This window comes from Chryseobacterium tructae, from assembly GCF_030409875.1.
GTDB lineage: Bacteria > Bacteroidota > Bacteroidia > Flavobacteriales > Weeksellaceae > Chryseobacterium > Chryseobacterium tructae.
The window spans coordinates 2,364,531-2,479,873 of sequence record NZ_JAUFQR010000001.1; the positions used below are offsets into that span (position 1 = coordinate 2,364,531).

The following is a 115,343-nucleotide window of genomic DNA, read 5'->3' on the forward strand; positions in this document are numbered from 1 at the left end:
TAATGGCATATCACAGATCCTGAACTCAATGGTAGGGTAGAACGGGTGAACCCTTAAGTCCCACCATATTTTCTTGGCATTGTCAATGGTTCCTGTTTTTACCAGAAGATCAACATAGCTGTCAAATTCAGCTAAAGAGTTGAAGTAACTTGGAATACCGGTTCTCGGAAATTTAACGAAAATTTCCTGTCTGTAGGATTTAAACCCTGTATATCTTCCAATCCAGAATGGAGAATTGGTAGATAAAGCATAAACGTGAGGCAGAAAATAACGCATTACATTCTGAATTCTTACTCCTTCTTCACGATTAGGGATTCCAATATGTACGTGAAGCCCAAAAATCAGATTTTCACGGGCAACATCGCCCATATCATCTACGATTTTGATGTATCTTTCCCCTTGGGTGATACTATTGTCAGACCAATGAGAAAAAGGATGGGTTCCGCCTCCGGAAACACGTAATCCCTGTTCGTGGGCAGTATTGATCAAATGTCTTCTCAAATTCGTTAATTCTGCTCTGGCTTCCTGGATATTTTGACAGATTCCAGTCTCCATCTCAATCATGGATTCGTGCATTTCGTGCTTTAGATTTTCACTTAATACCGCCTTTCCACCTTCGATGATTTTTGATACATGAGAAATCAGATCCCTGCTTTCAACATCAATAATCTGATATTCTTCTTCGATTCCAATAGTAAACTGATGATGCATTGTCTTGTGTTTTTTTATTCTTTTTTTCAAACTTATTTTATGGAATCTTTCACAAAAGTTCCCCAAGTGATATTAGGTTTTCCCGGAACATATTCCTTGGCTTTTTCAATAGCCAGTTTTGCAGCATGTTCTATAATCCATGCAAAATTCTCTTCTCCTACAGAATTTCTGTCTGCATCCGGAGCTGGATTGCAGAAGTCGATCGCATAAGGAATACCATCTCTTACAGCAAATTCTACGGTATTGAAATCATATCCTAAAGCTTCATTCATTTTAATTGTATAATCATGAATGGTTTTCAATAATTTTTCAAGCTCTTTACCTTGTGTCTGGTGGGTTGTGGCATATCTCAGGTGATGCGGATTTCTAGGTTCATAAGGCATAATATGTACATATTTTCTGCCCAGGCAATAAACCCTGTAATAATCATCAAAGACAATTTCCTCCTGAACCATCATGACCAGTTGTTCTGTTTCTCCAAGCTTATTCCAAAGATCATCCGGGTTTTCTACTCTGTAAACGCTTTTCCAGCCACCACCATCGTGAGGTTTCATATAAGCCGGGAATCCTACATAATTGAAAATATATTCCCAGTCGTGAGGAAATTTAAGGTTTCTGAATGAAGTTTCCGAAGTATCGGTTGGTCTCTCATGAGAGGGAAGCAATACAGTTTTCGGTAACGGAATTCCTAATTTGCTCATCAGTGCATTATTAAAAAACTTTTCATCAGCACTCCACCAAAACGGGTTATTGATTACATAAGTGCCATTAAGTGCGGCATTTTTCAGATATGCTCTGTAAAAGGGAACATCCTGCGAAATTCTGTCGATGATGACGGCATAACCATAATCTGCACCTTGTTCAAGTTTATCAATGGTAACAGGCTCGGCCACAATATCTCCGCCACCCAGTTCATTGACTTTGTCTATAAATGCCCAGGGAAATGTGTCCTCCATACCGAATAGAATTCCTACTTTTTTTGTCATAATTTTTGTTTTTAATGGGTGTATATTTTTTCTATTTTATCTTTTTTTTGGATGAAAAAAGGTTTTCAGTCCAGATTTAGCTCGTGTGATTTCTTTGATTACCTCATCAAAGATCCTTTGAATTTTCGACCACTCCGGCTGAGGGAGATATCATGTCCTCAATTGTGATATTGGCAGAAACTGAAAATTTTAAATTTTCAAAAGACTTAATGCACACTCACACACAGGTAGTAGTAGCTTAAAATAACCTAAGTGTTAAAAACTTTAGTGCCTAAAAATAAAGGCTAAGTTTAAAAACTCTAAGAAAAATAAGCTCCAATAAATGTTGGAAAAACAAGTCTCCACAATGGCCAGTCGTGTCCAATCCATTTTCTTTCATCATACCAGAAATCAATGCCTTTTACCCTTAAAATTTCAGCCATTTCAATATTCTTGTCCTTACAGATATCCTGATCGGAAGTACTCAATACAATATGCATGTGTTTGTATTTCCAGGCTTCATCATTTCTTACAAACTCCCTTGGACAGTTGAAATAACCAGGTCATCAGAATAACCATTCATGAAGTTTCTTACACTGAAAGCTCCTGATAGACAAAATAAATGAGAAACCACATCTGGAAATCTGAAAGCGAAATTAGCGGCGTGATAGCCCCCAAAACTGGCTCCTGCCACTGCTACTCGATGAGTTTTATGAAGCTTTTGAATGTAGGGCACAAATTCCAAAATCAAAAACTGGACATAGCGTTCATAGTTTTTTATTCTCTGCTGTGGAGATATTTTTTCATCATAAAAACTCCAACTATCAATGGTCTGAATATTATAAAGCTTTACTTTTCCCTGTTCTACGAACCAATTGATGCTTCCGTTAAGATGAAAATCATGGTTCTGGGTGTATTGTCCTTGAGAAGTCGGGAACATAATGATAGGGTGTCCATAATTTCCGGTTACTTCTACTTTAAGGCTTGTTCCCAGTATATTGGAATAGTAGTCTGTATGTTCTATATGAGGCATTTTTTCTTATTTGGTTTTAATATGGTCATTATAATCTTTTGAGAAATTCAATTCCTCCGAGTTTGTCATGTTCCAGAATATCCAGTACCAAAGTTCCTAACTCAGGATGTTCCAGTATGATATTTTCTTTAAAGATCCATTGGGATCCGCGCTGATTGGCATCGGTAGAGTCAACGAATCTGTAATAGGTTCTGTTTTCCCATTTTCCAGTATTAATCTTGTCTAAATTATGAATTAAAACAGGCCTTTCTGGCAGATTTAATTTTATAAAATCAATACTGCTTTGAATATCAGTTTGCCTATTCATTTTTAAGACATTAATTTACTGCTTTTTGGAGGGAGAATATTGAGCATTTCTGCATTGATTTTTTCTGCAGCACTGTCCAATCTTTCCTCTATCACAGACGCTTCACTGGATTTGTAAACAATCCCAACATGATAGTCTATGGGGAGAAATTTTACAACTTCTTCACATTCAAATTTGCTGTAATCGGGTTCTTTATCTTTAATAAGAGCGACAATAAGTCCGGAGTAATAGCCTGTAGGAGGAGAGACACTATAGTTTTGGTTTCTTAAAAGAGCATCTTCGATTTTAGCCCATTCCCGCCAGATATTGACACCACTTGAAGCCTCTACCAAATCAGGAATATGTGCACCACCTACTCTTGAAGAGGTTTCCAGGAAGTACCATTTTCCATCTTCTTTTCCACGAATAAATTCTGTATGGGTAGCTCCGTTGAGAAGTCCGAAATTGGAAAGTACTCTGGAATTAATTTCTTCCAATGCTTTGAATTCATCAGAGTATCTTCCTAATGTTTTAGATCTGAAAACACCACCCTCATGAGAAACCTGCATAGGAGGAGCAAGATATTTTGATGCAGAAGTAAATACAATTTCTTTATTGAATGTAAGGCTGTCTACATGATATACATCTCCGGGTTTAAAGCTTTCCAGCAAGAAAAGATGGCGCTCTTCTCCAAGGATATCCAACGCTTCGTGAAGCTGTTCTTTAGTCATGATCTTTTTGATTCCTGATGCAGAAGCTTCCGATCGGGGTTTAAGTACCCAAGGTGCAGGAACTTTATCCACAAACTCATTCACCGTATCATCATTGAAAACAGCTGTGAATTCCGGAACATTAATCCCTGAATCTTTTGCTTTTTGACGCATGGCGAGTTTATCTCTGAAATAGCGATGGGTAGTTTGGCCCATTCCCGGAATACGAAAAGTTTCCCGGATCAGGGCAGCTTTTTCCACGTCATAGTCATCAAGAGCTACAACAGCATCCACTTTTCTGGTTTTCATCAGGTGTGAAAATCCCTGAATCAGATGCTCAAGGTTCCAGACAGACGGTTTAATTTCAGGCATATAAAATACCTCATCAATGGCATGCCAGGGCCAGTTTTTTTCTTTAAGATTTTCTGATGTTACTAAGATGATTTTATTACCGAGCTTCTTCATTTCATCCATGAAATCATAGCCCTTGTAATAGCACGAAATACATACTATAATTTTCTCCTCCATATAATGTTTTTTAAGTTTTAGTGAATTATCAAAAATAAAAGCAATTCTTTATTATTTGATTAATATCAAAAATTAAAATATGATATACTTTCCTAAATCACTAATCAAGTATACAGAGAATTTTTGTAATAAACTAATTTTTAGTGATAATTTTCGATTAAATCCGACAATAGTTGAACACCAAAACCAGTAGCTGCTTTTTCCTTAGCATATCCTACATTTCCAAAGGCAACTCCTGCGATGTCTAAATGTGCCCATTTAGGGTGGTTCTCAGTGAATTGCTCTAGAAATTTAGCGGCAATAATACAGTCTCCAACAGGTTTCATAGAGATGTTTTTTAAGTCGGCTACATCAGACTGAATATCGTCTTTCCAAATATCCCATAAAGGAAGATTCCAAAGCCTTTGATTGGTTTGATCTCCGGTTTTTATTAAAAGATTTTTCAATTCTTCATTATTAGAAAACATTGCTCCACAAGTATCGCCAAACATTCTTACTGAACTTCCTGTTAAAGTTGCGAGATCAATAAGGAAATCTGTTTTATAGTTTTTTGCTAAATAAGAAAGTCCGTCTGCAAGAATCAATCGGCCTTCTGCATCAGTATCAATAACTTCAATCGTTTTTCCATTGTAAGCTGTAATAACATCACTTGGGAGTAACGCTTTTTCAGAAACAGCGTTGTCTGTGATAGGAAGGATCGCGGTGATATTAACAGGAAGTTTCATTTCTGCAGCATAGATCAAGGCGCCTAGAACAGCTGTTGCACCACCCATATCAGATTTCATATAGTGCAGATTGGCAGAACCCTTGATGGAAATTCCTCCTGTATCAAAAAGAACACACTTCCCAACAAGTCCAAATGTTTTGGCATTTTTCACCGTGGTTTTATATTCCAAAATAGTAAATGCTGCATCATAGGCACTTCCTTGATTAACGGCAAGATAAGCCCCCAGTCCAAGCTCTTCACATTTCTTTCGATTGAAAACGGTATACTTTAATTCATATTTTTTGGCCATATTTTTAAGATATGAGCTAAAAATATCCGGTTTTTTGAGATTAGCAGGTTTGTTTAGCCAATCCTGACAGGCAATTTGTCCATTGCTTAAGGCTTCAGCTTTTTGGCTAATGTGATCCAGTCTTTTCTGGCTTAAATTCTCAAAATGCAGTTCGAATTTTGCATTCCAGAACGGGTGATTTTTTTCAAAAGGATAATTATAAGTTCCGATGAGGAGTCCCTTTACAAATTCTTCAAACTGTTTTTCACTAAGGAAATCGGCCAATAGTAAAGTTGAAACAGCTTGTAGTTTTTCTTTCTGGGATTGTGAAAATTTTACTCCAATCTGCTGGATTTCGAAGTTTTGAAAAGTAGATTTTCCCAGTCCGATAAAGTAAGTGATTCCTTCCTCATGGGCATTGATGAAAATCTCATACTTTTTTCCCGTGAAGAATGTTGAAATATTTTTATTGAAATTCTTGTTGGTCTTTGCCCATTCTTCCTCTGTGAATAAATGGAAAACCTGAGTGTAATTGTTATTTTTTTTGTTGATTAGTTTCATAAATCTAGTTCTTAATGCTTTGTTGTTGTGGTTTTACTTCGACAGGATTTTCTGTGTTGTCATAGAACAGCCATTCAATAGCTCTTGGGAATTCCTGAGACCAATAAAATTCATTGTGTGTTCCTTCAGGATTAATGTTGGTTCTGAATTCAAAATCGAAAAGGTTCTTTTTCTCCCATCTTTTCAAATATTCCTCGAAAATATGGATTCTTTTTACCATTTTGGAACCTTCCTGGCCACCGCCATATAAATATATTTTTGTTTTAAAAGGGACTCTGAAGTTCATCATTGGGAAGTTATTGTTTGGTTCTACCCAAAGAGAAGGCGAGAAAATCAATAATTTGGAGTAAACTTCAGGATAAAGAAAGCCACTGTAGATACTGATTAATGCTCCTAGTGAACTGCCACCGATTCCGGTGTTATCTCTGTCTTTTTTGGTGCGGTAATTTGCATCTACATAAGGTTTTAAAGTATCAGCAATAAAGCGGATGTATTTTTTTCCTTCAGAACCATTCGCAACATTATCATTATCGAAGATATACTCTTTAATTCTTTCTTCACTTCCATGTTCAATGGCAATCACAATGATGTCTCCACGCCCATATTCTGCAAGGATAGAAAGCTTTTTATCAATTTCCCAATTTCCGAAACCACTGCCTTCATTGAACAGATTTTGAGCATCCTGAAGATATAAAACAGGATAATCTTTATCTGAGGTATGATAGTCATAGGGTAATACAGCCCATATCTTACGATAGCGATCCAGTTGTGGAATATAGAATTTTTCAGAAATCACTTCAGCAATAGGGAAGAACTCTTCTTTGAAAGGCCCCCAGTTTAATCTCCATTTTTCTACTTGATCAGAAATTGCTTGTAGAGACTTTTTAACCTTTCGGTTAGGAGTGATATTTCCGTATCGGTCAAGTTCAACATTTTCCCAACCTCCTTTGGTGAATTTATATTCTATTTCATCCGAAAGCGATTGATTATCAATTTCTATGAAATAATTCCCAGGATTTAATTCCTTAAGTTGATAATTGTAGTCTTTAGGATTCCAATTATTGAAATTTCCGGTGATGAATACCGGTCTGTCGTCTTTTTCATCAGTATAAAGTTCAAACCTCATCATAAGTGTTTAATAAATATTAGCTTGCTAAATTTATAAAAAAGATTGTTTTAGAATCATAAAAAAGTGAATTAAAAAATGATATATTTGATAGGAAACGAAAGAAGAAAGCTAACTTGACAATTATTTGATGAATAATTAATCGCTAATGTCAGTATTTTTCGTAGTTTCAAGCAAAATATAAATACAAACTGATCTTGATGAATTCTGTTAAAACCTATACGCTTTTCACCGATCATGATGTATATCTTTTTAAAGAAGGTAGACATTATAAGCTGTATGGTAAATTTGGAGCGCATTCTGTAAAGAAAGATGATGTGGCGGGAGTTTATTTTTCAGTTTGGGCACCTCATGCAAAAAAAGTATCTGTAATAGGAGATTTTAATAACTGGAATCATAAAGATCATATTCTGTTTCCAAGATGGGACGGTTCCGGGATCTGGGAAGGTTTTATTGAAGAATTGCCCTGGGGTACTTTATATAAATATGCTGTGGAAACAGCAAGAGGAGAGATCTTAGAAAAAAGTGACCCCTTTGCTTTAAGTTGGGAGCAGAATATTCAGGCTGCTTCATTGGTTTCTACAACCTGGTATGAGTGGAATGACAAAGAATGGATGGAAAATCGCCGCGAGAAAAATAATTTGAATGCCCCCATATCTGTGTATGAACTGCATTTAGGTTCATGGGTAAGGGAGAATGATGATCCTGATCGTTTTTTGAATTATCGCGATATCGCCGAAAAACTCGTTCCCTATATAAAAGAAATGGGTTTTACCCACGTAGAGTTTATGCCCGTTATGGAATATCCTTACGATCCTAGCTGGGGATATCAGATCACGGGATTTTATGCCGCTACATCACGCTTTGGTTCTCCTCAGGATCTGATGTTCCTGATCGATGAACTTCATAAAAATGATATAGGTGTTATCCTGGATTGGGTGCCTTCACATTTTCCAGGTGATGCCAATGGACTTCATCGTTTTGACGGTTCTTACCTGTATGAACATGAAGACCCAAGAAAAGGTTTTCACCCCGACTGGAAATCATATATCTTTAATTATGGAAGAAATGAAGTGAAATCTTTCCTCATTTCCAATGCGATGTTTTGGTTGGATCGTTATCATGCAGATGGACTTCGTGTAGATGCAGTTACTTCAATGCTTCATCTGGATTATTCAAGGAATGAAGGCGAATGGGAACCCAATATATATGGTGGAAACGTCAATCTAGAAGCTAAGGCCTTTTTACAGGAATTCAATACGGCTGTTTACAAGGAATTTGGAAATAGTATTATGACAATTGCTGAAGAAAGTTCAGATTTTCCGATGCTGACTAAGCCTGTTCATGAAGGCGGTGTAGGTTTTGGAATGAAATGGATGATGGGCTGGATGCACGATACGTTGGATTATTTTAAGGAAGATTTTGTCAATAGAAGATTCCACCATCATAAACTTACGTTTGCTTCCATGTATATGTATAACGAAAATTATATGATGCCTTTGTCACATGATGAAGTAGTGCATGGGAAAGCAAGTCTTATTTATAAAATGAAGGGTGATGAGTGGCAGAAATTTGCCAATCTTCGTACCTTGTATGTCTATATGTATACCCATCCGGGAGCCAAACTCCTTTTTATGGGGGATGAATTTGGGCAAACCAGTGAATGGAATTTTAAGCAAAGCCTGGATTGGCATCTTTTGAAATATCCTGTGCATAAAGGATTACAGAATGTAGTAAAGGAGCTTAATCATTTATACAGATCTGAATCAGCTTTGTATGAAAATCAGTTTGATAAACATGGTTTTGAATGGATAGAAGCTGACGATCTTGAAAATTCAGTATACGTTTATCTCAGAAAAGGAAAAAGAAAAGATGATGTTTTGATGACGGTATTGAATCTGGCACCAAAAGTTTTGGATTACAAAATAAACATTCCTAGCGGAACCCATTGGGAAGTGATTTTTAATTCCGATGATGAAGAATATAGCGGAAGTGGAGTGATTTCTGAGATTTTGGAAGAGAAATATGAAGATGATGCAGATTATCATAAGTTTATGATCATCAAGTTGCCTCCTCTGGCAGGTGTTGTTTTAAGACAGCAAAAAGATAAAAAGTATAAATTACACAGAATTAAACACAAAAGATAAAAATGGTAATCTATCATTTAAGTACAGAATGTTACCCTGTAGCAAAAGTAGGTGGCTTGGCAGATGTTGTTGGGGCGCTTCCGAAATATCAGAATAAAATAAAAGGAATAGATGCCAAGGTCGTAATGCCATGGTACAACAAACCCTTTTTCTATGAACATGAATTTGAGGTGGTTTTTGATGGGTTTATTCATCAGGGGTCAAACATGCTTCAGGTTCAGGTGATGAAAGAGAAAACAAATGTTCTAGGATTTGAGCTGTACATGGTGAAAATCCCGGGGCTACTGGATAGAGATAATCCTTATGGTTATCAGGATGAAAGTTTTCAGTTTCTGGCTTTTCAGCAAAGTGTTCTGCATTGGATGTGTGCTATGGAAATTAGACCAGATGTGCTTCATTGTCATGATTATCACACCGGATTGATTCCTTTTATGGTAGAACATTGCCCTGAATTTAGCTTTCTGCAAGGTGTAAAAACTATAGGAACCATTCATAATGGGGAGTATCAGGGAATGATGAGTTGGAATATGGCGAATTATATGCCTTCTTTTGATGCCTACAAATGGGGACTAATGGATTGGAACGGTTTTATGAATCCATTGGCAAGTATGCTGAAATGTTCCCATGCTTTTACTACCGTTTCCGAAGGGTATCTGGAAGAACTTTTCATCAGCTTCCGAGGATTAGAAAGTCTCGTTCGTCAGGAATTTGGAAAAGCCTATGGAATTATCAACGGAATTGATACCGAAGTCTGGAACCCTGAGACTGATCCGATGCTGGATTTTAATTTTAATAATAAAAATGCAGTCGCTCAAAAGAAAAAGAATAAAGAGAAACTCTGTAAAGAATATGGTCTAAAGCCGGAATTGCCTTTATTTGCATTCATTGGCAGGTTTGCTACAGAAAAAGGAGCTGATTTGTTACCGGATGTAGTATGGCGAAGTATCAAACAAAGCTACGGAGCTTTAAATATTATGATCTTGGGCTCGGGAAATACCTATATTGAGAATAAACTTAAAGAATACGATTATACCTACACCAATTTTGCTGTGGATCTCGGCTATAAAGAACATCTTTCTCATAAGATCTATGCCTCGGCAGACTTTCTATTGATGCCATCAAGAGTAGAACCATGTGGACTGAATCAAATGTATTCTATGAGATACGGAACAGTTCCTGTAGTAAGATATACAGGCGGATTGAAAGATACAGTAGAAGATATTTCAACAGGCGGAGCAGGGTTGAACTTTACGTATCCCGGTGTAGATGATATTGTACATGCGATGAACAGGGCACTTGGAGTTTACAACCAAAAAGGAATGATGGAGGAGCTTATTCATGCTAATATGAAATTTGATTTTGCATGGGAGAAATCTGCCGAAAAATATATAGCTTTATATAAAAACTGATATGATGAAGAATCTTCTTTTGGGAATATTAGTGATTATAACTGCTTCTTGTGAGAAGGGAAGTCATAATATGCTGGCAAAGGAAGAACAGAATCAGTCTAAAGATGAATACTATACAATACTAGGCTATGGAATGCCTGATATGGAAAGGCAGAGATTGGTAGAAGGAATTTCAGAAAAATGGAAAATAAAAAATATAGATGTTGCAGGTTGTGAAGTAACCCAGGAACTGACAGATAGTGTAGCAGCAGAAAATAAGAAAACATATGCTGCGTTGGAAAAGAGGTATGGGAAAGACTGGAAAGTAAGATATGAAAAGGATATTGAAGCTTTCATAATGAAGCAGGCAGATATCATGGATATTTTGATTGTCAATAAGCCATTTCGCGAAAAGCTTAAAAGTTGTAACATAGAAATTGATGGAGTCATTAAAGAGGTTAAACAACTCACTAATTCTGAAGTATACGACGTGACGGTATACGATTTTGATAAAAATTATAAAAAAATAATCTGCTGTACAGTGCAGGTGAATACCAAAGACAGAACAGTAAACTTAATAAAATAAAAAACGCAATATATTTATGAACCGAAATGTAATCTCTATTGTATTGGGCGGTGGCAGAGGAACAAGATTATTCCCGTTAACGTATTCCAGATCAAAACCGGCAGTCCCTATTGCTGGAAAATACAGGCTGGTGGATATTCCGATCTCAAATTGCCTAAACTCAGGACTGAATAAAATTCTGGTATTGACTCAGTTTAACTCAGCTTCCCTGAACTCACATATCAAAAACTCTTATCACTTCGATATCTTTAGTCAGGGGTTTGTAGATATTCTGGCAGCAGAACAGAACGTAGAAAACGACAGCTGGTATCAGGGAACTGCAGATGCTGTGCGTCAGTCTATGAAACATCTTGAAAAATATGATTACGAATATATCTTAATCCTTTCCGGAGATCAGCTTTATCAAATGGATTTCAGAGAAATGCTGGATTTTCATATCGAAAACGGAGGCGATCTTACCATTGCAACCATTCCCGTAAATGCTAAGGATGCTACAGGTTTTGGGATCTTAAAATCTGATGATGACGGAAATATCACGTCTTTCTATGAAAAGCCGAATTATGATATGTTGGAAGGTCTTACATCTGAAGTTTCAGAAGAAAATAAACACAGAGGTAAGGAATATCTGGCTTCCATGGGAATCTATATATTCACCAAGACCATCCTTAAGAAAATGTTTGATGAAGGAGCGGGTGATGATTTTGGAAAAGATATTATTCCAAATTCTATTGGAAAATATAAGACATTAAGTTATCAATATGAAGGGTATTGGACGGATATTGGAACGATAGAATCATTTTACGAAGCCAATTTGGATCTTTGTCTTGATCTTCCACAATTCAACCTGTTTTCTTCCTCTCCGATCTATACAAGAGCGAGGATGCTTCCACCATCAAAGATCAACGGCTCTTATGTAAGTAAGGCTGTTTTTGGCGATGGATGTATCATCATGGCAGATAAAATTGAAAATTCAGTGATTGGAAACAGAACCAGAATAGATAAAGGAAGTACCATTGTTAATTCTTACGTCATGGGTGCGGATTTCTATCAGAATACCACAGAAATTGTTCTGAACGACAGAGCTGGCCGCCCGAATATGGGAATTGGAAAATACTGCTATATTGAAAAGGCAATTCTTGATAAAAACTGTTATATCGGAGATAATGTGAAAATTATCGGTGGAAAACACCTTCCGGACGGTGACTATGACACTTATTCAGTACAGGATGGTATTGTAGTCGTGAAGAAGGGGGCTGTGCTGGCACCGGGAACGCATATAGGATGAGAAGTAAGGAAGAGGGAAGTTGGAGGCTGGTAGTTATTAAAGTCAGGATAATGAATATACCTTTTCTTTATTGAAAGGGGATAAAAAATAATTCAATCAAAGAATTGTTGCTCATCATTGGACTAACAGTAGCTTCCAGCTTCCTTATTCCTGCTTTAATCAGGTTAATTAAACGCATAATTAGAGTGATCAACATAAGTGAAACCAATAAAATCTATCCTCATAACTGTTGCAATAATATTTTCTTGCATCGTCAATGCACAATTGGATACCTTAAAATATTTAAAGCAATTTGAAGCAAATAAAGCTCAATATATAGGAAAACCTTTTGCGGTGCTGCTTAATGACATGATACAGATACAACCCAAAACAGTCTGGCCAGTTCTTATTACTAATAAGAAAAGTGTCATCAGAGAATCTGAATTCAATTTTTGTGATAAAGAAAAAAGTTTTAATAATGTAATTAAGCTTTATATAACCTGGCAGGAAGAAATTCCAAGAAGTGATATAAAATATTGTGAGCAGAAAAATGGTTTTTATTTCACGGAAGAAGAACGCGTATTGTATGGAAATAAGATAGTGAAGGATATCTTGGTTTATCGTTGAGAATGAAGAGGTATACTATTCAGGATAAGAAATAAAAACTCATGATAGATAGCAACTTGTAGTTTCTTTCATTGACTTCTACTCTTTAATCAGGTTAATTATTGTTAAACATATAATTAGAGTGATCAGCATATTGGTCACTTTTTTTATTTTTAAACAATTAGAAGTATTCTAATGAGGTAAGCGAAGGTGTGCAGCGATATTGCTGAAACACTTTGAGAAAATATAAGATTTAGAAAAAAAAAAAATCTTGGTAGACCATCAGACTAGTTATTTAAATTGAAAATCACTATTCTGTGATATTGTAAATTTTAATATATTAGCAACTCAAAAAAATATTTATGACGAGAAAAAATATTCTTCAGTTAGCGCTGCTTGCATTGCTAACATTTTCCTTGCATTCCTGTAGAACAGAAGATGAAATACTTCCCAAAGAAGAACAAATCCAATTCAGGGTTCCTATTGAAATGTTTTTGAAATTTGAGGAAAAAAATTTGTCTGATCCTGAATTTAGAGCACAGAATAAACAGGAAATGGGTCAGGCTAACCAAAAGAATGCTACTTATAGTACTTCTACTGTAAATATTCCATTGTCTCAAGTAAGTTATAAAATGCCTTTTAGAGAAACTATAGAAGCATTTTTTCGCAATAATACAGATTTGAGAAAAGATTTCTATCAGGATTTTGGTACCCCGTTTTATAATGTATCAACCTATACTTATGGGAATAACTCTAAAGCTATTGCTTTTCCTATCCTTCAAGGAGATCAGGTAACAGCGTTTATACATGGTATCGTTTCACCCAACAGAGACTATGTCCAATTTACCGTAATACAGAATAATGATCCTGTAACTTTGAGAGTGTTAAGTATTCTTCAGGATGCAGTAGATAATCTTTATCCTAAAAATCCTACGCCAATGGGGAAATTTGCGAAGGAGCAATATATCCGAGTTAATGATATAGAGGAAATCACCATTATTAAATTCAATGTTTTCTCTGGCGGTGGCGGCGGTTTTGGTTATTTATTTCCTGGGCGAGACTGGTGGAAAGATGCACAATGGAAAGAACCTGGTAACATGCATTTTGGTGGCGGTGGAAATGCAATGTCTGGAGATGGCTCTAAGCATAAGTTTCCAGATTATTTGGATCCAGGGGATAATCCTTGTGAAAAAATAAAAACAAATAATACAAAGGTTAAGGATTTACTTGATAAAACTGAGATAAAGAATAAAAAAGAACAAATTACATCAAATATTTCCACTGATGCAAATGAAAAGTCTTTCTCTTTTGGAAAAGATACTTATGGTAATTATCAAACCACTACAATAAAAACTGGAATAGACGGGCAATCTGTAGGGGTAATGGCTACTGCTAATGATATGACCATTGAAGGAGGAGCACATACTCATACCACTAGTTTATTTAACTGTTTTTCGCCAGCCGACTTCTATGCTTTGCATGATGCGAATAAGGCTAATTCTGCTTTCCAATATTTTTATGTATTTTCTGAGACTGCAGGGTATGCAATGACTATTACCAATCCCGAAAGATTTAGGACTTTTTTGAGTAATCTACCTGCTGATTCTTATGATACTACTACAGGAGATTGGAAAAAAGGATCATCCATTTATAATGATTTTAATGCAGCATTCCAACAGTTTAAAGATTCTGGCATTGATGAAGATCTAGCTTTTGAATACTCTACAGCAATGGTAATGGGTAAGTATGATATGGGAATCTCCCTAAGCAAGCAAGAGGCTGGAGGTAATTTTAACTCAATATTTGTACAGGAAAATAAAATGAATATACCTGTTGTGTCAGGGGGAACGATCTCTGTAAATATTTATAAAAAAACAGATGATTGTAATCTAAAAAAATAAACAACTTTATAATATTAGTTCTATGAAAAAAATATTTATAATCATAAATTTCTTACTGTTCAATTTTGGATATTCTCAACTAGATACCTTGAGTTATCTCAAACAGTTTGAAGCGAATAAAGCTCAATATATAGGAAAGCCTTTTTCGGTTTTGCTTAATGATATGACGCAGATACAACCTAAAACAGTCTGGCCAGAATTGAATATGAGATTTAAAACCTTTATTATTGGTAATCATTTTAAATTTGCAAATAAAGAATTTAGTTTTCATAATGCCGTAACATTAACTATTACTTGGAAAGATACCATTCCTATGAATCTGTTTAATTATTACGGGGAAAAAAATCATTTTTTTTTCACTCAGGAAGAAAAAGGCTTTTACGGAAGTAAAATCATAAAGGATATTATGGTATATAGATGATGTTTTTTTATTAAACTACTTTAATGGTGTGAGCTATGAAAAAAATATTTTTAATGATAAGTTTCTTATTATTCAGTTTTGGATATTCTCAACAGGACACCTTAAAATACTTAAAGCAGTTTGAAGTCAACAAAGCTCAATATATAGGAAAACCTTTTTCAGGATTACTTAATGATATGACAAAGATTCAGCCCAAAGCGATATGGCATAATGGGCCTTTTAATAATAAAAATATAAGAACCTCTTCTGACTTAGGCTTTTATGATTTGTCAAAAGGCTATGAATTTGGTGCTGTTACTCTTGTTATACATTGGCAAGACCCTATATCAGTAACAGAGGTCAATTATTATAAAAATAAAAACAAAAATAACTTCACATCTGAAGAAAAAAACTTTTTTGGGAAGAGAATAATAAAAGATATCCTGGTTTATCGTTGAGAATGAAGAGGTATACTATTCGGGATAAGAAATAAAAACTTATGGTAGATAGCAACTTGTAACTTCTTTCATTGACTTCTTCTCTTTAATCAGGTTAATTATTGTTAAACATATAATTAGAGTGATCAGCATATTGGTCACTTTTTTTATTTGTATTACTTTTGTGCGATGCGTATTTTTAAATATTTAACGGTAATTATTATTCTTTTGGGAGGGGCATATGCTGCTTCCATGTATTATTTTGTAGATGAAAGTAAGAATTTTACCGTTGAGAAAGAAGTTGATTATCCGGTAGATAAGGTTTTTGCTCAGTTCAATAATCTTCAGAACTTTACAAGGTGGAATAATTTTTTTACCAGTTCACAGGCCATGGATATAGACTATTATACGCCTTATGAAGGACAGGGAAGTGCCATCAGTTATGTAGACAAAAAGAACGATACCGATGGTGAAATGTTCATTCGATATGAAAATACCAATAAGACCTTAAAGTATCAGCTTTTTGAGGATGAAAATGAAAATCCGACATTAGTTGACGTGAAATTCAAGCCAATTTCCGCAGAAAAAACAAAAATTAAATGGTATGTACATACTCCGAAACTTTCTGTCTGGAGAAGGGTAGAAAACTTCTGGACGGAAGACCGTTTTGCTGAAAATATCAACAAAAGTATGGTGAATCTTAAAAATTCTCTTGGAAATAAAGTTGAAAAAGACAATCAGATGGCGGCAATCAAGTATGACAGTCTGATGGTAGAAAATGAAGAGGATAAGCTATTACTAGGAATCAATGTAAGTACAGCCAATAAAAAGGATGCCCTCTATAAGAATATTGTGATGAATTATAACAAGGTGTATAATTTCGTAACGATGGACCTTGGTAAAAGGGATGATGAATTTGGATATCCGGTTTTGATGACTGATGCGGATAACTATAAAGACAAAGAGGTTTCTTACTTCCTGGGAATTCCACTTTCTAAGAAAATCGGAGTCTCTGACAATAACTTTAATTTTAGGACTGTAAACCCATCACAAAACTACGTAATGTACTACAAAGGGAGCTATGAAGGCCGAATTAAGGCGATTCAGCAGCTTATTCTGAAAGCCAAAAAAGATGAGATGCGCTTCGGAGATATCCGCCAGACCTTTATTGAGCGTCCGATGGAAGGTCAAGACGTAAACATTAAGCTCTCATTATCAGTGTATAAGTAATTTTTTTTTAATTATTTTTTTCTTAAGTTTTTTTAACGGTTTCAGACTGTTCTAACTCGGTTTTTTTTATTAAATTTGAAGATTAATTCTACAAATAAATTTTAATAAATAGATAAACTGTAATAATGGACAGATTTTCATTCCTAAACGCAGCTCATTCTCAGTTAATTGAGGATTTATACCAACAGTACTTAAAATTCCCGGACTCTTTAGAACCATCATGGAAAGCTTTCTTTCAAGGCTTCGATTTTGCTTTGGAGAACTACGGAGATGACGATAACATTCAATTTATTCAGGCTCCGGCCAACGCTGCTCCTGCAGTACAACAAATTTCTCAGGCAGTAACAAGCGGAGAAGTTCCTGAACACATCAAGAAAGAATTTAAAGTAGTAAACCTTATTGAGGCTTACAGAACAAGAGGGCACTTGTTTACAAAAACGAACCCAGTTAGAGAAAGAAGACACTATACACCTACTTTAGATATCGAGAACTTCGGTCTATCTACAGCAGATTTAAATACAAAATTCAACTGTGCCGTTGAAACAGGGATGAAAGAGCCTGCTACTTTAGCAGATTTGATCAAGCACCTTGAAAATATCTACTGTGATTCTATCGGAGTAGAATATACATACATCAACAACGTTGAAGAAAAAGATTTCATTAAAAAATGGCTTCAGGTGAATGAAAACCACCCAAGCCTTTCTGCGAATGAAAAAACAGAAATTTTATTAAAATTAAATCAGGCTGTAGCCTTTGAAAATTATCTTCATACAAAATTTGTAGGTCAAAAAAGATTCTCACTGGAAGGTGGCGAGACTTTAATCCCGGCTTTAGATCAATTGATCTCAAGATCTTCTCAATTAGGAGTAGATGAAGTAGTATTGGGTATGGCTCACAGAGGAAGATTAACGTATTATCAAACATCTTCGGAAAATCTTACAAGCAGATCTTCTCTGAATTTGAAGGAAAAGAATTTGAAGAAGATGTATTCTCAGGTGACGTTAAATATCACTTAGGATCATCTAAAAAGATCAAAACTGCTTCAGGAGAAGAAGTGTGTATCAACCTGACTCCGAACCCGTCTCACCTTGAAACCGTAGCAGCTCTAGTAGAAGGAATCTGCCGTGCAAAAGTAGACGATAAGTATAAAGACTATTCTAAAGTATTGCCAATCATCATCCACGGTGATGGTGCTATCGCAGGACAGGGTATTGCTTATGAAGTAGCTCAGATGATGACGCTGGAAGGATACAGAACAGGAGGTACTGTTCATATCGTTGTAAACAACCAGGTATCTTTCACCACAAACTTCCATGATGCAAGATCTTCAACCTATTGTACAGATATCGCAAAAGTTACAGAATCTCCTGTAATGCACGTAAATGCTGATGATGCTGAAGCGGTAGTTCACGCGATCCATTTTGCTGCTGATTTCAGAGCTAAATTCGGAAAAGATGTATACATCGATCTATTAGGATACAGAAAATATGGTCATAACGAAGGGGATGAGCCAAGATTTACTCAGCCTAACCTTTACAAAGCGATCTCTAAGCATCAGAACCCAAGAGAAATCTATAAAGATAAATTAATCAACGACAGCGTTATTTCTAACGATATCATCAAAAAAATGGAAGTTGACTTCAAAGCGCTTCTTGATAAAGATTTTGATGCTTCCAAAGAGATCGAGAAAAACGTAATGGATCTGTTCATGTCTGAAGATTGGGTAGATTATCCAATTGGAAAGAGAGGAGCTGTTCAATTACCGGTTGATACAAAATATGACTTAGTTAAATTGAAAGAGTTGGCGCTTACAATGTCAACACTTCCTGCTGATAAAAAATTCCTTAACAAGATTACAAGACTTTTCGAAAACAGAATCAAGGCTATTGAAGGAAATTCATTAGACTGGGCACTGGGAGAGTGGTTAGCCTATGCAACACTACTTGTAGAAGGTCATAATGTAAGAATCTCTGGGGAAGATGTAGAAAGAGGTACATTCTCTCACAGACATGCTGTTGTGAAAACAGAAGATACAGAAGAAGAATATATCCCATTAAGACAAGTTTCAGAAAGCAGATTTGATGTATTCAACTCTCACCTTTCAGAATACGGTGTTTTAGGTTTCGACTATGGATATGCAATGGCTTCTCCCAATACATTAACGATCTGGGAAGCTCAATTCGGGGACTTCGTGAACGGTGCTCAGATCATCGTTGACCAGTACCTAGCTGCTGCAGAAGAAAAATGGAAAATCCAGGACGGATTGGTAATGTTATTGCCTCACGGTTCAGAAGGTCAGGGTGCAGAACACTCTTCAGCAAGATTGGAGAGATTCTTAACACTTTGTGCTAATGAAAATATGGTAGTGGCTAATATTACTTCACCTGCCAACTACTTCCACTTATTGAGAAGACAGTTGAAATGGGCATTCAGAAAGCCATTAATTGTAATGAGCCCTAAATCTTTATTGAGACACCCTAAAGTAGTTTCTCCGCTTGAAGATTTTGCAACAGGTTCATTCCAGCCGATCTTAGATGATCCAACTGCAGATCCTAAAAAAGTAGAAAAATTAGTTCTTTGTTCAGGTAAACTGTACTTCGAATTATTAGCGAAGAAAGAAGAATTAAACTGTGAAAATATTGCATTGGTAAGATTCGAACAGTTATATCCACTTCAGGCAGATGCTATTGAAGCGATCTTCAACAAATATGAAACAGAAAACAACTAGTGTGGGCTCAGGAAGAACCTGAAAACATGGGAGCTTGGTCTTATATCCTAAGAAACTTCAGAGATACAGGAATCCAGGTAGTGTCTCCGGTACCAAGCGGTGCTCCGGCTCCGGGTAGCCACAAAATGTTTGAGAAAAACCAAAATGCAGTAATCAACAGAGTATTCGATAGAGATGATGCTCCTGCAAAAAGACCCGTTACAGCTTAATTTAAATAATATCCAATTAAAAAATAAAAAATACTCGATATGTCAGTTTTAGAAATGAAAGTTCCTTCACCGGGCGAATCAATCACAGAAGTTGAAATTGCAACTTGGCTTGTAAAAGATGGGGATTATGTAGAAAAAGATCAGCCTATCGCAGAAGTAGACTCAGACAAAGCAACTCTTGAATTGCCAGCAGAACAAAGTGGTATTATCACTTTAAAAGCAGAAGAAGGTGATGTAGTACAAGTAGGTCAGGTAGTTTGTTTAATTGATATGGATGCTGCAAGACCAGAAGGTGCTGCACCTGCTGCTGAAGCTCCAAAACAGGAAGAAGCTCCAAAAGCTGCTGAGCCTGCTAAACAAGAAGCTCCAAAACCAGCGGCTCCGGTTGCTGCTCCACAAACTTATGCTACGGGAGCTCCATCTCCAGCTGCTAAGAAGATCCTTGACGAAAAAGGGATGGAAGCGGGTCAGGTTTCAGGAACAGGAAGAGACGGAAGAATCACTAAGACTGATGCTGAATTAGCAGCAGTTCCTGCACTAGGAGGAAGCCCTCTTACAGCTACAGGTTCTAGATCTACGACTACAACTAAACTTTCAGTTTTAAGAAGAAAAATCGCTCAGAGATTAGTTTCTGTGAAGAATGAAACAGCGATGTTAACAACTTTCAACGAAGTTGACATGTCTGAAATCTTCAGATTAAGAAAACTATATAAAGAAGAATTTGCTCAAAAACACGGAGTTGGACTTGGTTTCATGTCTTTCTTTACAAAAGCGGTTACAAGAGCATTAGAAATGTATCCTGATGTAAATGCATCTATCGACGGAGACTTCAAAATAAACTATGACTTCTGCGATATTTCAATTGCTGTTTCAGGACCTAAAGGATTAATGGTTCCTGTATTGAGAAATGCAGAAAACATGTCTTTCAGTGCTGTTGAAGCAAATATCAAAGATCTTGCTACAAAAGTAAGAGACGGTAAAATTACAGTTGACGAAATGACTGGTGGTACTTTCACCATTACAAACGGTGGTACTTTCGGATCTATGTTATCTACACCAATCATCAACCCACCACAATCTGCTATCTTAGGGATGCACAACATTATCCAAAGACCAGTGGCTGTAGACGGGCAAGTTGTAATCAGACCAATGATGTATGTTGCGATGTCTTATGACCACAGAATTATCGATGGAAAAGAATCTGTAGGATTCCTTGTAGCGGTAAAAGAAGGTATCGACAATCCTGTTCAAGTATTAATGGGAGGTGATGAAAGAAAAGGCCTTGGATTATAGTTTTTAATAAAATTATAACGCAAATATATAATCTCGCCTTAAAAAAGGCGAGATTTTTGTATCTATTAAGAAAATACTACAATGATGTTTTCAAAAATGACTTCCAATATCAAAGTTTCAGTAATACCTGAATATGATAGTAAAAACAGTTATCCTTCCGAAAACCGTTATGTTTTCAAGTACAATATCACCATAGAAAATGACGGAAGCTTTCCTATAAAAGTACTGAAAAGAAAATGGCTCATCTTTGATGTAGGATTCGGATTCACAGAAATTATAGGTGACGGAATTATCGGCCTGACTCCAGAGATAGGAACCGGCGAAAATTTCGCTTATTTCTCCAATGTAATGCTCCGTTCCGGAGTAGGGAATATGAGTGGAAAATACCTGGTTAAAAACCTGGAGACGCAGGAGACTTTTGAGATTGATATCCCAAAATTCAACCTGCTCTCTGAAGTTTTAAGCAATTAAAATTACTCTTTAATGAATTGATGTCTGCTAATACCACTTTGAGATTTTACTTCCATAAAGTAGCCCCCTTTTAGCAGGTTAGAGACATTAATCTTAGCATCGGTAGAATAATCCTGAAGAATTAATTTTCCTTCTGTGTTATAGACTTTTATCCATTCAATTCTTTCTGCATTTTTAAGATGAACAGAACCCTCTTTTACTGGATTAGGGTAAAGTGATATTGCTTTAGAAGATAATTGCGAGTTGATATCTTTTGTTCCCAATGTTCCAAATTGATAAAAAGCTTGATCTCCAGCACTATTGGTTATGATAAGGTTTTTTACCCCATTAGAATTGTTAATTTGATAGTTGAAATTATTAGGTGACATGGTTAAATAATCACGATGTTGATTAAAAAAAGCTATATTTTCAGGAAGTGTACAGGTATGTGCATTGGCAATCCCCATAGCCCACACATTAAAGCTATTGGCTGTCATCTCAGCATTAAATATTGTAGCCCATATATAAGTTCCACAAATATCATTCCTCATATTTGTAGTTTGACCTGGAGGAACAATAGGTGTAAAAGTTAAACTAGGAGATCCTATTTCGCTGTTTGACGGAACATTGTAAGTAATATTATTCTTTACTATTTTCTTCAAAGACCATTCTGTGTTGTAAAGTTCTGTTTGTGCATGTACAAAAGTTCCGACAATTGCGGTAAGAGAAAGTAAAAGTTTTTTCATGGTTTTTAATTTTAAAGTTACAGTTTTTTGATATATTTTTTTAATATTGATTCATTTATTTCCTCATTTCTTGTGATAAATAGCTTCTCAAATGCTAACAAGGATAGTTTTGCACAAACTTCAGCATCTGCGCCGGCTCTGTGGTGATTAAACTGGATCTGATGGTATTCTGCTAAAGGTTTCAGACCATATTTTGGGAGGTAATTCCATGATTTTTTGGCCAGCTGTATGCTGCAGAGGTAATTCAGTTTGGGAGTAAACATTCCATAATGTTCAAAGCAACCTCTTAAAACCGAAGCATCAAAACTGGCGTTGTGAGCAATCATTAAGCTTCCATACATCAATTCTTCAGCTTCATACCAGATCTCATCAAAAGTAGGAGCATCCTGTACATCTTCCGGTTGTATTCCATGCACTGCAATATTGAATTTGTTGAAATAAGGAAAGCTGGGAGGTTTAATCAACCAGGTTTTGGTTTCTACAATTTTGGAGTCTTGTACCACACAGATTCCCATCTCACATGCTGAGTTTTTTTCGTGAGTTGCCGTTTCAAAATCTATTGCACAGAAGTCCATTCAGATAATTTGATATTTAAAATTTAAAGTTTGATATTGGTGAAGCTATACCATTTTCTGTCCTAAAAAAATCTAAAGCTAAGATAATCTACCCTTTATTATTTCTTATTTCCACCCAGAAAATGTTTAAAAATCAACCATTCGGATTGATAGAACTTATCTTTCTGGTATTTCTGACGGAGCTTCCAGGTTCCGGGAAGCTGTGCATAGAAGCCAAAATGAGCCCTTACTACTGCCCAAAGATGAGAAAAGCCATGTTTTAATCCAAAATAGATTCCTGCAACTCCATCCAGACAAAGCCTGAAAAAAATGAGTCCGATTAATTTAGGAAACGGAAGGTTTTTAAGCATCATAGACAGATTGTTTCTGATATTTAAATAGGTTTTTTGAGCACTTTGTTTATTCAATGTTCCACCCCCTACATGATATACTTTGGATTTTCCTGTATAAAAAATATTTTTTCCAGCATTAATAAGTCTCCAGCAAAGATCAATTTCTTCCTGGTGCGCGAAAAATCGCTCATCAAAGCCTTTTTGTTCCCAAAAATCTTTAGAACGAATGAAAAAACAACATCCTGAAGCCCAGAATATTTCTGTTTCATCATCATATTGTCCTTGGTCTTCTTCAAGGTCATCAAAAACCCTTCCTCTGCAATAAGGATAGCCCAGATTATCAATCAAGCCACCTCCGGCTCCGGCAAATTCAAAGAAGTTTTTGTTATCATATGACAAAACCTTAGGTTGAATGGCCGATATTGTAGAATCTTTATCAAATAGATTCAATACAGGCTCAATCCATTTTTCTGTCACTTCTACATCAGAATTAAGAAGACAGTAATATTCATTTGTTATGGTCTTTAATCCTTCATTATAACCCCCTGCAAATCCGTAGTTTTTATCGTTTTTAATAATTTTTACGGTAGGGAAATGAGTATTCAGATATGCTATAGAATCATCTGTAGATAGATTGTCAATAACATAAATATCAGCATTTTGAGAAAATTGAACTACACTCGGAAGAAATTTTTCCAGCCAGTTTTTCCCATTCCAATTTAAGATGGCAATAGCCAATTTGTTTTGCATGTAAAACTAATTTTTTTCAGAATCAAAAAACTTGATAGAATCCTGATACTTCCACTTTCTGTGGGACCAAAGATAATTGTCCGGATGTTTGTGTAACGTATTTTCAAGCATTTTGTGGAATTTTCTTACCACTTCATGTTCAGAGAATTTTTCCTGATCCGGATAGATTCTATAATAATTGACCTGATAATAACCACGCTTTACTTTTTTCATTTCACAATAAATAAAAGCAAGATCCATACGTGTAGCCAGTTTATCGTAGCCTATGAATGCCGGGGTTTTTTGGTTCATAAACTCTAGTCCATAGGTAACATTGGAAAAGTGAGGAGTCTGATCTGCTACAAACATGTAGATAGAGTCTCCATCATTTTTACTTCTGAAGATATTAAGAATGACTTCGTTGGCTTCCAATGCTTCATTTCCGAATTTATTACGGACTTTTTTCATCTGGTTTTCCCAAAAATTACTATTCACCTTTCGATATACAGGGTGACAGTGGGCTTGAGGAACAATTCTTGCCAAAGCATTGATCCATTCCCAGTTAAAAACATGGCCGGCGAGAAGGATGATATTTTTACCTTCCTTTTGCACTTCATGGAACACGTCCTGATTAATATGCTGCATTCTTACTCTCGATTCTGTCTCAGAGATACTGAATGACTTTATAGTTTCTACCAAATAATCGGAGAAATTGCGATAGAATTTTTTTCGGATTTTTCTGATCTCTTCTTCAGATTTATCAGGAAAGGAGTTGATAAGGTTTTGGGTAATTACCTTTTTTCTGTAGCCTACCAGATAATAATTAAGGAAGAACATAACGTCCGAGAAAATATATAATATTCTAAGCGGAAGTTTTGAGATGAAATATAATATTTTAATTAAGAAGCTCATAAAACAGGCAAATTTAGTGATAATAAAATTATGGTTCTATTTTTGTAGGGAGATAAGTATTATTTTTTTACTTTTATGTTATGAAAAAATTAGCAATGATAGCTTTTCTGGGATTAGGCGTATTAGGCTTTTCACAGAATACCAATATACCGAAAGAGGAAAGATTACGAGATAATACACTTTTGGTAAAGACTGATCATACAGAATTGGATGCAAAGAAGAAAGCCGCTGAAGAAAAGGCAAAACTTCCTAAGCCCTATAATCCAAAGGCTGATGCTCAGGCAGATATTAATAAATTAGTCGCTCAGGCTAAAAAAGAAGGAAAAAATATTATGATCCAGGCTGGTGGAAACTGGTGTATCTGGTGTCTTAGATTCAATAATTTTGTACAACAAACACCTGAATTGAAGCAGCTTGTAGATAAAAACTATTTATATTATCACCTGAATTTTTCTCCGGATAATAAAAATGAAAAAGTTTTTGCTCAATACAATAATCCTGGCGAAAAGTTCGGATATCCGGTATTTATTGTTTTAGATAAAAACGGGAAAATGATTAAAGTTCAGCAAAGTGATGTATTCGAAGATGGAAAAGGATACAGTAAGGACAAGGTAAAGGAGTTCTTCAATACCTGGAAGCCTAAGGCATAAAAAATGAAAAGGTTGTTTCTCATAGAAGCAACCTTTTTTATTATAAAAATCTTTTAATCCAGCTTAATTTCTTTTCAGAATAGGGTGGATATTTAATATTCGGTTCACCCCAGGTTGCTTTTTCAAGAATTGCTTTTTGATGAGAGAACGCCTCAAAACCGAATTTACCATGATAATTCCCGATTCCTGAATTTCCAACACCGCCGAACGGAAGGTTGTCATTACTCAAATGCATCACAACATCATTGATACATCCGCCTCCGAAAGATAGCTTTTGGATAAAGCTTTCTTTTTCCTCAGTATTATTGGTAAAAAGATAAGCAGCCAGTGGTTTTTCTAATTCCAATATGGCATTCAGGGCAATATTATAATTTTTAAAGCTGATAACAGGTAGGAGAGGCCCAAATATTTCTTCCTGCATAATCTGAGCATCCCAATCTATATTGTGAAAAATAGTAGGTTCTATATACCGTTTCTCCTCATCAAAAGTCCCTCCGGAATATACTTTATCCTGATCAATAAGTTTAATCAATCGTTGAAAATTTCTTTGATTAATGATCTTGGTATACTGTTCTGAATCTGTTCTGTATTTAATTCTTTACTATATTTTCTTAGCATTTCCAGAAACTGCTCCTGAATAGATTCTTCTACTAATACATAATCAGGAGCTACACAGGTTTGCCCGGAATTCAGGAATTTTCCCCAGACAATTCTTTTCGCTGCCACTTCCAGATTAGCGTTTTTAGTAACGATAGCTGGAGATTTTCCACCCAGTTCAAGCACTACTGGCGTTAAGTGTTCAGCAGCAGCTTTGTATACTATTTTTCCAACGTTAGTGCTTCCTGTAAAGAATATTTTATCAAACTTAAGTTTCAAAAGGATTGTGGTTTCATCAATGCCCCCTTCATATACATACAGATATTCGGCGGGAAAATTTTCATTAATGATTTTAGCCATTGCTTTCATCGTATTTTCGGCAATTTCGCTAGGCTTTAGAATACAGCAGTTCCCTGCCGCAATGGCTGCAATGATAGGTGATAACGACAATTGATAAGGATAGTTCCATGCTCCGATAACAAGAATATTTCCAAGAGGTTCGGAATGGATCCTACTTTTTCCAAGCTGATTTGCCAGATTGGTGCTTACTTTTCTGGGTCGGGTAAGAGATTTTAAACTTTTTTGATAATAGTCGATATCATTTAGGATAAAGGAAATCTCTGTAGTAAACGTGTCGAATTTTGATTTGCCAAAATCCTTGTAAATCGCTTCGTATAACATGTTTTCATTGGAAATGATAAGACTTTTGAGCTTTTCAAGATACATTTTTCTGAAGGCCAGACTTTTGGTTTGCTGTGTTTTGAAAAAGTCTCTCTGACTCTGCAAAATTTTTTCAATTTCCATACGAAGTTTTTTCTGTTAAACGTAAGTAATGATGTGATACTGTAACAGAAAACAAGCAACAATAAACTGGCCAAAGTTGGGGAAGATGGAAGATGGGAGCAGTAAGTGGGAAGTTATTTTTGACGTTTAAGAGCTGTTGTTTAAAGATTTTATTAATCTAAATTATATATTTTAAAACGCTATGATCGCTAAGATGATTTTAATTCTGCTTATTTTCCGTTCGCAAAGGCACTTCGTTCAGCAAGGATTGTAAGCTATAATCCTTGCTAAGTGAAACGCCCTTGCGAACGTTTATAAAGTGTTTTATTGCAAGTCTTTGCGAACATTGCGTTAAGAATAAGGAAATTAATTTCCTAACTAACAGAGGTATTTAAGTCTTCAATAACTTCCATCTTCCAGCCTCCTGCTCCCTTTCTTGATTCATCACATAATATTCCTCACCGCTATTTTCACCGGATGATAGAGAAGTAAGAGAAGGGCAGTAATGAAGGCCAGCCAGAACAAACCTGTAAATATTTCCATATTGGAAAGCAGGACGGATTGAGCGGCTATCTTTGCTTTAAAGCTCCGGCAGTCATGGATAGAGATTCATTAATCGGAAGTTTTGATGCATTGGCTCCGAAAATCTGGTTCCATTGGCTATAGAAAACAGGATTGGTATCTGTAAGATTGAAGCTTAAGGCATCCGAATGTTTTAATGTTAAAAATAACATTACGTTTTGCATTAAAGCATATCCACTGGCTGTAGCCCAAAAGCGGGTAGTAGTTCCCATTGCACTGGCATTGGCCACATATTCTTCCGGCATTCCTGAGATCAGAAAAAATACCAAAGGAGTAAATAATAGACCCTGGGCAATTCCCTGAAGGAAGAGAGGCGGGCAGATGGTCGTAAGGGTAGTATCCGGATAAAAGGTATAGGTAAACCATGCGCAGTCTATTGCCAGTAAGAGAAAGCCTGTAAAAAAGACAATTCTGGAAGAAACGCCACGAACTAAGCAAATTCCTGATAAAAGAACACCGATAAGTGTTCCGGCTACATTCCAATACTGAATGTTGACGATATAATCCCATGGCCACTTCCATACCGTTGCCATAATACTGTATACATTATTTAACCCCGAACGAATGAGGTAAAAGATGAAGAACAGGATCATACCCACAATCACATTTTTCGAACTGAACACTTCAAAATGAAATAAAGGTCGTTTTGAATTCCTTTGTTTCAGCATAAATAAGCCTCCTGAAATTAAAAATATAAATAAGCAAATACTAATAGAATCAGATTCAAACCACATCAGCCTTTTTCCATAGACAATAGCATAAGCTCCGGACTGAAGACAGACCCAAAGCAAAAACCAACTTGGAATATCCATTTGATACAAAGGTTTCTTTGGGAAAAAACGATTTTTATTAAAAATAAGAAAGCCCAGAATCAAAACGAAAAGATGAAAATAGGCCATCATTAAAATCATATGCTGGTAATCATAATCCTGAATGCTTGATTTAAGTAAAGTCGTTGTCACTGTTCCGCCTGTCAGCATTAGGGCATACATAAAAAGATAGGCAATCACTTTAGCATGTCTTGTTTTTAATTCAGCAATAATTAGGGGCAGAAAAATAGCACCTTCCAACAATCCAAAGAATCCTTCTAAAATACGGATCACGAGAATCACATGATAATCATTGGTGACGGATAAGATATAAAGAAGAATTACTGAAACTGAAGACATCAGCAGAACATAATACTTTACACTGAAATAAGACATAAATCGCTGTAAAACAAAAAGTGTGACTACAAACGTTCCATACATCAACATCATCAGATATTGAATGTCATCCGAATCTACGTCCATAAATGAAGAGGTAAAGGCACTATTGGAATGCAGCAAGGACAACAACATAATGTGTGGAAATAATGCCAGAATAAGAAGAGGCAATTTCAGCCATTGTGGTAACCATTTATGATAAACTGTATTGTGTTGCATAGTTGTTTGAAAAAGCTGATAAAGTCTATGAATTCGCTTTTTAGCTATTTGTTATAATAAAAAGCGAAAAGACAAAAGGGCAAAGAGGTGTAAAGGTAAATGACAAATATGCTTAAAGAAAAAATTGAGCAGATCTGTATATTGCGGTCTTGCCTTTTCGCAAAAAAATAATTTTAATTTGAAGATTTGAAAATGGATTAATTTGAAAATACAACTAAAGCCCAATATTTTTGCACTCTAATACTCTAATACTCTAATACTCTCAAACCTAAATCTTCTTCGCACTCACCAGAACATTCATTCCGGAAAGGAGTTTTTCGTTGTCTTTGTTGTGATCAAGGATAATTTTCACAGGAAACCTTTGTTCAATCTTGACAAAGTTTCCTGTTGCGTTATCTGGTTTTACCAGAGAAAACTGAGATCCAGATGCGGGTGAAACAGAAAGGATTTTTCCTTTGAACTCAACGTTAGGATAAGCGTCTGCAGTAATAATGACTTCCTGATTCTGATCAATCTGACCCAGCTGAGTTTCTTTATAATTGGCAATAATCCATTTTTCTTTGCTTACCATCTGTACCAATGCCTGGCCTTCTTTGATCAGTTGGCCTTCCTGAATCGTCTTTTTGCCTACCCATCCGTCATATGGAGCAGTAATGACCGTATACGAAAGGAATAGCTTGGCATTATTCAGACTGGCAGAACTCTGTTGAATCTGACTTTTAGCAGGAGCTACTTTTGTTTGTTGTTCGTTTGCCCCAGCTCTCACCGCATTTTTCTGCTGCTCCAATGCTAAAAGATTCGCTTTCGATTGTTCGTAAGATGCTTTTACATTTTCAAATTCCTGCTCTGTAGCGGCATCTTCAGACAGAAGGTTTTTGTATCTTTTAAAATCCTGTTCCGTTCTCCAGATATCAATTCTGGCGGAAGCAATTTTAGCATCAATGATTTTCGTATCACTTTCCTTTGTATTGACACTACTTTGAATGGTTGTAATATTTTCAGTAGTGGTATTAAGGTTGGCTTCAGCCATATGTACCTGATTGACGAATTCTCTATTGTCAATAACGATAAGAGTATCTCCTTTGTGAACAAACTGATTTTCATTAAACTTTATAGCCTTGATGAATCCCGAAACCTTACTGGAAACCGGAGTGATATATTGTTCGATCTGTGCATCATTGGTGGTAACATTTTTTCGAGAGAAAAGATAGAAACTTACCATTCCCACGACTCCGCTGATAATAAGGATCCAGGCTAGGAATGCAATAGTTTTGTTGATTCTTTTTTCCTTTTGTGTCAGTTGTTTCTGTGCCATAGTTTTTATAAGTTCCCAATCGTATATTGGAGTTGATAATATTTGAGTTGTCTGTTAATTTTTACGGAAATAAGATTGGATTCTGCTTCCAGATAAGTATTGTCAGCATCAATGAGTTCTGTGATAAGACTTAGCTTGTTCGCGTATTTTGTTCTTACAATACGGTAATTTTCTTTCGCTTGGTCAATAGCTTCTTCTGCAATTTTTACTTTCTGATCGGTTTCTTCAAACTTTTTATAAGCCTCATATACATTGTGTCTTACCTTTTCTTCATTTTCTTCAATTTGAAGCTTCGCGAGATCAATATTTTCCCTGGCTTCCTGCATCTTATATTTGTTTTTGTACAGATTTTCGATAGGATAGGTAAGGTTCAGCCCGATCATTCCTAAACGATAAGCATAAGGTTCAGGCGGAAAGAACATCATATTCGGATACTTCAGGAAATATTCCCCACCAGCCGTTACTTTGGGTAAATAATTGGCCTTGGTGAGCTTTTGATCTAATTCCTTTAATGAAAGGTTTTTGTGGGTGATTCCTACAGACTCGTTCTTGTTGAGAGCCGTTTCTGTTAACTCTTCAATATAAGGAATGGCGGCTTTATCAGAGATTAAGTCTTCCGTGTCCACATGCATTTCCTGAGGTTCAGGAAGAGAAAGTATTGTTTTCAGCTTATGTTCGGCAATTTGGATATCATTATCCAGCTCTGTCCAGCTCATCTTGTGGTTAGAAAGCTGTAAAGACGTTCTTAAAACCTCATTTACGGTTACCACTCCATTTGCTTTCAAGGCTTTTACCTGTTTAATATTGACAGAATCTTCTTTCATCTTATCGTTAATCAGGTTTTGTTGTTCCTTTAAATGATGGATTTGTAAAAAAGCGGTGATAATTTCCATGGTAAGCTGTCTTTCATCAAGATGCGTTTTCAAGGCTGAAATTTCAGTATCAATCGCTGCTTTTTTTTCAGTGTTTTTAATTTTTCCGCCCATATAAACGGGAATAGAAGCTGATAAAGTAAAATCATACATTCCATTGATAGCATCATATTTTGTAGGTTTATTAAATACGCCATCCTGATATTGAAAAAGATTGGTCACCTGATTGTAGCTGGTATGAAATTCAATATCCGGAAGCTTTTCCATTTTTAGGTCTTTTTCCTTGGTGACGGACATTTCCTGTTTTAAATGGCTTATCTGGATATTTTTGTTGTTTTTTAAACCAATTTCTATAGCCTGTTGTAAGCCAAGGTGTTGGTAATCTATCATCTGTGCGGGTAAAAAGCTGCTCAATACTAAGCACAACGCGATGCACTGATATCGGCATGCGTTAAATATCATATTCATAAATTAATTAAAGGATTTTTGCTAAAATGATTTTGATATGGCAAAGGTACGGCGACTAGCATCCGACATGATTTGTGAAACAAGAAAAAGATTTGCTCATTTGCGCCATTTTAAAAATTCTTCCTATCTTTATTTCATGAATGACAGTCATTTTAAAGCCGTCGAGGATGAAGATGCAGAATTTTACGTGTATCATGTGCTTACCGGAAACATCACAACAGAGATCCATTATCATAGTTCTGCGCAACTGGTCTATGCAGAGGGTGGTATTGTACATGTTTTTACAGATCTTAAGCACTGGTATCTTCCGGCAAGATATTTTATGTGGATTCCTGCCGGAACGCCTCATTATCTTTTTTCTACCAGTCCAAAAGTGAATTTATATAATTTTTATTTTAAAAAAGAAGAAAATGAAAATGGCTTTTTTGATGAAATTAATATTTATTCAGTCAATGAATTGCTTCGTGAGATGATTTTATATACGAAAGACTGGGATGGGAAAATCACAAAAAATGATGGTTCTAAATATTTTTTTCTTAAAGCTTTAAAAGGCATTTTACCGGAAAAAAGAGATAAGAAACTCCCTTTTCCCGTTCAGCATCCCTTTCCAAAAGATGAAACTTTATTAAAAATAGCCAGATACATCCATGAGAATCTCGATAAACCTCTTACCATTGAGTCTACGGCCAAAGAATTTGGAATGGGTACAAGAACCCTGTCAAGAAAGTTTAAGGAGACTTTAGGGATGAATTACGTCCGTTTTCTGCGCGCTTTAAGGATTACCCGTTCTTTGGAATTAATGCTGGAAGGAAAATACAATATGTACGAAATAGCGATGATGGTAGGCTACAATAGCTTGTCCTCCTTTAGTAATATTTTCAAAAAAGTAATTGGAGTTGCTCCTACGGAATATCAGCAGAAATTGAGGGGAGATAGGTAGTTTGAAGCTGCTTTAAGAGTTTGAGAGTTTTGAGAGTTTTGAGAGTCTTAGAGTGGGAGAGTTGTGGTGTGTGTGGGTGGGTAGAATATGAGGTATGTAGATGATCATTTCTCCATATATAGAAGTGCACAGTCACAGTATCTTATTACTGAAATTCGTTAGATAGTGCTATATTCCCCTTCTCTGAAGGGGGTGGCTTTTTGCAGAGCAAAAAGACGGGGTAGTTCATACGGTTGTAATAACTAGTATAATAATAGAAAAAACCACTTCAAAAAATTGAAGTGGTCTTGTATGGAGAGAAAATCTCAGTTGCTTATTAAGCTTCTTCAGATTTAGCTTCTTCTTTCTTTGCAGCAGGTGCAGCTACAACTGGAGCGTCAGATACGATATCGAATTCGAAATTGTACTCAACGTTTCTGTGTAGTCTGATGTTTGCAGTTACTCTACCAGTTCTCTTAATAGTGTTCCCTGGAATTTTGATGTATTTCTTCTCTACAGAAACTCCAGCTTTAGCAAGAGCAGCAGAAAGATCTGCATTGTTGATAGATCCGAATAATTTATCACCAGAACCTACTTTTGCAGGAATAGTAATAGAAGTTTTCTTCAATTGATCTACTACAGCGTTAGCAGCAGCGATTAATTTAGCTTCTTCTTCTTTTCTAGCTTCCAAAGTTGCTTCAAGAGCTGCTTTGTTTTTAGGAGTTGCTAAAAGTGCAATTCCTTGAGGAAGTAAGAAGTTTCTAGCATAACCTGGCTTTACGCTTACTGTATCAAACTCAAGTCCTAAGTTTTCTACGTCTTGTTTTAGGATGATATCCATTGTTGTTGTCCTTTTTTAAGATTTTAGAATAATCTAAAATCAAGTTAGAATTAATTATTTATTCAGCAACAAAAGAAGAGATTGCTCTCTTCTTTTATTTATTTTTTGTCTTATTTCAATAAGTCAGCTACGTAAGGTAGTAAAGAAAGGTGTCTTGCTCTTTTGATAGCAGCAGAAACTTTTCTTTGGTATTTTAAAGAAGTTCCAGTGTATCTTCTTGGTAAGATTTTACCTTGCTCGTTTACAAACTGTAATAAGAAATCAGCATCTTTGTAATCAACGTGCTTAATTCCGTATTTTTTGAATCTACAATATTTCTTTTCAGATTTTGTATTGATATCAAGCGGAGTAAGGAATTTTACTTCTGATTCTCCTCCAGCTGAGGCTTGTTTAGCCATTTCATCTATTGCCATGTCTTGTCTTTTTTAAAAAATAGGGTTAATTAATTAAGCTTTAGCTGATTTTACTTTAGCTCTTCTTGTTACAGCGTACTCAACAGCGTGTTTGTCAAGTTTTGTAGTAAGGTAACGGATAACTCTCTCGTCACGTTTGAATGCTAATTCTAAGTCAGCTACTACAGAACCTTCTCCTTTAAATTCAATTAAAGTGTAGAATCCGTTCTTTTTCAATTGGATTGGGTAAGCTAATTTTTTTAATCCCCAGTTTTCTTTAGCAACGATTTCGCAGTTCTTTTCTTTGATAAGATCTACATACTTGTTCACTGCTTCCTCTACCTGTGACTCAGATAGAACGGGAGTTAAAATGAAAACAGTTTCGTAATTGTTCATAATGTTAAATGAATTTGTTAATTATTTCGAGGTGCAAAAGTAAAAATTATATTTTTAATATACAAGAGTAGCGATGAAATAGTTGAAAATTGAAGACTAAAGGCTTGAGTGTTGGTCATGTTTTTTGTAGCTTTGTATAAGACAGAATTATTATTTCATGAAAACTAAAATATTTACACTTCCCTTATTATTAATGGGGGTCTTATGCTATTCCCAGGATAAAATCTTAAAGAAAAACGGAAAGTCTTTTGATGCTAAAATTGTTGAAGTTAATGCATCCAATATTACTTACAAAGAATTGGATTATCTTGATGGGCCTATTCATTCTCTGAATAAATTTGAAATATATCAAATTAACTATAGCAACGGTAAAACTGATATTTTAGGGAAATATAAAACAGCTGACGAAGCTAAAAATTTCATTTTATCCAGGATCAATGAATATGGAATTGATCGCGATAGAAATGATCTGTCATTGCATGCTGAATTTGAGGGTGAAAATATTAAAATCAATTCATTAAACGCAAAAGGAAGAATTGTTCACGAAGGTGATTTTTGGGATATAAGCAAAGTAGTGGCTTTTCATGATATTTCAAAAAGAAAAGATAACATTGCTTATTTAAATATTGTTACTTATAAAGTTACAAAATCTAAAAGAGAGCTCAGTAAATTGGTTATTAAATTGACTGACTATGAAGTTGCCGCTAATGTTTTGGAGGCACTGAAAGATTTAAATATAATGCTAAAAAAAGACCTGTAATATTCAGGTCTTTTTTATTATATGTTTATTCTTTTCTTATTTCCGTTAAGAAATTGATCTTCAATACATCGTACAAAGAATGTCTGCTTACTAAGATGGACGCAATAGAAGAAACCATTCCAGCGAGCATAAGGTGAAAAATCAGCGAGTGTCTGTCTGTCATTTCCAGAACAATGATAGCTGATGTAAACGGAGCCCGGGTAATTCCCGTGAGAAAAGCTACCATTCCACCAAGAACTACTACGTTCGTTTCATTAGGTGTTAAATGAATTAGCCCTGAAATAACAGATCCTATACTGGCACCAGCAGACAGGGCAGGGGCGAAAATACCTCCGGCGCCACCAGAAGTGAAGGACAAAGCAGGGCCAAGCATTCTTAAAACAGGAACGTACCAATCCTCATGCTTGTCTTTGGTAAAAAGAACCCGTTCCATAATTTCCTTCCCCGAACCTAAAATTTCACGATTGATAAAGTAGGCAATAGACGCGATGATTAAAGCACATACAATAAGAAATACAACATTTGCTTTATCTGTTTTCAGTGTTTTCTTTTTCCATCCATTGATCTTAAGCATAATCACCGAAAGTTGACTGGCCATAATTCCAGCAGTGGCAGCCACAAGGATGATTGGAAACATCACCATTAAGGAAACATCATTCGTTTTGGGATATCCAAGGTATAGATAAGATCCGGCTAAAGTCTGGGCAGTTAAACCTGCAATAATAACAGCCGTAAATAAAGCGGTTTTAAAGTAATTAATATGGGTTTTTGATAATTCTTCTACGGCAAACACAATTCCGCCAAGAGGAGTATTGAAAGCGGCTGCCAGTCCGGCTGCTGCACCTGTCATGATCATGTTCTTCTTGGAGATCTTAGGCCACCAATCCGGTAGGTATTCATTAACTTTCCTGAAAACAGACCCCGCAATCTGGATCGTAGGCCCTTCACGACCCACAGCACCACCACCGATTACCAAAATCACAGAAGAAACAATTTTAAAGATGATAATTTTTAAACTTAAAAGATTTCTGATCTTTGTATGTTCTTTCGGATTGGCAAGTTCTACCGCTGCCATCACTTGTGGGATACCGCTTCCTTTGGCATTGGGTGCAAATTCCTTGACCAGCCACCACGAAAGCACAAATCCTATGGGAGCAATAATGAAATCATCCATGCATGCCAGTTGAAGATAAAATTCATGAGATTTTCCCCCCAGGCAAAGAGCTGAGCATACAATACTGCAAAAAAACCGGTAATAACAGATCCGATCCAAAAAGGAATAGCCTGAAGAAGATTGTATTTCAGCTGTTCATTCCGGATATTATCAAAGGAATTTTTCAGGGACTTTTGAATAAGGATAAGGATTTTCAGCATTTGTTGGTTTTGAGGGATGAAATTACGTCAAAAAAACTGAAATTTATATCTCTTCTAAAAATTTGGGAACCATTAAAGCATAATCAATACTCAATGCTTTTAGTATTCTTAAACCAATAATATTGTTTTTAATCTCTATTTTGAAATCTTCGCCAGCAATAGATTGTATAGCTTCTTTTCTTTCTGGACTTAAGAATTTTAGCGTTTTGCTAGGATCACTCCCTAAAACATAAAAGTCTTTAAAATCTTTATTTTCTTTGAAATTTATACGAGAATGGTTAAATATTCCAGCGATTCTGTCTGCCAGGTTTTTCTTATTGATAGAAATGAAGCCAAAATCTTCATTCATTTCTTTTAATCCCCAAACTTCTAAAGTATCGTATTTATCAGAGGTACGGGTTCCTTTGGCATTGGTTCCAATCAAATTGACGATGAAAAGATAAGAAGTACTTGTTTTACTTTTGTGAGTAAGGTGATAACAGAGTTTAGGTTCCTGCAAGGGATTGATGTCTTGAGATTTGAATCGGCTGTATGGCGAATTTTCAATATCCACCACTGAAACATCATAAATTTCAGATAAACGATGATGGATAGTAAGTATTAATTCTTCATCTTCCTTTGAAAAATCAAATAATTTGGTAACATATAGTTTTCTGAAATCAAGTTCCATTTGTAATAGTTTCTATAAAGGTAAAATTATTTGATGAATAATGGAATTATTAAAGTGCAATGATGATGGAGTATATGATATGCCATACAAAGAAAAAATCTCACCCATAAAGAGTGAGATTTTAATATATTTAATTTTTAATAAACTTAGCACTTACATCTCCGATCTTGTAAAAGTAAGTTCCTTTTGTCAGGTTTTCAACGTCTATAGAAAATGTATTTTCACTGGATCCGAAAAGTTTATTTAAAACAATCTTTCCGGTCATATCATAAACTTCTACTTTATTGCTTCCGTTTCCCGGGTTTGAAATGGTAAGGGTTTTACTTGTAGGAATGGGGAAGGCTGCCAGTTTAGTTGTATTCTGGATTTCTTTAGCTGCTAATACAGAGGTTGGTAAACCAAATACATCATACACCTGATCATTGTTATTGTCCCAGTTTTCAATGATAATTTTATTGGTATTAGAAACTGCATCATGGAATACATTGTAAGTTCCAGAAAATGAAACGCTTGTATTTGGAGTGAAATCTTTTAAGACAACTCCGTTTTCGTTAACCAGAAGTAATTTTGTGTGAACTCCGGCTGGGGATGTTGCAGAAGATGCTTTTGCTGCGATTAAAAATTCCAGATTGTCATCAGTATTGAAAATGTGCTTAGATATAGCATAGGGATATTGCTCTGAATCATACCAAATGTCTAATGTGTATCCGGTGGGTAGTGAAAAGGTTGCAGTCTTAATCAATACAAAATTTGAATTATAGATTTTCAGACTGTTTCCGGTTTCCCGGGTAATATAAAACATATCATTCCCTTTTGCAAAGGCAAATGCTTTTTCTCCGGTAGAAAAGGAATGCTGTAATGTAATTTGTTGTCCGAACATTATACCTGCTACTGCGATTGCAGCAGATAACATCATTTTTTTCATGTTATAGTTTATTTTTAATTTCTTCTCAGAGCACTTTTTTAGTGTCTTGTTTTAATTTGAATGCAAAACTAGACTAATTTTTTTTAAATGGCGGTAAACGATTTGTTAAAACATGAATAAAGACGGGCAAAAACGATATTTTATTAAAAGGTTTATATTTTGAAATAGAGTAGCCCGGAAATAAAATATAGATATCCAAAAACAATCATTATGAAGAACATTTACAAAATGTTCCAATTATTTCTTTTTCATCAGATCTTCTATGGTGTGAATCATTTTTAGGGCATTGGTATTTTCCGGATTTAAGTTTAATGATTTTTTATAATTTTCTAAAGCTAAAACATAATTTTTTGCATAGAAATACCCTTCACCTAAACTATCAAAAGCATTAGCCGATTGTGGATTTTCCTTAACATTTAAAACAAAAACTTTAATAGCTTCATCCATTCTTGAATTTCTCAATAGGGTATAGCCTATGTCATTCAACGTGTTTTCAAAATTCCATTTTGAATTTTTTGCTTTAAGAGAATAATAGATTCTTTCCGTATCAGGATTGTTCTTTTTTGAAAATTCCGAGATAATGGTTTCTTCTGCTAATGAATAGTCGTCTGTCAAATTTTTATCAATCATAGATGCAATATGATTAATCATCCGGTACTGGACAGGGAATATATTATATCCATTAGACATCATAATGATAGCCATATTATGGTGTGGATATATTTTATAAGCGCTCACATTTCCACCAGAAAAATTGTAAGAAACTATATTATTCACTTTACTAATGTCCCAACCATAAGCAAAAACATCCTTTTTGTTACCAAAATCAAAAGGTTGCCACATCATTTCTTTTGTCTTTGGATTTAAAAAATCATTTTTGCTAAGGTGAGTACTCCATTTTAAAAATGCAGGAAGTGTTATGGCAATGCCATTGGCGGAATGGGCTCTTGTTCCGCTAACATCCGTAGATTTTTCATATTGCTTTTTTTCTGGATTGTAATTGTATTTTACCACACGGTTAGGAATCTTTTCGAGAGCGTTTGAAGAGAAAATAACTTGATTTTTAGCATCGGAAAACTGATTGTTCAGGATGAAATCTTCAAAAGATTGTCCCGTAATTTTTTCAATAATCATCGTGAGAAGGAAATAATTCGTCTGATTATATCTGAATTCATTTCCTGTTTTAAAATCCATCTTTTCCTTAGCCAGCCGTTCTATGACTTTTGTATTAGAGTCATCCGCCAAAATATCGTTAAAAGCAATAAGGTTAGGAAGTCCCGAGGAGTGTGTAATCAGGTTTTTTACTTTAATATCTTGCCATTGTTCAGGTACATTCTTAATATATTTGGAGATAGGATCTTCTAAAGATAATTGTCCTTTTTCAATCAGTTGAAAAATACCAACATTTGTCATCAATTTTGATGTGGAGTAAATCCTGAACATTGAATTTGAATCTACCTTTTTATCACTTTCCAGCGTTTCTGTACCGTAATACTTTTGAAAAATAATCCGGTCATCTTTTATTATTCCTAGAGCCAAACCGGGAATCTGATTGGTTTTAATCACTTCTTTCACATACTGATCAATGGCTGCAGATTGATCTTTTTGTTGAGAATAGGCCATTACGGAAGTGGCTAAAGTTACTGTGGTCAGAATGAATTGTTTCATAAGTATCTGGTTATGTTTTATAATAGAAAATTGAAACGCTGGTTATATTACTCCGTCATTCAAAGATACTTCAGATTAAGCACAAAAAAACCTCCGATAAAAATCAGAGGTTTTATTTATTATATGATCAGCTGCAAGTAAATTATGCCTTGCTGATTATTTATATTTCCGTGTTTAGATCCCAGTTTTCAAGGTAATCGTGAACGTGTTTAAGCATCATTCCTCCTAGAGAGCCATCTACTACTCTGTGGTCATAAGAGTGAGACATGAACATTAAGTTTCTGATGGCGATTACGTCACCATCTGCCGTTTCAAGAACTGCAGGTTTCTTAACGATAGCTCCGATAGCAAGGATTGCAACCTGAGGCTGAGGAATAATTGGTGTTCCCATAAGGTTTCCAAAGCTTCCAACGTTAGAAATGGTATAAGTGGCTCCTTGAGTATCTTCTGGTCTTAATTTCTTGTTTCTTGCTCTGTATGCTAAATCATTGATTGCTTTAGCAAGACCTGAAAGAGATAACTGATCAGCATTCTTGATGACAGGAACAATAAGGTTTCCGTCTGGTAGAGCAGTAGCCATACCAATGTTGATGTTTTTCTTCTTAATGATGTTTTCACCACTAATAGAAACATTAATCATTGGGAAATCCTGGATTGCTTTAACAATAGCTTTCACGAAGATAGGCATGAAAGTAAGCTTTTCTCCTTCACGTTTTTCGAAGGCCGCTTTATTTTTAGCTCTCCATTTTACAACGTTGGTAACATCTGTTTCAATGAAAGACGTCACGTGTGGAGCAATTTGTTTAGCTTTCACCATGTTTTCAGCAATGATCTTTCTCATTCTGTCCATTGGAATGATCTCATCTCCCGCAGCAGCAGTAATTGTTGCAGCCGGTGTAGAAACTGGAGCTGGTGCAGAAACTGTTGGCTGAACCGGAGCAGCCTGTTGAGCAGGTTGGTTTCCTCTGTTAGCAACGTAAGCTAAGATATCTTCTTTGGTAATTCTTCCTTCTAAACCGCTTCCTTTGATAGATTTTAGTTCAGTTTCAGAAATATTTTCCTGTTGTGCAATTGATTTTACAAGTGGAGATAAATAAAGATCTCCAGAGAATTCTACATTTGATACAGCAGTAGTTTGTAAAGGCTGTTCAATTGTGTTTAACGTTTCAGTGTCCGGAGTAGCTGCCGGTGTTTCAGTGGTTACTTCCTCAGAAGCAGAACCTTCTCCTTCAATTTCTAAAATAGCAATGGCCTCACCTACTTTTGCAACTTCATCTTTTTGCTTTAAAATTTTTACGATTTTCCCCGAAACTGGTGTCGGAACGTCTGAATCTACTTTATCTGTTGCAATTTCTACTACAGAGTCATCCTCTTTTACGTTATCACCTTCATTGAATAACCAAGTGATAATTGTCGCTTCCATAACACCTTCTCCCATGGAAGGAAGCAATAATTTGTATTCTGCCATTTTTGATTTTTAGATTTTGACAAATATATAAAAAAAATCGGTTTTTTTATGAAATATATAATTTTACATGAATTCAATATAGATATTTTCACCTACATTCAATCCAAACAGGCTTTTAGCTCCGTTTTTCTTACTTCCTTTATAGATAGTAAGCTCCAATAACTGACTGTCATTGAAAATTGCAGCAGATTGCCCATGAAATTCCGTTTCCCTTTCCCAGTCTGAAACCAATTCTGTATGCCCAGAAAAGATCCTCGAAAGACTCAGGTTCCTGAATTTTATGGTAAAACCATTGTATCCTTTGCTGATATTTTCAAAGAAATCTTTGTTGATATTTGAAATTATATTTCCGAAATTATCAATATAGGTGACTTCACCAATGATCATTCCTTCAGACTCATTATAAACCGCTCTGGGGAACATCAATTGCTTAACAGAATCTATTTTCCTTCCAATTACCTCAGGAAGACCACCGTTAGCAAGATGTACAGCTGCCGGAACGAAAATGTCCGTAGAAGTAAAGTTGATAATATCGTCAAAACGATTATTCAGCGTGATCTCATAGATCGCTTCAGGCTTGATGTCAAAAAAAATCAGACTTAAAAGGCCATTATCGGCGGCCAGAAAGTAAGATCCATCAGCTTTATAAAGAATATTTTTTCTTGATTTATTGTAAAAACTATCTACAGAAATGATATGGATACTGCCTTTAGGAAAGTATTTATAAGCGTTTCTTACAATATATGATGTTTGTATAAGATTGAATGCCTGGATGTCGTGGGTTATATCAATAATATTAACCTCAGGGTTTAGAGACAGAATTTTGCCTTTCACAGCAGCAACTCTGTAATCTAAATTTCCGAAATCCGAAGTAAGGGTAATAATTGACATGAGCAATTTTAGAATAGTGTAGTCATGCAAAGTTATTTAAAATAAAAGGAAAGCCCGAAAGATTGTTGAAAAGAATTTGATATAAATTTGAAAAAAAGCTTAATTTTAAAATCTAAAAATAAAAATACTGCATGTTTGAATTGACCTATGATCTGGAAGAAATCGACGCGAAAATCTTCTATGGAGTTAATAACCAATATTTCAACTTACTAAAATCAAGCTTCCCAACCATTAAAATTACAGGAAGAGATCATTATATCTTTGCCATGGGTAACCAGGAAGCATTAGACATACTAAAGCAAAAGCTGGATGACATTGTAAAATTTATCTCAAAAAATAATTCAATAGGTCTAAAAGACGTTGAAAATATTCTGAATATTAAAGATGAGAATGAAAAGCATCTGATTTTTGACCAGGATATTATTGTAAAAGGGGTAAATGGGAAAGTCATTAAAGCTAAAACAACCAATCTTAAAAAACTTGTAAAAGAAACTGAGAAAAAGGATATGGTGTTTGCTATTGGCCCTGCCGGAACCGGAAAAACGTATACCAGTGTAGCGTTGGCAGCAAGAGCTTTGAAAGATAAGGAAGTGAAAAGAATTGTTCTGACAAGACCCGCTGTAGAAGCAGGAGAGAGTCTGGGATTCTTGCCAGGAGACCTTAAAGAAAAGCTAGATCCTTATTTGCAGCCTCTATATGATGCCCTTCGTGATATGATTCCTCATGAAAAGCTGGAAGGCTTTATAGAAAAGAAGGTTATTGAGGTGGCTCCTTTAGCCTTTATGAGAGGGCGTACGCTAGACGATGCTTTTGTAATTCTTGATGAAGCACAGAATACGACTCATGCTCAGATGAAAATGTTCCTGACAAGGATGGGGATGAATGCTAAATTTATCATTACCGGAGATCCAAGCCAGATTGACCTTCCAAAAAACCAGCAATCGGGATTGAAAGAAGCCATGAGGATTTTGAGTGGAGTGAAGGAGATAGGTTTCGTGTATCTTACAGAGGAAGATGTGGTAAGGCACCCAGTAGTAAGGAAGATTATTCTTGCTTATAATGATGAAGAGAAAAGATTGAGAAATGACTAATCCTGAATAGTAATTAAGCTGTTAACCTTTTATTAACTTTCGAATTTTGTCTTAAAATTTGTTAATTTAAAAAAAAGAATTAGTTTTGCAATCCTTAAATGTATAACTAATAAACAATGAAAAAACTTTTACTTATTGCAGCCGTTGCTGTATTGGGAGTTACTGCAAATGCGCAGGAATTTAAATTTGGACCTAAAGCAGGTTATTCTTTATCAATGCTTAAAGCAAGTGGTGAAGGGCACACTTACAATTTTGATGCAAAATCTACTTTCTATGCTGGTGCTATGGTTGAATATAAATTCAACGATAAGTTTGCAGTACAAGGTGAAGTATTGTATTCTCAATTAGGAGGTAAACAAGAAGAAACTATTAACTATGATCTAATGGGAGTTTCTGTTACAGGTACTCAAAAATCAGACTGGAAAATAGGTACAGTACAGGTTCCTGTGAGTGCTAAATATTATGCTACGGAAAATCTAGCATTCGCTTTAGGACTTAACGTAGGAATTGTTACTTCTGCAAAAATTAAAACAACAGCTAATTTAACTGCAACAGGAGGTGGTCAAACAGCTACTGATTCAACAAGTGACACTGTGGATGCTAAAGATCATATGAATAAATTGAATTTAGCTCCATTTGTAGGTGCAGAATACACTCTTGAAAATGGATTATTCTTTGATGCAAGATATAACTTAGGTGTTTCTAACTTGATGAAAAAGGAAGATGGTGAAAACGGAACACTAAAGAACAGTTTTGTTCAAGTAGGTGTAGGTTTCAAATTCGGAGGAAACTAATCGGAAAGATTTAATAGCTAAAATCACGATATAAACAGGACAAATTTGTCCTGTTTTTTTGTTTTGAAGAATGGTATTAATGCAAATATATCCCTGTAATGAAAATAATTAGTATTTTTGGGGCGTAAAATTTAGACTTAAAAAAATGAAAAAGCTATTATTAGTAGGTGCTTTTGCACTTTTAGGAGGAGCAGCTCAGGCTCAGGAAGGTTTGAAATTAGGAGGGCATATTGGTGTTCCTGTATCTGATGCGAGCAATGTATCTTCATTTACATTAGGGGTAGACGGAGCTTATATGTGGAATATCGCTAAAGGTCTTGATCTTGGGGTAGCAACCGGATATTCTCACTTCTTTGGAAAAGATCACTTTGATGATTTCGGATTTATTCCTGTAGCTGTTGCAGGTAAATATAAATTTAAAGGGGCACCTATCTTTGTAGGATTAGACTTAGGATACGGAATTTCCACTAAAAGTGGAGTTGATGGAGGTTTCTACGCACAACCTAAATTTGGATATCAGATGTCTAAAGGAGAATTGTATATAGGATATCAGTCTGTAAGCAACAGTCAAAAAGTAGGCTGGGGGACATACAGCTGGACTGCAGGAGCGGTGAACTTAGGATTCAACTTCTTTATTAAATAAATGATGTTGAAATAACATACGGAACTCCGGCTGAAAGCCGGAGTTTTTATTGAGATACTCCTTTATAATAAGGTAGTATTTTACTTTTAAACTCTTATTGTCTTGTTTTGAGCCGGTTAAAATAGATACAAATCATAAACAAATGTTTAAATTTTATGAGTTAATGGCTTAAATGTTAATATTTTAACAAGACTATTTTTACTGTAGAGGATACAAATAGGATGATTTTGATTAATTTTTTAAACTTCGAAAATTAAACATATTGCTCTCTGGTTGATAAATTGTAGTTTTTTTATTCATAAAATTGTGAAAAAATCAAAAGACTCTCTTTGATATGATTTATTTTTACAAATACTTAAATTTTAACAATGATATTAATCACATTAACAAATTTTAATATTAGTGGGGACGACTGTAACTTTGCCCTCAGAAAGTATTAAAAATTTTTAAAATGAAAAAAGTATTATTAGCGGGTGCTGTTGCACTTTTTGGTTTATCAAATGCTCAGATTGCTAAAGGAACTACATATTTATCAGGACAAGTTAGTTATTCTCAAACAGAAGACAACAACGATAACAGTAAAGTAGAAAGCATTAAAATTCTTCCAACTGTAGGTTATTTCGTAAACACTAACTTAGCAGTAGGTTTAGGTTTAGGTTATAAAAACGGTAAAGATACTAATACAACGACAAGTTTAACTGGTGCTGTAACTGAGCTTGAAAAATCTAAGCCAGCATTCGTTGTAGCTCCTTTCGTAAGAAAGTATTGGACTATTGGAGAAAAATTATACATCTTCGGTCAATTAGAAGTTCCAATGGAATTTGGTCAAAATAAAGTAGAAGGTACTACTACAACTACAAACGGTGGAAACACAACTGTTACTTCTGCTTCTACTAAAAATAACTACACTTCAATCGGTGTTAACGTTAAGCCAGGTTTAGATTATTTCTTAAACAAAAACTGGACTATTGAAGCTACTATCGGTGAATTCGGATACAACACTTCAAAAGAAAATGTTGACGGAGCTAAGAGAGTTAACAACTATGACTTTGGGTTAAACCTAAAAGCTGTAACTTTCGGAGTTAAGTATGTATTTGCAAAATAATAAACAAAGCATATAGCAATAAAGCCCTAAGCCTGTCTTGGGGCTTTTTTTTACTATTAAAACAAATATTTTTAAAATTAATAACATGAAAAGAATTTTATTAGCATCTGCAATTGCATTATTTGCAGGGCTAAATGCACAAACTACATTTGGTGTAAAAGCAGGGTACGCATTATCAACATTGAACTTAAATGAGAATGATGTTCAGTTTAATGGAGTAGGAGCAAGTATGAAATCAAAATCAGGGTTCTATGTAGGGGCTTTGGTGGAACACAAATTCAACAATAAATTTGCAATTCAGGGAGAAGTAGAATATGCAAATTTAGGAGGTACGGCAGAAGTATCTTTACCATACGGGACAAAAGTAACTGAAAATATTAGTATTAACAAAATTGTAATTCCTGTTTCTGCAAAATATTATGTAACTCCTGAATTAGGTGTTTATGCAGGTCCTTATATGGCCATAAGAACTAATACAAGTGTTAAAATGACAGTGTCAGGCTTGCCTGCTGGTACTACAGCAGATCCAAATGCTATCAAAGAGGGTGAAAATATCGTAGCAAAAGAATTTTCTAGTCTTATGAAGCAAACCGATTTTGGATTGTTTTTAGGGGCGGATTACAACGTGTACAAAGGTTTATTCGTGGAGGCGCGTTATAGTTTTGGTTTAACCAATATGGTGAAGACTAAAGTTGACAATGAGAATGTGAAAATGAACTTTTTACAGATTGGTGTCGGATATAAATTTAAATAAGAAAACTTTACATAAAATAAAAACTCTCAGGAATCCTGAGAGTTTTTTTATGTTTAAATTTCGATTTAAAATTATTTTCCGAACATTCCACCCATTCCAGGCATATTCGGCATTTTGCTCATCATCTGCATCATTTGCTTTCCTTGAGGACCTTGCATCATCTTCATCATTTTACCCATCTGATCGAATTGTTTCATAAGCTGATTTACATCTTCAATCTTTCTTCCTGCTCCTTTTGCAATTCTATTCTTTCTCTGAGTATTGATAATAGAAGGTGTTCTTCTTTCGTCCGGAGTCATAGAATAGATGATGGCTTCAATGTGCTTAAATGCGTCATCACTGATCTCTACATCTTTGATGGCTTTTCCAACCCCAGGAATCATTCCCATAAGGTCTTTCATATTACCCATCTTCTTGATCTGGTTGATCTGCTTTAAGAAATCGTCAAAACCAAACTCGTTTTTAGCAATTTTCTTGTGAAGTTTCTTAGCTTCTTCTTCGTCAAATTGCTCCTGAGCTCTTTCTACTAAGGAAACAACGTCTCCCATTCCTAAGATTCTGTCTGCCATCCTTTCTGGGTAGAAAAGATCAAGGGCTTCCATTTTTTCACCTGTAGAGATGAATTTGATCGGTTTTTCAACTACAGAACGGATTGTCAATGCAGCTCCCCCTCTTGTATCACCATCTAATTTGGTTAAGACAACTCCGTCAAAGTTTAAGGCATCGTTGAACGCCTTAGCGGTATTCACAGCATCCTGACCAGTCATGGAATCCACTACGAAAAGGGTTTCCTGTGGTTTGATAAAATAATGTACAGATTTAATCTCGTTCATCATCTGCTCATCAATAGCCAAACGACCTGCAGTATCCACAATAACGACATCGTGGTTGTTGGCCTTTGCAAAATTAATGGCATTTTCAGCAATCGTAGAAGGGTTTGTGGCGCCTTCTTCAGTATATACAGGTACATTAATTTGTCCTCCTAATACTTTCAGCTGATCAATTGCAGCAGGACGGTAAACGTCACATGCTACCAATAAAGGCTTTTTATTTCTTTTTGTCTGTAAATAATTAGCAAGCTTTCCTGAGAAAGTCGTCTTACCTGAACCTTGAAGACCTGCGATAAGAATAACAGATGGTTTTCCGGCAAGATTAATTCCTTCCTGAGAACCTCCCATTAGATCCACCAACTCATCGTGAACGATTTTTGTCATCAACTGTCCCGGAGTAAGGGAAGTAAGAACGTTTTCGCCTAATGCTTTATCCTGAACTCTCTTGGTAAGATCCTTTGCAACTTTATAGTTAACGTCGGCATCCACCAATGCTCTACGGATTTCCTTTACGGTTTCCGCCACATTGATTTCGGTAATTTTTCCACGTCCGGAAATATTATGTAATGCCTTGTCTAATTTATCCTGTAAACTATTAAACATATTTATTGTAAATTATAGGTTTGCAAAAATAAGGAATTTTTAAGAAACCTGAGTATGATAGACTTAATATTATAAGGATTTGATTAAAGTTGGAAGCTGGGAGCGGGAAGAAGGGAGGTTTTATTAGCCGATAAAATGAAACGTGTTTGTTTTAAGGATTATTTTAGAGAGTGTGTCTAAAGTATTTTATAATAGTTGGAAGCTGGAGGCGGGAAGAAGGGAGGTTTTATTAGCCGATCAAATGAAATGTGTTTGTTTTAAGGATTATTTTAGAGAGTGTATCTAAAGTATTTTATAATAGCTGGAAGCTGGAGGCGGGAAGAAGGGAGGTTTTATTAGCAATAAAACAAACTATCATCTTTTTTGATAGATTTGAGAAGACGGAAGAAAAAGGATACCAGAAGGATGTTCGGTTGATCAAATGAAATGTGATGGTTTGTATAGCTGTCCAAAAATTACAGTTTTTTTTATTAAATGAATAAAATCTATTATTGTAACACAATAGTAACTTTCATCATCCTTCTTCCAGCTTCCGGCCTTGTAATACAGAAGAATTCAGAATTATTTTGTTTCAAAAATTTTAATCCTATTTTTGCAGCATGAATTTTCTTGATAGTTTTATTATTGTATTATTAATAGTACTGCTTAATATAATAGTATATATAATATTTAAAAAGTATTTGTACGGTAAACAGGATGCGGGAATGAAATTCCTGGTCATTAATCTCTCTAAGGATCTGCTCTGGCTTATTACTTCTTTAATAATTATAGAGAAGACGAAAGCTAATTTCTCTTTATAGTGATCTGTTTTCTTATCGCATCATTCCTTATTTATTTACCCATAATAAAACTCATTAATAAGTCTTAATTATTTTGATGATAAAAATCAATTTTTAGTATTGGTAAAGTTTAATAAAATCGATATATTTGCACACGATTAAAAAAGAGATATGAACAGAAAAATTTCTTCATTATTTTTCGCATTTTTATTTGTGTTTATAAGCAGTTTAGCTGCTGCTCAACACGAATCAGAAGGAGAAGTATCAGCGGAAAAAGTAGAGAACAAAGAAGCGAAAGACGGCTTCAATGCGACCACAATGATCATGGAACACATTGGTGATTCTAATGAATGGCATTTATGGACTACAAAAGATGACAGTGGTGAAGAACATCACGTTTCTATCCCTTTGCCTGTTATCATTAAAGATAATGAAGGATGGCATACTTTCTTTCTAGTAGTATTGCTCACGGACACGAACATGATGGGTATACTTTAGAGCACGGACAAGTAGTTTCTACTAAAGGAGTTGAAAAAGCTACATTATTTTCAATCATCAGTGGGAAACAAAAATCAAACGAAGTGTTTTTTGATCTTTCAGTAACAAAAAATGCGGCTTCAATGTTCTTGTCAGTAATTTTTATGGCAGTAGTGTTCATAGGAATGGCAAGAAACTATAAGAAATCACAACTTCCAAAAGGTATTGGGAAATTAATGGAGCCAGTGATTGTGTTTATCAGAGACGAAGTGGCTATTCCAAACATCGGGTCTGTTAAATATAAAAGATATATGCCTTATTTATTAACTGCATTTTTCTTTATCTGGATTAATAACTTGTTTGGATTGATTCCTTTCTTCCCATTCGGTGCTAACCTTACTGGTAACATTGCGATCACAGCAGTATTAGCGATCATTACATTATTAATTACATTATTCAGTGCGAATAAAGATTACTGGAACACATCTTTATGCCACCGGTTCCAATCTTATTGTACCCAATTATGGTTCCAATCGAGATTATCGGAATCTTTACAAAGCCTTTCGCTTTAATGATGCGACTTTTCGCTAACGTTACAGCGGGACACATTATGATCTTGGCGATCGTTTCATTGATCTTCATTTTCAAAACTCCATTATTAGGATTTGCATCTGTACCATTAGCATTATTCGTTTCAGTATTGGAATTACTGGTAGCAGCATTGCAAGCATATATCTTCACTGTACTATCCGCACTATTTATCGGAATCGCAGTGGCAGAACACGAACATGAGCACGGTCACGAAGAGCACGCTCACTAATTAAAAGAAAGAATTTAAAAATAATTTTTTAACTAATATAATTTATTTATTATGGATTTATCAACAGGAGCAGGATTAATTTACGTAGGTATCGGTTTAGCAGTACTAGGTGTAGGTCTAGGTATCGGTAAAATCGGTGGTCACGCAATGGACGCTATCGCTAGACAACCAGAACAAGCTGGTAAGATTCAAGGAGCAATGCTTATTGCTGCTGGTCTTATTGAAGGTGCTGGTCTTATCGCGATCATCTTTGGTGCTTTCATCAAGTAATCTATCCTCAAAAAACATTCTTAGCAGTAAAGCGGTTGGCTGCTGCTAAGAATTTTTAAAAAACGATCCATAAAATAACATTTAAAAAAAGAATTTACAGATATGGGAATTATTGAACCTGGAATTGGACTTTTGTTTTGGATGACGCTTACTTTTGTTATCCTATTATTTCTTCTAGCTAAATTCGCTTGGAAACCAATTGTAAATGCTGTTAATGAAAGAGAAACTTCTATCATTGATGCATTAAACCAAGCTAAATTGGCTAAAAAAGAGATGGAAGATCTTAAAGCTGACAACGAAAGAATCATTCGTGAAGCTAAAATTGAAAGAGACGCTATCCTTAAAGAAGCTAGAGAAATTAAAGACAGAATCGTAGGTGAAGCTAAAGATGTTGCTAAAGCTGAAGGAGATAAACTTATCGAAGCTGCTAAGCAAACAATCAACGCTGAGAAAAATGCTGCAATGGCAGACATCAAAACTCAGATCGGTGCTTTATCTGTAAACATTGCAGAGTCTATCTTAAAACAAAAGTTAGATAATACAGAAGCTCAAAACGAATTAGTTCAAAATTATATCAACAAATCTAACCTTAACTAAGAATGCTTACATCTAAAGTAGCGAAAAGATACGCACAGGGTTTACTTGATTTCACAAATGAATCAGGTCAGACAGCTGCCGTGTTTTCTGAAATGAAAGATGTAGTGAAGATTATGATTGAATCTAAAGATTTAAACAAATTCTTCCTTACCCCTTACATTGATGCAAAAAAGAAAATAGAGGTAGCAAACGAAATTTTCAAAGGTTTATCAGCATCTTCCCAGAATTTGATCAGATTGGTTATTAAACACGGACGTGAGAACCAATTGAAAAATATCGCTCAGGAATTCATCAACAAAGTTGAAGATATCAACGGAGTGCAGAGAGTAACGCTTACAACAGCAACTCAGCTTTCTAAAGAGAATATTGATCAGATCCTAAGATCTACCAACTTGGTGAATGCCAATTCAAACTTCGATTTGAAAGTAAACATCAACCAGGATATTTTAGGTGGATATATCCTAAGAGTGGGAGACCAGCAGGTAGACGCGTCTGTAAAGACCAAATTGAACCAAGTTAAAAAAGATTTCCAATTAAATTAAGAAAAACAACCATACAATGGCAGAAATAAATCCGGCAGAAGTATCTGCGATCTTAAAACAGCAATTGGCCAACTTCGATACTCAATCAAACGTTGAGGAAGTAGGTACAGTTTTAACCATCGGTGATGGTATTGCTCGTGTATACGGGTTAGAAAACGTACAATACGGAGAGTTGGTGAAATTTTCTAGTGATGTAGAAGGTATTGTACTTAACCTTGAAGAAGACAACGTAGGTGTTGCTCTACTTGGAGAAAGTAAATTAGTAAAAGAAGGGGATACAGTAAGAAGAACAAACAGAATCTCTTCTATCAAAGTAGGAGAAGGAATGTTAGGAAGAGTAGTAGATACTCTTGGTAACCCTATCGATGGTAAAGGTCCTATTACAGGAGATTTATACGAAATGCCATTAGAAAGAAAGGCTCCTGGAGTTATCTTCAGACAGCCGGTAACTGAGCCTTTACAGTCAGGTATTGTTGCAATTGATGCGATGATTCCAGTAGGAAGAGGACAAAGAGAGCTTATCATTGGTGACAGACAAACAGGTAAACTACTGTTGCGATTGATACGATCATCAACCAAAAAGAATTCTTTGATGCAGGTAAGCCTGTATATTGTATATATGTTGCAATCGGTCAGAAAGCTTCTACTGTAGCACAAATCGTTAAAACTCTTTCTGATAAAGGAGCTTTAGCTTATACTGTAATCGTTGCAGCTAACGCATCAGATCCAGTTCCAATGCAGGTATATTCTGCAATGGCAGGAGCTTCTATCGGTGAGTTCTTCAGAGACACTGGTAGACCAGCATTGATCGTTTATGATGATTTATCTAAACAAGCTGTTGCTTACCGTGAGCTTTCTCTACTATTAAGAAGACCACCGGGCCGTGAAGCTTACCCTGGAGACGTTTTCTATCTTCACTCAAGACTATTGGAAAGAGCTGCAAAAGTAATCGCTGATGATAACATTGCTAAGCAAATGAATGACTTACCAGAGTCTCTTAGACCAATCGTGAAAGGGGGTGGTTCATTAACTGCTCTTCCAATCATTGAAACTCAGGCAGGTGACGTTTCTGCGTATATCCCAACTAACGTAATCTCTATTACTGACGGACAGATCTTCTTGGAGTCTGATCTATTCAACTCAGGGGTTCGTCCGGCGATCAACGTAGGTATTTCTGTATCGAGAGTAGGAGGTAACGCTCAGATCAAATCAATGAAAAAAGTTTCTGGTACGCTAAAATTAGACCAGGCTCAATATAAAGAACTAGAAGCGTTTGCTAAGTTTGGTTCTGACCTTGATGCTTCTACTTTAGCAGTAATCTCTAAAGGAGAAAGAAACGTAGAGATCCTTAAGCAGCCGGTAAATGCTCCACTTCCTGTAGACAGTCAGGTAGCAATCGTATATGCTGGAACAGAAAACTTAATGAGAAACGTTCCATTGAACAAGATTAAAGAATTCCAACACGAATATATCGAGTTCCTAAGATCTAAGCATCCTGATACTATGGCTGCAATTAAGTCTGGGAAAATTGATAACGATATTACAAGCGTTCTTAAGCAGGCAGCTAATGATTTAGCTTCTAAATACAACTAAAAAAATTCAATGTTTAAGGTTTAAAATATAGCATTTTAAGCCTTAAACTTTAGACCTTAAACTTTGAACCCAAATTAATGGCAAACTTAAAAGAAATACGAGGCAGAATTACGTCAATTTCATCTACGATGCAGATTACACGTGCTATGAAGATGGTTTCCGCTGCGAAACTTAAAAAAGCACAAGACGCAATCGTAATGTTAAGACCTTATTCTGAAAAATTACAGGAGCTTATCCAGAATGTAAATTCTAGCTCTGATCCTGATCAGATTTCTGTATATGCTCAGAAAAGAGAGGTTAAAAGAATACTTTTCATCGCTGTTACTTCAAACAGAGGTCTTGCGGGAGCTTTTAACTCTTCAATCGTAAAAGAGCTTAACCTTCAGTTTCAGAACAATTCTCAGTACGAGATTGAAGTTCTTCCTGTAGGTAAAAAAGTACATGATGCTGTAAGAAGAAATCGTTCAGTATATGCTAATGGAAGTTCTGTGTATGATAACTTGAACTTTGATGCAGTTGCTCACATTACAGAAGGGGTGATGACTAGCTTCAAAGAAGGTAAATTTGACGAAGTTTATGTTATTTTATAACAAATTCGTTAATGCTGCTACTCAGGAAGTAACTACAGAACAGCTTCTTCCAATCTCAATGCCTGAAACTACAGAGCCACAGGTTGAGACAGATTATATTTTTTTGAACCTAACAGAGCTGAAATCCTGGATAACTTGATTCCAAAAATCTATCAAAAACTCAGGTTTTTCAAATCAATTTTTAGATTCAGTAGCATCTGAGCATGGAGCGAGAATGACTGCAATGCATAAAGCTACAGATAACGCAGAAGCTTTGAGAAATGATCTTAAGATTTTCTACAACAAAGCAAGACAGGCTGCAATTACCAACGAAATCTTGGAAATTGTTTCTGGAGCAGAAGCTTTAAAAAATTCATAAAGAATTATTTTAACATACCATCAAAAGCATCGATCTTATCGGTGCTTTTTTTGTTTTTAAAAAGTAGAAAACGCTTTTTAGCATCCAAAAACATTCTTTTTACGATAGAAACGACCTGAACTTCCATTTTTTTTTAAAAACAGAAAATAGCCATATTTTAAGACGTGATTTTTTTTCTTAAAATTCCTTTATTGAAATAATCTATCCCGGATTCAGGTTATTTTTATTTTGCATATCTTTGTACCTAATAAAATTTATACAACTTCTAAATGGACTCGGACATAGTCAGGCTTTTGCTGGCCTTATTTCTTGTTTTACTAAATGGCTTCTTCGTAGCCGCAGAATTTTCAATTGTTAAAGTTCGTTACTCACAAATCCAAATAAAAGCCGCAGAAGGGGATTCTATGGCTAAGCAGGCAGAACATATCATCAAGCATCTTGATGAATATCTTTCCGCTACACAATTAGGTATTACATTGGCATCGCTTGCCCTTGGATGGGTAGGAGAAAGCGCACTGCATCATATTTTTGAAAATATTTTTACGTCTTTGAACGTTAATTTGACTCAGACAACAATTACTACCATTTCGGTAGCTACCAGTTTTGTTTTGATTACCGTTATGCATATTGTATTTGGTGAACTTATTCCTAAATCGATAGCCATCAGGAAATCTGAAGCAACCACTATGGCAACAGCAGTGCCATTGAGAGTTTTTTATACTATTTTTAAACCGTTTATCTGGCTAATGAACCTTATGTCAAACGGTTTCTTAAGACTGATCAAAATTCACCCGGCTTCGGAGCAGGAAATCCACTCCACAGAAGAACTACAGCTTTTGGTAAAGCAAAGTGCAGACAGTGGTGAAATTGAAGAGGAGAACTATGAGATCATTAAAAATGCCTTTGATTTTACAGATCACTCTGCGAAACAAATCATGGTTCCAAGACAGAATATTACTTCCATCGATTTTGAAGAAGATGTGAACGATATCATCAATAAGATTATGGATAGTGGATATTCCCGTATCCCTGTATATATTGATTCTATAGACAATGTAATCGGAATTTTCTACACCAAGGAAATTATAAGAGAATTTGTTAAAAGAAAAGGAGATCTGGATCATGAGGATCTTAAAGATTTAATGCGTGATGCCTTTTTCGTAGTAGGAAGTAAGAAGGTTTCAGACTTATTGAAAACTTTCCAATTGAAAAAACAGCATATTGCTGTTGTTATTGACGAATTTGGTGGAACTGAAGGGATTATTACCCTGGAAGATATTCTTGAAGAGCTTGTGGGAGAAATTCAGGATGAAGAAGATGACGAAGAAAAGATTGTTGACAAAATAGCGGATAATACCTATTGGGTACAAGCTACTCAGCCTTTGGAAGAGATCAATGAATTTTTACCTAAGAAGCTCCCTCTTTCAGAAGAAAGTGAATACAACTCGCTGGCAGGGTTTATTCTTTATGAACTGGAAGAAATTCCTGAGGAAAACCAGGAATTTTATCTGGATGACTATTATTTCAAGATTCTGAAAATGAACAATAAGAGTGTAGAGCTGGTTGAATTGATATACCAGGAACCCAATGCTATTGATAGTTTAGCAGAAAAAATTGGTGAAGTTTAAAATAGCTAAGAATGAATTTTTATAATACGATAAAAGACTACGAAGATCCGAAACGTCAATATGAAGAAGAAGTTCTGGTATTGGATGATACAGATGAAGTCTACAAACTAGTGTTGCATAATGATGATGTTCATACTTTCGATTATGTTATCGACAGCTTGATTGAAGTATGTAAGCATACATTAGAGCAAGCAGAACAATGTACAATTCTTGTCCACTATAAGGGCAAATGCACTGTAAAAACAGGCTCATTGGATATTTTGAAGCCTATGCACGAAAAATTACTTTCACGCGAATTAACAAGTGAAATCGTATAAAATAAAAACCGACAATTTAATTGTCGGTTTTTTTATTGAATTCAAGGATGAAAATCGAGTAACAACAATACATCACAAAGAATGATCGTATTCCGGGAAATTTTTTAATCTTTAAATGCTTTAATCTTTTAATTTCTCAATATTCTTGCATTGCCACATTTTATCTAAAATAGTATATTTGTACCAACTATAAAGAAACAAAAAACAATGCTTGTAATAGGAATTGCCGGTGGAACAGGATCTGGCAAACTACAGTTGTTGATAAGATACTTCAACAGCTTGATATCGAAGGAATGAATATCCTTTCTCAGGATAATTATTATCACGACAACCAAGGTCTTACATTGACTGAAAGAGAGGCTTTAAATTATGACCATCCGAAGTCAATAGATTTTGAACTATTGATAAAACACGTAAAAGCTTTAAAAAATAACGAGCCAATAGAACAGCCGATTTATAGCTTTGTGACACATTCCAGAACAGGAGATCACGTAACTGTAGAACCTAAGAATGTATTGGTAGTAGAAGGAATTTTGGTTCTTACCAATAAAGAATTACTGAAAGAATTTGACCTGAAGGTTTTCGTTCATGCAGATTCTGATGAAAGGCTGATCAGGAGGATCAGGAGAGATACTCAGGAAAGAGGAAGAGATCTGAGTGAAGTATTACATCGTTATCAGACTACTTTAAAACCAATGCATCAGGAATTCATCGAGCCATCAAAAAATGATGCCGATCTTATCATCCCCAATATGAAACAGAATTCCGTAGCGATTGATTTTTTAACTACTGTTATTAAGAACTCGTTGAAAAAACATTAAAAAAATGGAAGAAAATAACCTTATCAAAAACATTCAGCCGAAATCTGAAACATTCAAACTTATCCAAAGATATGTGTTGAATAAGTATACCATTACGATCTGTCTGTTTTTGGTATGGATGGTTTTCTTCGATAAAACCTCATTTCTTGTAATTAACGAACTGAATGGTGAGATTCATAAATATGAAGATCAATTGGAGTATTACAAAAAAGAATACGAAAAGAATGATGCCTTCTATAAAAAATTGATGAACAACAAGTCAGAAAAGGAAAAGTACGCAAGAGAAAATTATTTTATGAAGAAGCCTAATGAAGAAATCTTCATTCTGGTGGTCGACAGTACAAAAGTCGCTAAGAAATAATAATAGAATATGTCAATACAGGAATATCTATCAATTTCCCTTTGGCCATTCACAATTTAAACAAAACTAATGTCAGATACAGCTACCCTTCCAAACTGGGAAAATTTAGTAAAAAAACAGCTTAAAACAGAAGATATTTATCCTATTCTGGGAAAGGAAAACCTGGAGGGAATAGAGGTAAGACCTTTCTATACGGATGTTAAAAAGCCTTTGGTAAACCTACCAAGAGTTGAAGAAAGCACCCACTTGGTAGCCCGATATCATGAAAGTCTGGAAGAAGAAGTATTTGCATTTTTATTAGATCAGAATGTAGAATATCTGACTGAGAAGACTCTTTTTGTTAATAATAAAGAGCTTGCAGGGCATATTAGCCCACAAGAAGAAGATCAATATTTTTCTTTGATTGATGTGTTTAATGAAAAAGACGCAACCATTGATGATCAACTAGCTAAAGAATTGTTAGCAAAAGGATTTAAAAGAAGTATTTGTGTTGATATTTCATTGCATCAGAATGCAGGAGCGGCCATCTATCAGCAGCTAGGAATTGCTTTGGCAAAAACAAAAGAACTGGTAGAAGTATACGGCGCTGAAATTTTCAATAAATTGATCTTCAAGATTGCTGTAGGAGGTAATTATTTCTTTGAAATGGCAAAATTGAGAGCCTTTAAATTGGTTTTTAACCAACTTTCCAAGGAATATGGATTGGATGAAATTCCTTACATTTTCGCTGAGACTTCCCTTAGAAATAAAGCTGTTTCTGACAATGAAAATAACCTGATTCGTTCTACATTAGAGTTAGCTTCTGCTATGATTGGTGGAGCAGATGCTGTTTTTACCAACAATTACCTTGTAAGCAGAAGTACAGATAACGCTGAAGAAATTTCTTTTAAACAACAGATTGTACTAGCCTACGAAAGCATCATCAATGTGTTTGAAGATGCTGCTAATGGAAGCTACTATGTTGAAGATATCACCCAACAGATTGCAGACAAATCTTGGACTTTATTTATTGAAATGGAAGAACTGGTGGTTATCTTGAGCTTTTAAAGCAAGGTGTTGTTCAAAAAAAGATCTATGATCATGCTATTGAAGAGCAACAATGGATTGAAGAAGGAAAAATAAAGCTGATTGGAGTTAATTTATATCCAAAATTAGATGTTAAAAAGTCAATCAATGACTTATATAACGAAAAAGAAATAAAAGCTGTTCGTTGGGCAGAAATGTTTGAGTAATGAAAGACAAACTAATAGACTTATTCGAATACACCTATCATTTCAATGTTGAAATGATTAAAGTTATTTCTGAAAACAGAAAACTTGTAGATGATAAAACAATTAGTTTGATTAATCACACTCTTAATGCACAACAAATCTGGAGTGCCAGGATACTGGGAGAACCTACATTTGAGGTTTGGCAAGTCAATTCTTTTGAATCTTTGAATGAAATTAATCATCAGAATTTTGTAAAAAGTATTGAGATCGTTAAAGATTCTGATCTTGAGAAAAGAATAGAATATCAGAATTCAAGAGGAACAAAATTTGAAAACAGTATTTTTGAAATGCTTTTTCATGCCATTAATCATTCGACTTATCACAGAGGACAGATTAATTCCTTACTTAAACAAAACGGTATAGAACCTATATTAACAGACTATATTTTTTATAAAAGATAGTTCTGTGGAGATCTTTCGGCTCCGCTTAGTATAACACTGTTAAAACATGCTGTATTTATTTCCCAGATTAGAAATTATACATTAAGTATTAGCGCTGTCATGCTGAGCGGAGTCGAAGCATTTTAACCAAAAGAATGTAAAGATTCGTAGAATTTGTGGAGAATAAATTATTAAATAAAGAAGTTCAGAGCTATATCAATGCAAATCTAAAAACAGATCTGCATTCCTTACTGTTGAAAAAATCCCCATTCCCGGAGGTTTCTATACAGGAAATCGTGCAACAGATCAAAGGAAAGCAAGTCGCAGAGAAAAAGTTTCCTTTTCTACTGAAAGATGGAATTATTTTCCCACCACAACTCAATATGGAGCAATCCTCATCCGAAAAGACGGCTCTCTATAAATCTGAGATTTTAAAAGGGAAGAAGTTTGTAGACTTGACCAGCGGATTTGGAATTGATGCCTATTATCTATCCCAAAACTTTGAAGATATTACCTTAATAGAGCAAAATACAGCGCTTTTAGAGATCGTTGAGCACAATTGGAATACTCTAGGAAGAAAAGCCAGATTTATTAACCAAAAACTGGAGGCTTTTTTGAATAAAAATAAGGAGAATTTTAATACTATTTATCTGGATCCAGCAAGAAGAGACCAGAATAAAAATAAAGTCTTTCTTTTGGAAGATCTTTCCCCAAATATTCTTGAAATCCAGGAAAAATTATTATCAATATCAGATCAGGTGATTATTAAACTTTCGCCATTGATAGATCTGAAATATCTTATTTCAGTTGTACCTTCTATTTTCAGAATTGATATCATAGCTCTTAAGAATGATGTAAAAGAGATTGTAGCTTTCCTATCTGCAGAAAATAAAAAAGAGATTATTGGCAACTGTGTGAACCTTGAAAGCGGTGAATCTACCTTTAGTTTCATATTTGGGGAAGAAGAAAATGCTCAATCGGAATATTCTGAACCTGAAAAATTCATTTATATTCCTAATAATTCTATTCTAAAGGCGGGGATTTTCAATTTGATTTCTGAAAAGGTTGGGGTTAAAAAATTACATCCTAACTCTCATCTTTATACTTCCATAGAAAGAATAATCGATTTTCCAGGAAGAACTTTTGAAATGGAAGTTGTTGATTCTAAAAAGATTAAAAAGAAGGAGCAATACAATATTATTTCAAAAAATTACCCGTTAAAACCTGAAGAAATTAAGAAGAAATACGGATTGAAAGATGGTGGAAATGATTACCTTATTTTTACACAGTCCAAAAAAGGGAAAATTATTTTAAAATCAGTCTAAAAATGTTGCCAAAAGAAACAGGATTTCTTAATTTTGGGCAATCAAAAATTAGAGGATGAAACCCCTCGCTGTTTAGATCATCTGAATAGACTAAAACAGGGCGATTCCATATGATATTTAAAAAAATAAATTTTACATATGAAAAAATTAGTTATATGTTTAGCAATTGCAACGGTAGCGATAAGCTGTAAAAAAGTTCCGCAAGGTGGAAGCAAGGCTGTTTTAAAACTTGAAGAAGGAGTAGAAAGATACTCTGACGACGCTCAGGGTGAAAAGGCTCATGGAGGACATGAAGCTGCTACTGCTGAACACAAAGAAGAAGCAGCAAAATCTGAAGCTGTAGCTCCTAAAACAGATAGTACTGCTGCTGCAAAGCCTACTGAGAAAAAAGAAGAGGCTCCAAAAGCTGAACACTAATTATTAGTATACAATATAAAAATGCCCTGTTTTTGCAGGGCATTTTTTATTTGAAAAAATGATCGCATAGCCAATCACCGGGAAATATTTTTTTTCTTTAGAAAATCCTGTGTTTTTACTTGGCTCAGCGGTGCATTTTTTTTAATTTTAACAAAATAAAATTTTACAATGCAAGAGACATTAAATTACATTAACGAAAACAAGCAGCGTTTCGTCGATGAATTATTTGAGTTATTGAGAATCCCTTCTATTTCTGCAGATCCAGCGTATAAAGATGATGTATTGAAGTGTGCAGATGTATGTGCAGAATACCTTAGAAATGCAGGTGCAGATCATGTTGAAGTATGTGAAACTAAGGGTTACCCTATCGTTTTCGGAGAAAAAATTATAGATACAAACCTACCAACGGTACTGGTTTACGGGCACTATGACGTACAACCGGCAGATCCATTAGAATTATGGAGAAAACCTCCTTTTGAGCCTTATATTGAGAAAACTGAGCTTCACCCGGACGGAGCTATCTTCGCAAGAGGTGCAGCAGATGATAAAGGACAGTTCTTTATGCACCTGAAAGCATTTGAAGCAATGATGAGAACCAACACTCTTCCTTGTAACGTTAAATTTATTCTGGAAGGAGAAGAAGAAGTAGGATCTGTAAGTTTAGGGGACTTTGTGAATGAAAACAAAGAAAAGCTGTCTTGCGATTGTATTTTAATTTCCGATACGCATATCTATAGCAACGAGCAACCGACTGTAACAACAGGATTAAGAGGGCTAAGCTATGTAGAAGTAGAGGTGGAAGGACCAAACAGAGACCTGCATTCAGGACTTTACGGAGGAGCAGTTCCAAACCCAATCCATGTATTGTCAAGAATGATTGCTAATCTTATTGATGAAGATGGTCACATCACAATTGATGGTTTCTATGATAATGTTGAGACTGTGTCTGATGCAGACAGAACAGAGATGAATAAACTGAAGGATAATCCTGAAGAATTCAAAAAGTCAATCGGATTAAGCAATATTGAAGGCGAAAAAGGATATACAACGTTAGAGAGAGCTTCTATTCGTCCTACTTTAGACTGTAATGGTATTTGGGGTGGATATACAGGCGAAGGAGCTAAAACTGTAATTCCTTCCAAAGCTTTTGCTAAAATTTCAATGCGTTTGGTTCCTTATCAAACACCGGAAGAAATTACGGAGAAGTTCACGAAATATTTCGAAAAAATTGCTCCGGATACCGTAAAAGTGAAAGTGACACCGCACCATGGGGGAATGCCTTATGTACTACAAAGTGATACCAAAGAATTCTTAGCCGCTAAAGCCGCTATGGAAACAGCATTTGGTAAAGAAGTATTGCCTTACAGAAGTGGTGGAAGTATTCCAATTACATCAATGTTTGAGAAGGTTTTAGGAGCTAAATCTGTATTGATGGGCTTTGGATTGGATTCTGATGCAATTCACTCTCCAAACGAACATTATGGATTATTTAATTTTTATAAAGGAATTGAAAGTATTCCGTTGTTTTTTGAAAATTATTCAAAATAATTATTGATTTTTTACAAGATATTTATACAAAACAGGGTGTTTCTTTACGAAACGCCCTGTTTTTTTTATTGATCATTGTAAATGGTGAAAAAAAACCTCTTTAAAAGTGCTTTTTCTTCGATTTTCAGGAGGATTTTAATTTTCCCTCTCTGAAAATTTGTTTTTAGTGCAGCGAAAAATAATTTTGACCTGTAACTCTAAAAACATTCATATGAAGAAAACATTACTTTTTATTGCAGGTATAAGCATTCTGCTGTGTTCAATTTCATTACTAAGAGCCCAGACAAACATTTTTGAAGAAACATTTGAATCTGTCACACCGAATGATATTCCTGCAGGATGGATAAGAGAAAACCGGGATAATGATATGTTGACATGGGTAGTTGAAGATGGGGCTTCAGAGACAGATCCGATCGGCTACTCAGGTAAAGTTGTCCTTGTAGCATCAACAGCAGATTCTTCAGATAATCTTTTGGGAACATCAGCCATTAATTTGCCAGGGGGGAATTCTTATACACTATCATTCAAAATAGGAACATTCACTGTATCGGGGCTTTATAACGCTGATAATCATTATGCAGTCTATGTTTTGCCTGAGAATAGTTCTTTTACAGGAACAGAAACACCTGTTCTTGAAGAGGATATTACAATAGGAGATATAGCGGTTACCAAAACAGTTGATCTTTCAGGATATGCAGGCCAGAATGTTAAAATTTATTTCAGACAATTTATAAATAGCCAGGGAACACGTGCTTTATTGCTGGATACGGTTAAAGTTTTGCAAGGGGTACTAGGGGTTTCTGAAGCTGCTTTTTCTTCACAGTTAGGTATTTATCCAAATCCTACGTCTGATTATATCTATATAAAATCCAAGTCGCTAATCAATAAAGTAAAAGTATTTGATATGAATGGAAAAGCATTACCTGTTAATTCTGATGAACATAAAATAGATGTAAGAATGTTGTTGCCGGGTGCTTATATTGTGAATATAGAATCCGGAGGAAGGAAATCTTCCCATAAATTTGTTAAAAAATAAACATTATTGTACCGTTTTGTTTAAATATGCCTTCTCTTTTTGGGGAAGGTATATTTTTTTATTCACTGAATATTTCTTTGAAAAAAGTTTTTGTGAAAAATTTTCAGTCTGAATTTAATTAGAATAAGAATAAAATAGGGTTCATAAACTGTTAGATCCATTGAATATAAAAGGTTTGGTTTTTATTTGATGTTAAGTTATTTCACTATTCAAGGAAAGTTTATATTTTTATTCCAAACTTGAAAACTAATGAAAAAAATTTACTCAATCGCGTGCTCGCTGCTAGCATTGCTTTCCTTTGCCCAGCAAACGGTTTCTTTTGAAGAGAACGAAGGGTTTACGGCTGGAAATATTCACGGTCAAGGAGCTTGGATTAGTACTCCTACAGGTGGGATCCCTGAAAATGTAATTCATCAAACCATCAGTACAGATGCTGCCAGTGATGGAAATAGTGCTCTGAAGATTGTCAAGGAATCTGTTTATGGAGTCCAGTCGGAACCCATTATTGGTGGATTTTACAATTTGGCGACACCACTTACCAGTAATCACTTTTCCGTTTCATTTGATATTAATATGTCCCAATTCAACGGTTCTGTGTTTGGATTTCAGGGATTTAATACCATTAATGAAAAAGCTGTTATAAGATTGGATTTTGATAACACAGGAATCATAAAGATTTGGAACAAAGATCCCAATATACAGGATATGGTTTCTACAGCGGCAATTTGGTCTCCTAATACATGGTACAGATTGAAGGTGCTAGGTACTGCCACAAATACCCAATATTATCTTAATGACATCCTCGTCTACACAGAAACAGCAGCTACTCCTCTCACTATGGATCAATTACGGTTTGTTCATAACAATGACCTAGGGATAGCTTATATTGATAATATTAAGATCAATGAAGAATTGATTTTGTCTGCTAAAGAAACAAAAGCAAATTCTAAAGTAGTAGCAGTGTATCCTAATCCGGTAACGGATTACCTTCATTTGATACTGCAGTCTAAGATTAATAAAACGGAAATTTTTGATAGTGAAGGCAAGGTATTTAATATCGTATTTAAAGATAACATTGCCGATGTAAGAAATCTTCCGCCTGGTATTTATTTAATTAAAATTATTAGTACTAATGAAATATATTATAGTAAATTTATAAAAAAGTGATTATTTTTCTATTAAATATAAATAGCTGTGTTTTTGTTCTATTCCCCTGTATTGTTGGATTTGCATTGTGTTTGTGGCTGTAATTTTGGCTTATTTTGTTGCTGATTAAGTTTTTTTATGCTGATTTTATTGTTTTTTTTATAAAAAGAAATAATTGGAATTAATTTGATTATTTCTTTTTTGTGTTAATTTTAGTTAATTTATTTTGGTTAATGGCTTTTTTGTTTGAATTAAAAACACTATTATTGCAATAATTATGAATATTGAATAATAAGTTATGGTTAAAAATTTATTCGTTTTGGGATTATTAGGATTATCCCTAAATTTGGTTAAGGCGCAAACTGTAGTATTCCAAGAAGGGTTTAATACAGGAGCAGGTTGGTCAGTTATAGATAGAGACGCTGATGATGAAAACTGGGGTATTTATACAGGAACTGCAACTACTGATGGATGGGGATTCACTGGGAATTTTGCAGGTTCAGCATCATGGTTACCAGCGCCTGTAGGAGCATTGACTCCTGATAATTTATTAATTTCGCCAGCAATAACACTTCCTGCAACGGGGACTTTATCATTAAGTTTTCAAGTAGGATCTTCCGATACTCAGTTTTTTGCAGAGCATTATGCAGCGTATGTGTTACCAAGCACTGCGACAGCATTTACAGGTACTGAAACTCCTTTAATTGAAGGAACTGTAACAGCAGGTAGAACAGCAATCGCTAAAACAGCAACAATTCCTAGTAATTTGGCAGGACAAAGTGTAAAGCTATATTTTAGACACTTTAATAGTAATGATCAAAATCTTTTGATCCTGGATAACGTTAAAATTACACAAACAGGAAGCTTAGGAACTGCTGAAAGTAAAGTATCTAAGGTGGAGACTTCTCTATATCCTAATCCTGCAACTGATGTTCTTAACATTAAATCTAAAGGAAAGGTGAATGCAGTTGAAATCTATGATGTCAGTGGAAGAAAAGTATCTGCGGATTTGGATGGAGATAAAGTAAATGTTAAAAACTTGAATCCAGGAAGCTATATTATCAGCATTGAAACAAAAGAAGGTAAAACTACCGAGAAATTCATCAAAAAATAATACCTGATAAATCTTAGTATCAGTAAAACGCTCCAATTGGAGCGTTTTTGTTATTTTAGAGAAATAAATTTTGAACAATATGTCGGAAAACAAAACAGCATATATAACGGGAGGAACCAAAGGAATAGGGTTGGGGATTGCTAAGATTTTGCTTGAAAACGGAATCTCAGTAGCATTTTCAGGAAGAAAAAGAGAAGATGTAATGAAAGCCGAAGAAGAGCTTAGAAAGTATTCTGATAAAGTCTTAGGAATTGTATCTGATGTAAGAAATCTTGAGAGTGAAACAGAAGCCGTACAACATATCGTTGAAAAATTCGGTAGGCTCGATTACGTAATCGCTAATGCCGGACTGGGTATATTTAAACCCGTAGATGAATTGTCTGCCGAAGAATGGAATGATATGATAGAAACTAATCTTACAGGAGTTTTTTATACCTTAAAAGCCTCCGTAGAAGAGTTGAAAAAGACAGAAGGGTATTACATCACTATTTCAAGTCTTGCAGGGGCTAATTTCTTTGAAAATGGGACGGGATACAATGCCTCAAAATTTGGAGTAGTGGGTTTCACACAGGCCGCGATGATCGATTTGAGAAAGTATAATATCAAATCTACCGTAATCATGCCGGGTTCGGTTGCTACCTATTTTAATGGAAATACTCCTTCAGAAAAAGACAGTTGGAAGATTCAGCCTGAAGATATGGGGAATCTGATATTGGATATTTTAAAGATAAATCCAAGGGTTTTGCCTAGTAAAATTGAGTTTAGAGCAACACAGCCAGGGAAATAAGTACATCTAATGTATTGAATAATAATTTAATAAGTATTATGCATGCATAATATATTTTTTATTTATATTAGCAAAAATTAATTCAAACAAAATCTCTGCATAAACTGTCATGATTTTATGCGTAAAAGAGAAAAAATAAAATAGTACACATGAAAATATTAGTTTGTATTAGTAGTGTTCCGGATACTACTTCCAAAATTAACTTTACAGCAGATAAGTCTGCATTCGACAAAAACGGAATTCAGTGGGTAATCAATCCGCTAGATGAATTTGCGTTGACAAAAGCAGTTAAACTTCAGGAATCTCAGGGAGCAACAGTAACAGTAATCAACGTAGGAGATGCTGCTACAGAACCTGTAATCAGAAAAGCTTTAGCAATCGGTGCTAATGATGCCGTAAGAGTAAATCTTGATCCAAAGGATAGTTTTTCTACAGCAAAAGAAATTGCTGCTGTGGCTCAAAACGGAGGATATGATTTAATCCTTTGTGGTAAAGAATCTATCGATTATAACGGTGGTTCTGTACCTGGAATGGTTGCTCAATTATTGAACTTACCTTTCGTAAATGCATCTGTGGGATTAGATGTAAACGGAAGTGAAGCTACTGCAGTAAGAGAAATCGAAGGTGGAAAAGAAACTATTTCAGTTAAATTACCAGCAATTATTGCAGGTCAGAAAGGGTTGGTAGACGAAAAAGACCTTATCATTCCAAACATGAGAGGAATCATGTCTGCAAGAACAAAGCCTTTACAGGTAGTAGAGCCTACTTCTTCAGAAGTTAAAGTTCAGGGAGTATCTTATGACAGCGTTCCGCCAAGAGCAGCTGTGAAAATGGTTTCTCCGGACAATCTGGATGAATTGGTAAGATTGCTTCACGAAGAAGCTAAAGTGATCTAATCGTAATCCTTTAATTTTTAATTTTTAAATTTAAAAAAATGGCAGTATTCGTATACGCAGAAAATATAAACGGAGTTTACAAAAAAGCAGCTTTTGAAGCAGTTTCTTATGCTAAAGCAGTGGCAGACAAAGCAGGAGATACCGTTACAGCAATCTCTGTAAACCCTACTGATTCTTCAGATTTATTATACAAATATGGAGCATCAAACGTTATCAATATCAAAGACGAAGGTCTTAAAAATTTCTCAGCAAAAGCATTCGCTCAAGCAGTAAATGAAGTAGCAAACGGAAATATTATTGTTTTCCCTCACACTACAGATGCTTCTTCAGTAGCTCCAATGTTGGCAATTATGAAGAATTATTCTTTAATTACCAATGTATTGGAAGCTCCTGAAAGTCTTTCTCCTTTCCAGGTGAAAAGAAGAGCTTTCTCAGGAAAAGGGTTTATGCATGCAAAAGCAGAAGGAAACGGAGTTATTGTTACTGTTTCTCAAAACGCTTTCGGTGTTAAAGAAAACGCAGTATCGGGTTCTGAAGAGGTGAAAAACCTATCAGTAGCTAACGAGGATACTAAAGTAATTTCTCACGAACAAAGCTCAGGTAAATTAGACCTTAAAGAAGCTGAAGTTGTTGTTTCTGCAGGTAGAGGGATGAAAGGTCCTGAAAACTGGGGGATGATCGAAGACTTAGCAAATGTTTTAGGAGCAGCTACAGCTTGTTCTAAGCCGGTTTCTGACATCGGATGGAGACCTCACACAGAGCACGTAGGACAAACTGGTAAAGCAATTTCCCCGAACCTTTACATCGCTGTAGGGATTTCAGGAGCAATTCAACACTTAGCTGGAGTGAACTCTTCAAAAACTATTGTAGTAATCAATAATGACCCTGAAGCACCTTTCTTCAAGTCTGCTGATTACGGAGTAGTAGGAGATGCTTTCCAGATTATCCCTGCATTAACAGAGAAAATTAAAGCAATTAAAGGATAAAATTAATAGTGAATAGTCAATTCGCTGCGCTTGTCAATTTTTAATTATTCATATGCAAAGCAAAGTCCACTATTGACTTATTGACAATCACATAATAATACAATAAAAGCTCGGCTTTCCGGGCTTTTATTTTTGTGCAAAAAAGTGAAATCACAACAAAAAATTAATCTATATTTGTAGCTATGGATTATAAGCAGCTAATTATTCGCGGAATATCGTACAGCCAGACCCAATCGGGGGCGTACGCATTGTTACTGGAGCATGAGGAAACACACATAAAATTACCTGTTGTTATAGGAAATTTCGAAGCTCAATCTATCTCTCTTGGACTGGAAAAAGACATCCATCCACCGCGCCCACTTACCCACGACTTATTCTCAAAATTTATAGTTTCTACCAATTATGAGTTGGTTTCTGTAATCATTTACCAGATTGTAGATGGGGTATTCTTTTCAAATATCAACTTTAAAAATAAAGCTACTGACGAAGAATTAATCCTTGATGCAAGAACATCTGATGCTGTTGCTATGGCAGTGCGATTTGATGCACCTATTTTTACCACGCAACAAGTATTGAACGAAGCTGGAATCTTATTGGAACTGGAAGATGTATCAAAAGAAGAACAAACCTTCTCAGAAACAGTACAAACTGAAGATAACTTAAAATCCCTTTCTATGGAGGAGCTTCAGAAATTATTGGATGATGCCGTTAAAGAAGAAGACTATGATACTGCCCTTGAAATTCAGGAAGAAATCAAGAGGAGGAAAAAGAAAATTGACTAAAAAGAGATACTTTATATAAAAATGAATTTAAAATTACGACTGACCATCCTCAGTTTTCTCCAGTTTTTTGTGTGGGGAGCATGGCTGATTACGATGGCGAACTTCTGGTTTGGTACTAAACATTGGGAAGGAACACAATTTGGAGCTGTTTTCGGAACAATGGGAATTGCTTCTATTTTTATGCCAACCATTACTGGAATTATTGCTGACCGTTGGGTAAATGCCGAGCGTATCTTTTCAGTATTACATATTCTTTACGGGGTTATGCTTTTCATATTACCACATTCGGCAGATCCCAATTCTTTCTTTTCGGTGATGCTTGTTGCAATGTGCTTTTATATGCCTACTATTGCCCTGGCTAATTCAATTTCCTATACTATTCTAAAGAATAATAATATGGATGTGGTGAAAGATTTTCCACCCATTCGTGTTTGGGGAACCATTGGATTCATTGTGGCCATGTGGATTACCAACCTTAGCGGAAATAAAGCAACAGAAGGACAGTTTTATATCGGAGGAGCAGTAGCTATATTCTTAGGAATCTATGCGCTTACTTTACCCAAATGTCCACCACAAAAGCTGATTGATAAAAGTTCACCTTTGTCAGAACAATTAGGTTTAAATGCCTTTAAGCTTTTTGGGAATTATAAAATGGCTTTGTTCTTTTTATTTTCTATGCTTTTAGGAGCAGCACTTCAGCTAACAAATGCTTATGGGGATGTGTTCTTAAGTGAGTTTGCTCATTTTCCAAAATATGCTGATTCATTCGTAGTACAGAGATCTACAATCATTATGTCGATTTCTCAGGTTTCAGAAACCCTGTTTATTCTAGCAATTCCTTTCTTTCTGAAGAAATTCGGGATCAAAAAAGTAATGTTAATGTCTATGCTGGCATGGGTATTAAGATTTGGATTCTTTGCTTATGGAGTACCAGATGGATACGGACTTTCTCTAATCATTCTTTCCTGTATCGTTTACGGAATGGCTTTCGATTTCTTTAATATTTCAGGTTCACTTTTCGTAGAAACTACAACAGATAAGAAGATCCGTTCATCAGCACAAGGATTATTTATGATGATGACCAATGGTTTTGGAGCTGTTTTTGGTAGTTATATTGCAGGTTGGGCTATAGATAAATTCTTTACCCATAAGTTTACAACGGCTACAGATTTATCTACATATCTGGAAACATCGCCGGATAATCCTACATTCTTAGAAATTTTAAAGAATAGCTTTAATGCAGCGGTAAACTCAGATGGAACCCTTTCCTCTGTTGTTATGGTGAAAGACTGGCAGCAGATATGGTTGTCATTTGCCATCTATTCATTGGTTCTTGCTATATTTTTTGCTGTTTTATTTAAGCATAAGCACAAGCCTGAAGACGTTTCTTCAGTGAAACATTAATTCAATTAACAATACAACAATATAAAATTGCACTTTCGGAAAGGAAGTGCAATTTTTTTATTTTTAGACCATATCATAATTAAGTTAAACGACCAATAAGCATAAAAAGTGATTTGAAAATTACTAAAACGAGTATGTTGTATTTTTGATTTCGTATTTAAATTGACTTATTGGTGATAAATATTCAATTTTAAAAGTATTTCATTGTGGCTAATGGTTGTTAGGAAGATGAAATAGAGGTTTGATAGCAGATGGTTTGGAAATGTGTTTTTTTTTGTATTTTGGCACTTTAGTAAATATGAAAAATATTCAGTTATTAGGATTGATATTAGTGGTTGTAGGAAGTTTTCTGCCTTTGGTACATGTACCTATCATAGGGAATTGGAATTATTGGAAACTGGATCACTATTTGGCTATAACATGTTGGATCTTTGCCGCATGTGCAGTTTTTGGAATTGTAAATGGGAATACAAAAATCGTAAGACTTTTTGGAATGTTGCTTATTCTGTTATTTGCATTCACCTTAGTGGCAGTTAAATTACAGTCTTTAGATTACTTTAGCTTCCTGCCTTTTAAATCATGGAGAGAAACTTTTGCAGGAATTGTAAAATTAAAATGGGGTTGGGCTGTAGAATTTTTAGGAGCTTTTCTAATGATTTTTGCTGGAAATAATAAAAAAGTAGATCAACGAACTCAAATATAAAAAATGAACCTTTTAAAAGCGCTTTCAGCTGGGATATTATTGTTGATGACCTCACAGGTTAAATCTCAGCAAACAGAACAAAAAAAACCGGATAATCCGACTAAATGTGCCAACATAAAAGAGGGTAAATTCCTACGGGCTAACTATCCTGAATCGATCTGGTATATGACCATTAAAGATAATGTTCAAACCGAATATTTTAACAACGGAAAAGATTATATCAAATCTACATTGGTTTTTGTTGATAACTGCAACTACAAATCAATTGTGATGGAGAAGTCCGATAAGAATGATCCTGCACAGATTGGAGATGTTTTCAATAATAAAGTGATAGCTACTCAGGATAACCTGCTGAAAGTTAATACAAAGATTGAAGGATCTGAATTTGATGTTGTATACATAAAGACAAAATAAATTTAATTATAAAAATGAAGCTCAGGTTTCATTTTGGCTAAAATAAAAATTATATACATGAAAGAAGTATTCATTGTTTCCGCAGTAAGAACTCCTATGGGAAGTTTTATGGGAAGTTTATCAACAGTTCCGGCTACCAAACTTGGAGCTACTGCTGTAAAAGGAGCATTAGATAAAATTGGTCTAGATCCTGCAAACGTTCAGGAAATTTATATGGGAAATGTATTACAGGCAGGAGAAGGACAAGCACCGGCTCGCCAGGTAGCACTAGGAGCAGGTCTTTCTGTCAATACACCTTCCACTACAGTAAACAAAGTATGTGCTTCAGGAATGAAGGCTGTAACAATGGCTGCACAGGCAATCAAAGCTGGTGATGCAGAAGTAATTGTTGCAGGAGGTATGGAAAATATGTCTTTAGTTCCTCACTATTATAATGCAAGAGTGGCTACCAAATTGGGAGACATCAAAATGCAGGATGGTATGGTGTTAGATGGTCTTACAGACGTTTACAACAAGGTACATATGGGCGTATGCGCAGAGAAATGTGCAGTTGATTATAGCATCACAAGAGAAGATCAGGATAATTTCGCCGTAGAATCTTATAAGAGATCGGCAAAAGCTTGGAGTGAAGGGAAATTCAATGACGAAATAGTACCGGTTTCTATTCCTCAGAGAAAAGGAGAACCTGTAATTTTTGCAGAAGATGAAGAGTACAAAGCTGTAAACTTCGACAGAATTACAACTCTTCCTACTGTTTTCAAAAAAGAAGAAGGTACTGTAACAGCAGCTAACGCATCTACACTGAATGACGGAGCATCTGCATTAATCCTTGTTTCCAAAGAAAAAATGGAAGAATTAGGATTAAAGCCATTGGCAAAGATTGTTTCTTATGCTGATGCTGCACAAGAGCCTGAGAACTTCACAACGGCTCCAGCTAAGGCATTACCTATCGCTCTTAAAAAAGCAGGATTAGAAGTGTCAGATATCGATTTCTTTGAGTTTAATGAAGCTTTCTCTGTAGTAGGATTAGCAAATAACAAAATCTTAGGATTAGATGCTTCTAAAGTAAACGTAAACGGTGGTGCTGTAGCATTAGGACATCCACTGGGAAGTTCTGGTTCAAGAATTATTATTACATTGATCAATGTATTAAAGCAAAATAATGCCAAATACGGTGCAGCAGCAATCTGTAACGGAGGCGGTGGAGCTTCTGCAATCGTGATTGAAAATATCTAATATTCTGTTTCAGAGTATATTACCATTAAGGAATCGATAATTTTTTTAAAATCTTATCCATTTCTTAATGGTTTTTCTATTTTTGTGCTACTAATATTTATTTGAAATGTCTGAAACTGAGAATCGACAACCCAACAACATAAAGAATAATCCGAAGATTATGAAAGCCTGGGCAGTATATGACTGGGCAAATTCTGTGTATTCCCTGGTTATTACTTCCACCATTTTCCCCATTTATTATTCTATTCTTACCACAGCGTATGAGAAAAAAGAATATGTGACGGAAACAAAAAAATGGATCGATGTCCCGGTGAGACACATGATCAAAATCTTTGGAAACGAATATCAGCCCGATGCGGTCTATGGATACTCATTAACGATATCATTCTTTATTGTAGTATTGCTGTCTCCGTTTTTATCTTCTTTGGCAGATACTATTGGAAATAAAAAATCATTTCTGCAATTTTTCTGCTACTTAGGAGCAACATCTTGTATGGGATTAGCAATGTTCACAGGAATGCATAATGTATTTCTTGGGCTCTTATTCAGTATTACGGCCAGTGTCGGATTCTGGGGAAGTTTAGTTTTTTATAACTCTTTCCTGCCGGATATTGCAACCCCGGATAGGCAAGACGCGCTTTCTGCAAGAGGATATGTCTATGGATATATTGGTTCTGTAGTTTTAGTGGTATTGTGTTTAGTTCTGATTCAGGTTTTTGCTAAAGGAGCAGCACAGCAACTATTATTTACAAGAATCAGCTTCTTATTGACAGGAGCATGGTGGTTTGGGTTCTCTCAGTATACCTTTAAGCATCTTCCTCAGTTTGGAGATGTAAAAGATAAACTTCCTAAAGACCTTGTCTTATTAAACTATAAAAATATCTTCAAAAAGCATGAAGAACAAGGTGGATTCTTTGAAGTGCTAAAAGATAATATGAGTTTTTATAAGGATATTGCCAAAGAAAGCTTCCATGAATTGTTTAAAGTAGGAGGTGAGCTGTTCAAAGATAGAAATCTGAAGTTCTTTCTTTCAAGCTTCTTCTTTTATAGTGTTGGAATGCAGACGATTTTCCTTATGGCAACCTTATTTGGAAAAAGTGAGATCAATTTAGCCCAGGATAAGCTTATCGGAACCCTTTTGGTAATCCAGATTGAAGCTATTATTGGAGCCGTGATCTTCTCAAGATTATCCAAAAGAATAGGAAACAAAAACGTTATTTCAATTGCTATTTTCCTATGGATTGTGGCTTGTTTATGGGCCTATTTCTTAAACAAAGAAAATCCAACCGTAGAATATCAGTTCTATGGAGTGGCAGCGGTAGTGGGATTGGTAATGGGAGGTCTTCAGGCGATGTCCAGATCTACTTACTCAAAGTTGCTTCCGGAAAACTCTATGGAAAACACTACCTATTTTAGTTTCTATGATGTATTGGAAAAAATTGCCATCATTATTGGAACCTTTATTTTTGCAACATTAATTGAGCATTTTAATAATATGCGAATTGCTGCCTTATCCATGACACTTTTCTTCGGCGCAGGATTAATATTAATCCGATTCCTGAAGGTGAAAATGAGAAAAGATAGAGAAACATTATAAAAATGAAAAGACGTTATTTTTAACGTCTTTTTTGTTTTATGTGAATTAAAATCAATTATTTGATTAATTTGCTTTATTTATTGTAAGGATTATGGGTTTTATTATGTAATATTAATTGTTTTTAAATATATTTTGATTTTTTTTGTTTATTTACAAATCTAATGATCAAAACTATGAAAAGAATTCTATTGCTTTGCTTCCTACAATGCTTTGTGTTTTGTTTCTCCCAGAAATTAAAACCAATAGCCCAAAAAATAGCACAGTATCATACTGAAAACATTGAAGCTAGGAAATATGATTTGTTTGAAGTAAATCAGGCTTCAGATAAATTGAGTGAGTACAGAAGAGCTGCAACAGATATTACGGTAATCTCTTTAAAATCTGCTGAGCTGAAAAAATTAATAAATGAAAAACCTGAATTTATAGAGATTTCCTTCCCTTTTGATGGCGGTCAGCAGATTACTGTTGAAATGTATAAGAATGAAATCTTTACCAACAGTTTTAAAGTGGTGACCAATAAAGGTAAGACCGTGAACTATACTCCGGGAGTATACTATCAGGGAATTGTAAAAGGAAATAGCAGCTCCGTGGTAGCTTTCAGTTTCTTTGAAAATGATGTGGTAGGAGTAGCTTCTACGCCGAAGCAGGGAAATATAGTACTGGGAAAAGCCAAAAATACTAATGATTTTGTAAGTTATTCGGACTCTAAGTTGACAGGGACTAATCCTTTTATCTGTGGTATTGATGAAATAAAAGAAAATCAAGAGCAGAAAATATCTTACGATCCCAATTTAATTAAGAAAAAAGCATTGACCCAAAATTGTGTAAGAATTTATTATGAGGTCTGTTACAAACCCTATCAGAATAATGGTTTCAACACCACCACTGTTACCAACTGGCTAACAGCTATTCATAATAATATTGCAACCCTTTATACGAATGACGATATAAGGACTGCTCTGAATGAGATCTATATTTGGACTACTCCAGACCCATATACAGGAACTCCAAATAATAATTTATCTAAATTTTCAGCCAACAGACAGGTTTTTAATGGTGATCTTGCTCATTTAATCAATACTCCCAGTACAACGAGTGTTGCCTACCTGAACTCTTTATGTAAAACCTATGCCCATGCATATTCAGGAATTAACCAGACTTATAACAATGTACCGGTATATTCCTGGACAATTCAGGCTATGACACACGAAATGGGACATAGTCTAGGTTCTCCGCATACTCATGCATGTGCCTGGAATGGAAATAATACTCCAATTGACTGGTGTGGGCCAACAGCAATGCCCGCTGTCATAACAAATGAAGGACTGACTTGTACGAGCAATGTTTTACCAGCTTCAGGTACAATCATGAGCTATTGCCACTTAATGTCCGGAATAGGAATCAATTTTAGCAATGGTTTTGGAGATCAGCCTGCTGCTCTGATTAGAAACACCATCGATTCCAAACCTTGCCTTGGTACCAATTGTACACTATCATGTATTCCTAGTATTTCATCTATTGTGGCAACTTCTACCACACAGAATTCTGCCAATATATTAATTAATGATGCCATATCCTCTTTCTGGAAGTATAAAATTACCACAGTAGGCGGTTCAGGGGTGACTACAGGGAATACAAACTCCGCAAACTTTAATGTGGCCAATCTCCAGCCTGCAACCTATTATAAAATAGAAGCGGTAGGCCCTTGTACCAATGAATCGTATTATCAAAAAAGCGCATTATTTCTGACTGATGGAAACTGGTGTGAAGGTATTGCTTTTACTGACACAGGAGGTTTAGCAACAAACTATGGGAACAATGAGGAAATCGTAAAAACATTCTATTCCACATCAGGTTCATCAATGACTTTAGCATTTTCTGAATTCAGTACAGAACAAGATTATGATTTTATGTATGTTTATGACGGATCTTCTACTTCTTCACCTTTATTTTCTAATGGAAATAAGCTGTCAGGAAATGCAATTCCAGGCCCTTTTACTTCTACAAATCCTTCAGGAGCAATTACTATAAAATTTGTATCAGATCAGGAAGAAAACAGTAATGGATGGAAAGCGAAGTTCTCCTGCGCTGTACTGGGAGTAGAAGATGTGAATGTGAAAGATAATGCAATCAGTATATATCCGAATCCTGCTAAAAATATAATAACCATATCCTCTAAAGAAGGGTTGAGGGCATATAAAATATATGATGAATCCGGAAGACTGGTGAATTCAGCTTCTTCTTTAACAGGAAATAAACAAGAAGTAAATCTTTCGTCCATTCAGACAGGAAACTATGTAATAACGATCGAAACAGATAAGCAATCAGTCAGTAAAAAACTGATCAAATACTAATTTTAAAATAAATATTAATAAAAAGCCTGAGGATATCAGGCTTTTTTCTTATTTTTAATGGGGAAACCGGATAAGAAATATAAATAGCTGATAATTCGGTCTAAGTTTTGCTTATATTCAGCGGAATAATTTTTAACTTTGCAAAAAGATTTATTGTCAATATGACCAACCCTTTATTTTATGCAAAAATAATCCTGTTTGGAGAATATGGAATGATTGAAGATTCCCAAGGGCTTGTAGTACCTTACAGCTTCTATAAAGGAACCTTAAAGTTTTCAGATCTGGCTTCAGAATTTGAGCTTACTTCAAACAGACATCTGCAGAAATATTCAGACTTTCTTACAAAGCTTGATCTTTCTGATGATTTTACATTGGATATTGAAAGCTTCAAAAAAGATATTGCAAACGGCCTTTTCTTTGATTCCAATATTCCTCAGGGATATGGAGTAGGAAGCTCAGGAGCCTTGGTGGCTGCTATTTTTGAAAAATATTCGGTGAGTAAACTGAATCCTGAGAATATCTCTAAGGAAAATCTTAAAAAATTAAAAGCTGTTTTTGGTGAAATGGAAAGTTATTTCCATGGGAAAAGTTCAGGAATGGATCCTTTGATCTGCTACATGAACCTGCCTATTCTTATCGAAAATAAAGAAAATCTGGACAGAGTATCTATTCCTGATGGAGAAGAAGGAAAAGGAGCTATTTTCCTGATCGATTCCGGAATTACAGGCGAAACAGGACCTATGATTCAGATCTTCTTTGAAAAAATGAAGACAGAAGGGTTCCGTAAAACACTGAAAGAGGAGTTTATCCGTTATAATAATGCATGTATCGAAGCGTTCCTTAAAAAAGATATGAACCCTTTCTTTAGAAATCTTAAAAAGCTTTCTAACTGGGCTTATGAACACTTCCGTCCAATGATTCCTGAAAGTATTTTTAATATCTGGAAAAAAGGACTGGATTCCAATGCGTATTACTTAAAACTTTGCGGAAGCGGCGGCGGCGGCTATATTTTAGGCTTTACTCAAGACTATGAAAAAGCAGAGAAAATGCTTGATGGCTTCCAAAAAGAGGTGATTTACCGATTTTAAACAGGTTGGAATGAATTCTGAAAAAGAAACTTTCCAATCCAAAAATTATATCTCAAAATCTCTATATTACAGATTTTCACAATTCGTGGGCTTTTTGCTCGGAGCACGTTTTTTTGTAGCGGCTCTTTTAACATTTGCCCTGTACGTTTCAACCTTTTTCCTGTTTAATCAGGAAGAATCTTTCAGAAACTTTGTCTTTGATTTTAAAGTCCATGGCATTATTTTCTGTACCGTTCTGACCATTCTAGCAGGGGGAATTATCAACCAGTTCTACGATCTGGAAAAAGATCATATTGTAAAACCTTTCAGAACCAGAATCCAAAGTTTTATCAAACAGAAGTATTTTTTATATGCTTATCTTGGATTAAGCCTAATTTCCTTAGGAGTGGCCTGGATGATTTCCCATAATGTTTTCATTTTTTTTGTGGTTTACCAGTTTTTTATGTGGTTTTATAGCCACAAATTGAGCCGGATATTAATCTTGAACAATCTCACATTTGTAAGTCTTACCTTATATCCTTTCTTTGGAATGATGGTCTATTATGAAACCTTTTCTAAGAAAGTTTTTCTGATGGCTGTTTTTCTTTTTCTAATCCTTTTATGCATTGATATTGTAAAAGATACCCTGACCAGAAGCGTGGATAAAACATTTGGATATATTACCATTCCCAACTATTTTAAAAGCAGGAATACAAAGATCATTCTTATATCTTTACTTTTTATAACGATGGGAGTCTCCATGAAAATTATTACCAAAACCGGAGTTTCCGGATTTATGGCGTATTACTTTGCGGGAGGACTATTTGTGATGATTCTGTGTATTTATCTTTTTTTAAATTCCACCAGAAAGAGTAACTTTCTCACATTGAATATATTACGTTTGTGGGTTTTTGTAGGAATTATCGCAATGCTTCTAAACGGAATTGAACATAAATTATAATAAAAATTCTTTAAATAAACTAAGGTTATTATTACCTTTGCGTAACTAAATTTAATAAATAGGAATGCCCATTTTTAATGATACTAAAGTTGCATTTGCAGATAAGACAGATGCACAGTTGAGAAAGGCTTACTGGATGTTTAAAATGATTGAACAGCCCGCTCTTACCAGCCTTGGAACATCCGTTCTTAATTTTACAGTACACAACAACTTTCCATTCGTTACCGGGATTGTAAAAAGCACTTTGTTTGCACAATTCTGTGGTGGAGAAACTCGTGAGGAAAGTATGAAGGTTGTAAAACAGCTTTTCAAAAGAGGAGTTGGAAGTATTTTCGACTATTCTATTGAAGGAAAAGAAGATGAAGCAACTTTTGATGCAGTATGTAAGGAGATCAAAGATATCGTAAGATTTTCAGTAGGAAATCCGGCGATTCCTTTTATCGTATTCAAACCTACAGCATTTGGAAGGATCGATTTGTATGAAGCTGTTGGAAAAGGGGCAGAGCTTACTACCAGCCAGAAAGAAGAATGGGCGAGAGTTGTAAGAAGATTTGATGAGGTATGTGCTCTTTGTCATGAAAATGATAAAAAAGTAATGGTAGATGCAGAAGAAACCTGGATGCAGGATTCAGCAGATCAGCTTTGTGAGGAGATGATGGAGAAGTATAACCAAGAAAAGCCTATCGTTTGGAACACGATCCAGATGTACAGAACAGGAAGATTGGAATATATGGAAGCAAACCTTCAGAGAGCAAGAGAAAAGAACTATTTCATCGGTTATAAGATTGTTCGTGGAGCTTATATGGAGAAGGAAAGAGCGAGAGCAGCCGAGAAGGGATATGCAGATCCGATTCAGCCTAACAAAGAAGCTTCAGATAAGAACTATAATGCAGGAATCGATTTTGTGATGAATCATCTGGATAAAGTATCTGCATTCTTTGGAACTCATAACGAAATTTCTTCTGAATTGATTATGGATAAAATGAAATCCAAGTCTTTAGAAAATGGGAATCCACACGTTTATTTTGGACAGCTTTACGGAATGAGTGATAATATCACTTTCTATTTGTCTGATAAAGGATATAATGTGGCTAAATATCTTCCATACGGCCCCGTGAAGGATGTTGTACCTTATCTTACGAGAAGAGCTCAGGAAAATACCTCTGTAGCCGGACAAACCGGAAGAGAGCTTGGGCTGATTAAGAAAGAGTTGGAAAGAAGGAAAAAATAATAATTGTTATTATTAAAATAAGACAAGACCCGCAAAATTTGCGGGTCTTTTTATTTGAGTTATTTTAATGGAATTCCTGTATTTATTATAAATTTTATAATTCTAATAAAATATTTACTTTTAGTAATTATAAATTAATTAGTCTATAATATTAATTATTTGTTAAAATAATTAAATTTTTATTGTTGATTTTGTTTTTAATTTATATATTTGATTTAACTATAAAAAACTAATACATGAAAAACTTTTCCTCTGCCACGCTTCTCCTATAATATGACAGAATCTTCCACCACCGGAAGAGCCTAACCTTAAATAGATCCATTAAAATTATCTCGATGTATATCATCAGTGAACATAAAAAGGAAGCTGCATCTCAAGAATTACCTTACAAAATTTAAAAACAAATAAAGCAAATAGCTTTAGTTTTCTTCTTCAAATATTTTTTAGCCTGACCATTTTCCTTGGTCAGGTTTTTTATGGATAGACCTATTTTCGATGATAAAAAGGTAGCGAAATTAGTATATATTTTTTCGCAGATCGAGCAGAAACCATGGATTAAAAATCTGTATAATTTGCGAAATCAGCAAGAGAAAATCAGTCCAAATCTGCAGAATATTTCATCAAATAATAAGGTAATGAAGCCGTATAATTATGCCAAACAGTTGGAAAAACTCAACGAGATTAGTATATATTTTCTCGCAGATTGAGCAGAAAACGTGGGTTAAAAATCTGCATAATTTGCGAAATCATTGAGAGAAAATTAGCCCAGTTCTAAAGAATATTTCATCAAATAAATAAGGTAATGAAGCCGTATAATTATACCAAATATTTGGAAAAAATCAAGGAGATTAATATTAATTTTCTCGCAGATTGAGCAGATAACGCAGATTTAAAATCTACATAATTTATGAAATTAGTGAGAGAATATCGATTGCCTAAAAGCTAAGGCTCAAAACTTTCGAATTTTCCGTTTTCGTAAAACAAAACAATACGTTGTATTTTATTGGTTTGATTTCCAATAACTTGACTTAGTATTTCTTCAGGTGTCTTTTCTAATCGCTGAGAATCCGATATTTTTTCCGGGGCTTTATCTTTGGCTGATATAACCGATTCTCCAAGAGCATTCAGAGGCTGGTCTGTTTCATCTTCATCCACTCCAAATTCGTCATCGTTATTCATCATGGTAAAAAGATCGGGTAGAGGCGTTGTTCTTACCGGATCTTCTTCTACTTGTTCCTCTGAAATTGCTGTTTCCGGTAATTTAGGTTTTAGCATTTCACCCTCACCTGTAACTAGCCAGTCCCAAAGAAGTTCAGGAAAGCGGGATTTTATTTTTATGATAAACTCTAATGACGGTTTATTTCTTCCGGATGTAATATGCGAAATTGAAGAACGCTGCACATCGATCTCATCTGCAAATTCAGATGGAGTAAGTTGGGAGTACTCTATAACTTTTGAAATTCTTTCGTTTAAACTCATAAAAATAAGCCTTTAATTATGTTACAAATGTAACTTATATAATTTACAAAAGCAAAATACAAATGTAAACAATTTGAAAATTTATCGATATACAATTGTAACATAACTATAAGTATTTATTAAATAGATGATTATGGTTAAATTACAAATGTACTTTATTATTGTAATCATTAAATATAAGCTCTATTAATCCTTCAATTCCAGTGCTCTATTTCTATTAAATGACTTAATTGGATTATAAATGTAAATTTCACCCTTTATAGGTCTTTTTTTGATGCTCTGTTCTTAGTTATCTACTATCTACAATATTAATCTTTTATTGATATAAAAAATAGATCACTAAACGGCTAAGGTTATCAATATAAGCTACTTAAAAAGTTTTTTAAAAGATATACAACCGTAAATTACTCTTGTAAACTACTCCTTATTCTCATTTTACAGCTAAATTTCTCTTAAAATGAGGAATAATTTTTAGCTAAGGTTCGAGATTCTTTCAAAGCTTCAATTTATATTATTTTCAACCTGATTTTATTAGTTTTCTGACTTTTTACATTTGTATAGTAGTATAATTAGCTTCATTTTACATCATTTTTCTGTTTGAAAAAATAACTCATATTTGGCTTAAAATGGAAGTTTAACCACTTAAAGTATTCTTATAAATACCATTTAGATAAATGATATAACTAATTGAATACAAGTAATTTAAATAATTAGTATTAAATTATTCGCAATCCACATTTTTATCAACAGACAATTTGTCAATACATACTGTTTAAAAATGTTACCGATGTTAATACTCTAATAATGACTAAAATTCTAAAATTAACTTTTGTGAAATTTATTTTGTTTACAAAAATTACTTTAATTTTTACTGAATTCATAACGTTTACAAATGTTAATAACTCTTGTATGACTTAAAATGGCTAAATTTGGTTCCAGTAAATTATTTTCCAGCAATGAACTTTGAACAGATTTATTCTCCTAACCCCGATTTCTCTAATCGCTATATTTCCCCTGAAAAATTATTTTCTTATCTACAGGCAAATCTCAGCGATTATATTCAAGTGATTGGAACATCCTATTTAGAGAAACCTATTTATCAATTAAGCATCGGAACCGGAGACATTCAGGTATTAGCCTGGTCACAAATGCACGGTAATGAATCCAATGCTACACATGCGATGCTTGACCTTTTGACAAGTCTTGATAAAGCTCCTGAAATGAGGGATGATCTATTCACTAAAATTAAACTAGACTTTATCTTTATGCTCAACCCTGACGGATCTGAAAAATGGACAAGGCTTAATGCCGTTGATATTGATCTTAACCGGGATTTTCATAATGAAGCCAGTAAGGAGATCAGGTTTCTGAAAAATGCAGCAGAATCCAAGAAGTATGATTATGCGTTAAACCTTCATGAGCAGAGAACCATTTTTACCACTGATGGTATTCATCCGGCTACTCTTTCTTTTTTGGCTCCTTCTGAAAATATAGAACGTACCGTAACTGAAAACAGAAAAAAATGTATGGCAGTTATCGGAAGTGTTTATAGCCATTTAAAAGAAATGATCCCTAATCAGATTGGGAGATATTCTGATGAATTTTATCCGACTTCTACAGGTGATAATTTTATAAAAGCAGGAATGCCTACTATATTATTTGAAGGGGGACATTTTGTAGATGACTATACAAGAAAAGGAACCCGAAAATATTATACGATTGCATTATATTATGCATTGAAAGCAATCAGTGAATTGAACTCAGATACTACAGGATGGGAAACTTATCTTGACATCCCGGAGAATAAGGAAACCCACTATGATATTATCTATAGAAATGTAAGATTGAATACAGAACACGAATGTATTTTAGATATTGCCGTGCAGTATAGAGAAATGAAAGAAGAGGAAAAAGATGACATTTCTTTTGTTCCTTTTGTAATGGAAGCGGGAGATGTAAAAAAGAGGAAAGGTTGGTTGGAAATAGATTGTACAGGAAAGAAGTTTATTTCTGCTAATAAATATCCAAAGTTGGATTCAGTAGTAGATTTTACGATAGAAGATTAACAATTTCGGCAGCCCAACGGGCTGCCGAAATTGTTTTATATATATTTCTATATTAGAAAATGCAGATCCTAATATAGGAATAAAACCAGGGCTTAAATTCTTGTAAATGGTAAAAGACAGATTATCTTTTTCTTAATTTCTAAAATTTATGTAATCTGCAAAATCTGTGTAAGATTCTACTATTTTCTTCAATTGGAGGAAGCGTTTAGTTTACTACTTTAATTCCGCTTGCCAGAAACCTGATTTCTTCCTTAGGCTGTGTAATGGCATCAATTTCAGATTGGGGTTTCTTTGCATCTTCAGCATAATGTTTTTGCTCATCTACAGAAATTACTTTTCTTTCAGCATTCCCTTCCAGAACTACATTTTTACCCTTTAAAGCGGTTGGAACGAAGAAGGCATAATCTTTCATTTTTACAAAAAACTGTGAATTGTCTTCAGTTTGAATAGTCAGCCAGCAACCTTTTTTCTCACATACATCGGTTACTTTTCCTTTAATAGCTACGTTTTCCAGCTTTTTATTTTCCTTTTTAAGCTTTTTACCCAGTTTGTCTACTGTAATGGCTTTAGATTCTGTATTGGCAGCAACTCCGGCTCCGTATATATCACCTAACAGAGCATTTCCTGCTGGTGGTGAAAATTTCTTTTGTGATGTTTCCTGAGCAAAAGCCAGCGTAGAAGCACTTACAGCTACTGCGAATAATATAGCTTTAAATTTCATGTTTAATATTTTTTTCAAAAATACTAATTAATATTGAATCATAAATCGATAAAAATTAATAATAAACAGGTACTTATGTAAAATTTTAATAAAATTCAAAATGAAAGGCAGATTTGTTTATATTTGACGCCTATACTTGACTATGCATAAAAAACTGAAACTGTGGGATGCCATTATGCTTGTAATGGGGTCTATGATCGGAAGTGGGATCTTTATTGTAAGCGCTGATATGATGCGTAATCTAGGCTCCGGCTACTGGCTGATAGTAGTCTGGGTTATAACAGGAATAATGACTGTGGCCGCAGCAATAAGCTATGGCGAACTATCTGCTCTGTTTCCAAAGGCTGGTGGCCAATATACATATCTGAAAGAAATCTTCGGGAGAAGGATGGGGTTTTTGTACGGTTGGGGATTGTTTACTGTGATACAAACCGGAACAATTGCAGCTGTGGCAATGGCTTTTGGTAAATTTACGGCATACCTTGTACCCTCACTTAATGATGCTGCACCTATTATCCAAAGTGGGGAATTTAAGATTACATGGATACAAATTTTAGCAATTGCAGTTATTCTTTTGCTTACCTATATCAATACAAGAGGAGTAGAAAGTGGCAAATTTTTACAGAATATATTTACAGGATCTAAAATCATAGCTTTAATAGGGCTGATTGCCGTAGGATTTATTTTGGTAGATTTCTCCCATTTATCTGAAAATTTTAGTCTTGGAATGGATTCTTTTAATAATCTGAAAAAAGATCTGAGTGGAAATTTTCTTAAAGAAGGCTGGGAGCCTATTGGCGGAATGACCTTAATGGGCGGAATTGCTGCAGCGATGGTAGGCTCCGTTTTCAGTTCTGTAGCTTGGGAAAGTGTGACTTTTGTTTCCGGAGAGATTGAAAATCCAAAAAGAAATGTAGTAAAATCAATGATTTATGGAACTTCTGCCGTAATGATTTTATACATAGCCGTTAATTTTGTGTATTTAAACGCGTTAGATAGAGATAGTATTGCTTTTGCCACTAATGATAGGGTTGCAGTAGCTGCATCACAGAATATTTTTGGAAGTGCAGGAACAATTATCATTGCTTTGTTGGTGATGATTTCGACTTTTGGATGTGACAACGGATTAATATTAGCTGGAGCAAGAGTGTTTCAAACGATGGCAAAAGACAAAATGTTTTTTACATCTGCAGAAAAGAATAATAAAAATGAAGTGCCGGAGAATGCATTGTGGATGCAGGGAGTCTGGGCATCTTTATTATGTCTGAGCGGACAGTATGGAAACCTGTTGGATATGATTTCATTCGTAATTGTTCTGTTCTATATGATTACGGTTTCGGAGTTATTTATTTAAGAATTAAAGAACCTGGCCTGGAAAGACCTTATAAAACCTGGTTGTATCCCGTGACACCAATTATATACCTTATTATAGGAACTGTTTTCTGTATCTTATTATTAATATACAAACAACAATACACATGGCCGGGATTTTTACTGGTACTATTGGGACTTCCGGTGTACTATTTTATTAACCGGAAAAAAGCAGATCAATAGATTTATATTATAGATAATAGTTTCAGGGCTTTCAATTCAGTTTGAAGGCCCTAACTTTTGAATAATATTTTAATTTATTATGACAATTATTTAGTGAAAATGTGTATTTTGGTATTTCGTTTTTAAGTAAACGGAACCATGAAGTAAAAAACAAGAAGTAATGGATACACCAAATTACAGAATGCCCTTTGTACCGTCTACATTAATGACAGAAGGGGGAAGTATCGATACCTGCGATATGGGAGAAAGTATTGCTCACAATATTATGCTGCTGATCACGACCAAAAAAGGGGAGAACAGATACGATGAAAACTATGGAAACGATGTTTGGAACCTGGAATTCGATAATGGAGTAACCAGTGCTATCTGGGAAAATGTTTTCGTTAAAAGTCTCAGAAGGCAGATTCAGGAATATGAACCAAGAATTGTACAGCCTCAAATTGATGCCCATATCCAATTTGTAGAACACAGTTACGATACCAAAGAACACACAGAAATCAAAAAGAAAGTAAGAATTGCCATCAATGCCAAGATGGAGGAAACAGGAGATCGTTTCAGTTTTTCGACTGAACTATTCCTGAGCCCTATGTCTATTGATTAATATTTTTAACAGAAAAAAAATTATGAACCTAGATCAAAATATTTATTCCAAAGAATCTGTAAAAGCAAGAATGCTTCAGAATGCCACTAAAGTATGGGGATTGAAAAGTCCGCAATCGTTAGATCCATTTGTAAAACTATTAATTGACGCATTCAGTACAGAAGTTTTTAAAGCGAATAATGAAATACAAACAGTAAATGCCCGAATTCTCGAAAAATTGGCAAAACTGTTAACACCTTCTATTTATACTCATCCTATTCCGGCTCATGCGGTGGCTTTCACACAACCTTATGATTCTACAGAAGTTTTGTTGGAACATACAGAGTTTTTCTTCCGCAAACAAATGACTTCTACGGTAAAATCGGAATCGGATAAACAGCTTAATATTCCTTTTACTCCGGTAGGGAATGTTAGAATTAATAAAGTTCACACTTCAGTAATGTTCGTAGGAAATACCTGCTACAGCATTGATGACCGATTCAATAAAATTCCGATTGCAAGATTTAACGGGAGACCTGAAGATTATAGAAAGGTTACAGTAGGGGTGGATGTGAGTAAATATGTAAGTGAATATTTTCCTAAATACATGAGCATATTCTGCTCTAATCCTGCTTTTGAACATTTGGATTTTGTATACAAACTATTGCCTTATATTACAGTTTCAAGTAATGGAAATCCATTGTTTGTAAGAGAGGGATTAAGTTATCTTTCGGAGACTGCTCCGGATGGATATGAGCAAATGTTCAAAGAACAATCTATCCGAAATAAGGTGATTGAAGATATTAAAAGTATCTATCGACATAAATTTATTGAAATTACAGGACTTTCTAACAGTCTGTTCTCAGAACCCGGACAACTTCCGCAGAATCTTGATTTCCTTGCGGGGAAAGAAGAGATTGTAAAATATCTGGATAATAAACGTTATTTATGGCTTACGTTTGAATTTCCGCCACAATTCTCAGCAGAGATTCTTGACAACTTCTCATTTGTATTGAACGCCTTCCCAATCTATAACAGAGGCTGGAAGAAAACAGAATACAGCCTTGATATTATGGGAAATAATATTCCTTTAGTAACAGACGAGGGCGAACATTTCTTATATGTAGATGATGTACAGGATGGAGACGGAAGAAAATATACTGAAATACCATTTACGCCAGCTGATGATCTTAAAAAAGGATTATATACGGTGAGAAAAGGAGGAATGGAACGCTTCACCAGCAGGAATGCGGTGGATATGATCGCCAATGTTCTGGAGCTGACAAGAGATGAGATTGCAGCATTTTCTCTTTTAAACAGAGATAATGTAAAAGGGGTGCTTAGCGAAATGTCTGACAAGATGAAATCTATGGTACAGAAAGTAAACAATGCCAAAAGAAACATCAGACAGGAACTGAACTATGTTATTATGGAACCTGTAGAAAAAACAGACCATACCTATGCTTCTTTCTGGATCACCCATTGTACATTAGCCAATCATATGCGTCCGGGAACCGAACTTTCTAACCAGCTGAAATCGCAAACTGTTGTGCTGCTTACAGAAACGTTGGGTGGTGCTGAAGAACAAAAAGGAACTGACAGCATTCAGGCTTATAAATATGCATTAACGACAAGAGATAAAATTATTTCCCTTGAAGATGTTAAAAATTATTGCCGAATGATCCTCAAAGATGAATTAAGAGAAGTAAGGGTAAAAAGGGGAACGATGATCAGTAATAAACCTAAAGAAGGTTTTGTAAGAACTGTTGAGGTTGAAATTGTTCCACAGAATTATGCTTTCTATGGAAGAGCATATTGGGAAAATATGGCAAACATCACCAGAAACCAAATCATTGCTAAAGCAATAGACGGTATTGAATATCTGGTGAAAGTAACGAATGAAGACGTCGAATTCCAGGACATGTAAAATTTGGACATTAAAATAAAAAATTATGAAGAAGTTTATTATACTTGCAATGGCCCTATCTCTAACCGCTACAGTGGTAAGCTGTAAAAAAGGAGCAGAAAAATTGGGTAATGCCGTTTTAAATATGGGAAGTGAGACAGATGCCAATGCTATTATTGATTTTAATAACAATTTTATAGACTCTTATAAAAGTACATCCAGACATATTGAGAAAGTCTTAAAATATGCGGATGACGCAGTGGCTACATCAAAAGGTAAAAAAGGATTAATAATACCTATTACATTGACTTCCATGGATTATTCCTTTTCAAAGATTAAGGGAATTCCATCAGGGTTTGATAAAGAAAAGGACGCTATTGAAAAAGAATTCAATATTTATAAGACCAAAAAGGAAAATATAGATAAAAAGGTTGCAGAACTGAAGTCCTATATGACTTCGGAAGATTATAAAGATGATAAAGGTGCCAAAGCTGAAGCCATCAGAAAAGAAATTGAAGCTGAAGCCAGTGCTTTCTATGGAGCCGGTGAAAATATCATGACCAAGATTAAACCTGCTACAGATGCTGCAGAAGAAGTTATTTTAAAAGATCATCCAATGAAGGAGTATATCATCTCTTCCAAAAATGTAATGAATTCAATGGATTCTGTGATTGATCTTCTAGGGAAACAATATTCAGGGCAATTCAACGAAGCAGAAGCGCAGAAAAAGTATGATGAATTTGCTAAAGCAGTAGAATCCAATGCAAAACTAAACTTTGATGTGAAAGATCAGCAGTATTCTTACAAAAAGTCGCAATTTGAAAGTTTCAACAAAAATGCTTCTAACTTTTTGGATCTGTATAGAAAACTGATCCGAGATGCTAAAGAGAAAGGAAAAATTCAGGATAACGATATTAATCAGATCGATTCTTCTTATGAAAGTGTGCTGGGAGCATACAATTCTTTTGTTAAATAAACTTTTTGATTCGTTGTAAAAAACGACCCTCATTTTCACTTATAAAGTGCCGTAGAAATATGGCACTTTTTTTATGTTTATTATGCAAGGAATAATGGATGTGAATTTATTTTTACCCTTGTAATATCCTGTAGTACAAATGCCTACGTGTGATTTAAATCACTATTATGGGAATTATGAAATAATAAAATTGAATAATATAATATTTTGAAAAAAAATCATTATAATTTTACTATATCAAAATGGAATAGTATAATAAATGAATAATATTATATAATAGATAATTAAAAAAGGAAAACATTGTGAACTATAAAATATTGTATCGGTTTTTTTGTTTACAAATCTTTAAATCAATATCAGTAAATCTACTTCCTGTTTATCAGATCTTTTGATCTTCATTCCTGAAATTAACCATAATGAGCATTCATTTCAGGGTAGGATATGTTAAAATTAAAATTATTAAAATACTTGTGCACAGTATAGAGCAGCTGATGATGCTTTTTGTCTCTTCCACACAAACTTGCTTTAGGCAGTTGCTTCGCGCTCTTGACATTTAATTTCTTAAATGGATACAATGCCTGTTATTCTATAAACAGGATAAATAAGTACTATCAACCACAAATCTATTACATTATGAAAACTAAAAAAACATTAAAGTTCTCAAAAGAGACGATTGTTATTTTGGATAATAAATCTAAACAAACAATCATTGGTGGACAATTACAAAAAGCAGGAAACGAAACAGTGAAATGGTATAGCTGTATTCGCTTATGCTTGGGATAAAGCGTATATAATAGGAAGAATCAATTATAATTGATAACAAATCGATCATCATTTGACTTGCCTATTATTTAAGTAAACTAATTTTTCTAACTAATCATAAACCATATTACATTATGAAAACTAAAAAAGTTTTAAAATTCTCAAAAGAGACTGTTGTTATACTGAATAATAAATCTAAGCAAGCGCTTATGGGTGGGCAACAGCAAAATGCTCTCTTTACTAAAATACATCCTATAAGCGGATGTGTACAATGTGTTATTGATATCCAATAATTTATCTAATTACAGAAATTATTAACAAATATTTCATCTTAAAATCCTTACGCTATGAAAGCTAAAAAGCAATTAAAATTCTCAAAGGAAACAATCCTTTTTTTGGATAACACAGCAAAGAAATCTATTAACGGCGGAAATGACCGTCTCAATGCTAGAAGTACTCCATATTGTATTACAGGAGAAGCGTCTTGCTGGGTTCAATGCATTAATAAAGAAGGATAAATTTCACGATCAAAACTTCTAAACAAACTTAATCTTAAAATATAAAACATTATGAAAACTAAAAAAACATTAAAATTCTCAAAAGAAACGGTTATTCTTTTAGATAGTACTTCTAAAAAAACTGTAAAAGGCGGTAACCAAAATAACTATGCAAATAGTGTTATAAAATGTCTATTTACTGATGGTTGCTATACAAAAGCGTGCTAAAAAATTAATCTTAAAATTATTACGCTATGAAAGCTAAAAAGCAATTAAAATTCTCAAAAGAAACCATCATTCTTTTGGATAATACAGCAAAGAAATCTCTTAATGGTGGAAATCACCAATTGAACCCTGCTGCAAGTAACCCTCCAGTTTGTGTTACTGGACGCATATCTGAATGTTGGTGTTAGCTATACAATAAGGGAACCTTTCCCTTTTTCCTTAACTAAAGACCTGTACCTGCAAAGAGCAGAGGACAGAACTTAATCTTAAAATTATTACGTTATGAAAACTAAAAAAACATTAAAATTCTCAAAAGAGACGGTTATCGTTTTAGACCATAAATCTAAGCAGACCATTATGGGAGGAAATCAGGAGCAAAAAAGAACTATAGTTACCTGTAATGGGCCACGTTGTGTTTAACTATTTATATAAATAATCAAAATATTTCAACTTAAAATTAAACGTTATGAAAACTAAAAAAACATTAAAATTTTCAAAAGAAACGGTTATTCTTTTAGATAATACTTCTAAGAAAGCTGTAAAAGGCGGAAACCTAAATAATTCAGTAGCTATACAATGTGAATATACTAGGCCATGCAATACAAGAAAATGCTAAACAATACTTGTTATTAATCTTAAAATACTTACGTTATGAAAACTAAAAAAACATTAAAATTCTCAAAAGAAACGGTTACTATTCTAGAAGATAAGTCTGGAAAAAGTATAAAAGGTGGACAACTACAACATGTTTTATGGACAAGGTTAAGTGAGTGTGTAGGATGTATTTCAGCTGTAGGCTGTACTAATTATAAATAATTAAAATATCTAATCTTAAAATTATTACGCTATGAAAACTAAAAAATCTTTAAAATTCTCAAAAGAGACTGTTATTGTGTTAAACCATAAATCTAAACAAACTATTATGGGTGGACAACAGGCTGAAATCAATAATCTTGTTGCGACAAGTAAGCATATACAGTGTCTAGTGTAATGGTCAACTTGATGATAAGATATTTTCATCTGAAAAGTATGATCTAAAAGTAAACAATACAAATGTCAATTATAAACCATTGAGAGGCTGTTTTTAGCAGCCTCTTTTACTGATTAATTTTAAAAAAAATGGAACAAATCATAAACATTACCGATGAAAAACAAAACGAAATTGAAAGTTTGCTATTGCAGATTGCCAAAAGAATTGTTGAAAAAAATAAAAGTATAGACCTTGGTTTATTTTCAGGTTCAATGGGAGAGATTCTGTTTTTACATGAATACTCAAAAATAAATCATCATTATCAAAAATATATTCCAGACCATATTGACCATTTGTTTGAATCTATAGAAAAGGGAAATGTTTTCCATAGTTACTGTTCAGGTTTGGCAGGGGTTTGCCTGGGGATAGATTATATAGAATCCGAAACCAATCCAGAGTATGAACGTTTTGATTTTGTAGATGATCAGATTCACAACTGGTTGATCAGCCAGCTTGATTCTTGCATCAAAGGAAAAGATTATGATTTTTTGCATGGCGCTGTAGGAATAGGGTTTTATTTTCTTGAAAGATATAAATCCGGAGATCACGCTTTAAAAAAAGCATTACATCAGCTGTTAGAGTTCCTGAACGATTCTGCCATACGGGAGAATGACAAAATTAAATGGAAGAATGAAAGCCAGGAAGTAAATATCTCAATGTCTCATGGGATGGTAAGTATCATTCTGTTTGTATTGGAAGTATACAAAGCTGATTTTCAAACAGAATATAATCTTTCGCAATTGATACAAGGGGCGGTTCGTTTTATTTTAGCACAGGAAATTGATCCTACTGTTTATCATTCTTATTATCCTTATACTTCCATTGAAAATGAAAAAGAAAATTTAAAAGGAAGCAGGTTGTCCTGGTGCTACGGAGATTTAGGGATTGCGGTCATGCTGAGAAAAGTCTCAGAAGTTTTTAACAATAATTTATGGATGGAAAAATCTACAGAAATATTAGAGTTTTCTACCCTAAGAACAGATTCAAGTATCAGGGTTGTGGATGCTGGGATATGTCATGGGAGTTCCGGTGTAGCACTCATGTTCTATAATGAATTTTTACAAACAGGAAATGAAAAATACGCTGAAGCAGCTAAATATTGGATGGATATAACATTTGATTTTTATAAAGAAGATCCCGAAAATTTCTCAAGAGTAGCTTATGATCCTCTTAATAAGGGATATACTGCTAAGGAATGCTTTTTAGAGGGAACTTCCGGAGTTGGGTTAGTCTTGCTGTCAATGAGAGATGGTAAAACAGATTGGTTAAAATTTTTATTACTATAAATTACTATATATGAAAAAAGAATATTCAGTATCAGATCGGTTTATCCTTCGATATCCGTTTGTTTCTTTTAGATATGATAATGGTTGGGAGCTGGATGATATTTATGATTGTAAAGAATTTGCTCCCTCTTTATGGGTGGCTTCTCCGGTATTGTCAGAAGAATTGCAAAAATGTAAAGAAGGGAAAATAAAGGACGAAAAATCAATAGAAAAAATTAATATCTCATTATATAAATACTGGAGCAGAATAAGATCCAGATCCACCCCCTTTGGATTATTCTCCGGAGTATCTTTAGGAAAAATAGATCACCATGACAATATTGTTTTTAGTGAAGAAGCGCATTCCAAAATCAGGATGGATATGAAATATCTATATGATGTTTTTATCTATCTCAAAGATCTTCCGGAAGTAAGGAAAAGTACCTTATTTTATGTCAATGATAGTATTCATCCTTTTGATAAAAAGTTTCGTTTCATAGAAAAGAAATATATAAAAGAGGCAATCAAATATGTAATCTCAGTTACCGATAGAAGCCTCGCCTTGAAAAAAATCTTATCATCAGCCCAAAATGGAATCAGTTATCAGGATATTGTAAATATTCTTGTGACAGAAGGTTACGATGAAGATGAAAGCCTGTATGAATATATTGATAATATCATTGATTCTCAAATTTTAATAAGCGAATTGGAACCTACTTTAATCGGTGGGGATTATTTAGAAAAAATTCTGAAAACATTTGAAAAAAGAAATATAGATCATGAAATCTATGCTCAGCTGAAGCAGTTAAAATCTCAATTGGATCAATTGAATCAACGAAATTCTTTGATAGAAGTAGAAGATGTTATAAACATAGAGAAGTTGGTTGAGAATATTAATATCCCTTTTGACAGGAAATTTCTGGTTCAGATTGATTCCTCCAGAAAGCTTCAGTCTTCCTCCTTGAGTAAAGATCATACCCATGAATTACTGGGTGCCGTCTCTTTTCTTTTAAAACTAGGAATGGAGATGCGTGAAAATACGTACCTCAATGCTTTTAAAAATGATTATTCAGAAAAATATGAAACAGAAGAAATCCCCCTTCTCCAGGCACTTGATCCTGAAGTAGGAATTGGATATCCCGTGACTAAAGCGCAGGAAAAGATTATAATAATTCTTTAATAGGAAATTTCTTACTTGTAAACCCGTTGGCTCCAAAAGAACAAAAAAAAGGAGATCGGATACAAGATGTTATCATTGAAAAAATAATGAAAGCAAAAGAAGAACAAGAGGAAGAAATTGTGATTTCAAAAGAAGATTTTACATTTTTAGATTCTGAAAAACCTGTTGAAATGCCACCTATGATGAATACAATGTTTGAGGTTATTAATGATCCCAATAATAATCAAATGCTTCATTTACAGCTTCTAGGGAGTGGATCCGGAGCGAAATTAATGAGCCGGTTTTCACGTCTTGATCAGGATATTGAAGAATATGTGCAGCAATTGATCAAAACAGAGCAAGAGCAAAGTAGTACAGAATTGGTAGAATTATCTCATCTGTCCGAGGCTCCAAGAGTAGGGAATATTTCTATAAGACCAAGATTGACTCAGTACGAAATTACATGTCTTTCTCATTCAGATTTGGATCAAAAATTTGTTATTCCTTTGTCGGATATTATGGTATCAGTGCAGCATGATAAGATTGTTCTCAAATCAAAAAAACTGAAAAAAGAAATTCTGCCTATCCTTACTACGGCCCACAACTATGGATCTTCCTCTTTTGCGGTGTATAAATTTTTATGTGATCTGCAGCAACAGGATTTTCTTTTCAAAGGAATTGTACTCGACTCAAGCTTTGATGTTAATCTTAATTATATTCCACGAATCAGATATAAAAATACAATTTTACGACTGGCAAGCTGGAAGATTGTAAAAGCTGAACTTACCAATATTCTTGAAGAAGGTACCGGCCTGACTACAAAGCGAACGATCATTGCCCAATGGATGAAAGAGAGAAATATACCCCGTTATATTCTTATTGCAGAAAACGATAATGAGATGTTTGTTGATTTTCATAATAATCATAGCATCAATGTTTTTTTGTCAATATTGAAACGCCAAGAAAAGTTGAATATCACAGAATTCTTATTCAATGATGAAACAGCAATTGTAAGAGATAGCTCAGGAAACCCTTATAGAAATCAAATTATTCTTCCCTTATTTAAAAATCATGAAGACTAGAAAATACGCACCAGGTTCAGAATGGCTGTATTTTAAAATCTATACAGGCTATAAAACGGCAGATGAGTTATTATTGAATAAGATATATCCTTTAATTCTTGATCTGAAACGAAAACAATATATCAACCAATTCTTTTTTATAAGGTATTCAGACCCGCATTTTCATATAAGGGTTAGAGTGCACATTACAAAAGCAGAATATCTGGGTATCATCATGGGACTTTTCAATCAAAAATTATCCCGACTGCTGAAAAACAATGTGATATGGAAAATTCAGATAGATACTTATAGTCGCGAAATAGAACGATACAATCTTCATTTGATTGATCATGCAGAATCTTTTTTTCATATCGACAGTGATTATATTATCAAAATCCTGAAAACTATTAACAATCAATTGGCTCATAATGAAGATGTAAAATGGATAATCGGATTGAGACTCATTGATGATACCCTTAATTTATTCTGTAAAGAAACCCATGAAAAATTGAAAATCATGACCATGATGAGCGATAGTTTTAAAAAAGAATTTGGATTTGATATGTATAATTCCAAGCAATTTAATGAGAAATACAGGGAAAATAAAACAAAAATAGATGCTGTTTTATCCGGTGTAGATCTTATTGATAGCCAGAGTTATGATAGTCTATATCTTATTTGTAAGAAAAGGAATAAAGAATTGGTACCCATTGTATCATTAATACAAAAAATTCAATCAGAAAAACGACTGAATTTCCATATTGTAACAGATCTTATCCACATGACACTTAATCGATTAATTCCTGCTGAGAACAGATTACATGAGCTTATCTTGTATGATTTTGTTAAAAGATATTATATCGGAATTACGGCAAGAAAAAAGAATGATAAAAGCACAGCCAGAGCCACAGTAGAAGAACTGAGTAGACAGGAGATTGCTTCATGATACCCCTGTGAAAATCAAAATGGCTTGTCGCTAAATAAATTCAATAGAAACGGGCTTTAGCCCGTTTTTCAATAATAAACCATCCATTGGCTTTAGCCAAAACCTATAAACAGTATTATTGTAAATATGATGATGGTATTCAACAAAACAAAGTCTTGTTATGAAAATTTTAACCCTTTCAAAATGAAAAAAAATCCATAAAAATTCCGTAATTTTGCACGTCGTGATTTTCAGGCAAAGTCACTCCAAATTATGAGCAAATCAACAGAATATATAGAAGTTTACGGAGCACGTGAACACAATCTAAAGAATATTAATGTTAAAATTCCACGCAACGAACTGGTAGTAATTACCGGACTTTCCGGGAGTGGTAAATCTTCATTGGCCTTTGATACTATTTTTGCAGAAGGTCAACGTCGTTATATAGAAACATTCTCTGCTTATGCCCGTCAGTTTTTAGGAGGATTGGAGCGTCCGGATGTAGATAAAATTGAAGGACTTTCACCCGTAATTGCCATTGAGCAGAAAACAACCAATAAAAACCCACGTTCTACCGTAGGAACGGTTACAGAGCTGTATGACTTCCTGCGTCTTTTGTATGCAAGAGTTTCAGATGCTTATTCATTGTCTACCGGACAAAAATTGGTAAGTTATACTGAAGATCAAATCCTTGATACGATTAAAGAAAACTACAAAGGCGAAAAAATCATGCTGTTGGCACCTGTTGTCCGTTCCAGAAAAGGACATTATCACGAGCTTTTCGTCCAGATGGCTAAAAAAGGATATGGCCAGGCAAGAATTGACGGTGAATTACAGGATATTGAATATGATTTAAAACTTGACCGTTATAAAACCCACGACATTGATATTGTGATCGATCGTTGGATTATTGGAGAAAGTGCCTCCGAAGGAAGGATGGAAAAATCTCTGCGTACTGCAATGGAAATGGGCGAGGGAATCATCGGAATTCAGAAATTGGGAAGTACAGATATTGAATATTTCTCCAAAAACCTGATGGATGCCGAAACAGGTCATTCCCTGGCATTACCGGAACCGAATACATTCTCTTTCAACTCTCCAAAAGGAAGCTGCCCGGCCTGTAAAGGATTGGGAACGATCAAAAAGATCAATACAGATTACTTTATCGATAATCCGAAACTATCCATCAATCAGGGAGGTTTATTACCGTTAGAAGATATCAAATCTAATAAATGGATTCTGGCTCAGATTAAAAATATCCTTGAGATCTTCGGATTGGGAATGACAACACCATTACAGGATATTCCGGAAGAAGCATTGGACTATATTTATAATGGATGTCATAAAGAATTCAATAAAGACCTGAAATATGCAGGAATCACCAAGAAGATCAAAATCAGTTTTGATGGATTGATTGCTTTCATGGAAGAAATTATTGATGAAAGAGAATCTTATGAAGCTATTTGCTGGAAAGACATTTCACTACAGAAGAAACATGTCCGGAATGTGGTGGAACTCGTCTTCAGCCATCAAGTTTGAGCTTTAAAATCGACGGAAAGAATATTGCTGAGGTCAATGGTTTAAGTTTAGCAGATTTAAAAGAATGGCTGGCAGATGTTAAAGATAAATTCTCTGAGAAAAATAAAATTATCGCTCATGAGATTCTAAAGGAAATTGAAACCAGACTTCAGTTTCTATTGGATGTAGGGTTGGATTATCTAAGTTTAAGCAGAAGTTCAAAAACCCTTTCAGGAGGAGAATCACAAAGGATTCGTTTGGCAACACAGATCGGATCTCAGCTTGTGAATGTATTATATATTCTGGATGAACCAAGCATCGGGCTTCACCAGAGAGATAATGAAAGACTGATTCATTCCTTAAAGAACCTTAGAGATATCGGGAACTCTGTTTTAGTAGTAGAACACGATAAAGACATGATTCTGGAAGCTGATGAGGTGCTGGATATTGGGCCAAGAGCCGGAAAATTTGGAGGAGAAATCCTTTGGCAGGGAAAACCAAAAGATCTTCTGAAGGCAGATACCATTACCGCTCAGTATATTAATGGAAAAAGAAAAATTGAAATTCCGGCTGAAAGAAGAGCAGGAAGCGGAAAAAATATTGTTCTGAAGGGAGCAACTGGAAATAACCTGAAAAATGTAACACTGGATGTTCCCCTTGGAAAACTAGTTGTAGTAACAGGAATCTCAGGAAGTGGAAAATCATCTTTGATTAACGGAACATTATACCCAATCCTTAATAAGCATTTCTATAGAGCCGTTCAGGAACCTTTACCTTATAAAAAAATTGAAGGTCTTGATAATATTGATAAAATTGTAGATGTAGATCAGACGCCAATCGGAAGAACGCCCCGTTCAAATCCAGCGACGTATACCGGAATGTTTACAGACATTAGAAACCTTTTTGCAGAATTGCCTGAAAGTAAAATTCGAGGCTACAAACCGGGAAGATTCTCATTTAACGTAAAAGGCGGAAGATGTGAAACCTGTCAGGGGGGAGGATTAAAAGTGATTGAAATGAACTTTCTTCCGGATGTATACGTTCACTGCGAAACCTGTAACGGAAAACGTTTCAACAGAGAAACCCTTGAAGTTCGTTACAAAGGAAAATCTATTTCTGATGTATTGGATATGACGATTGATGAAGCCGTAGAATTTTTCCAGCCGATTCCAAAGATCTTTGCCAAAGTAAAGACATTACAGGATGTAGGGTTGGGATACATTACGCTTGGACAGCAATCGACAACCCTTTCAGGAGGAGAGGCACAACGTATTAAGTTAGCAACTGAACTTTCCAAAAAGCAAACCGGAAATACCCTTTACATCCTTGATGAACCTACAACAGGATTGCACTTTGAAGATGTTAAGATCCTGATGGATGCCATCAATCAATTGGTAGAACTTGGAAACTCATTCATTATTATCGAACACAATATGGATGTCATTAAACTTGCAGACCATATCATCGATGTAGGGCCGGAAGGAGGAAAATATGGTGGCCAGATTGTTGCACAAGGAACCCCTGAGGAAATAGTGAAGTCTAAGAAGAGCTTGACCGGAAAGTTTTTGAAGAGGGAATTGGAATAAAATAGATTAGTTTACCTATACAAAAGAATTTGCGAAAGCAGATTCTTTTTTTATTTTTATCCCAGCCAAATCAAACATTTAATCATGAAAAAATACATCATCCTGGCAGTAGTTCCACTTCTTTTATCCTGTAAGAAAGCGAAATCAGGAACTGTAATTTCAGAAACAATGGTTCAAAAAAAGGACAGTATAATTATAGAACCGGAATATCAATTGGATAGAAATACAGTCTTTGGGGTGTATCAGCTTACTGGCAAAGATATGGCAGTCTGTCTTCCTGTTCAGTTTGGAGATCCTGATATACCATTATCAAGGAAATATGAAAATTTTCTGACCAAAGACTCCATTCCCTGGATATATGGGAAGGATATGAAGGATTATAAATACTATGATACCTTATCTGTAGGACGGTTGTACTATAATAAAAGGTTTGAAGAGGTCTTCAAAAAAGAAATGAAGAACACTTATTTTGTTTATGGAACCAGATCTTTTCAGGAATGCTCCATAAAACGAGTGGTTTTCCATTCCACAGAGTGCGGGAACGATTATATTGCTTACATCCTGAATGTCGATAAAAATGTTATTGGAAATCCACTGATTGCTTCAGAAAAAGCTATTCCACTAAAATATGGTCATAATTATTTGGAAATCAATCGATCTATCAAAAAATCAGCAGCTAAAGAAAGTACAGAAAACAACTATGGATTTGGGAACTACAACCCAATTGTTTATGGAAATTATAAAAACTTGTATTTCACCTATTATGATGATTTTAAATGGTATGATACAAAATCAGGCTCTCATTGCCAGTTTCCCGAAAGAGCCATTTTTGAAACCGATTCCAAAGGAAAAGTAAATCTGTTGTGGAGCTCGGAAATGGATCTTCTTGGCTTGCCATGTCTTTAATATGGATAGATAAGATTATTTATTTAAAACTGCTTTACATTTTTCGTTAACAATATCATTCATTTACTCAGAAAATAGGAGATAAAAGGCTCAAATTTTTAATATTTAATGGAATAAATAGAATTCCAATGTTAAATTTTCAATTATTTTTAAAATATAATAATCTGATAGTCATATATTTACGTTTCAATGTTAACTCAATGTTAACTGAAAGTAAATTTAATATGAATTATTTTTAATAACTTTGGTTAAAAGATAAGGATAAACTTATTATAACATTTAAAACCAGGTAGTTATGAAAAATAAAATTCAAATATTAATGGCTTCACTTTTCGTTACCGGATTCGTTACTGTGATGAACCAGGCTAAAGCACAAACCACAGATAAAAATACCATCCAGGCAATTCAGTTAAGCAAAAGCGAAACCTTTAGTGATATAAGAAATAAATTAATAGCCAATTTTGATCTGGATAATCCTGAATATAAACAAGGGACGGTAAATTCAGTGGTAAAATTTGATATTGCTAAAAACGGGAAAATTGTGAATGTTCATTCCAATGGCGATTGTAAGACAGTGAGTAAAGAAATTGAAACCGTATTGAGCGAGCTGGATTATAGAGTAGATCGTAATAAATTGACAGACAACATGGTGGCTTACACCTATGTGATGCCTGTTACCGTTGAAATCCATAATCGATAATATCAGTAGACTAATATATTGGGTTGAAAAGTGTAAATAATGAAAATTGTAAGCATTAATCTGTAATAATAGATAATAATATTCGTTTTAATTTTACAAAACCATAAAATTAGAACTATATGAAAAATTTAAAGAAACTGACTAAAGTAGATTTGAAGTCAGTGTACGGAGGAGAGCCTAAAAATACTGTACATTTTGCGAATGGGCGAATAAAGTAATTTGCAGCGATATTCCAATCGTTCAATGTCCGTAAAAAATAAGACCGCTTTTTTAAGCGGTTTTTTATTGTTTTGAATATTGAATAAAATCTTTTAGACTCGTTTTAAGATCCTTGGAATGACTAGCTTTTTTATCAAAAACAATATTATCAATTTTCCATCCTTTACCAGAATCAGTCAATTGTATAGAATCCGTCCACAATACCTTTGGAGCGACCATATTGTATTCAAACTGAACAAGGACTTCTGCTGTTTTATCCTGAATAGTAATACTTTTGATGGTGTAATGGGTATATCCTTCATACAAACTTGAAAATAGAGCCCCCTCAAAAATCAACGGTTTTTCATCCGGATGATCACTGTTTTTTACTTTCTCAATATCTGCTTTTGAAGCATTGATGGCGGTTTCTAAAGAATTTTTCAATTCCGGAGAAAATAGATCATTGGAAATGGGTTGATTATAAATCGCTTCATTAGATAATCCATATTGATTATACAGCTTGTTAACTGTTTCAGAAATATGTTTTTGTTCAATGGATGGTGATGTGGTTGTGCTACAAGAGACAAAACATACAATACAACTTAAATAGAAAAAAAGAGACTTTGCCATAATCAGATATTAATTTTGAAGAACCAAAAGTGTACCAAAGCCTACTTGGTAAAGGATTGTGAGAGAATTTTTTAACGAAATTGGTCTCTTATTTGTTATGATATTTCCTACATTTGTGATAATTACATACTGAATAACACAAAAAACACAACATGAAAAAAAACACAACCTCAGAACGTGTATCCTTTACTGATGGATACAAAGCTCCTGATAACGCTCAGGCGGTTAAAGAAAATAGTACAGCAGGAATCAATCGTATTGTTAAGCTATCTGCAATTATCAACGGTGAGATTATTTCAAGTTTTAAACATTTCAAATTAAAGCAAAGCGCTGTCACCCATCACGAATTTGAGTTAACATTAGCTCATGATGCTTTGCCTGAAAGACAGGGACATCAGCTGGAAGAAGCTAATGCATTTTTAGGAAAACGTCTTACCATCAAAATTACTTACAAAGATGTTGAAACCAAAAGCAGTCCGGAGAGGGTTTTTGTAGGGATTATAACCAAGGTAGGTTTCAGCCAGGAAGCTCATAGTCTGGGAAATATTGTTTTAAAAGGTTTCAGTCCTACCATTCTTTTAGATGGTGCACCGCATACCCAGAGCTTTGGAGGAGCACAACCTGTGAATACGGGGATTATTGCAGATGAGGTGATTAAACAGGGGATAGACCCGTTTTGGTATGACTTCCGAGTCAATGCCAAAGCGTCTTCACAAATTGTCTACAGCTCCCAATACAGTGAAACGCATTACAATTATCTATGCAGATTGGCAGAAGCTTATGGTGAACAATTCTATTATGATGGAGAAGTGCTTCATTTCGGAAATATGCCAACTCCGGCTCCTCCTCTTGAGCTGATAAGCGGAAGTAATGCTTCAAATATCCATACCGAGCTCAGAGCTCTTCATACCCAGCCCGGTTATTACGGCTATAACAGCAGCAAAAATACCATGCTGACTTCAGGAGAAACTCCAATAAAGCATATGGGAAATCTTGCCAAGACTTCTTATGCAAACAATGAAAGTATTTTCAAAACACCTTCTCTTCAGTCGGCACCTATCAGGGCTGCTACTGATATGGATGTGGTAAATTCTCAAACAGCGGCATGGGGAAGCAAAGGTGTTGATGTATTTGTAGTATCCGGTGATACCACAATGCCTTTTCTTTATCCCGGCTGCACAGCAGATCTTTATCTGAGAAAACCTGATTCCAACAAAACGGGGTATTTCACCAAACTCATGATGACACAAGTTACCCACGAGATCGATACTTTAGGTCATTATAAAGGAAGCTTTGAAGCCATTGCTTCCGATACGGGATATATGCCCAAACCGGAATTTACAGTTCCTTTTGCAGAAATTCAGCCGGCAGTGGTCATTTCTAACGAAGATCCGCTAGGACAGGGACGCGTACAAGTAAAGTTCCTATGGCAGCTTAATGAAACTACAGATTTTATAAGGGTGATGAGCCCTGATGCAGGTGGTACAGGTCAGATTACTCAAAACAGAGGATTTGTAGCCATTCCTGAAGTAGGAGATCAGGTAATGGTGGGATTTGTTCATAATCATCCAGATCGTCCTTTCGTAATGGGCGGAATGTTTCATGGTGGTGTTGCTTTGGGTGGCGGGATTGAGAATAAAGTGAGATCGTTCCAGAACAAGGATGCACAACGCATTATTCTTACAGAAGGAACAAGTATAATCCTTGCCGACAAGTCGGGAAACGAAATACTGATCGATACTGCAGGAAAAAATATTACGATTACCGCTCCTGAGACAATAACATTGAACTGTAAGAATATGAATATTAATGTGGGTGAGAATATGACAACGAGTATTGGAAATAACCAAAGCACAACTGTTGAAATAATATTACAATTTCAGCGGGCAATGATATTGCAGAAACAGCTATAGGAAATAGAATGGAGATGTCAAATAACCGAACAGAAATGGTGGATAATATTATTCTTAGGCAGTCTAACAGGTCAGAAACTTTTTCAGGATCTATCGATATCAGTACAACTCAGGATAATATGATTATGCAAAGTTCTAAAACCATTGAGTGGAATAGTGGTGAAAAATCAAATCTTTTTTAATATGGCAATTATCAAAACATCAAAAGATATGATTATCAGAACCACAAATAAAGAAGTTGTTATTTGTGGTAAAAAATTAGTTGAAACTACTGAAACAAAATGGGTTGAAGCTACGGAAGGAAAATTGACATTGAATAGTCCAAAAAAAATAATATCAAATGGAAACAAGCAATAGAGTTGGAACATATAAACCTGGGAAACCGAGTATTGATATTTCTATTACTATTTCATTAAGATGTAGTATTTCATCAGGATTACCATTGGGACAAAGAAACCTTGTTGAGTTTAAATTAAGTGGGAAGACAAGCTGGTCTAATAGTAAAAGTGAAGTGACTTTAATACCTTCCTCGGGTATTACTCTTAGCACGACAAATTTTGAAGCTAAAGAAGGTTGGATAATTAAGACATATATTACTTGTAATACTAATGTAACAAATCCATCTATTAAAGTAAAAATTAATGGAAAAGATTCAAATACTATTCAGCTAAAGTTTACAAATAGAGACAATGACATTTTTTCGGAAGAGGAAGTTAATAAACTAATGCAGGAAAATGCAACATTAATTCAAAAAGATAAAGTATGCTTTAGAGTTGCAGATAAAGGTATTTCAAAATTATTAGATACTCCTACTACAGTTATCAAGAACTATGGAGGAGAAAATTCATACACAAGAGCAAGAACATTAAAATCCCAAGGTTTCATAAAAGATGAAGTAATAATTGGTCAATATTCATTTGATACAGGCGGAATTACAAAACCTAGTAATTTTGCAAAAGGTAAAGAATCAGTTATTTCAAATTCCGTTAATCAAACAATGAAAAGCAGAAATGGATATCATGTGTACTATTTCTCAATACTTAAGGGTTATCATGTTCTTCTTTTAGTTATTGATGCATCAAATTTTTGCGTGAAAAAATTTAAAATTTATGATCAACTTAAAGATCGAGGAGATTATAAGTCCTATGAAGATCTTGATCAATTTTTATTAGATATGACAAAAAATAACTGGGATGGTTCGGCAAGTCATAATAAAGATAAAACAGCAAATACAGAAATAGCTATATGGAAAGTCAAAAGAAATTAATTGTTGTTCTATTATTACTGTTTTTATCATGCAATGATAAGACTGTTTATTATAATGAACAACACGATATAATTAAACCAAGCAAACTAAAAAGAATAAAGAATAATTTATATATTGATTCAAATAATAATATTTTTATAAAGAGTGAAAACATTGTCCTTGAGGTAGGAAAGAATGAAAATATTATTCAAAAAAAGAAAGGTTTTATTCTACAAGATTCCATATTTGATGTTAATAATAATTTGATGCCTATGAGTAATTTATTAGACATTAAAAGTTATTTCGAATCTGAAAAAGATATTTTTTATCAAGATAAGAATCATGTTTATATGAACAAAGGAAGTCAATATAGTGATTATCCTTTCGTACTTACTGAATTTCAATCAAAATACTTTTCTTTAATAGCAAAGAGTAATTATTTTAAGTATAAAAATGAAATTTATTATTATGGATATGCTGGATATGCCAAATTAAAAAATGCAGATGGAAATAAGTTTAAAGTTGATTCAATTAAAACTAATGTCAATAAATATATGATTATAGGTAATGATGAAAAAAATATTTATCATAACTCCGAAAAAATAAATTACGAAGATTTAAAAATGTTACCAATTAATCAAAAGTTAAAAGACTCTTTAAAATATATTTATTTTCTGTAAAGTTCAAATTATTTACAATTTAATTTGACTTGACAGGTGTTGTTATTAAAACCTTCAAAATTGCTAAGATGAGATTGGAAGCTTCTGAATGGTTTAGAACAATAGGATTTGATAAAAACTCAATTTATATAGAAGGGAGAAAAGAAAATAAATCAAAATTAGACCAATATAAAAAAGATATAATAGGCATTGATTTAGACTCTCTTCAAAGAAAGTATTCTGAATAATTTATTTATTAAATATAAGGTGGGAAATTTTATCAAATGATTGTGGTAATTCCTAAAGATACAGGAGGGGATTTTGTTGTAGGAGAAATCTATTTTGTGAATAAACAGAAGCATGATCGGGTAATGCGCTTTCGTTTGGGAAGATTTAATGATGAGCAGAAAAGATTAATGTCACCTAAATAGATACTCCCTAAAGGATTTGTAGTTCCCAAATGGGAAGGCAGAATTCCAATTCAAAAACCCAAAGACCTTGAATACTGGCAGGAAGAGTAATAATAGAGGATTATTCATAATATATTCCGGATAGTTACGCATAGTATTCTTCTATAATAAAAGAAATACATTTCTCATCAATACCAAAAAATCAATACATTTGAGTAGATAAAAAAAAGTGGATTCTATTCTCAACGTTGCGGTTCGTTCCCTTTGTGTTTACCTTTTTATGGTAATCGCTATTCGTTTGTTTGGTAAAAACCAGCTCTCTCAGCTTAATGCAGGAGATGTTGTTTTGTTGCTTTTAATTTCTAATGCAGTACAGAACGCAATGGTAGGACCGGATACTTCATTACAGGGAGGTCTGATTGCTGCTTTGGTTTTATTTGTAGCCAATTTTATTTTAAAAAGACTGATGTTCTCCAATCGTTCCTTTGAAGCCTTTATGCAGGATGAACCCGTTATTTTGATAAGAGATGGAGTTGCAGATCAAACAGCCTTAAATCGGGTTAAAATTACCGAAAATGAACTGGAAGAAGCCATTAGAGAACATGGTATCGAAGATATCAAAAATGTTAAATTATCCGTATTGGAGGTGGACGGGAATATAAGTGTAGTCTCTCAGGATGAGAAAAGCAAACAAACCCATTATGCCCGAATAAAAAGAAAATACAAAAGAAAATATCATTAATCCTATGAATTACGAATTACGAGAAATGCTTCCCAATGACGAAGCCAGAGTGCTGGAAATCTTCAGACAGGGAGTAGAAGGTGGTATTGCCACCTTGGAAACAGAAGTTCCCACTGCTGAAGCATGGAGTATGGAATATTTTAATGATTGCCGCTGGGTGTTGGAAAATGAAAATAATGAAGTGGTGGGATGGTGTGCCCTTAAACCGGTAAGCAAAAGAGAAGCTTTCAAAGGTGTGGCTGAGGTAAGCATTTATTTTGATAATGAATATCAAGGAAAGGGATTGGGTTCCGTACTGCTTAAAAAGATAATATTGGATAGCGAAGACCACGGATTCTGGACATTACAAACCAATCTCTTTTCTGAAAATGAAATGGCAATCAAATCTCATCAGAAAAACGGCTTTAGAATGGTAGGCGTACGCAAAAAAATAGGAAAACTCAACGGTGAATGGAAAGACCTTGTCATGATGGAGAAACGAAGCGAAATTATCTGATGAACAATCAAAAGTATAAAAGTAGTTGTATTCTAAACTATCGGCTCTAAACTTTGATGTACACCTTAAGCTCTAAACAATTTGGCCTGAACATTGTTATTCATTAAGTTGGAAAAGTAGAAATAATGAAAACGATATTTAAAATTACAGGAGCATTGATCATCATGTCCATGCTTTTTACTTCTTGCGTAGCATATGATAATGGAGGAAATTACCAGACCAGGAAAATTCCACCGGGACAAGCTAAAAAAATATATGGTGGAAGTGCAAAAGATTACGCTCCCGGACAGGTGAAAAAAAGAAATGGATATTAAGAAAATATGATAAAAAACATTCCTTAAAAAGGAGTGTTTTTTATTTTGAAATAAGATGTTTTTTTGGATATTTTGGCATTAACATTGATTATTTTAATACAGAACCAAAAGTTGAAAAAATGAAAACAATGCTTAAGACTCTTGGAGTCATAGCAATAATACTCACGCTGTCATCTTGTGCAGTTGATGGATATTATGGAGGCAGAACGCATGGATATGGATATTACGGGCCAAGATATTATGGGTACGGCCACGGATATACAGAAAGAGTATATGTTTATGGTGGTGGCCATCATGGTGGATATTATCACCGTGGAGGCGGAGGCCATCATAACGGATTTCATAGATAATAGATTAGATAAAAAAAGCACTGAGGATTTCAGTGCTTTTGTGTTTTTTATGATTAAAACCTCGATTTTTTCGGATTCAGAAGCGTGTCGAAGATCAGTACTTCCTGCCCGAACTTGTTTTCAATTCGTTCAGCTATATTTTTCAGTTCACTTTCAAGAAAATCATTTCTCAGTTCGTCATTATCAAAGATCAAAAGAAGATTATAGTTCTTTCCTTCGTCAATATAATCACTATGAACTTCAGACAGAATATACTTATCGACATCCATTAGATTTTCGGTCATTAAAATCAGGGTTTCATCAATATAATTTTCCCATTCTTCCAGATTATTTTTCGTGCAATGGAAAGTTATACTTAATACGCTCATATTTTAAGAATTTTTAAGATTTTGTGGATAAATTCTAGGGCAAAAATCGGCATTTTTTTCGTAAATTAGCCCGTTAATAAAAATTCAAAATAAATAATTTTCAGACTTCCAGCTAAGGGTCTGGCAATCATTATAATAAATTTGTTTATGCAAAAAGAAGGAGAAAGACTGATTCCTATCAACATTGTTGATGAAATGAAGTCGTCTTATATCGATTATTCGATGTCGGTTATCGTTTCAAGAGCGCTACCGGATGTAAGAGACGGCTTGAAACCCGTTCATAGAAGAGTACTTTATGGTATGTATGGACTAGGGGTTTTTTCGAATAGAAAATATTTAAAATCTGCGAGAATTGTTGGGGACGTTTTGGGTAAATATCACCCACACGGAGACTCTTCTGTATATGACGCGATGGTAAGAATGGCTCAGGATTGGAGTTTACGTTATCCTCAGGTAGATGGACAAGGTAACTTTGGTTCCATGGATGGTGACCCGCCGGCAGCAATGCGTTATACCGAAGCAAGACTGAAAAAAATCTCTGATGAGGTTCTTTCTGATCTTGATAAAGAAACTGTTGACTTCCAGAATAACTTTGACGACAGCTTACAGGAACCTACTGTAATGCCTACTAAAGTTCCCAATCTTTTAGTAAACGGTGCCTCCGGTATTGCGGTAGGGATGGCAACCAATATGGCGCCACACAATCTTTCAGAATCAGTAGATGCAATCTGTGCCTATATTGATAATAAAGAAATTACCATTGATGAGTTAATGCAGCATATTATTGCTCCGGATTTCCCTACAGGAGGTATCATTTATGGATACGACGGAGTAAGAGATGCTTTCCATACCGGAAGAGGTAGAGTGGTTCTGAGAGCGAAAGTTAATTTCGAAGAAATCGGAAACAGAAATGCAATTATCGTAACAGAAGTTCCTTACCAGGTAAATAAGGCGGAAATGATCGCCAGAACTGCAGAACTTGTGAAAGATGAGAAAATTCCTGGTATCCATGAGATCAGAGATGAATCAGACAGAAAAGGACTTCGCGTTGTTTATGAATTGAAAAATGATGCGATCCCGAACGTAGTTCTGAACCTTTTATATAAATATACAGCACTTCAGACTTCTTTCAGCGTAAATAACATTGCGTTGGTACATGGAAGACCGGAGCAGTTGAATCTTAAAGATATCATCCATCACTTCGTAGAGCACAGACATGAAGTAATCGTAAGAAGAACTCAGTTTGAGCTTAAAAAAGCAAAAGAAAGAGCACATATTCTTGAAGGATTCATGAAAGTGATCGGAGGTCAGGATTCTTTAGATAGAGCAATTTCAATCATCCGTCACAGTGCTAATCCTCAGGCTGCAAAAGAAGGCTTGATCGAAGCATTTGAACTTTCAGAAATTCAGGCTCAGGCAATTCTTGATCTTAGATTAGCCCGTCTTACAGGAATGGAGCTTGATAAGATTCGTGAGGAGTATGATGCAATTATGAAAGAGATCGCCAATTTGGAGGATATTCTTGCGAGTGAGCCAAGAAGATTCCAGATTATCAAGGAGGAGCTGATCGAAATCAAAGAAAAATACGGTGACGAAAGAAGAACTGAAATTGATTATTCAGGAGGAGAAATGTCTATTGAAGATATTATTCCAAATGAATCAGTAGTTCTTACAATCTCTCATGCAGGATATGTGAAGAGAACTTCACTTTCAGAATATAAAATTCAAAGTAGAGGTGGTGTTGGAAACAAAGCGGCTACAACAAGGGATTCTGACTTCCTTGAATATATTGTGTCTGCAACAAATCACCAATATATGCTGTTCTTTACAGAAAAAGGGAGATGTTACTGGCTAAGGGTATTTGAAATTCCTGAAGGTTCAAAAACAGCAAAAGGAAGAGCAGTACAAAACCTTATCAATATTGAGCCGGATGATAAAATCAAAGCATATATCAGAACCAATAACCTGAAGGATTCTGAATATGTAAATCAGATGAGTGTAGTAATGGTAACGAAAAACGGTACTATTAAGAAAACTTCATTAGAAGCATATTCAAGACCAAGAGTAAATGGGGTAAATGCTATTGAAATTAGAGATAATGACCAATTATTAGGAGCTTACCTTACAAATGGTTCTTCTCAGATCATGATCGCAACTAAAAATGGTAAATGTATCCGTTTCCCTGAAGAAAAAGTAAGAGAAGTAGGTAGAGGTTCTATTGGGGTTCGTGGTATTGCTATGGAAGACAACGATGAAGCTATTGGTATGATTGTTGTGAATGATGTAGAAAATGAAACAGTTCTTGTTGTATCTGAAAAAGGATATGGTAAGAGAACTGCAGTAGAAGACTACAGAATTACGAACAGAGGAGGAAAAGGAGTTATTACCCTAAACATTACCGAAAAAACAGGAAATCTGATTGCTATTCAAAATGTAACAGACGAAGATGGATTGATGATCATCAATAAATCGGGTGTTGCCATCAGAATGGGAATGGATGAAATGAGAGTAATGGGTAGAAATACACAAGGGGTAAAGCTTATTAACCTTAAGAAAAATGACGAAATTGCAGCCATTGCAAAAGTAGAAATGGATAAGGATGTAGAAGATGACTCTGAAGAACTTGAAGGTATGGAAGATGTAGAGGATATTGAAGGAGAAGTTCAGGAAGGAATGGAGTCTTTGTTTGGTAACCTTGAAGACGGAAATACAGCACCTCAGGCTGAAGATGAGAATTCTGACTCTGAAGAATAAATGTACAATTAATATAAAATAGTTATTATGAAGAAACTAATTTTAGGGATGGCTATCGTAGCATCAGCTTTGGTTTTCGGACAGAAGGGAGATGTAAATGCTCAGCTTCAGGCTGCTAACAAAGCGGCTATGGATGCATATAATGCAAAAAATTATGCAGCTGCAGCACCTAAGTTTGTAGAAGTTTATGACTTATTAAAAGCTAATAAACAAGACAACAAACTATATATGTATTATGCAGGACTTAGTCATGCATTAGCCAACAACAGTGATGAGGCTATTAAGATATATACAGATCTTGTGAATTCTGGATTTACGGGAGTAGAAACTTCTTATACCGCTAAAGAAAAGAAAACCGGAAATGTAGTACCATTAGATAAGGCTACTTGGGAGCTTATGAAGAAAAACTCTGATTATACAGACTTCAAAAGCGAGCAATCAAAAGGGGTAGAGGTAGACTTGTATGAAACTCTATCTTCACTACTTCTTAATGCTAAGAAACCCAATGAAGCTCTTGTAATCATTGAAAAAGGTTTAGTTAAATATCCTAATAATGCTAAGCTTAAAGAAGATCAAACCAATGCTTATCTTGCATCAGGAAATACAGAGAAATTTGTTGTTGGATTGAAAGAGCAGTTAGCAAAGAATCCTAATGACGCTACAAACTGGTATAACCTTGGAGTAATGCAAGCAAAAACTCCGGCTACCGTTAATGATGCATTAGAGTCATTCAAAAAAGCGATTGAGCTTAAGCCTGATTTTGCTAATGCTTATCAAAACCTTGTTTATACAACAATTGGAGATGATTCTAAAATTGTAACGGAGATCAATGCATTGAGAAAAGACAAGCCGGATGCAGCAACTAAGTTAATCGATGAGAGAAAAGCCAGATTTACTCAAGCTTTACCTTTTGCAGAAAGCTGGTATAAAGCAGATCCTAAGAATATCGATGCCGTTAGTACATTAAAAGAAATTTATGTAGTCACTAAAAACATGGATAAAGTAAAAGAAATGAAAGCTAAAGAAGCTGAGCTAAGTGCAGCTGCAAAGTAATCATTTTGTAACTTAACAATAAAAAGCCGGAACATTCAATGTTTCGGCTTTTGTTTTTAACAAAAACAAGATTTATAGTTTAAAATTTATCATCCAAAATTTCTCTTCCTTCTGAAGAGGATCGGTAAATTTCATCCCTAGAAATTCTCTGTAATTCCGTATCTTTGAGAAAAATTTTAACAAAATGATCGAGTGGAAAACCGTTAAGGAATACGATGATATTACCTATAAAAAATGTAATGGTGTAGCAAGAATTGCTTTCAACAGACCGGAAGTACGTAATGCTTTCAGACCTAAAACAACGTCAGAATTATACGATGCTTTTTATGATGCCTCTGAAGACTCTTCAATAGGGGTTGTTTTGCTTTCAGGAGAAGGGCCAAGTCCTAAAGATGGAGGTTGGGCTTTCTGTAGTGGCGGAGATCAAAAAGCAAGAGGTCACCAGGGGTATGTAGGAGAAGATGGAAGACACCGTCTAAATATTCTGGAAGTTCAACGTCTGATCCGTTTCATGCCTAAAGTGGTAATTGCCGTAGTTCCGGGTTGGGCTGTAGGTGGTGGACACTCACTTCATGTGGTTTGTGACTTGACTTTAGCGAGTGAAGAACACGCAATTTTCAAGCAAACTGATGCTGATGTAACGAGTTTTGACGGAGGGTATGGATCAGCTTATCTTGCAAAAATGGTCGGTCAGAAAAAAGCTCGTGAAATTTTCTTTTTAGGAAGAAATTATTCCGCTCAGGAAGCATTTGAAATGGGAATGGTAAACAAAGTAGTTCCCCATGCAGAATTGGAAGATACTGCTTATGAATGGGCTCAGGAAATCTTAGGGAAATCTCCAATGTCTATCAGAATGTTGAAGTTTGCAATGAACCTTACTGATGATGGAATGGTTGGTCAACAGGTATTTGCAGGAGAAGCAACTCGTTTAGCATATATGACTGAAGAAGCTCAGGAAGGAAGAAATGCATTCCTTGAAAAAAGAAAACCGAATTTCGGAGACGATAAGTGGATATCGTAAATATTGTATGGATGTATTCATGTAAAAAGTAGTAATGATATGAGTGTCGTTTTATCATTTTACATGAATACATTGTATATGAATACAAGAAAAATAATATGACTGATTGGATAAAAGCCGCAAGGCTAAGAACTTTGCCGCTATCATTAAGCGGAATTATTATGGGAGCTTTTATTGCAAAATGGAGGCTGTACAGAGAAGGCGGAACATGGGACTGGAAGATTTTTGCCCTGGCACTTTTGGTAACGCTTTTGTATCAGATTTTATCAAACTATGCCAATGATTATGGTGATGGGGTAAAAGGAACCGATGCAAAAAGAATTAATGAAGCAGAAGCAAGAGCAGTAGCCTCAGGAAAAATTACGGCTAAACAGATGAAAAATGCGGTGATTCTTTTTTCAGCACTGGCTTTCATTGCTACGATTGCATTATTGTATGTTGCTTTCATTCCAAATTATATGAATGAATTTTACATTTTCATAGGATTGGGTGTAGCTTGTATTTTAGCCGCCATCGGATATACAGTAGGGAAGAAGCCTTACGGATATATGGGACTGGGAGATATCTTTGTATTTATCTTCTTTGGATTGGTTTCTGTATGCGGAAGTTATTTCCTGTTTACAAAAACATTCAGCTGGGATATGATGTTGCCGGGAACTGCAGTAGGAATGATGAGTATGGCAGTGCTGAACCTGAACAATATGAGAGATATTGAAAGTGATAAGCTGTCGGGAAAAAACAGTTTTGCATTAAGAATCGGATTCAAAAATGCAATGATCTATGAAATGATTCTGTTACAACTTCCTTTGATATTGATTTTTGCTTTCCTCGGAATCAATGGATTCTTTCAGGAACAGAACTATTATGTTTTTATTGTAATGATCCTTATGTTTCCTTTGATGAAACTGAGAAGAAGTATCATGTCGGTAAAAGAGCCAAAGGAATTAGATCAGTATTTAAAGCAGGTTGGGATCATGACGTTTATAATGGCAATTCTTACAGCAGCTGGACTTAATTTATTTAACTAAATCTAAAAATATTATATTATGAGTTCCAATGTCTATGTCGAAGCACAAATGCTTATCAGAAAACCGATTGAAGATGTTTTTGAAGCATTCATCAATCCTGAAGTAACCACTAATTTCTGGTTTACAAAATCTACCGGAAAATTAGAAGAAGGGAAAACAGTAACCTGGGAATGGGAAATGTACGGCGTAAAAAACGTAGTAAACGTTCATCAGATTATTCCGAACCAACTGATTAAAACAGAATGGGGAGAACCTTCGGTACACGTAGACTATGAATTTAAAACCATGGAAAACGGAACTCTTGTTGTCATTAAGAGCTATGGATTCACTCAAACAGGTGAAGACCTCCTAAGACAGGTTAATGACAATACAGGTGGTTTTACGACCGTTTTAGACGGCTGTAAAGCGTATCTGGAACATGGGATCAATCTGAGGCTGATTGAAGATAAATTCCCATCGAAATAGGTAAAGTAAATAAACAACGCTTAGCGTTTTAAAAGAAAACATGGATGGCACAAATGCTTTTACGGATATTACCAAACTAATGGTGCTATTCGTGAAATTATTTGAGTCATTTGTGTTTCATCATAATTGAAATTAAATTTACAATGAAAATACAATTTTTAGGGCAAAATTGTTTCCTGTTCACGTATAAGGACAAAACAATTTTAAGTGACCCTTTCTACAACTACAAAAAAGCGGAATCAGGTTTTGATATTACCGCACACAAAATCGATTACATCTTGTTGACCCATGCTCATGGCGATCATATTGCCGATGTAGCGGAAGTATTGCAGCATTATCCGGAAGCAACAGTGATTGGAGTGCCAGAAGTATGCGGATACTTTACACAAGCTAAAAATAGAGACGATGTGAACCTCGGAGGATCGGCAAAAATCGGCGATCTTAAAATTTCCATGGTTCCGGCTCACCACACGAGTTCTTTCCCTGATGGAAGCTATGGTGGTGTTCCTGTAGGGTATATTTTCAGATTACCTGAAGGGAAGAATGTATATTTAGCTGGAGATACAGGAGTAATGGCGGATATGGAGCTATTCCCAAGATTATACGGAAATATCGATCTTTCTATCCTTCCAATTGGCAGCCACTACACAATGTGTCCTAGAAAAGCGTCTTTCGCTGCCGCAGAACTTTTAAAAACTCCAAAGGTAATCGGATGTCACTTTGATACATTCCCAGCGATTGAAATCAACCATGAAAGTGCATTAAAGCATTTCGCTGATAAAAATGTAGAACTTGTTTTACCAAAATTAGGAGAGACGTTCGAATTTTAATCAATAATAAGACGGAGGTAATATAACAATTAGAATAATGAAAAAGATGCGTAAGGTATTAAAAACAAAAAAAGATAATTATCAAATTACCTCTCTTCTCACTTTAAACCAAAAAAAAATGGCAAGCTACCTAAATCACACCGCTACGACCAATTACCTTTGCTGCGTTCCCACCCTGGAGGATTCTCAGGAGCTGGTTGTTTAGGACTTGCCGTTGCAAAGGTAGGAAATATTTGTAAACTTCAAAACTTTATTAAAGAAAATTTGTCGAAAAAATGCAGTAGTAGAGCTAATCGGCTGACATTTAGGGGAATAATTTTTCAACTTTTTTCTAAAAAATTTAACATGACGAAAAGTCCATCAACACTAGGAATTATACTTTTTATCGCTACAATGATCGTTTTCTTTGTAGTGTACACTTTTTTTTCAGGAATCAATTATTTTGATATATCACTGAAAACCAATACTTTTGTATTGCC

General features: G+C 34.8%; 111 protein-coding genes, 1 other RNA gene and 10 pseudogenes (2 of these 122 cut by a window edge). 89 read left to right on the forward strand and 33 right to left on the reverse strand.

Annotated features, from left to right (window positions below; all coding sequences use genetic code 11):
- The 8 genes from QWZ06_RS11680 to QWZ06_RS11715 form a co-directional block, all read right to left on the reverse strand.
- Positions 1-711, reverse strand: partial view of a carboxylate-amine ligase gene (locus QWZ06_RS11680; RefSeq protein ID WP_290298227.1) — the 5' portion only. Its footprint begins 411 nt before the window's first position; the window shows 711 of its 1,122 coding nt (coding positions 1-711); it begins with the start codon at positions 709-711; its stop codon lies off the left edge, out of view.
- Between the two features lie 32 nt (positions 712-743).
- On the reverse strand, positions 744-1,697 hold the full coding sequence (locus QWZ06_RS11685; RefSeq protein WP_045497438.1) for an ATP-grasp domain-containing protein: 954 nt from the start codon (positions 1,695-1,697) through the stop codon (positions 744-746).
- Positions 1,698-1,996: 299 nt separating this feature from the next.
- Positions 1,997-2,176 (reverse strand): hypothetical protein, encoded by a 180-nt coding sequence (locus tag QWZ06_RS11690; protein WP_290298229.1) that lies wholly within the window; start codon positions 2,174-2,176, stop codon positions 1,997-1,999.
- A gap of 29 nt (positions 2,177-2,205) precedes the next feature.
- Positions 2,206-2,709, reverse strand: a complete 504-nt coding sequence (locus tag QWZ06_RS11695) for an alpha/beta hydrolase-fold protein (RefSeq protein WP_290298231.1) — start codon at positions 2,707-2,709, stop codon at positions 2,206-2,208.
- A gap of 28 nt (positions 2,710-2,737) precedes the next feature.
- Positions 2,738-3,016, reverse strand: coding sequence for a hypothetical protein (locus QWZ06_RS11700; protein WP_290298234.1), 279 nt, complete (start codon positions 3,014-3,016; stop codon positions 2,738-2,740).
- 2 nt (positions 3,017-3,018) lie between these two features.
- The gene (locus tag QWZ06_RS11705) at positions 3,019-4,233 is read right to left on the reverse strand and encodes an ATP-grasp domain-containing protein (RefSeq protein ID WP_290298236.1); all 1,215 of its coding nucleotides are present in this window, start codon (positions 4,231-4,233) and stop codon (positions 3,019-3,021) included.
- A 140-nt stretch (positions 4,234-4,373) separates the two neighbouring features.
- Complete coding sequence (locus tag QWZ06_RS11710) at positions 4,374-5,789, reverse strand: leucyl aminopeptidase family protein (RefSeq protein ID WP_290298238.1); 1,416 nt, start codon at positions 5,787-5,789, stop codon at positions 4,374-4,376.
- 4 nt (positions 5,790-5,793) lie between these two features.
- Positions 5,794-6,918 (reverse strand): alpha/beta hydrolase-fold protein, encoded by a 1,125-nt coding sequence (locus QWZ06_RS11715; RefSeq protein WP_290298239.1) that lies wholly within the window; start codon positions 6,916-6,918, stop codon positions 5,794-5,796.
- Positions 6,919-7,115: 197 nt separating this feature from the next.
- On the opposite strand from QWZ06_RS11715, the gene glgB reads away from it, so the two are divergent.
- The 12 genes and pseudogenes from glgB to apaG all read left to right on the forward strand — a co-directional run bounded on the left by glgB (position 7,116) and on the right by apaG (position 21,575).
- Positions 7,116-9,062 carry a 1,4-alpha-glucan branching protein GlgB gene (gene glgB, locus QWZ06_RS11720; RefSeq protein ID WP_290298240.1) on the forward strand — a complete coding sequence of 649 codons (1,947 nt, stop codon included), beginning with the start codon at positions 7,116-7,118 and terminating at the stop codon, positions 9,060-9,062.
- 2 nt (positions 9,063-9,064) lie between these two features.
- On the forward strand, positions 9,065-10,471 hold the full coding sequence (locus QWZ06_RS11725) for a glycogen synthase (protein WP_290298241.1): 1,407 nt from the start codon (positions 9,065-9,067) through the stop codon (positions 10,469-10,471).
- Between the two features lies 1 nt (position 10,472).
- Positions 10,473-11,036 (forward strand): FEKKY domain-containing protein, encoded by a 564-nt coding sequence (locus tag QWZ06_RS11730; protein ID WP_290298242.1) that lies wholly within the window; start codon positions 10,473-10,475, stop codon positions 11,034-11,036.
- A gap of 16 nt (positions 11,037-11,052) precedes the next feature.
- Positions 11,053-12,321 carry a glucose-1-phosphate adenylyltransferase gene (locus QWZ06_RS11735; protein WP_290298243.1) on the forward strand — a complete coding sequence of 423 codons (1,269 nt, stop codon included), beginning with the start codon at positions 11,053-11,055 and terminating at the stop codon, positions 12,319-12,321.
- Positions 12,322-12,519: 198 nt separating this feature from the next.
- Positions 12,520-12,927, forward strand: coding sequence for a hypothetical protein (locus QWZ06_RS11740; RefSeq protein ID WP_290298245.1), 408 nt, complete (start codon positions 12,520-12,522; stop codon positions 12,925-12,927).
- 341 nt (positions 12,928-13,268) lie between these two features.
- Complete coding sequence (locus QWZ06_RS11745; RefSeq protein ID WP_290298246.1) at positions 13,269-14,807, forward strand: hypothetical protein; 1,539 nt, start codon at positions 13,269-13,271, stop codon at positions 14,805-14,807.
- A gap of 22 nt (positions 14,808-14,829) precedes the next feature.
- Entirely contained in the window at positions 14,830-15,228 is a 399-nt protein-coding gene (locus QWZ06_RS11750) for a hypothetical protein (RefSeq protein WP_290298248.1), read from the forward strand.
- Between the two features lie 53 nt (positions 15,229-15,281).
- Positions 15,282-15,665 (forward strand): hypothetical protein, encoded by a 384-nt coding sequence (locus QWZ06_RS11755; RefSeq protein ID WP_290298250.1) that lies wholly within the window; start codon positions 15,282-15,284, stop codon positions 15,663-15,665.
- 168 nt (positions 15,666-15,833) lie between these two features.
- Positions 15,834-16,874, forward strand: a complete 1,041-nt coding sequence (locus tag QWZ06_RS11760; protein ID WP_290298251.1) for an SRPBCC domain-containing protein — start codon at positions 15,834-15,836, stop codon at positions 16,872-16,874.
- A gap of 125 nt (positions 16,875-16,999) precedes the next feature.
- Positions 17,000-19,811, forward strand: a pseudogene (locus QWZ06_RS11765) (2-oxoglutarate dehydrogenase E1 component).
- A 39-nt stretch (positions 19,812-19,850) separates the two neighbouring features.
- Positions 19,851-21,104 (forward strand): 2-oxoglutarate dehydrogenase complex dihydrolipoyllysine-residue succinyltransferase, encoded by a 1,254-nt coding sequence (odhB, locus tag QWZ06_RS11770; protein WP_290298252.1) that lies wholly within the window; start codon positions 19,851-19,853, stop codon positions 21,102-21,104.
- Between the two features lie 81 nt (positions 21,105-21,185).
- Positions 21,186-21,575, forward strand: a complete 390-nt coding sequence (apaG, locus tag QWZ06_RS11775; protein ID WP_123856099.1) for a Co2+/Mg2+ efflux facilitator ApaG/CorD — start codon at positions 21,186-21,188, stop codon at positions 21,573-21,575.
- 2 nt (positions 21,576-21,577) lie between these two features.
- Here apaG and QWZ06_RS11780 read toward each other — a convergent pair whose 3' ends face one another.
- The 4 genes from QWZ06_RS11780 to QWZ06_RS11795 all read right to left on the reverse strand — a co-directional run bounded on the left by QWZ06_RS11780 (position 21,578) and on the right by QWZ06_RS11795 (position 24,848).
- Positions 21,578-22,300 (reverse strand): T9SS type A sorting domain-containing protein, encoded by a 723-nt coding sequence (locus QWZ06_RS11780; protein WP_290298254.1) that lies wholly within the window; start codon positions 22,298-22,300, stop codon positions 21,578-21,580.
- 17 nt (positions 22,301-22,317) lie between these two features.
- A complete protein-coding gene (locus QWZ06_RS11785) occupies positions 22,318-22,875 on the reverse strand; it encodes a 3'-5' exonuclease (protein ID WP_290298257.1) in 558 nt (185 codons plus the stop codon).
- 98 nt (positions 22,876-22,973) lie between these two features.
- Positions 22,974-23,957: a glycosyltransferase family 2 protein gene (locus QWZ06_RS11790; protein WP_290298258.1), complete on the reverse strand. Its 984-nt coding sequence runs from the start codon at positions 23,955-23,957 to the stop codon at positions 22,974-22,976.
- Positions 23,958-23,963: 6 nt separating this feature from the next.
- Positions 23,964-24,848: a lysophospholipid acyltransferase family protein gene (locus QWZ06_RS11795; protein ID WP_290298259.1), complete on the reverse strand. Its 885-nt coding sequence runs from the start codon at positions 24,846-24,848 to the stop codon at positions 23,964-23,966.
- An 80-nt stretch (positions 24,849-24,928) separates the two neighbouring features.
- Here QWZ06_RS11795 and QWZ06_RS11800 point away from each other — a divergent pair, with 80 nt between their 5' ends.
- Entirely contained in the window at positions 24,929-25,498 is a 570-nt protein-coding gene (locus QWZ06_RS11800) for a thioredoxin family protein (RefSeq protein WP_290298261.1), read from the forward strand.
- A 40-nt stretch (positions 25,499-25,538) separates the two neighbouring features.
- Here the strand turns inward: QWZ06_RS11800 and QWZ06_RS11805 are convergent.
- The 5 genes and pseudogenes from QWZ06_RS11805 to QWZ06_RS28295 form a co-directional block, all read right to left on the reverse strand.
- Positions 25,539-26,899 (reverse strand): annotated as a pseudogene (locus QWZ06_RS11805) (aldehyde dehydrogenase).
- Positions 26,900-27,447: 548 nt separating this feature from the next.
- Positions 27,448-28,884 carry an MFS transporter gene (locus tag QWZ06_RS11810; RefSeq protein WP_290298264.1) on the reverse strand — a complete coding sequence of 479 codons (1,437 nt, stop codon included), beginning with the start codon at positions 28,882-28,884 and terminating at the stop codon, positions 27,448-27,450.
- Positions 28,885-29,152: 268 nt separating this feature from the next.
- Complete coding sequence (locus tag QWZ06_RS11815; protein ID WP_290298266.1) at positions 29,153-30,199, reverse strand: HlyD family secretion protein; 1,047 nt, start codon at positions 30,197-30,199, stop codon at positions 29,153-29,155.
- A 5-nt stretch (positions 30,200-30,204) separates the two neighbouring features.
- Positions 30,205-31,338 carry a TolC family protein gene (locus QWZ06_RS11820; protein WP_494337504.1) on the reverse strand — a complete coding sequence of 378 codons (1,134 nt, stop codon included), beginning with the start codon at positions 31,336-31,338 and terminating at the stop codon, positions 30,205-30,207.
- A complete protein-coding gene (locus tag QWZ06_RS28295) occupies positions 31,316-31,519 on the reverse strand; it encodes a hypothetical protein (RefSeq protein WP_494337505.1) in 204 nt (67 codons plus the stop codon). The genes QWZ06_RS11820 and QWZ06_RS28295 overlap by 23 nt, the downstream gene beginning before the upstream one ends.
- A 57-nt stretch (positions 31,520-31,576) precedes the next feature.
- Here QWZ06_RS28295 and QWZ06_RS11825 point away from each other — a divergent pair, with 57 nt between their 5' ends.
- Positions 31,577-32,479 (forward strand): helix-turn-helix domain-containing protein, encoded by a 903-nt coding sequence (locus tag QWZ06_RS11825; RefSeq protein WP_290298268.1) that lies wholly within the window; start codon positions 31,577-31,579, stop codon positions 32,477-32,479.
- A 316-nt stretch (positions 32,480-32,795) separates the two neighbouring features.
- On the opposite strand, the gene rplI is transcribed toward QWZ06_RS11825, so the two are convergent.
- The 3 genes from rplI to rpsF all read right to left on the reverse strand — a co-directional run bounded on the left by rplI (position 32,796) and on the right by rpsF (position 34,087).
- A complete protein-coding gene (rplI, locus tag QWZ06_RS11830; protein WP_290298270.1) occupies positions 32,796-33,299 on the reverse strand; it encodes a 50S ribosomal protein L9 in 504 nt (167 codons plus the stop codon).
- 110 nt (positions 33,300-33,409) lie between these two features.
- Positions 33,410-33,712, reverse strand: coding sequence for a 30S ribosomal protein S18 (gene rpsR / locus QWZ06_RS11835; protein ID WP_034706728.1), 303 nt, complete (start codon positions 33,710-33,712; stop codon positions 33,410-33,412).
- Positions 33,713-33,745: 33 nt separating this feature from the next.
- Positions 33,746-34,087, reverse strand: coding sequence for a 30S ribosomal protein S6 (rpsF, locus tag QWZ06_RS11840; protein WP_045497373.1), 342 nt, complete (start codon positions 34,085-34,087; stop codon positions 33,746-33,748).
- Positions 34,088-34,244: 157 nt separating this feature from the next.
- Here rpsF and QWZ06_RS11845 point away from each other — a divergent pair, with 157 nt between their 5' ends.
- Positions 34,245-34,847: a hypothetical protein gene (locus QWZ06_RS11845; RefSeq protein ID WP_290298272.1), complete on the forward strand. Its 603-nt coding sequence runs from the start codon at positions 34,245-34,247 to the stop codon at positions 34,845-34,847.
- Positions 34,848-34,872: 25 nt separating this feature from the next.
- On the opposite strand, the pseudogene QWZ06_RS11850 reads toward QWZ06_RS11845, so the two are convergent.
- From QWZ06_RS11850 to QWZ06_RS11875, 6 genes and pseudogenes are all read right to left on the reverse strand, one after another.
- Positions 34,873-36,221, reverse strand: a pseudogene (locus QWZ06_RS11850) (chloride channel protein).
- 43 nt (positions 36,222-36,264) lie between these two features.
- Positions 36,265-36,891 carry a hypothetical protein gene (locus QWZ06_RS11855; RefSeq protein ID WP_290298273.1) on the reverse strand — a complete coding sequence of 209 codons (627 nt, stop codon included), beginning with the start codon at positions 36,889-36,891 and terminating at the stop codon, positions 36,265-36,267.
- Positions 36,892-37,021: 130 nt separating this feature from the next.
- Positions 37,022-37,816: a T9SS type A sorting domain-containing protein gene (locus QWZ06_RS11860; protein ID WP_290298275.1), complete on the reverse strand. Its 795-nt coding sequence runs from the start codon at positions 37,814-37,816 to the stop codon at positions 37,022-37,024.
- A 237-nt stretch (positions 37,817-38,053) separates the two neighbouring features.
- Positions 38,054-39,484 carry a serine hydrolase domain-containing protein gene (locus QWZ06_RS11865; protein ID WP_290298276.1) on the reverse strand — a complete coding sequence of 477 codons (1,431 nt, stop codon included), beginning with the start codon at positions 39,482-39,484 and terminating at the stop codon, positions 38,054-38,056.
- Positions 39,485-39,644: 160 nt separating this feature from the next.
- Entirely contained in the window at positions 39,645-40,952 is a 1,308-nt protein-coding gene (locus tag QWZ06_RS11870) for a dihydrolipoamide acetyltransferase family protein (protein WP_290298277.1), read from the reverse strand.
- Between the two features lie 63 nt (positions 40,953-41,015).
- Entirely contained in the window at positions 41,016-41,843 is an 828-nt protein-coding gene (locus QWZ06_RS11875; protein ID WP_290298279.1) for an SAM hydrolase/SAM-dependent halogenase family protein, read from the reverse strand.
- A gap of 131 nt (positions 41,844-41,974) precedes the next feature.
- Between QWZ06_RS11875 and QWZ06_RS11880 the strand changes: the two genes are divergently transcribed.
- From QWZ06_RS11880 to QWZ06_RS11900, 5 genes are all read left to right on the forward strand, one after another.
- Positions 41,975-42,934 (forward strand): PhoH family protein, encoded by a 960-nt coding sequence (locus QWZ06_RS11880; protein WP_290298281.1) that lies wholly within the window; start codon positions 41,975-41,977, stop codon positions 42,932-42,934.
- Between the two features lie 116 nt (positions 42,935-43,050).
- A complete protein-coding gene (locus tag QWZ06_RS11885) occupies positions 43,051-43,728 on the forward strand; it encodes a porin family protein (RefSeq protein WP_290298282.1) in 678 nt (225 codons plus the stop codon).
- A gap of 145 nt (positions 43,729-43,873) precedes the next feature.
- Positions 43,874-44,371: a hypothetical protein gene (locus QWZ06_RS11890; protein WP_290298283.1), complete on the forward strand. Its 498-nt coding sequence runs from the start codon at positions 43,874-43,876 to the stop codon at positions 44,369-44,371.
- Between the two features lie 451 nt (positions 44,372-44,822).
- Positions 44,823-45,476 (forward strand): outer membrane beta-barrel protein, encoded by a 654-nt coding sequence (locus QWZ06_RS11895; RefSeq protein ID WP_290298285.1) that lies wholly within the window; start codon positions 44,823-44,825, stop codon positions 45,474-45,476.
- Positions 45,477-45,561: 85 nt separating this feature from the next.
- Complete coding sequence (locus tag QWZ06_RS11900) at positions 45,562-46,230, forward strand: porin family protein (protein ID WP_290298286.1); 669 nt, start codon at positions 45,562-45,564, stop codon at positions 46,228-46,230.
- 71 nt (positions 46,231-46,301) lie between these two features.
- Here the strand turns inward: QWZ06_RS11900 and ffh are convergent, their stop codons facing one another.
- Positions 46,302-47,663, reverse strand: coding sequence for a signal recognition particle protein (ffh, locus tag QWZ06_RS11905; RefSeq protein WP_290298288.1), 1,362 nt, complete (start codon positions 47,661-47,663; stop codon positions 46,302-46,304).
- Between the two features lie 950 nt (positions 47,664-48,613).
- On the opposite strand from ffh, the pseudogene atpB reads away from it, so the two are divergent.
- From atpB to atpG, 6 genes and pseudogenes are all read left to right on the forward strand, one after another.
- Positions 48,614-49,739 (forward strand): annotated as a pseudogene (gene atpB, locus QWZ06_RS11910) (F0F1 ATP synthase subunit A).
- Positions 49,740-49,790: 51 nt separating this feature from the next.
- A complete protein-coding gene (locus tag QWZ06_RS11915; RefSeq protein ID WP_007844726.1) occupies positions 49,791-50,009 on the forward strand; it encodes an ATP synthase F0 subunit C in 219 nt (72 codons plus the stop codon).
- A 102-nt stretch (positions 50,010-50,111) separates the two neighbouring features.
- On the forward strand, positions 50,112-50,606 hold the full coding sequence (locus tag QWZ06_RS11920) for a F0F1 ATP synthase subunit B (protein ID WP_115973782.1): 495 nt from the start codon (positions 50,112-50,114) through the stop codon (positions 50,604-50,606).
- Between the two features lie 2 nt (positions 50,607-50,608).
- Positions 50,609-51,148: an ATP synthase F1 subunit delta gene (gene atpH, locus QWZ06_RS11925; RefSeq protein ID WP_065394237.1), complete on the forward strand. Its 540-nt coding sequence runs from the start codon at positions 50,609-50,611 to the stop codon at positions 51,146-51,148.
- Positions 51,149-51,164: 16 nt separating this feature from the next.
- Positions 51,165-52,741: pseudogene (atpA, locus tag QWZ06_RS11930) on the forward strand (F0F1 ATP synthase subunit alpha).
- 77 nt (positions 52,742-52,818) lie between these two features.
- A pseudogene (atpG, locus tag QWZ06_RS11935) lies at positions 52,819-53,689 on the forward strand (ATP synthase F1 subunit gamma).
- Between the two features lie 4 nt (positions 53,690-53,693).
- On the opposite strand, the gene QWZ06_RS11940 reads toward atpG, so the two are convergent.
- On the reverse strand, positions 53,694-53,816 hold the full coding sequence (locus QWZ06_RS11940) for a hypothetical protein (RefSeq protein ID WP_290298296.1): 123 nt from the start codon (positions 53,814-53,816) through the stop codon (positions 53,694-53,696).
- Between the two features lie 142 nt (positions 53,817-53,958).
- Here QWZ06_RS11940 and QWZ06_RS11945 point away from each other — a divergent pair, with 142 nt between their 5' ends.
- From QWZ06_RS11945 to QWZ06_RS12065, 25 genes and pseudogenes are all read left to right on the forward strand, one after another.
- The gene (locus QWZ06_RS11945) at positions 53,959-55,317 is read left to right on the forward strand and encodes a hemolysin family protein (protein WP_290298297.1); all 1,359 of its coding nucleotides are present in this window, start codon (positions 53,959-53,961) and stop codon (positions 55,315-55,317) included.
- 11 nt (positions 55,318-55,328) lie between these two features.
- Positions 55,329-55,634 (forward strand): ATP-dependent Clp protease adaptor ClpS, encoded by a 306-nt coding sequence (locus QWZ06_RS11950; RefSeq protein ID WP_290298299.1) that lies wholly within the window; start codon positions 55,329-55,331, stop codon positions 55,632-55,634.
- A gap of 207 nt (positions 55,635-55,841) precedes the next feature.
- Positions 55,842-56,455 (forward strand): annotated as a pseudogene (udk, locus tag QWZ06_RS11955) (uridine kinase).
- Between the two features lie 4 nt (positions 56,456-56,459).
- Complete coding sequence (locus QWZ06_RS11960) at positions 56,460-56,816, forward strand: FtsB family cell division protein (RefSeq protein ID WP_290298300.1); 357 nt, start codon at positions 56,460-56,462, stop codon at positions 56,814-56,816.
- Between the two features lie 69 nt (positions 56,817-56,885).
- Positions 56,886-58,048, forward strand: a pseudogene (locus QWZ06_RS11965) (methylmalonyl-CoA mutase family protein).
- Positions 58,048-58,488 (forward strand): DinB family protein, encoded by a 441-nt coding sequence (locus QWZ06_RS11970; RefSeq protein ID WP_290298302.1) that lies wholly within the window; start codon positions 58,048-58,050, stop codon positions 58,486-58,488. The pseudogene QWZ06_RS11965 and the gene QWZ06_RS11970 overlap by 1 nt, the downstream one beginning before the upstream one ends.
- Before the next feature lie 155 nt (positions 58,489-58,643).
- Positions 58,644-59,792 carry a class I SAM-dependent methyltransferase gene (locus QWZ06_RS11975; RefSeq protein ID WP_290298304.1) on the forward strand — a complete coding sequence of 383 codons (1,149 nt, stop codon included), beginning with the start codon at positions 58,644-58,646 and terminating at the stop codon, positions 59,790-59,792.
- Positions 59,793-59,930: 138 nt separating this feature from the next.
- The gene (locus QWZ06_RS11980; RefSeq protein WP_290298305.1) at positions 59,931-60,209 is read left to right on the forward strand and encodes a hypothetical protein; all 279 of its coding nucleotides are present in this window, start codon (positions 59,931-59,933) and stop codon (positions 60,207-60,209) included.
- A 168-nt stretch (positions 60,210-60,377) separates the two neighbouring features.
- Positions 60,378-61,757, forward strand: a complete 1,380-nt coding sequence (locus QWZ06_RS11985; protein ID WP_290298307.1) for a dipeptidase — start codon at positions 60,378-60,380, stop codon at positions 61,755-61,757.
- Between the two features lie 211 nt (positions 61,758-61,968).
- Entirely contained in the window at positions 61,969-62,793 is an 825-nt protein-coding gene (locus QWZ06_RS11990) for a T9SS-dependent choice-of-anchor J family protein (RefSeq protein ID WP_290298309.1), read from the forward strand.
- 249 nt (positions 62,794-63,042) lie between these two features.
- A complete protein-coding gene (locus QWZ06_RS11995; protein ID WP_290298311.1) occupies positions 63,043-63,960 on the forward strand; it encodes a T9SS type A sorting domain-containing protein in 918 nt (305 codons plus the stop codon).
- A gap of 277 nt (positions 63,961-64,237) precedes the next feature.
- Positions 64,238-65,053, forward strand: coding sequence for a T9SS-dependent choice-of-anchor J family protein (locus tag QWZ06_RS12000; RefSeq protein WP_290298312.1), 816 nt, complete (start codon positions 64,238-64,240; stop codon positions 65,051-65,053).
- Positions 65,054-65,132: 79 nt separating this feature from the next.
- The gene (locus tag QWZ06_RS12005; protein WP_290298313.1) at positions 65,133-65,840 is read left to right on the forward strand and encodes an SDR family oxidoreductase; all 708 of its coding nucleotides are present in this window, start codon (positions 65,133-65,135) and stop codon (positions 65,838-65,840) included.
- A gap of 149 nt (positions 65,841-65,989) precedes the next feature.
- Positions 65,990-66,736 carry an electron transfer flavoprotein subunit beta/FixA family protein gene (locus QWZ06_RS12010; RefSeq protein ID WP_290298314.1) on the forward strand — a complete coding sequence of 249 codons (747 nt, stop codon included), beginning with the start codon at positions 65,990-65,992 and terminating at the stop codon, positions 66,734-66,736.
- Between the two features lie 38 nt (positions 66,737-66,774).
- Positions 66,775-67,722 carry an electron transfer flavoprotein subunit alpha/FixB family protein gene (locus tag QWZ06_RS12015; RefSeq protein WP_290298316.1) on the forward strand — a complete coding sequence of 316 codons (948 nt, stop codon included), beginning with the start codon at positions 66,775-66,777 and terminating at the stop codon, positions 67,720-67,722.
- Positions 67,723-67,904: 182 nt separating this feature from the next.
- Complete coding sequence (locus QWZ06_RS12020) at positions 67,905-68,504, forward strand: bifunctional nuclease family protein (protein ID WP_290298318.1); 600 nt, start codon at positions 67,905-67,907, stop codon at positions 68,502-68,504.
- 21 nt (positions 68,505-68,525) lie between these two features.
- Positions 68,526-69,908 carry a nucleoside permease gene (locus tag QWZ06_RS12025; RefSeq protein WP_290298319.1) on the forward strand — a complete coding sequence of 461 codons (1,383 nt, stop codon included), beginning with the start codon at positions 68,526-68,528 and terminating at the stop codon, positions 69,906-69,908.
- A 298-nt stretch (positions 69,909-70,206) separates the two neighbouring features.
- Positions 70,207-70,611: a hypothetical protein gene (locus tag QWZ06_RS12030; RefSeq protein ID WP_290298321.1), complete on the forward strand. Its 405-nt coding sequence runs from the start codon at positions 70,207-70,209 to the stop codon at positions 70,609-70,611.
- A 3-nt stretch (positions 70,612-70,614) separates the two neighbouring features.
- Positions 70,615-71,025 (forward strand): lipocalin/fatty acid-binding family protein, encoded by a 411-nt coding sequence (locus tag QWZ06_RS12035; RefSeq protein ID WP_290298322.1) that lies wholly within the window; start codon positions 70,615-70,617, stop codon positions 71,023-71,025.
- Positions 71,026-71,082: 57 nt separating this feature from the next.
- Positions 71,083-72,261 carry an acetyl-CoA C-acyltransferase gene (locus QWZ06_RS12040; protein WP_290298324.1) on the forward strand — a complete coding sequence of 393 codons (1,179 nt, stop codon included), beginning with the start codon at positions 71,083-71,085 and terminating at the stop codon, positions 72,259-72,261.
- A 106-nt stretch (positions 72,262-72,367) separates the two neighbouring features.
- Positions 72,368-73,858, forward strand: a complete 1,491-nt coding sequence (locus QWZ06_RS12045; protein WP_290298325.1) for an MFS transporter — start codon at positions 72,368-72,370, stop codon at positions 73,856-73,858.
- A 173-nt stretch (positions 73,859-74,031) separates the two neighbouring features.
- Positions 74,032-76,212, forward strand: a complete 2,181-nt coding sequence (locus tag QWZ06_RS12050) for a T9SS type A sorting domain-containing protein (RefSeq protein ID WP_290298327.1) — start codon at positions 74,032-74,034, stop codon at positions 76,210-76,212.
- 161 nt (positions 76,213-76,373) lie between these two features.
- Positions 76,374-77,300, forward strand: coding sequence for a mevalonate kinase family protein (locus QWZ06_RS12055; protein ID WP_290298329.1), 927 nt, complete (start codon positions 76,374-76,376; stop codon positions 77,298-77,300).
- Between the two features lie 10 nt (positions 77,301-77,310).
- Complete coding sequence (locus tag QWZ06_RS12060; RefSeq protein WP_290298330.1) at positions 77,311-78,240, forward strand: UbiA family prenyltransferase; 930 nt, start codon at positions 77,311-77,313, stop codon at positions 78,238-78,240.
- 64 nt (positions 78,241-78,304) lie between these two features.
- Positions 78,305-79,471: a proline dehydrogenase family protein gene (locus tag QWZ06_RS12065; RefSeq protein WP_290298332.1), complete on the forward strand. Its 1,167-nt coding sequence runs from the start codon at positions 78,305-78,307 to the stop codon at positions 79,469-79,471.
- Between the two features lie 942 nt (positions 79,472-80,413).
- Here the strand turns inward: QWZ06_RS12065 and QWZ06_RS12070 are convergent.
- Positions 80,414-80,950 (reverse strand): helix-turn-helix domain-containing protein, encoded by a 537-nt coding sequence (locus QWZ06_RS12070; RefSeq protein ID WP_290298333.1) that lies wholly within the window; start codon positions 80,948-80,950, stop codon positions 80,414-80,416.
- A 956-nt stretch (positions 80,951-81,906) separates the two neighbouring features.
- Here QWZ06_RS12070 and QWZ06_RS12075 point away from each other — a divergent pair.
- Positions 81,907-83,016, forward strand: coding sequence for a M14 family zinc carboxypeptidase (locus QWZ06_RS12075; protein WP_290301349.1), 1,110 nt, complete (start codon positions 81,907-81,909; stop codon positions 83,014-83,016).
- Between the two features lie 205 nt (positions 83,017-83,221).
- Here the strand turns inward: QWZ06_RS12075 and QWZ06_RS12080 are convergent, their stop codons facing one another.
- Positions 83,222-83,737, reverse strand: a complete 516-nt coding sequence (locus tag QWZ06_RS12080; RefSeq protein ID WP_290298335.1) for a DUF4920 domain-containing protein — start codon at positions 83,735-83,737, stop codon at positions 83,222-83,224.
- 142 nt (positions 83,738-83,879) lie between these two features.
- On the opposite strand from QWZ06_RS12080, the pseudogene QWZ06_RS12085 reads away from it, so the two are divergent.
- The 19 genes and pseudogenes from QWZ06_RS12085 to QWZ06_RS28185 all read left to right on the forward strand — a co-directional run bounded on the left by QWZ06_RS12085 (position 83,880) and on the right by QWZ06_RS28185 (position 100,605).
- Positions 83,880-85,291: pseudogene (locus QWZ06_RS12085) on the forward strand (APC family permease).
- 160 nt (positions 85,292-85,451) lie between these two features.
- Positions 85,452-85,892 (forward strand): GPW/gp25 family protein, encoded by a 441-nt coding sequence (locus tag QWZ06_RS12090; protein WP_290298336.1) that lies wholly within the window; start codon positions 85,452-85,454, stop codon positions 85,890-85,892.
- Between the two features lie 22 nt (positions 85,893-85,914).
- Positions 85,915-87,798 carry a type VI secretion system baseplate subunit TssF gene (locus QWZ06_RS12095; RefSeq protein ID WP_290298337.1) on the forward strand — a complete coding sequence of 628 codons (1,884 nt, stop codon included), beginning with the start codon at positions 85,915-85,917 and terminating at the stop codon, positions 87,796-87,798.
- A 25-nt stretch (positions 87,799-87,823) separates the two neighbouring features.
- The gene (locus QWZ06_RS12100) at positions 87,824-88,753 is read left to right on the forward strand and encodes a YiiG family protein (RefSeq protein ID WP_290298339.1); all 930 of its coding nucleotides are present in this window, start codon (positions 87,824-87,826) and stop codon (positions 88,751-88,753) included.
- Positions 88,754-89,386: 633 nt separating this feature from the next.
- Positions 89,387-89,536, forward strand: a complete 150-nt coding sequence (locus tag QWZ06_RS12105; protein ID WP_290298340.1) for a hypothetical protein — start codon at positions 89,387-89,389, stop codon at positions 89,534-89,536.
- 113 nt (positions 89,537-89,649) lie between these two features.
- Complete coding sequence (locus QWZ06_RS12110; protein WP_290298342.1) at positions 89,650-89,808, forward strand: hypothetical protein; 159 nt, start codon at positions 89,650-89,652, stop codon at positions 89,806-89,808.
- Positions 89,809-89,862: 54 nt separating this feature from the next.
- Entirely contained in the window at positions 89,863-90,033 is a 171-nt protein-coding gene (locus QWZ06_RS12115; RefSeq protein WP_290298344.1) for a hypothetical protein, read from the forward strand.
- Positions 90,034-90,084: 51 nt separating this feature from the next.
- Positions 90,085-90,240 carry a hypothetical protein gene (locus QWZ06_RS12120; protein WP_290298345.1) on the forward strand — a complete coding sequence of 52 codons (156 nt, stop codon included), beginning with the start codon at positions 90,085-90,087 and terminating at the stop codon, positions 90,238-90,240.
- Positions 90,241-90,266: 26 nt separating this feature from the next.
- On the forward strand, positions 90,267-90,425 hold the full coding sequence (locus QWZ06_RS12125) for a hypothetical protein (RefSeq protein ID WP_290298347.1): 159 nt from the start codon (positions 90,267-90,269) through the stop codon (positions 90,423-90,425).
- 278 nt (positions 90,426-90,703) lie between these two features.
- Entirely contained in the window at positions 90,704-90,853 is a 150-nt protein-coding gene (locus tag QWZ06_RS12130) for a hypothetical protein (protein WP_290298349.1), read from the forward strand.
- Positions 90,854-90,888: 35 nt separating this feature from the next.
- Positions 90,889-91,053 (forward strand): hypothetical protein, encoded by a 165-nt coding sequence (locus QWZ06_RS12135; protein ID WP_290298351.1) that lies wholly within the window; start codon positions 90,889-90,891, stop codon positions 91,051-91,053.
- A gap of 303 nt (positions 91,054-91,356) precedes the next feature.
- The gene (locus QWZ06_RS12140) at positions 91,357-92,553 is read left to right on the forward strand and encodes a lanthionine synthetase C family protein (RefSeq protein ID WP_290298353.1); all 1,197 of its coding nucleotides are present in this window, start codon (positions 91,357-91,359) and stop codon (positions 92,551-92,553) included.
- 10 nt (positions 92,554-92,563) lie between these two features.
- The gene (locus tag QWZ06_RS12145) at positions 92,564-93,712 is read left to right on the forward strand and encodes a lantibiotic dehydratase (RefSeq protein ID WP_290298354.1); all 1,149 of its coding nucleotides are present in this window, start codon (positions 92,564-92,566) and stop codon (positions 93,710-93,712) included.
- A 26-nt stretch (positions 93,713-93,738) separates the two neighbouring features.
- Positions 93,739-94,773, forward strand: a complete 1,035-nt coding sequence (locus QWZ06_RS12150; protein ID WP_290298355.1) for a lantibiotic dehydratase — start codon at positions 93,739-93,741, stop codon at positions 94,771-94,773.
- Complete coding sequence (locus QWZ06_RS12155) at positions 94,763-95,698, forward strand: thiopeptide-type bacteriocin biosynthesis protein (protein WP_290298356.1); 936 nt, start codon at positions 94,763-94,765, stop codon at positions 95,696-95,698. Before QWZ06_RS12150 ends, QWZ06_RS12155 begins: the two co-directional genes overlap by 11 nt.
- A 252-nt stretch (positions 95,699-95,950) precedes the next feature.
- Positions 95,951-98,781: pseudogene (gene uvrA, locus QWZ06_RS12160) on the forward strand (excinuclease ABC subunit UvrA).
- Positions 98,782-98,865: 84 nt separating this feature from the next.
- A complete protein-coding gene (locus tag QWZ06_RS12165; RefSeq protein WP_290298358.1) occupies positions 98,866-99,687 on the forward strand; it encodes a hypothetical protein in 822 nt (273 codons plus the stop codon).
- A 295-nt stretch (positions 99,688-99,982) separates the two neighbouring features.
- On the forward strand, positions 99,983-100,387 hold the full coding sequence (locus tag QWZ06_RS12170; RefSeq protein ID WP_290298359.1) for a hypothetical protein: 405 nt from the start codon (positions 99,983-99,985) through the stop codon (positions 100,385-100,387).
- Positions 100,388-100,506: 119 nt separating this feature from the next.
- On the forward strand, positions 100,507-100,605 hold the full coding sequence (locus tag QWZ06_RS28185; protein ID WP_435384120.1) for a bacteriocin-like protein: 99 nt from the start codon (positions 100,507-100,509) through the stop codon (positions 100,603-100,605).
- 64 nt (positions 100,606-100,669) lie between these two features.
- Here the strand turns inward: QWZ06_RS28185 and QWZ06_RS12175 are convergent, their stop codons facing one another.
- The gene (locus QWZ06_RS12175; RefSeq protein WP_290298361.1) at positions 100,670-101,215 is read right to left on the reverse strand and encodes a hypothetical protein; all 546 of its coding nucleotides are present in this window, start codon (positions 101,213-101,215) and stop codon (positions 100,670-100,672) included.
- Between the two features lie 152 nt (positions 101,216-101,367).
- Here QWZ06_RS12175 and QWZ06_RS12180 point away from each other — a divergent pair, with 152 nt between their 5' ends.
- From QWZ06_RS12180 to QWZ06_RS12230, 11 genes are all read left to right on the forward strand, one after another.
- Positions 101,368-103,128, forward strand: a complete 1,761-nt coding sequence (locus QWZ06_RS12180) for a type VI secretion system Vgr family protein (RefSeq protein ID WP_290298362.1) — start codon at positions 101,368-101,370, stop codon at positions 103,126-103,128.
- 14 nt (positions 103,129-103,142) lie between these two features.
- Positions 103,143-103,310: a hypothetical protein gene (locus QWZ06_RS12185; protein ID WP_290298364.1), complete on the forward strand. Its 168-nt coding sequence runs from the start codon at positions 103,143-103,145 to the stop codon at positions 103,308-103,310.
- Between the two features lies 1 nt (position 103,311).
- Positions 103,312-103,485, forward strand: coding sequence for a hypothetical protein (locus QWZ06_RS12190; protein ID WP_290298366.1), 174 nt, complete (start codon positions 103,312-103,314; stop codon positions 103,483-103,485).
- Positions 103,469-104,395: a hypothetical protein gene (locus tag QWZ06_RS12195; protein ID WP_290298368.1), complete on the forward strand. Its 927-nt coding sequence runs from the start codon at positions 103,469-103,471 to the stop codon at positions 104,393-104,395. The genes QWZ06_RS12190 and QWZ06_RS12195 overlap by 17 nt, the downstream gene beginning before the upstream one ends.
- A complete protein-coding gene (locus QWZ06_RS12200) occupies positions 104,374-105,054 on the forward strand; it encodes a hypothetical protein (RefSeq protein ID WP_290298369.1) in 681 nt (226 codons plus the stop codon). The genes QWZ06_RS12195 and QWZ06_RS12200 overlap by 22 nt, the downstream gene beginning before the upstream one ends.
- A 68-nt stretch (positions 105,055-105,122) precedes the next feature.
- Positions 105,123-105,281 carry a hypothetical protein gene (locus QWZ06_RS12205; RefSeq protein WP_290298371.1) on the forward strand — a complete coding sequence of 53 codons (159 nt, stop codon included), beginning with the start codon at positions 105,123-105,125 and terminating at the stop codon, positions 105,279-105,281.
- A gap of 36 nt (positions 105,282-105,317) precedes the next feature.
- Complete coding sequence (locus tag QWZ06_RS12210; protein WP_290298373.1) at positions 105,318-105,464, forward strand: hypothetical protein; 147 nt, start codon at positions 105,318-105,320, stop codon at positions 105,462-105,464.
- 208 nt (positions 105,465-105,672) lie between these two features.
- Positions 105,673-106,185 (forward strand): DUF421 domain-containing protein, encoded by a 513-nt coding sequence (locus tag QWZ06_RS12215; protein ID WP_123911312.1) that lies wholly within the window; start codon positions 105,673-105,675, stop codon positions 106,183-106,185.
- Positions 106,186-106,189: 4 nt separating this feature from the next.
- A complete protein-coding gene (locus tag QWZ06_RS12220; protein ID WP_290298374.1) occupies positions 106,190-106,681 on the forward strand; it encodes a GNAT family N-acetyltransferase in 492 nt (163 codons plus the stop codon).
- A 125-nt stretch (positions 106,682-106,806) separates the two neighbouring features.
- Positions 106,807-106,995: a quinol oxidase subunit 4 gene (locus tag QWZ06_RS12225; protein WP_290298375.1), complete on the forward strand. Its 189-nt coding sequence runs from the start codon at positions 106,807-106,809 to the stop codon at positions 106,993-106,995.
- A 119-nt stretch (positions 106,996-107,114) separates the two neighbouring features.
- The gene (locus QWZ06_RS12230; protein ID WP_290298376.1) at positions 107,115-107,345 is read left to right on the forward strand and encodes a hypothetical protein; all 231 of its coding nucleotides are present in this window, start codon (positions 107,115-107,117) and stop codon (positions 107,343-107,345) included.
- 53 nt (positions 107,346-107,398) lie between these two features.
- Here QWZ06_RS12230 and QWZ06_RS12235 read toward each other — a convergent pair whose 3' ends face one another.
- Positions 107,399-107,713, reverse strand: coding sequence for a DUF4286 family protein (locus tag QWZ06_RS12235; RefSeq protein ID WP_290298377.1), 315 nt, complete (start codon positions 107,711-107,713; stop codon positions 107,399-107,401).
- A gap of 147 nt (positions 107,714-107,860) precedes the next feature.
- On the opposite strand from QWZ06_RS12235, the gene gyrA reads away from it, so the two are divergent.
- The 6 genes from gyrA to QWZ06_RS12265 all read left to right on the forward strand — a co-directional run bounded on the left by gyrA (position 107,861) and on the right by QWZ06_RS12265 (position 114,864).
- On the forward strand, positions 107,861-110,467 hold the full coding sequence (gene gyrA / locus QWZ06_RS12240; RefSeq protein WP_290298379.1) for a DNA gyrase subunit A: 2,607 nt from the start codon (positions 107,861-107,863) through the stop codon (positions 110,465-110,467).
- 27 nt (positions 110,468-110,494) lie between these two features.
- Positions 110,495-111,520 carry a tetratricopeptide repeat protein gene (locus tag QWZ06_RS12245; RefSeq protein WP_290298381.1) on the forward strand — a complete coding sequence of 342 codons (1,026 nt, stop codon included), beginning with the start codon at positions 110,495-110,497 and terminating at the stop codon, positions 111,518-111,520.
- 184 nt (positions 111,521-111,704) lie between these two features.
- Entirely contained in the window at positions 111,705-112,541 is an 837-nt protein-coding gene (locus QWZ06_RS12250) for a 1,4-dihydroxy-2-naphthoyl-CoA synthase (protein WP_290298382.1), read from the forward strand.
- A 98-nt stretch (positions 112,542-112,639) separates the two neighbouring features.
- A complete protein-coding gene (gene menA, locus QWZ06_RS12255) occupies positions 112,640-113,569 on the forward strand; it encodes a 1,4-dihydroxy-2-naphthoate octaprenyltransferase (RefSeq protein WP_290298383.1) in 930 nt (309 codons plus the stop codon).
- Positions 113,570-113,587: 18 nt separating this feature from the next.
- Positions 113,588-114,034, forward strand: coding sequence for an SRPBCC family protein (locus QWZ06_RS12260; protein WP_290298384.1), 447 nt, complete (start codon positions 113,588-113,590; stop codon positions 114,032-114,034).
- Positions 114,035-114,177: 143 nt separating this feature from the next.
- Positions 114,178-114,864 (forward strand): metal-dependent hydrolase, encoded by a 687-nt coding sequence (locus tag QWZ06_RS12265; RefSeq protein WP_290298386.1) that lies wholly within the window; start codon positions 114,178-114,180, stop codon positions 114,862-114,864.
- 116 nt (positions 114,865-114,980) lie between these two features.
- Here QWZ06_RS12265 and ffs read toward each other — a convergent pair.
- An RNA gene (gene ffs, locus QWZ06_RS12270) (signal recognition particle sRNA small type) lies at positions 114,981-115,078 on the reverse strand.
- Between the two features lie 131 nt (positions 115,079-115,209).
- Between ffs and QWZ06_RS12275 the strand changes: the two genes are divergently transcribed.
- Positions 115,210-115,343: the 5' portion of a DUF4199 domain-containing protein gene (locus tag QWZ06_RS12275; RefSeq protein WP_290298387.1), read on the forward strand. The gene runs 469 nt beyond the window's last position; the window shows 134 of its 603 coding nt (coding positions 1-134); its start codon is at positions 115,210-115,212; the stop codon falls past the right edge of the window.

What these genes read in the sequence shown, in the direction of transcription:
- QWZ06_RS11685 (WP_045497438.1), bottom strand. Translation starts at nt 1,697, where the DNA reads ATGACAAAAAAAGTAGGAATTCTATTCGGTATGGAGGACACATTTCCC.
- QWZ06_RS11690 (WP_290298229.1), bottom strand. Translation starts at nt 2,176, where the DNA reads ATGCATATTGTATTGAGTACTTCCGATCAGGATATCTGTAAGGACAAG.
- QWZ06_RS11695 (WP_290298231.1), bottom strand. Translation starts at nt 2,709, where the DNA reads ATGCCTCATATAGAACATACAGACTACTATTCCAATATACTGGGAACA.
- QWZ06_RS11700 (WP_290298234.1), bottom strand. Translation starts at nt 3,016, where the DNA reads ATGAATAGGCAAACTGATATTCAAAGCAGTATTGATTTTATAAAATTA.
- QWZ06_RS11705 (WP_290298236.1), bottom strand. Translation starts at nt 4,233, where the DNA reads ATGGAGGAGAAAATTATAGTATGTATTTCGTGCTATTACAAGGGCTAT.
- QWZ06_RS11710 (WP_290298238.1), bottom strand. Translation starts at nt 5,789, where the DNA reads ATGAAACTAATCAACAAAAAAAATAACAATTACACTCAGGTTTTCCAT.
- QWZ06_RS11715 (WP_290298239.1), bottom strand. Translation starts at nt 6,918, where the DNA reads ATGATGAGGTTTGAACTTTATACTGATGAAAAAGACGACAGACCGGTA.
- glgB (WP_290298240.1), top strand. Translation starts at nt 7,116, where the DNA reads ATGAATTCTGTTAAAACCTATACGCTTTTCACCGATCATGATGTATAT.
- QWZ06_RS11725 (WP_290298241.1), top strand. Translation starts at nt 9,065, where the DNA reads ATGGTAATCTATCATTTAAGTACAGAATGTTACCCTGTAGCAAAAGTA.
- QWZ06_RS11730 (WP_290298242.1), top strand. Translation starts at nt 10,473, where the DNA reads ATGATGAAGAATCTTCTTTTGGGAATATTAGTGATTATAACTGCTTCT.
- QWZ06_RS11735 (WP_290298243.1), top strand. Translation starts at nt 11,053, where the DNA reads ATGAACCGAAATGTAATCTCTATTGTATTGGGCGGTGGCAGAGGAACA.
- QWZ06_RS11745 (WP_290298246.1), top strand. Translation starts at nt 13,269, where the DNA reads ATGACGAGAAAAAATATTCTTCAGTTAGCGCTGCTTGCATTGCTAACA.
- QWZ06_RS11750 (WP_290298248.1), top strand. Translation starts at nt 14,830, where the DNA reads ATGAAAAAAATATTTATAATCATAAATTTCTTACTGTTCAATTTTGGA.
- QWZ06_RS11755 (WP_290298250.1), top strand. Translation starts at nt 15,282, where the DNA reads ATGATAAGTTTCTTATTATTCAGTTTTGGATATTCTCAACAGGACACC.
- QWZ06_RS11760 (WP_290298251.1), top strand. Translation starts at nt 15,834, where the DNA reads ATGCGTATTTTTAAATATTTAACGGTAATTATTATTCTTTTGGGAGGG.
- odhB (WP_290298252.1), top strand. Translation starts at nt 19,851, where the DNA reads ATGTCAGTTTTAGAAATGAAAGTTCCTTCACCGGGCGAATCAATCACA.
- apaG (WP_123856099.1), top strand. Translation starts at nt 21,186, where the DNA reads ATGATGTTTTCAAAAATGACTTCCAATATCAAAGTTTCAGTAATACCT.
- QWZ06_RS11780 (WP_290298254.1), bottom strand. Translation starts at nt 22,300, where the DNA reads ATGAAAAAACTTTTACTTTCTCTTACCGCAATTGTCGGAACTTTTGTA.
- QWZ06_RS11785 (WP_290298257.1), bottom strand. Translation starts at nt 22,875, where the DNA reads ATGGACTTCTGTGCAATAGATTTTGAAACGGCAACTCACGAAAAAAAC.
- QWZ06_RS11790 (WP_290298258.1), bottom strand. Translation starts at nt 23,957, where the DNA reads ATGCAAAACAAATTGGCTATTGCCATCTTAAATTGGAATGGGAAAAAC.
- QWZ06_RS11795 (WP_290298259.1), bottom strand. Translation starts at nt 24,848, where the DNA reads ATGAGCTTCTTAATTAAAATATTATATTTCATCTCAAAACTTCCGCTT.
- QWZ06_RS11800 (WP_290298261.1), top strand. Translation starts at nt 24,929, where the DNA reads ATGAAAAAATTAGCAATGATAGCTTTTCTGGGATTAGGCGTATTAGGC.
- QWZ06_RS11810 (WP_290298264.1), bottom strand. Translation starts at nt 28,884, where the DNA reads ATGCAACACAATACAGTTTATCATAAATGGTTACCACAATGGCTGAAA.
- QWZ06_RS11815 (WP_290298266.1), bottom strand. Translation starts at nt 30,199, where the DNA reads ATGGCACAGAAACAACTGACACAAAAGGAAAAAAGAATCAACAAAACT.
- QWZ06_RS11820 (WP_494337504.1), bottom strand. Translation starts at nt 31,338, where the DNA reads ATGGAAAAGCTTCCGGATATTGAATTTCATACCAGCTACAATCAGGTG.
- QWZ06_RS28295 (WP_494337505.1), bottom strand. Translation starts at nt 31,519, where the DNA reads ATGCCGATATCAGTGCATCGCGTTGTGCTTAGTATTGAGCAGCTTTTT.
- QWZ06_RS11825 (WP_290298268.1), top strand. Translation starts at nt 31,577, where the DNA reads ATGGCAAAGGTACGGCGACTAGCATCCGACATGATTTGTGAAACAAGA.
- rplI (WP_290298270.1), bottom strand. Translation starts at nt 33,299, where the DNA reads ATGGATATCATCCTAAAACAAGACGTAGAAAACTTAGGACTTGAGTTT.
- rpsR (WP_034706728.1), bottom strand. Translation starts at nt 33,712, where the DNA reads ATGGCAATAGATGAAATGGCTAAACAAGCCTCAGCTGGAGGAGAATCA.
- rpsF (WP_045497373.1), bottom strand. Translation starts at nt 34,087, where the DNA reads ATGAACAATTACGAAACTGTTTTCATTTTAACTCCCGTTCTATCTGAG.
- QWZ06_RS11845 (WP_290298272.1), top strand. Translation starts at nt 34,245, where the DNA reads ATGAAAACTAAAATATTTACACTTCCCTTATTATTAATGGGGGTCTTA.
- QWZ06_RS11855 (WP_290298273.1), bottom strand. Translation starts at nt 36,891, where the DNA reads ATGGAACTTGATTTCAGAAAACTATATGTTACCAAATTATTTGATTTT.
- QWZ06_RS11860 (WP_290298275.1), bottom strand. Translation starts at nt 37,816, where the DNA reads ATGAAAAAAATGATGTTATCTGCTGCAATCGCAGTAGCAGGTATAATG.
- QWZ06_RS11865 (WP_290298276.1), bottom strand. Translation starts at nt 39,484, where the DNA reads ATGAAACAATTCATTCTGACCACAGTAACTTTAGCCACTTCCGTAATG.
- QWZ06_RS11870 (WP_290298277.1), bottom strand. Translation starts at nt 40,952, where the DNA reads ATGGCAGAATACAAATTATTGCTTCCTTCCATGGGAGAAGGTGTTATG.
- QWZ06_RS11875 (WP_290298279.1), bottom strand. Translation starts at nt 41,843, where the DNA reads ATGTCAATTATTACCCTTACTTCGGATTTCGGAAATTTAGATTACAGA.
- QWZ06_RS11880 (WP_290298281.1), top strand. Translation starts at nt 41,975, where the DNA reads ATGTTTGAATTGACCTATGATCTGGAAGAAATCGACGCGAAAATCTTC.
- QWZ06_RS11885 (WP_290298282.1), top strand. Translation starts at nt 43,051, where the DNA reads ATGAAAAAACTTTTACTTATTGCAGCCGTTGCTGTATTGGGAGTTACT.
- QWZ06_RS11890 (WP_290298283.1), top strand. Translation starts at nt 43,874, where the DNA reads ATGAAAAAGCTATTATTAGTAGGTGCTTTTGCACTTTTAGGAGGAGCA.
- QWZ06_RS11895 (WP_290298285.1), top strand. Translation starts at nt 44,823, where the DNA reads ATGAAAAAAGTATTATTAGCGGGTGCTGTTGCACTTTTTGGTTTATCA.
- QWZ06_RS11900 (WP_290298286.1), top strand. Translation starts at nt 45,562, where the DNA reads ATGAAAAGAATTTTATTAGCATCTGCAATTGCATTATTTGCAGGGCTA.
- ffh (WP_290298288.1), bottom strand. Translation starts at nt 47,663, where the DNA reads ATGTTTAATAGTTTACAGGATAAATTAGACAAGGCATTACATAATATT.
- QWZ06_RS11915 (WP_007844726.1), top strand. Translation starts at nt 49,791, where the DNA reads ATGGATTTATCAACAGGAGCAGGATTAATTTACGTAGGTATCGGTTTA.
- QWZ06_RS11920 (WP_115973782.1), top strand. Translation starts at nt 50,112, where the DNA reads ATGGGAATTATTGAACCTGGAATTGGACTTTTGTTTTGGATGACGCTT.
- atpH (WP_065394237.1), top strand. Translation starts at nt 50,609, where the DNA reads ATGCTTACATCTAAAGTAGCGAAAAGATACGCACAGGGTTTACTTGAT.
- QWZ06_RS11940 (WP_290298296.1), bottom strand. Translation starts at nt 53,816, where the DNA reads ATGGAAGTTCAGGTCGTTTCTATCGTAAAAAGAATGTTTTTGGATGCT.
- QWZ06_RS11945 (WP_290298297.1), top strand. Translation starts at nt 53,959, where the DNA reads ATGGACTCGGACATAGTCAGGCTTTTGCTGGCCTTATTTCTTGTTTTA.
- QWZ06_RS11950 (WP_290298299.1), top strand. Translation starts at nt 55,329, where the DNA reads ATGAATTTTTATAATACGATAAAAGACTACGAAGATCCGAAACGTCAA.
- QWZ06_RS11960 (WP_290298300.1), top strand. Translation starts at nt 56,460, where the DNA reads ATGGAAGAAAATAACCTTATCAAAAACATTCAGCCGAAATCTGAAACA.
- QWZ06_RS11970 (WP_290298302.1), top strand. Translation starts at nt 58,048, where the DNA reads ATGAAAGACAAACTAATAGACTTATTCGAATACACCTATCATTTCAAT.
- QWZ06_RS11980 (WP_290298305.1), top strand. Translation starts at nt 59,931, where the DNA reads ATGAAAAAATTAGTTATATGTTTAGCAATTGCAACGGTAGCGATAAGC.
- QWZ06_RS11985 (WP_290298307.1), top strand. Translation starts at nt 60,378, where the DNA reads ATGCAAGAGACATTAAATTACATTAACGAAAACAAGCAGCGTTTCGTC.
- QWZ06_RS11990 (WP_290298309.1), top strand. Translation starts at nt 61,969, where the DNA reads ATGAAGAAAACATTACTTTTTATTGCAGGTATAAGCATTCTGCTGTGT.
- QWZ06_RS11995 (WP_290298311.1), top strand. Translation starts at nt 63,043, where the DNA reads ATGAAAAAAATTTACTCAATCGCGTGCTCGCTGCTAGCATTGCTTTCC.
- QWZ06_RS12000 (WP_290298312.1), top strand. Translation starts at nt 64,238, where the DNA reads ATGGTTAAAAATTTATTCGTTTTGGGATTATTAGGATTATCCCTAAAT.
- QWZ06_RS12005 (WP_290298313.1), top strand. Translation starts at nt 65,133, where the DNA reads ATGTCGGAAAACAAAACAGCATATATAACGGGAGGAACCAAAGGAATA.
- QWZ06_RS12010 (WP_290298314.1), top strand. Translation starts at nt 65,990, where the DNA reads ATGAAAATATTAGTTTGTATTAGTAGTGTTCCGGATACTACTTCCAAA.
- QWZ06_RS12015 (WP_290298316.1), top strand. Translation starts at nt 66,775, where the DNA reads ATGGCAGTATTCGTATACGCAGAAAATATAAACGGAGTTTACAAAAAA.
- QWZ06_RS12020 (WP_290298318.1), top strand. Translation starts at nt 67,905, where the DNA reads ATGGATTATAAGCAGCTAATTATTCGCGGAATATCGTACAGCCAGACC.
- QWZ06_RS12025 (WP_290298319.1), top strand. Translation starts at nt 68,526, where the DNA reads ATGAATTTAAAATTACGACTGACCATCCTCAGTTTTCTCCAGTTTTTT.
- QWZ06_RS12030 (WP_290298321.1), top strand. Translation starts at nt 70,207, where the DNA reads ATGAAAAATATTCAGTTATTAGGATTGATATTAGTGGTTGTAGGAAGT.
- QWZ06_RS12035 (WP_290298322.1), top strand. Translation starts at nt 70,615, where the DNA reads ATGAACCTTTTAAAAGCGCTTTCAGCTGGGATATTATTGTTGATGACC.
- QWZ06_RS12040 (WP_290298324.1), top strand. Translation starts at nt 71,083, where the DNA reads ATGAAAGAAGTATTCATTGTTTCCGCAGTAAGAACTCCTATGGGAAGT.
- QWZ06_RS12045 (WP_290298325.1), top strand. Translation starts at nt 72,368, where the DNA reads ATGTCTGAAACTGAGAATCGACAACCCAACAACATAAAGAATAATCCG.
- QWZ06_RS12050 (WP_290298327.1), top strand. Translation starts at nt 74,032, where the DNA reads ATGAAAAGAATTCTATTGCTTTGCTTCCTACAATGCTTTGTGTTTTGT.
- QWZ06_RS12055 (WP_290298329.1), top strand. Translation starts at nt 76,374, where the DNA reads ATGACCAACCCTTTATTTTATGCAAAAATAATCCTGTTTGGAGAATAT.
- QWZ06_RS12060 (WP_290298330.1), top strand. Translation starts at nt 77,311, where the DNA reads ATGAATTCTGAAAAAGAAACTTTCCAATCCAAAAATTATATCTCAAAA.
- QWZ06_RS12065 (WP_290298332.1), top strand. Translation starts at nt 78,305, where the DNA reads ATGCCCATTTTTAATGATACTAAAGTTGCATTTGCAGATAAGACAGAT.
- QWZ06_RS12070 (WP_290298333.1), bottom strand. Translation starts at nt 80,950, where the DNA reads ATGAGTTTAAACGAAAGAATTTCAAAAGTTATAGAGTACTCCCAACTT.
- QWZ06_RS12075 (WP_290301349.1), top strand. Translation starts at nt 81,907, where the DNA reads ATGAACTTTGAACAGATTTATTCTCCTAACCCCGATTTCTCTAATCGC.
- QWZ06_RS12080 (WP_290298335.1), bottom strand. Translation starts at nt 83,737, where the DNA reads ATGAAATTTAAAGCTATATTATTCGCAGTAGCTGTAAGTGCTTCTACG.
- QWZ06_RS12090 (WP_290298336.1), top strand. Translation starts at nt 85,452, where the DNA reads ATGGATACACCAAATTACAGAATGCCCTTTGTACCGTCTACATTAATG.
- QWZ06_RS12095 (WP_290298337.1), top strand. Translation starts at nt 85,915, where the DNA reads ATGAACCTAGATCAAAATATTTATTCCAAAGAATCTGTAAAAGCAAGA.
- QWZ06_RS12100 (WP_290298339.1), top strand. Translation starts at nt 87,824, where the DNA reads ATGAAGAAGTTTATTATACTTGCAATGGCCCTATCTCTAACCGCTACA.
- QWZ06_RS12105 (WP_290298340.1), top strand. Translation starts at nt 89,387, where the DNA reads ATGAAAACTAAAAAAACATTAAAGTTCTCAAAAGAGACGATTGTTATT.
- QWZ06_RS12110 (WP_290298342.1), top strand. Translation starts at nt 89,650, where the DNA reads ATGAAAACTAAAAAAGTTTTAAAATTCTCAAAAGAGACTGTTGTTATA.
- QWZ06_RS12115 (WP_290298344.1), top strand. Translation starts at nt 89,863, where the DNA reads ATGAAAGCTAAAAAGCAATTAAAATTCTCAAAGGAAACAATCCTTTTT.
- QWZ06_RS12120 (WP_290298345.1), top strand. Translation starts at nt 90,085, where the DNA reads ATGAAAACTAAAAAAACATTAAAATTCTCAAAAGAAACGGTTATTCTT.
- QWZ06_RS12125 (WP_290298347.1), top strand. Translation starts at nt 90,267, where the DNA reads ATGAAAGCTAAAAAGCAATTAAAATTCTCAAAAGAAACCATCATTCTT.
- QWZ06_RS12130 (WP_290298349.1), top strand. Translation starts at nt 90,704, where the DNA reads ATGAAAACTAAAAAAACATTAAAATTTTCAAAAGAAACGGTTATTCTT.
- QWZ06_RS12135 (WP_290298351.1), top strand. Translation starts at nt 90,889, where the DNA reads ATGAAAACTAAAAAAACATTAAAATTCTCAAAAGAAACGGTTACTATT.
- QWZ06_RS12140 (WP_290298353.1), top strand. Translation starts at nt 91,357, where the DNA reads ATGGAACAAATCATAAACATTACCGATGAAAAACAAAACGAAATTGAA.
- QWZ06_RS12145 (WP_290298354.1), top strand. Translation starts at nt 92,564, where the DNA reads ATGAAAAAAGAATATTCAGTATCAGATCGGTTTATCCTTCGATATCCG.
- QWZ06_RS12155 (WP_290298356.1), top strand. Translation starts at nt 94,763, where the DNA reads ATGAAGACTAGAAAATACGCACCAGGTTCAGAATGGCTGTATTTTAAA.
- QWZ06_RS12165 (WP_290298358.1), top strand. Translation starts at nt 98,866, where the DNA reads ATGAAAAAATACATCATCCTGGCAGTAGTTCCACTTCTTTTATCCTGT.
- QWZ06_RS12170 (WP_290298359.1), top strand. Translation starts at nt 99,983, where the DNA reads ATGAAAAATAAAATTCAAATATTAATGGCTTCACTTTTCGTTACCGGA.
- QWZ06_RS28185 (WP_435384120.1), top strand. Translation starts at nt 100,507, where the DNA reads ATGAAAAATTTAAAGAAACTGACTAAAGTAGATTTGAAGTCAGTGTAC.
- QWZ06_RS12175 (WP_290298361.1), bottom strand. Translation starts at nt 101,215, where the DNA reads ATGGCAAAGTCTCTTTTTTTCTATTTAAGTTGTATTGTATGTTTTGTC.
- QWZ06_RS12180 (WP_290298362.1), top strand. Translation starts at nt 101,368, where the DNA reads ATGAAAAAAAACACAACCTCAGAACGTGTATCCTTTACTGATGGATAC.
- QWZ06_RS12185 (WP_290298364.1), top strand. Translation starts at nt 103,143, where the DNA reads ATGTCAAATAACCGAACAGAAATGGTGGATAATATTATTCTTAGGCAG.
- QWZ06_RS12190 (WP_290298366.1), top strand. Translation starts at nt 103,312, where the DNA reads ATGGCAATTATCAAAACATCAAAAGATATGATTATCAGAACCACAAAT.
- QWZ06_RS12195 (WP_290298368.1), top strand. Translation starts at nt 103,469, where the DNA reads ATGGAAACAAGCAATAGAGTTGGAACATATAAACCTGGGAAACCGAGT.
- QWZ06_RS12200 (WP_290298369.1), top strand. Translation starts at nt 104,374, where the DNA reads ATGGAAAGTCAAAAGAAATTAATTGTTGTTCTATTATTACTGTTTTTA.
- QWZ06_RS12205 (WP_290298371.1), top strand. Translation starts at nt 105,123, where the DNA reads ATGAGATTGGAAGCTTCTGAATGGTTTAGAACAATAGGATTTGATAAA.
- QWZ06_RS12210 (WP_290298373.1), top strand. Translation starts at nt 105,318, where the DNA reads ATGATTGTGGTAATTCCTAAAGATACAGGAGGGGATTTTGTTGTAGGA.
- QWZ06_RS12220 (WP_290298374.1), top strand. Translation starts at nt 106,190, where the DNA reads ATGAATTACGAATTACGAGAAATGCTTCCCAATGACGAAGCCAGAGTG.
- QWZ06_RS12225 (WP_290298375.1), top strand. Translation starts at nt 106,807, where the DNA reads ATGAAAACGATATTTAAAATTACAGGAGCATTGATCATCATGTCCATG.
- QWZ06_RS12230 (WP_290298376.1), top strand. Translation starts at nt 107,115, where the DNA reads ATGAAAACAATGCTTAAGACTCTTGGAGTCATAGCAATAATACTCACG.
- QWZ06_RS12235 (WP_290298377.1), bottom strand. Translation starts at nt 107,713, where the DNA reads ATGAGCGTATTAAGTATAACTTTCCATTGCACGAAAAATAATCTGGAA.
- gyrA (WP_290298379.1), top strand. Translation starts at nt 107,861, where the DNA reads ATGCAAAAAGAAGGAGAAAGACTGATTCCTATCAACATTGTTGATGAA.
- QWZ06_RS12245 (WP_290298381.1), top strand. Translation starts at nt 110,495, where the DNA reads ATGAAGAAACTAATTTTAGGGATGGCTATCGTAGCATCAGCTTTGGTT.
- QWZ06_RS12250 (WP_290298382.1), top strand. Translation starts at nt 111,705, where the DNA reads ATGATCGAGTGGAAAACCGTTAAGGAATACGATGATATTACCTATAAA.
- menA (WP_290298383.1), top strand. Translation starts at nt 112,640, where the DNA reads ATGACTGATTGGATAAAAGCCGCAAGGCTAAGAACTTTGCCGCTATCA.
- QWZ06_RS12260 (WP_290298384.1), top strand. Translation starts at nt 113,588, where the DNA reads ATGAGTTCCAATGTCTATGTCGAAGCACAAATGCTTATCAGAAAACCG.
- QWZ06_RS12265 (WP_290298386.1), top strand. Translation starts at nt 114,178, where the DNA reads ATGAAAATACAATTTTTAGGGCAAAATTGTTTCCTGTTCACGTATAAG.